Source organism: Parabacteroides goldsteinii (assembly GCF_020091425.1).
Taxonomy (GTDB): domain Bacteria; phylum Bacteroidota; class Bacteroidia; order Bacteroidales; family Tannerellaceae; genus Parabacteroides; species Parabacteroides goldsteinii.
The window spans coordinates 2825899-2941241 of record NZ_CP081906.1 but is presented as its reverse complement, the minus strand read 5'-3'; the positions used below and the strand labels follow the sequence as shown (position 1 = coordinate 2941241).

The 115343-nt window shown below is 44.0% G+C and carries 85 protein-coding genes and 1 pseudogene (2 of these 86 only partly in view); 49 read left to right on the top strand and 37 right to left on the bottom strand.

Annotated features, from left to right (window positions below):
* Together K6V26_RS13180 and K6V26_RS13175 are read right to left on the bottom strand one after the other, a co-directional pair.
* Positions 1–54, bottom strand: the 5' end (the start) of a protein-coding gene (locus K6V26_RS13180; RefSeq protein ID WP_046147454.1) for a winged helix-turn-helix domain-containing protein. 237 nt of this gene lie to the left of the window's left edge; 54 of the gene's 291 nt are visible here — the first part of the coding sequence; the start codon lies at positions 52–54; the stop codon falls past the left edge of the window.
* Complete coding sequence (locus K6V26_RS13175) at positions 51–674, bottom strand: hypothetical protein (protein ID WP_046147453.1); 624 nt, start codon at positions 672–674, stop codon at positions 51–53. Before K6V26_RS13175 ends, K6V26_RS13180 begins: the two co-directional genes overlap by 4 nt.
* Before the next feature lie 142 nt (positions 675–816).
* On the opposite strand from K6V26_RS13175, the gene K6V26_RS13170 reads away from it, so the two are divergent.
* Genes K6V26_RS13170 through K6V26_RS13155 form a run of 4 tightly spaced genes read left to right on the top strand, consistent with a single transcriptional unit; the run spans position 817 to position 4276 of the window.
* On the top strand, positions 817–1845 hold the full coding sequence (locus tag K6V26_RS13170; protein WP_224265556.1) for an agmatine deiminase family protein: 1029 nt from the start codon (positions 817–819) through the stop codon (positions 1843–1845).
* Positions 1842–2717, top strand: a complete 876-nt coding sequence (locus K6V26_RS13165) for a carbon-nitrogen hydrolase (RefSeq protein WP_224265555.1) — start codon at positions 1842–1844, stop codon at positions 2715–2717. Before K6V26_RS13170 ends, K6V26_RS13165 begins: the two co-directional genes overlap by 4 nt.
* Position 2718: 1 nt before the next feature.
* Entirely contained in the window at positions 2719–3705 is a 987-nt protein-coding gene (locus tag K6V26_RS13160; protein WP_224265554.1) for an aminodeoxychorismate synthase component I, read from the top strand.
* Positions 3689–4276, top strand: coding sequence for an aminotransferase class IV family protein (locus K6V26_RS13155; RefSeq protein WP_048317647.1), 588 nt, complete (start codon positions 3689–3691; stop codon positions 4274–4276). The genes K6V26_RS13160 and K6V26_RS13155 overlap by 17 nt, the downstream gene beginning before the upstream one ends.
* Here the strand turns inward: K6V26_RS13155 and K6V26_RS13150 are convergent.
* Both K6V26_RS13150 and recQ read right to left on the bottom strand, forming a co-directional pair.
* A complete protein-coding gene (locus tag K6V26_RS13150) occupies positions 4269–4475 on the bottom strand; it encodes a winged helix-turn-helix domain-containing protein (RefSeq protein ID WP_007658438.1) in 207 nt (68 codons plus the stop codon). The genes K6V26_RS13155 and K6V26_RS13150 overlap by 8 nt on opposite strands.
* Positions 4476–4652: 177 nt before the next feature.
* Positions 4653–6485 carry a DNA helicase RecQ gene (gene recQ / locus K6V26_RS13145; RefSeq protein WP_044246691.1) on the bottom strand — a complete coding sequence of 611 codons (1833 nt, stop codon included), beginning with the start codon at positions 6483–6485 and terminating at the stop codon, positions 4653–4655.
* Between the two features lie 304 nt (positions 6486–6789).
* Here recQ and K6V26_RS13140 point away from each other — a divergent pair, with 304 nt between their 5' ends.
* The 5 genes from K6V26_RS13140 (at position 6790) to K6V26_RS13120 (ending at position 12134) form a co-directional block, all read left to right on the top strand.
* Positions 6790–8076: a DEAD/DEAH box helicase gene (locus K6V26_RS13140; RefSeq protein WP_007658434.1), complete on the top strand. Its 1287-nt coding sequence runs from the start codon at positions 6790–6792 to the stop codon at positions 8074–8076.
* A gap of 112 nt (positions 8077–8188) precedes the next feature.
* Positions 8189–9724 (top strand): sulfatase-like hydrolase/transferase, encoded by a 1536-nt coding sequence (locus tag K6V26_RS13135; RefSeq protein ID WP_394373138.1) that lies wholly within the window; start codon positions 8189–8191, stop codon positions 9722–9724.
* Positions 9725–9822: 98 nt separating this feature from the next.
* A complete protein-coding gene (locus K6V26_RS13130) occupies positions 9823–11229 on the top strand; it encodes a Gfo/Idh/MocA family protein (protein WP_195586712.1) in 1407 nt (468 codons plus the stop codon).
* A gap of 150 nt (positions 11230–11379) precedes the next feature.
* Positions 11380–11670: a nucleotidyltransferase domain-containing protein gene (locus tag K6V26_RS13125; protein ID WP_224265552.1), complete on the top strand. Its 291-nt coding sequence runs from the start codon at positions 11380–11382 to the stop codon at positions 11668–11670.
* Entirely contained in the window at positions 11667–12134 is a 468-nt protein-coding gene (locus K6V26_RS13120) for a toxin-antitoxin system antitoxin subunit (RefSeq protein ID WP_224265551.1), read from the top strand. Before K6V26_RS13125 ends, K6V26_RS13120 begins: the two co-directional genes overlap by 4 nt.
* Before the next feature lie 115 nt (positions 12135–12249).
* Here the strand turns inward: K6V26_RS13120 and K6V26_RS13115 are convergent, their stop codons facing one another.
* From K6V26_RS13115 to K6V26_RS13045, 15 genes are all read right to left on the bottom strand, one after another.
* The gene (locus K6V26_RS13115; RefSeq protein ID WP_224265550.1) at positions 12250–14181 is read right to left on the bottom strand and encodes an NAD(+) synthase; all 1932 of its coding nucleotides are present in this window, start codon (positions 14179–14181) and stop codon (positions 12250–12252) included.
* A gap of 12 nt (positions 14182–14193) precedes the next feature.
* Entirely contained in the window at positions 14194–14517 is a 324-nt protein-coding gene (locus K6V26_RS13110) for a type II toxin-antitoxin system RelE/ParE family toxin (protein ID WP_224265549.1), read from the bottom strand.
* The gene (locus K6V26_RS13105; RefSeq protein WP_224265548.1) at positions 14508–14762 is read right to left on the bottom strand and encodes a hypothetical protein; all 255 of its coding nucleotides are present in this window, start codon (positions 14760–14762) and stop codon (positions 14508–14510) included. The genes K6V26_RS13110 and K6V26_RS13105 overlap by 10 nt, the downstream gene beginning before the upstream one ends.
* A 197-nt stretch (positions 14763–14959) precedes the next feature.
* Positions 14960–17146 carry a glutamine synthetase III family protein gene (locus K6V26_RS13100; RefSeq protein ID WP_007658422.1) on the bottom strand — a complete coding sequence of 729 codons (2187 nt, stop codon included), beginning with the start codon at positions 17144–17146 and terminating at the stop codon, positions 14960–14962.
* 282 nt (positions 17147–17428) lie between these two features.
* Positions 17429–18463 (bottom strand): aspartate--ammonia ligase, encoded by a 1035-nt coding sequence (gene asnA / locus K6V26_RS13095; RefSeq protein WP_224265547.1) that lies wholly within the window; start codon positions 18461–18463, stop codon positions 17429–17431.
* A 281-nt stretch (positions 18464–18744) separates the two neighbouring features.
* Entirely contained in the window at positions 18745–20013 is a 1269-nt protein-coding gene (locus K6V26_RS13090) for an ammonium transporter (RefSeq protein WP_309597202.1), read from the bottom strand.
* Between the two features lie 157 nt (positions 20014–20170).
* On the bottom strand, positions 20171–20527 hold the full coding sequence (locus tag K6V26_RS13085; protein WP_224265546.1) for a P-II family nitrogen regulator: 357 nt from the start codon (positions 20525–20527) through the stop codon (positions 20171–20173).
* A gap of 175 nt (positions 20528–20702) precedes the next feature.
* Positions 20703–21428, bottom strand: coding sequence for a TorF family putative porin (locus K6V26_RS13080; protein ID WP_224265545.1), 726 nt, complete (start codon positions 21426–21428; stop codon positions 20703–20705).
* Positions 21429–21582: 154 nt separating this feature from the next.
* A complete protein-coding gene (locus tag K6V26_RS13075; RefSeq protein ID WP_224265544.1) occupies positions 21583–22809 on the bottom strand; it encodes an LL-diaminopimelate aminotransferase in 1227 nt (408 codons plus the stop codon).
* Between the two features lie 61 nt (positions 22810–22870).
* Positions 22871–23683 carry a diaminopimelate epimerase gene (gene dapF / locus K6V26_RS13070; protein ID WP_224265543.1) on the bottom strand — a complete coding sequence of 271 codons (813 nt, stop codon included), beginning with the start codon at positions 23681–23683 and terminating at the stop codon, positions 22871–22873.
* 373 nt (positions 23684–24056) lie between these two features.
* On the bottom strand, positions 24057–25751 hold the full coding sequence (locus K6V26_RS13065) for a RagB/SusD family nutrient uptake outer membrane protein (RefSeq protein WP_224265542.1): 1695 nt from the start codon (positions 25749–25751) through the stop codon (positions 24057–24059).
* Positions 25752–25769: 18 nt separating this feature from the next.
* Entirely contained in the window at positions 25770–29144 is a 3375-nt protein-coding gene (locus tag K6V26_RS13060; protein WP_224265541.1) for a TonB-dependent receptor, read from the bottom strand.
* Between the two features lie 344 nt (positions 29145–29488).
* Positions 29489–30511 carry a FecR domain-containing protein gene (locus tag K6V26_RS13055; RefSeq protein ID WP_224265540.1) on the bottom strand — a complete coding sequence of 341 codons (1023 nt, stop codon included), beginning with the start codon at positions 30509–30511 and terminating at the stop codon, positions 29489–29491.
* A 65-nt stretch (positions 30512–30576) separates the two neighbouring features.
* Positions 30577–31161, bottom strand: coding sequence for an RNA polymerase sigma-70 factor (locus K6V26_RS13050; RefSeq protein ID WP_007658407.1), 585 nt, complete (start codon positions 31159–31161; stop codon positions 30577–30579).
* Positions 31162–31572: 411 nt separating this feature from the next.
* Positions 31573–33792: an alpha-N-acetylglucosaminidase gene (locus K6V26_RS13045; protein ID WP_224265539.1), complete on the bottom strand. Its 2220-nt coding sequence runs from the start codon at positions 33790–33792 to the stop codon at positions 31573–31575.
* 174 nt (positions 33793–33966) lie between these two features.
* Between K6V26_RS13045 and K6V26_RS13040 the strand changes: the two genes are divergently transcribed.
* Positions 33967–34305 carry a cupin domain-containing protein gene (locus K6V26_RS13040; protein WP_046147438.1) on the top strand — a complete coding sequence of 113 codons (339 nt, stop codon included), beginning with the start codon at positions 33967–33969 and terminating at the stop codon, positions 34303–34305.
* Between the two features lie 215 nt (positions 34306–34520).
* Here the strand turns inward: K6V26_RS13040 and asnB are convergent, their stop codons facing one another.
* From asnB to gltB, 3 genes are read right to left on the bottom strand one after another with little or no spacing between them, the layout of a single operon-like run.
* Positions 34521–36185: an asparagine synthase B gene (gene asnB / locus K6V26_RS13035; RefSeq protein ID WP_007658404.1), complete on the bottom strand. Its 1665-nt coding sequence runs from the start codon at positions 36183–36185 to the stop codon at positions 34521–34523.
* Between the two features lie 12 nt (positions 36186–36197).
* A complete protein-coding gene (locus K6V26_RS13030) occupies positions 36198–37619 on the bottom strand; it encodes a glutamate synthase subunit beta (RefSeq protein ID WP_224265538.1) in 1422 nt (473 codons plus the stop codon).
* 33 nt (positions 37620–37652) lie between these two features.
* Positions 37653–42239 (bottom strand): glutamate synthase large subunit, encoded by a 4587-nt coding sequence (gltB, locus tag K6V26_RS13025; protein WP_224265537.1) that lies wholly within the window; start codon positions 42237–42239, stop codon positions 37653–37655.
* A gap of 613 nt (positions 42240–42852) precedes the next feature.
* On the opposite strand from gltB, the gene K6V26_RS13020 reads away from it, so the two are divergent.
* The gene (locus tag K6V26_RS13020; RefSeq protein WP_224265536.1) at positions 42853–43371 is read left to right on the top strand and encodes a GNAT family N-acetyltransferase; all 519 of its coding nucleotides are present in this window, start codon (positions 42853–42855) and stop codon (positions 43369–43371) included.
* A 24-nt stretch (positions 43372–43395) separates the two neighbouring features.
* Here K6V26_RS13020 and K6V26_RS13015 read toward each other — a convergent pair whose 3' ends face one another.
* The 5 genes from K6V26_RS13015 to K6V26_RS12995 form a co-directional block, all read right to left on the bottom strand.
* Positions 43396–44922 carry a sensor histidine kinase gene (locus tag K6V26_RS13015; protein WP_224265535.1) on the bottom strand — a complete coding sequence of 509 codons (1527 nt, stop codon included), beginning with the start codon at positions 44920–44922 and terminating at the stop codon, positions 43396–43398.
* Between the two features lie 101 nt (positions 44923–45023).
* On the bottom strand, positions 45024–45479 hold the full coding sequence (locus tag K6V26_RS13010) for a GNAT family N-acetyltransferase (RefSeq protein WP_224265534.1): 456 nt from the start codon (positions 45477–45479) through the stop codon (positions 45024–45026).
* 287 nt (positions 45480–45766) lie between these two features.
* Positions 45767–46075: a hypothetical protein gene (locus K6V26_RS13005; protein ID WP_007657317.1), complete on the bottom strand. Its 309-nt coding sequence runs from the start codon at positions 46073–46075 to the stop codon at positions 45767–45769.
* The gene (locus tag K6V26_RS13000; protein WP_010800681.1) at positions 46072–47025 is read right to left on the bottom strand and encodes an IS110 family RNA-guided transposase; all 954 of its coding nucleotides are present in this window, start codon (positions 47023–47025) and stop codon (positions 46072–46074) included. The genes K6V26_RS13005 and K6V26_RS13000 overlap by 4 nt, the downstream gene beginning before the upstream one ends.
* 102 nt (positions 47026–47127) lie before the next feature.
* Positions 47128–48018: an MBL fold metallo-hydrolase gene (locus tag K6V26_RS12995; protein WP_224265533.1), complete on the bottom strand. Its 891-nt coding sequence runs from the start codon at positions 48016–48018 to the stop codon at positions 47128–47130.
* A gap of 233 nt (positions 48019–48251) precedes the next feature.
* Between K6V26_RS12995 and K6V26_RS12990 the strand changes: the two are divergent.
* Positions 48252–48961, top strand: a pseudogene (locus tag K6V26_RS12990) (DUF169 domain-containing protein).
* A 154-nt stretch (positions 48962–49115) separates the two neighbouring features.
* Positions 49116–49394 carry a hypothetical protein gene (locus K6V26_RS12985; protein WP_224265532.1) on the top strand — a complete coding sequence of 93 codons (279 nt, stop codon included), beginning with the start codon at positions 49116–49118 and terminating at the stop codon, positions 49392–49394.
* Between the two features lie 90 nt (positions 49395–49484).
* Here the strand turns inward: K6V26_RS12985 and K6V26_RS12980 are convergent, their stop codons facing one another.
* Positions 49485–50180 (bottom strand): hypothetical protein, encoded by a 696-nt coding sequence (locus tag K6V26_RS12980; RefSeq protein ID WP_007658387.1) that lies wholly within the window; start codon positions 50178–50180, stop codon positions 49485–49487.
* A gap of 146 nt (positions 50181–50326) precedes the next feature.
* A complete protein-coding gene (locus K6V26_RS12975) occupies positions 50327–50872 on the bottom strand; it encodes a DNA-3-methyladenine glycosylase I (RefSeq protein WP_224265531.1) in 546 nt (181 codons plus the stop codon).
* 120 nt (positions 50873–50992) lie between these two features.
* Here K6V26_RS12975 and K6V26_RS12970 point away from each other — a divergent pair, with 120 nt between their 5' ends.
* The 11 genes from K6V26_RS12970 (at position 50993) to K6V26_RS12920 (ending at position 66014) form a co-directional block, all read left to right on the top strand.
* Positions 50993–53929 carry a DEAD/DEAH box helicase gene (locus K6V26_RS12970; RefSeq protein WP_224265530.1) on the top strand — a complete coding sequence of 979 codons (2937 nt, stop codon included), beginning with the start codon at positions 50993–50995 and terminating at the stop codon, positions 53927–53929.
* A 44-nt stretch (positions 53930–53973) separates the two neighbouring features.
* Positions 53974–54282, top strand: a complete 309-nt coding sequence (locus tag K6V26_RS12965) for a nucleotidyltransferase domain-containing protein (RefSeq protein WP_007658378.1) — start codon at positions 53974–53976, stop codon at positions 54280–54282.
* The gene (locus K6V26_RS12960) at positions 54279–54677 is read left to right on the top strand and encodes a HEPN domain-containing protein (RefSeq protein ID WP_007658377.1); all 399 of its coding nucleotides are present in this window, start codon (positions 54279–54281) and stop codon (positions 54675–54677) included. The genes K6V26_RS12965 and K6V26_RS12960 overlap by 4 nt, the downstream gene beginning before the upstream one ends.
* A gap of 285 nt (positions 54678–54962) precedes the next feature.
* Entirely contained in the window at positions 54963–56849 is a 1887-nt protein-coding gene (locus K6V26_RS12955) for an amidophosphoribosyltransferase (RefSeq protein WP_128133044.1), read from the top strand.
* On the top strand, positions 56846–57952 hold the full coding sequence (gene carA / locus K6V26_RS12950; RefSeq protein WP_224265529.1) for a glutamine-hydrolyzing carbamoyl-phosphate synthase small subunit: 1107 nt from the start codon (positions 56846–56848) through the stop codon (positions 57950–57952). Before K6V26_RS12955 ends, carA begins: the two co-directional genes overlap by 4 nt.
* A gap of 159 nt (positions 57953–58111) precedes the next feature.
* Positions 58112–61336, top strand: a complete 3225-nt coding sequence (gene carB, locus K6V26_RS12945) for a carbamoyl-phosphate synthase (glutamine-hydrolyzing) large subunit (protein ID WP_048314732.1) — start codon at positions 58112–58114, stop codon at positions 61334–61336.
* Positions 61337–61556: 220 nt separating this feature from the next.
* Positions 61557–62510: an IS110 family RNA-guided transposase gene (locus K6V26_RS12940; RefSeq protein WP_010800681.1), complete on the top strand. Its 954-nt coding sequence runs from the start codon at positions 61557–61559 to the stop codon at positions 62508–62510.
* A complete protein-coding gene (locus tag K6V26_RS12935; RefSeq protein ID WP_007657317.1) occupies positions 62507–62815 on the top strand; it encodes a hypothetical protein in 309 nt (102 codons plus the stop codon). The genes K6V26_RS12940 and K6V26_RS12935 overlap by 4 nt, the downstream gene beginning before the upstream one ends.
* A gap of 508 nt (positions 62816–63323) precedes the next feature.
* Positions 63324–64064, top strand: coding sequence for a (Fe-S)-binding protein (locus K6V26_RS12930; protein ID WP_122329101.1), 741 nt, complete (start codon positions 63324–63326; stop codon positions 64062–64064).
* Positions 64061–65428, top strand: coding sequence for a lactate utilization protein B (locus K6V26_RS12925; RefSeq protein WP_224265528.1), 1368 nt, complete (start codon positions 64061–64063; stop codon positions 65426–65428). The genes K6V26_RS12930 and K6V26_RS12925 overlap by 4 nt, the downstream gene beginning before the upstream one ends.
* 1 nt (position 65429) lies before the next feature.
* Positions 65430–66014 (top strand): LutC/YkgG family protein, encoded by a 585-nt coding sequence (locus K6V26_RS12920; RefSeq protein ID WP_048314735.1) that lies wholly within the window; start codon positions 65430–65432, stop codon positions 66012–66014.
* Between the two features lie 75 nt (positions 66015–66089).
* Here the strand turns inward: K6V26_RS12920 and tpx are convergent, their stop codons facing one another.
* Entirely contained in the window at positions 66090–66668 is a 579-nt protein-coding gene (tpx, locus tag K6V26_RS12915; protein ID WP_224265527.1) for a thiol peroxidase, read from the bottom strand.
* A gap of 262 nt (positions 66669–66930) precedes the next feature.
* On the opposite strand from tpx, the gene K6V26_RS12910 reads away from it, so the two are divergent.
* Both K6V26_RS12910 and K6V26_RS12905 read left to right on the top strand, forming a co-directional pair.
* Positions 66931–67821 (top strand): aldo/keto reductase, encoded by an 891-nt coding sequence (locus tag K6V26_RS12910; protein ID WP_317197537.1) that lies wholly within the window; start codon positions 66931–66933, stop codon positions 67819–67821.
* Positions 67822–68133: 312 nt separating this feature from the next.
* Complete coding sequence (locus tag K6V26_RS12905; RefSeq protein WP_224265525.1) at positions 68134–69750, top strand: ABC-F family ATP-binding cassette domain-containing protein; 1617 nt, start codon at positions 68134–68136, stop codon at positions 69748–69750.
* 77 nt (positions 69751–69827) lie between these two features.
* On the opposite strand, the gene gldB is transcribed toward K6V26_RS12905, so the two are convergent.
* Entirely contained in the window at positions 69828–70823 is a 996-nt protein-coding gene (gldB, locus tag K6V26_RS12900; protein ID WP_224265524.1) for a gliding motility lipoprotein GldB, read from the bottom strand.
* A gap of 209 nt (positions 70824–71032) precedes the next feature.
* On the opposite strand from gldB, the gene K6V26_RS12895 reads away from it, so the two are divergent.
* From K6V26_RS12895 to K6V26_RS12875, 5 genes are all read left to right on the top strand, one after another.
* On the top strand, positions 71033–72355 hold the full coding sequence (locus K6V26_RS12895; protein WP_224265523.1) for an MATE family efflux transporter: 1323 nt from the start codon (positions 71033–71035) through the stop codon (positions 72353–72355).
* A gap of 657 nt (positions 72356–73012) precedes the next feature.
* Positions 73013–76213 carry a SusC/RagA family TonB-linked outer membrane protein gene (locus tag K6V26_RS12890; RefSeq protein ID WP_224265522.1) on the top strand — a complete coding sequence of 1067 codons (3201 nt, stop codon included), beginning with the start codon at positions 73013–73015 and terminating at the stop codon, positions 76211–76213.
* A gap of 57 nt (positions 76214–76270) precedes the next feature.
* The gene (locus K6V26_RS12885; RefSeq protein ID WP_046147423.1) at positions 76271–78208 is read left to right on the top strand and encodes a RagB/SusD family nutrient uptake outer membrane protein; all 1938 of its coding nucleotides are present in this window, start codon (positions 76271–76273) and stop codon (positions 78206–78208) included.
* A 28-nt stretch (positions 78209–78236) separates the two neighbouring features.
* Complete coding sequence (locus tag K6V26_RS12880) at positions 78237–79436, top strand: DUF5000 domain-containing lipoprotein (protein ID WP_224265521.1); 1200 nt, start codon at positions 78237–78239, stop codon at positions 79434–79436.
* Positions 79437–79454: 18 nt separating this feature from the next.
* The gene (locus K6V26_RS12875) at positions 79455–80612 is read left to right on the top strand and encodes a DUF4998 domain-containing protein (RefSeq protein ID WP_224265520.1); all 1158 of its coding nucleotides are present in this window, start codon (positions 79455–79457) and stop codon (positions 80610–80612) included.
* Positions 80613–80695: 83 nt separating this feature from the next.
* Here K6V26_RS12875 and K6V26_RS12870 read toward each other — a convergent pair whose 3' ends face one another.
* The 4 genes from K6V26_RS12870 to K6V26_RS12855 form a co-directional block, all read right to left on the bottom strand.
* Entirely contained in the window at positions 80696–81820 is a 1125-nt protein-coding gene (locus tag K6V26_RS12870) for a DNA polymerase III subunit (RefSeq protein ID WP_224265519.1), read from the bottom strand.
* An 89-nt stretch (positions 81821–81909) separates the two neighbouring features.
* The gene (locus K6V26_RS12865) at positions 81910–82950 is read right to left on the bottom strand and encodes a DUF4249 domain-containing protein (RefSeq protein ID WP_224265518.1); all 1041 of its coding nucleotides are present in this window, start codon (positions 82948–82950) and stop codon (positions 81910–81912) included.
* Positions 82951–82955: 5 nt separating this feature from the next.
* Entirely contained in the window at positions 82956–85634 is a 2679-nt protein-coding gene (locus K6V26_RS12860; protein WP_224265517.1) for a TonB-dependent receptor domain-containing protein, read from the bottom strand.
* Between the two features lie 58 nt (positions 85635–85692).
* On the bottom strand, positions 85693–86280 hold the full coding sequence (locus tag K6V26_RS12855) for an RNA polymerase sigma-70 factor (RefSeq protein WP_224265516.1): 588 nt from the start codon (positions 86278–86280) through the stop codon (positions 85693–85695).
* A gap of 108 nt (positions 86281–86388) precedes the next feature.
* Between K6V26_RS12855 and K6V26_RS12850 the strand changes: the two genes are divergently transcribed.
* The 10 genes from K6V26_RS12850 (at position 86389) to K6V26_RS12805 (ending at position 104053) form a co-directional block, all read left to right on the top strand.
* Positions 86389–87390: a FecR family protein gene (locus K6V26_RS12850; RefSeq protein WP_007658342.1), complete on the top strand. Its 1002-nt coding sequence runs from the start codon at positions 86389–86391 to the stop codon at positions 87388–87390.
* Between the two features lie 231 nt (positions 87391–87621).
* Positions 87622–90945: a TonB-dependent receptor gene (locus K6V26_RS12845; protein ID WP_224265515.1), complete on the top strand. Its 3324-nt coding sequence runs from the start codon at positions 87622–87624 to the stop codon at positions 90943–90945.
* Between the two features lie 16 nt (positions 90946–90961).
* Positions 90962–92773 carry a RagB/SusD family nutrient uptake outer membrane protein gene (locus K6V26_RS12840; RefSeq protein WP_224265514.1) on the top strand — a complete coding sequence of 604 codons (1812 nt, stop codon included), beginning with the start codon at positions 90962–90964 and terminating at the stop codon, positions 92771–92773.
* Between the two features lie 81 nt (positions 92774–92854).
* A complete protein-coding gene (locus tag K6V26_RS12835) occupies positions 92855–94033 on the top strand; it encodes a glycosyltransferase WbsX family protein (RefSeq protein ID WP_224265513.1) in 1179 nt (392 codons plus the stop codon).
* Positions 94034–94062: 29 nt separating this feature from the next.
* Positions 94063–95232 carry a glycosyltransferase WbsX family protein gene (locus K6V26_RS12830; protein ID WP_122329115.1) on the top strand — a complete coding sequence of 390 codons (1170 nt, stop codon included), beginning with the start codon at positions 94063–94065 and terminating at the stop codon, positions 95230–95232.
* A gap of 550 nt (positions 95233–95782) precedes the next feature.
* Positions 95783–96436: an RNA polymerase sigma factor gene (locus tag K6V26_RS12825; RefSeq protein ID WP_122329116.1), complete on the top strand. Its 654-nt coding sequence runs from the start codon at positions 95783–95785 to the stop codon at positions 96434–96436.
* 168 nt (positions 96437–96604) lie between these two features.
* Positions 96605–97627 (top strand): FecR family protein, encoded by a 1023-nt coding sequence (locus K6V26_RS12820; protein WP_128134545.1) that lies wholly within the window; start codon positions 96605–96607, stop codon positions 97625–97627.
* Between the two features lie 143 nt (positions 97628–97770).
* Positions 97771–101253, top strand: a complete 3483-nt coding sequence (locus tag K6V26_RS12815; RefSeq protein ID WP_224265512.1) for a TonB-dependent receptor — start codon at positions 97771–97773, stop codon at positions 101251–101253.
* Positions 101254–101277: 24 nt separating this feature from the next.
* The gene (locus K6V26_RS12810) at positions 101278–103044 is read left to right on the top strand and encodes a RagB/SusD family nutrient uptake outer membrane protein (protein ID WP_224265511.1); all 1767 of its coding nucleotides are present in this window, start codon (positions 101278–101280) and stop codon (positions 103042–103044) included.
* Positions 103045–103144: 100 nt separating this feature from the next.
* Complete coding sequence (locus K6V26_RS12805) at positions 103145–104053, top strand: metallophosphoesterase (RefSeq protein ID WP_224265510.1); 909 nt, start codon at positions 103145–103147, stop codon at positions 104051–104053.
* A gap of 222 nt (positions 104054–104275) precedes the next feature.
* Here the strand turns inward: K6V26_RS12805 and metF are convergent, their stop codons facing one another.
* Positions 104276–105226 (bottom strand): methylenetetrahydrofolate reductase [NAD(P)H], encoded by a 951-nt coding sequence (gene metF / locus K6V26_RS12800; protein ID WP_010802664.1) that lies wholly within the window; start codon positions 105224–105226, stop codon positions 104276–104278.
* An 83-nt stretch (positions 105227–105309) separates the two neighbouring features.
* On the opposite strand from metF, the gene K6V26_RS12795 reads away from it, so the two are divergent.
* From K6V26_RS12795 to K6V26_RS12780, 4 genes are all read left to right on the top strand, one after another.
* On the top strand, positions 105310–106329 hold the full coding sequence (locus tag K6V26_RS12795; RefSeq protein WP_224265509.1) for a branched-chain amino acid aminotransferase: 1020 nt from the start codon (positions 105310–105312) through the stop codon (positions 106327–106329).
* Between the two features lie 187 nt (positions 106330–106516).
* Complete coding sequence (locus K6V26_RS12790; protein ID WP_010802666.1) at positions 106517–107695, top strand: ATP-binding protein; 1179 nt, start codon at positions 106517–106519, stop codon at positions 107693–107695.
* Positions 107696–107727: 32 nt separating this feature from the next.
* A complete protein-coding gene (gene nifJ, locus K6V26_RS12785; RefSeq protein WP_224265508.1) occupies positions 107728–111282 on the top strand; it encodes a pyruvate:ferredoxin (flavodoxin) oxidoreductase in 3555 nt (1184 codons plus the stop codon).
* Between the two features lie 109 nt (positions 111283–111391).
* The gene (locus tag K6V26_RS12780) at positions 111392–112048 is read left to right on the top strand and encodes a hypothetical protein (RefSeq protein ID WP_224265507.1); all 657 of its coding nucleotides are present in this window, start codon (positions 111392–111394) and stop codon (positions 112046–112048) included.
* 179 nt (positions 112049–112227) lie between these two features.
* On the opposite strand, the gene K6V26_RS12775 is transcribed toward K6V26_RS12780, so the two are convergent.
* Positions 112228–113262, bottom strand: a complete 1035-nt coding sequence (locus K6V26_RS12775; protein ID WP_007658307.1) for an aldo/keto reductase — start codon at positions 113260–113262, stop codon at positions 112228–112230.
* A 109-nt stretch (positions 113263–113371) separates the two neighbouring features.
* Here K6V26_RS12775 and K6V26_RS12770 point away from each other — a divergent pair, with 109 nt between their 5' ends.
* The 4 genes from K6V26_RS12770 to K6V26_RS12755 form a co-directional block, all read left to right on the top strand.
* A complete protein-coding gene (locus tag K6V26_RS12770) occupies positions 113372–114148 on the top strand; it encodes a Cof-type HAD-IIB family hydrolase (RefSeq protein WP_224265506.1) in 777 nt (258 codons plus the stop codon).
* A gap of 53 nt (positions 114149–114201) precedes the next feature.
* On the top strand, positions 114202–114744 hold the full coding sequence (locus tag K6V26_RS12765) for a beta-class carbonic anhydrase (RefSeq protein WP_007658305.1): 543 nt from the start codon (positions 114202–114204) through the stop codon (positions 114742–114744).
* 189 nt (positions 114745–114933) lie between these two features.
* On the top strand, positions 114934–115092 hold the full coding sequence (locus K6V26_RS12760) for a hypothetical protein (protein ID WP_007658304.1): 159 nt from the start codon (positions 114934–114936) through the stop codon (positions 115090–115092).
* Between the two features lie 196 nt (positions 115093–115288).
* On the top strand, positions 115289–115343 hold the beginning of the coding sequence (locus tag K6V26_RS12755; protein ID WP_224265505.1) for a M28 family metallopeptidase. 944 nt of this gene lie beyond the right edge of the window; only the first 55 of its 999 coding nucleotides appear in the window; the start codon lies at positions 115289–115291; its stop codon lies beyond the right edge, outside the window.

Below are 115343 nucleotides of genomic sequence, written 5' to 3'. Positions count from 1 at the left end.
TAATCGTATCCGGTTTTCGAAGGCTTTATTTAATTTGGACAGTATGTTTTTCATTCTTTCTTCAAATCATATTTGATGTACATAGCTGTGCCGTAAATGATATGGCAAACTCCGAATCCGATAGTCCAAAGCAAGAGGCTCCAGTCGGGGAACAGGGCGGCAACAATACCTAACACGACTTCTGTCAAGCCTAAATAATGTACTTCGTCGAGGGTGTATTTGGATACATTAATTAATGCCAGACCATAGAAGGTCAGCGTCATGGTGATCGCCATAGCCAAATCGCCGCGTAGCAGGAAAATGAGGGCAAAGATACCTCCGGCAATCAATGGGATACCGAGGTTATAAAGTGTCCTTTTTATCAGGCTTTTGGAGGGCATCAGGTTCTTTTTCACCGATTTTCTCCAGGAAAAATAGATACCGAAACAAATAGAGAAGAGCAGCACGGCGGAAGCGTCGGTTATCAGCAAAGTGACTTCGCGGAACATGGCTTCGTGTGTCGTGTCGAAGTTGGTACTGGCCGGTTCCCGTAAAATATGGAAATAGGCAAGTGCTGCTCCGATAATGGCTATGACTCCGGCTGATATGCCTGACAAACCGCTTAACGAAAGGAATTTAGATGATTTCTCCATCATCTCGCGGATAGCTTTTATGTCTTCTATTTGTTTATTCATATACTTAAAATAAAAAGTACTTTGTGCCGCAAAGTTAATGAGGTTTCTGAATAATCCAAATAGGTAGAGGAGTTTTTTGCAGAATTTTGTCATTGCTCTTATTATCTTTTATCTTTGTATCCTGAAAATTAAATTAGCAGACATGGATAATAAAACGATATTACCGGCAGAATGGTATCCTCAGAGTGCTGTTCAACTGACTTGGCCGCATGAGGGGACCGATTGGGCTCCGATACTGGACGAGGTGGTTCCTTGTTTTGTGGAGATTGCCAAAGAGGTGATCAAACGGGAGAAGTTACTGATTGTTTGTCCGGATGAAACGGCGGTGCGCTCGCAGTTGGGAGAGGTGGATTATAGCCGTGTTATTTTCCGTGAGATGGAGACGAACGATACCTGGGCGCGTGACCATGGGGGCATTTCCGTGTTTGATGACGGGGTGCCGGTGGTGTACGATTTTGTGTTCAACGGTTGGGGGATGAAGTTTGCTGCCAACCATGATAATCTGATTACGCGGAAATTGTTTCATGGCAAGACTTTTGCCGATGAAGTGGTTCCTGTCAATATGCAGCCGTTTGTATTGGAAGGCGGCAGTATCGAGTCGGATGGAAAGGGAACTTTGCTGACTACGGTCGAATGTCTATCTTCCGTGAACAGAAACGAATATCTCCAGCAGGAAGAACTGGAAAATTATCTCCAGCAGGTGTTCGGACTGGACCGTATCCTGTGGTTGGAAAGCGGTTATCTGGCGGGAGACGATACCGACAGTCATGTCGATACGCTGGCGCGTTTTTGCAGTGAGGATACGATTGCCTATGTGCAGTGCACGGATGAGGAAGACGAGCATTTTGCCGAACTCCGGGAGATGGAAGAGGAATTGAAGGAGTTCACGCAGGCAAATGGCGAACCTTATCGGCTGGTCGCTTTGCCGATGGCGGATAAAGTGGAGTGGGAAGGCGAGCGTTTGCCGGCTACCTATGCCAATTTCCTGATTATAAACGGGGCTGTGCTTGTTCCGTTCTATAACTCATCGAAAGATGAAGTGGCGAAAGCGGCCTTGCAGACGGCGTTTCCGGACAGAGAGATTGTAGGTATTAATTGTTTACCGTTAATTAAACAACATGGCTCATTGCATTGTGTGACGATGCAGTACCCAAAAGAATTTATTGTATGAAAGTAGGATTGATTCAACAGGCAAATACCTGTGACCGGGCAGATAATATAAAGAAACTGAAAAATAGCATCCGGCTTTGTGCCGACGAAGGTGCGGAACTGGTTGTCTTGCAGGAGTTGCATAACGGCCTGTATTTTTGCCAGACGGAAGATACGCAGATGTTCGACCAGGCGGAAACGATTCCGGGACCGTCTACGGAAGAGTTCGGAGCTTTAGCAAAAGAGCTGGGCGTGGTTTTAGTACTTTCCCTGTTCGAGCGGCGTGCTCCGGGATTGTATCATAATACAGCCGTGGTGATTGAGAAAGACGGTTCGATTGCCGGAAAATATCGTAAGATGCATATACCGGACGACCCGGCTTACTACGAAAAGTTTTATTTCACTCCCGGCGATTTGGGATTCGAACCGATAGAGACGTCTGTCGGGAAGTTGGGCGTATTGGTTTGCTGGGACCAGTGGTATCCGGAAGCAGCCCGCCTGATGGCGATGAAAGGTGCTGAGATGCTGATTTATCCGACGGCTATCGGTTGGGAGAGTAGTGATACGGAAGAAGAGAAAAAACGTCAGCTGGGTGCCTGGGTAACTGTGCAGTGCGGACATGCCGTGGCTAACGGGCTTCCGGTGATTACGGTAAACCGTACTGGACATGAGACGGATCCTTCGGGACAGACAAACGGTATCCAGTTTTGGGGAAATAGCTTTGTGGCAGGTCCCCAGGGAGAGTTGCTGGCTGAGTTCCCGAACGACCATGAAGAGGTACGTGTGGTAGAGATTGATAAAGCACGGAGTGAGAATGTGCGTCGTTGGTGGCCGTTCTTCCGTGACCGTCGTATCGATGCTTTCGGCGGACTGACAGAGCGATTTTTGATATAATATGAAGTTTTGCAATAAAGAAGAAGCCGTCCGGTATATGAATCGATTGGGATTATCCGGGCGGCCTTTTATATTTGTCGTTGATTATAAGCAGGAGCAAGTTTGGGTGGCGGAGCCGGAGGAGGTAGAGCCGGGTGAGGTGTTGTATGATTTGAATGGCGTTACCAATGTGACGTCAAAAGCGGAAACCTTTCCGGAAAAATATGTTGAATGGGAGACTAATCCGGTTTCTTTTGAAACTTACTCCCGGTCTTTCCGGACAGTAATCGAGCATATTTATGCCGGTAATTCTTATCTGGTCAACCTGACTTGTGCGACTCCGGTACAGACGAACCTGACGTTGAAAGAGATTTTCTATCTTTCCCATGCTCCTTATAAATTATGGGTGAAGGAGCGTTTTGTTGTTTTCTCTCCTGAGATATTCGTGCGTATTGAGGACGGATTTATCTATTCTTATCCGATGAAAGGGACGATCGATGCCTCTTTGCCGAATGCGCGGGAACGGATTTTGGCAGATAAAAAAGAAGAGGCTGAACATGCCACGATTGTCGATTTGATCCGTAACGACCTGAGCCAGGTGGCATCGGAAGTGACGGTGTCGCGATACCGATATATAGATGAGTTGCAGACAAACAGGGGAAGACTGTTGCAAGTCAGTTCGGAAATTAGTGGTAAGCTACCGGAAGACAGGAAAGCCTCATTGGGAGACATACTGTTCCGGCTGTTGCCCGCAGGGTCTATCACCGGAGCTCCCAAGAAAAAGACGATGGAGATTATCGGGGAAGCTGAAACATACGAACGGGGATTTTATACCGGGGTTATGGGATATTTTGACGGCCATCGTTTGGACAGTGCCGTGATGATTCGTTTTATCGGGCAGGAGGGAGGAGATTTCCTGTTTAAGAGCGGCGGTGGGATTACTTCCCAAAGTAATTTAGAAAGTGAATATAATGAAATGAAACAAAAAGTATATGTGCCAATTTATTGAAACAATCCGTATCGAGGATGGAAAGGCGGTTAATCTGGCTTTTCATAATTACCGCTTCAACAAGACGCGGAGAGATGTGTTCGAATGTAACCTGCCTGTAAACCTGGCGGATTATATCCAGCCCGGAGATTATTCAGGACGTACCAAATGCCGGGTCGAATATCAGGAGGAAGTGGAGAAGGTGGAATATCTACCTTACACCGTTCGTCCGGTGAATCGTTTGAGACTGGTCACGTCGGACGGGTTGGATTATACATATAAAAGTGCTGACCGTCAGAAGTTGGATGAATTATTTCGTCAGAAGGGGGAAGCGGACGATATTTTAATCATACGTGATGGCGTCTTGACGGATACATCGATTGCCAATATTGCTTTATGGAATGGTAGCCAATGGGAGACACCCGAGGTCCCTTTGTTGGAAGGAACGATGCGGGCATCTCTATTAGGAAAGGGGAGGATTGTTCCGGCTGTTATTCGTCCGCAGGATTTGTCCCGTTACTCGTTGGTTCGCCTGTTTAATGCGATGATCGGGTTTGGTGAGATCGAATTTCCGGTGGAGAACATTATTTAATAATGTAATAAACGGTATTGCTGATACGTGCCTGATATACTTTGTTGTCGTGCATGAGCGAGCATAGAGCCAGACAGAGCTCCGTGTCTTTAAAATTTGTTGCTCGTTGTAATTCAGCAAATGTACTCTTTCCAACCTGACACAAAGTCTCATATAATTGAGAAATGCTATGAGACAGCTTTACATTTAGCGTATTCATAAGCTGTTATTTTATAAGTTAATACTATATAGGACCGGCGGTAGAGGGATACTGTCCGGTTCTTTTTTCGAAGACTAAAGTACCGGATATTTTTGTAAGAACCGTCTCTTTTTTTACTGTAACGGTAATTTTTGCTTCTTAAACGTATTATCGGGAAACTGAAATAAAAACGGGTGGTTATCTGTCTTTGGGCAACCGTAGTACGAACCGTATCAGTGCCACGAATACCTTTCCGTATTTTTCCAGTTTGATTTCTCCCACACCGCGTATTTCGCTGAACTCTTCCAGGGTAACAGGCCTTTTTTGTACCATATCTTCCAGTGAGTCATCAGAAAAGATGATGTAGGCTGGTGTCTGTTCGCGTTCGGCAATCTGCTTGCGGAGTTGCTGGAGCGAGTCGAGCAGCGTTTCTTCGACCGATGCCGATTGGATGGGTTTGATGGGGCGGTATTTGAATTTCGAGTCTTTTCTTCTGAAATAAGTTTTTTCTTCCGGCTCTTTATAGATAGCCATCATCGCTTTCTGTTCACCGAACAATACTTTTCTTCCCAGCGGAGTGACTTTCAGTATTCCGGCATTGACATAATCGATTTCGATATATCCCAATTGAAGCATCTGGTAAAGATATTCTTTCCATTCTTTATAGGAGAGGTCTTTTCCGGCACCGTATGTCTTTAATTTATCGTATCCTTTTTCCGTGATCTCTGTCTTCTCCGAGCCGCGGAGGATATTGATCAGCATATTCATGCCGACAAATTCACCGGTACGGAAGATGGCGCTTAACGCTTTTTGGACGAGTATGCTGCCGTCGAACCGTTGCGGAGGGTTTTTGCATACATCACAGTTGCCGCAATCTTGGTCGCTTTCTTCTCCGAAGTAGCTGAGGAGGATACGCCGGCGGCAGATGTCCGCTTCGCAATAACGGCGCATACGGTTCAGCTTCTGGAGGTTGGTGTCTCTTTGTCCGCTCTCTTCGGCAAAACGGCGGAGGACGAGCAGGTCGCCTACCGAATAGAACAGTAAAGTGTCGCTTTTCATTCCGTCGCGTCCGGCACGGCCTATTTCCTGGTAGTAGTTCTCGATACTTCCGGGCATATTATAATGTACGACCCAACGCACATTGCTTTTATCTATTCCCATCCCGAAGGCAACGGTTGCACAGACCACGTTTACCCGGTCGTTGATAAAATCATCCTGTGCCTTTTCGCGTTGAACGGGCGGGAGTCCGGCATGATAGGCAACGGCCTTGATCCCGTAAGAAGAGAGTTCTTCTGCCAGGTTCTCGGTACTGTTCCGGCTCATGCAGTAAACGATACCGCTCTGATGGCGGTGGGCATGGATGAAATGGACGATGGCGGAAGTTTTCTCCTTTTTGTTCAGTCCCCGGCGGATAGTCAGGGACAGGTTCGGACGGTCGAAGGACGAAACGAAAACTTCCGGATCACGCAGCTTCAATTGGGTGACAATGTCGGTACGTGTGACTTTGTCGGCTGTAGCTGTCAGGGCGACGATCGGAACTTTGGGGAACTGTTCTTTCAAAACGGACAGTTGGGTATATTCGGGACGGAAGTCGTGCCCCCAATGTGAGATACAATGGGCTTCGTCGATGGCGATCAGGGATATGTCCATACGGGGAAGCAGCCAATGCAGTTCGCCAACCAGGGCTTCGGGTGACAGGTAAAGCAGTTTTATTTTACCCTGGATGCAGAGTTGTTTTATTCTGTGTCGTTCTTCTTCCGGCATCATGCTGTTGAGTGCGGCTGCCGGGATACCGTTGGCAACCAATCCGCCTACCTGGTCTTTCATCAGGGCGATCAAGGGAGAGATCACGACAGCTGTTCCCGGCATATAAATGGCCGGTAACTGGAAACAAATTGATTTTCCTCCCCCGGTAGGCATCAGCACCAGTGAATCCTCTTTCCTCAAAATACGTTGTATGATCTCCGCCTGTAACGGACGGAAAGAAGTATATCCGAAAAACTTCTTTAGCAGCAACTGTAACTCTTTCATCATCCAAAAATCAATTTACAAAGATAATATATTATTTGATACAATATTCAAAGGTTATTTTTACTCTTATATTATCGTTTTAGAGAAAGAGGTACGTCTAATTTTATTTAGAGGTAGGTGTAAATTGATTTAGACGTACCTCTAAATTGATTTACACCTACCTCTTTTTATAAAGTATACAGAATGTCTTTCGGAAGTATTCTTATACATTTTAGTAGTTGATTAGGATGATTCCCGTTTTATTTATTACCTTTGCATTCAATTATTTATTTAACGAGCCGCGATGGCTCAACATTATTATTAGATGACATTTGAACAATTAGAACTGATAGAGCCGATACAAAAGGCTCTTACAAAAGAAGGTTATACAATTCCAACCCCTATACAAGCAGAAGCAATTCCCTACGTTTTAGACGGATATGACTTATTAGGTTGTGCACAGACCGGAACAGGTAAAACGGCTGCATTTTCCATTCCTATTATTCAGAATTTGTATAACGAACGCCAGCATGGTAAAGTGCGTGGTATCAAAGCATTGATACTGACACCAACCCGCGAACTGGCCATCCAGATCGGAGAAAGTTTTACGGCATACGGTAAATATACCGGTGTGAGGCATACCGTTATATTCGGTGGTGTAGGACAGAAGCCTCAGACCGATGCGCTCGAACGTGGCGTAGATGTATTGATCGCAACCCCCGGACGTCTGCTTGATTTGATCAACCAGGGATTTATCAGCCTGAAATATCTCGATTATTTTGTATTGGATGAGGCCGACCGTATGCTGGATATGGGATTTATTCATGATATCAAACGTATTTTGCCCTTGTTGCCCAAAAAGCGCCAGTCGCTATTTTTCTCGGCAACGATGCCGCCGGAGATAGAACGCCTGGCAGGAACGATCCTGCATGAACCGCAGAAGGTGGAGGTTACTCCGGCTTCATCGACGGTGGATAAGATCGACCAGTCCGTTTATTTCGTGGAAAAGGCGGAGAAGGTAAGCCTGCTGACGCATTTGCTAAAAGATTCTTCTTTGGAATCGGTACTGGTATTCACCCGTACGAAACATGGGGCGGACAAAGTGGCCCGTGTTCTGGCAAAAGCGAATATCGGAGCGGAAGCTATCCATGGGAACAAGAGCCAGACAGCCCGCCAGCGTGCACTGACTAATTTTAAGGACCATACCACCCGTGTACTGATCGCTACGGATATTGCCGCCCGCGGTATCGACGTGGACCATCTTTCGCATGTGATAAATTATGAACTGCCGAATGTGCCGGAAACATACGTACACCGTATCGGACGTACAGGTCGTGCCGGACGCAGCGGTGTCGCTTATTCATTCTGCGATGCAGAGGAAGTGCCGTACCTGAAAGATATCCAGAAGCTGATAGGCAAACAGATACCTGTTGCCGGCGGAAACGAATTTGAAACGGCAGATGTAAAAGCAGCCGTGGCAGAGAAGAAAGAAGCCATCAAGCAGGAATCGAAAAGACGTAATATGTTCGGCAGCAAGCGCGACGGTAGTTTCTGGCGGAATAAGAAGCGGGCTGAGGCGGGAAACCAGAAGACTGCCAAAAAGAAATCATAGATAGTAACTCGGAATACGAACGCAAAATCCGTAAGCAGCATGCTTTGAAATCCGAGCGATTGATTATATTTGCAGGCGTTGATTATTACAATCAATGCCTGTATTTTTATATATGAAAAACATGAATATGAAAAATCTACTATGCGTAGCAGCCGGGATAGGGGCTTTATCCGGAGTTAATGTCTACGCTCAGGACCAGCAACAGCCCAACGTCGTAATCATTGTAGCCGACGATTTGGGGTATGGCGATTTGAGTTGTTACGGAGCCACCCGTATCCAAACTCCGGGTATGGACCGGATTGCAAACGAAGGACTGCGTTTTACGCAGGGATATTGTACGGCAGCGACTTCCACGCCCAGTCGTTATTCACTTTTGACCGGATTATATCCCTGGACGAATAAAGATGCAAAAATCCTTCCCGGTAATGCCGCTCTCATTATCAATACGCAGCAAGTCACTTTGCCGAAGGTTATGAAACAGGCCGGCTATGTGACCGGCTCGGTCGGTAAATGGCATCTGGGACTGGGTGACGGAGCGGTAGATTGGAATGAGACGGTTTATCCCGGAGCCAAGGAAGTGGGATATGATTATTCGTTCATCCAGGCGGCAACCAACGACCGCGTGCCTTGCATCTTTATCGAAAACGGGAAAGGAGTCGGACTGGAGCCGAATGACCCGCTATATGTCAGTTATAAGCATAATTTCCCCGGCGAACCTACCGGAAAAGACAACCCTGAACTACTCCGGATGCATCCGAGTGTGGGACATGCCGGTTCGATTGTAAACGGTGTGCCGCGTATCGGTTTCCAGAAAGGCGGTAAGGCTGCCCAGTGGAAAGATGAAGATATGGCCGAGTTATTCCTGGAGAAAGCCAAAGGCTTTTTGAAAGACAATAAAGATAAACCTTTTTTCCTGTATTACGGATTGCACCAGCCGCATGTGCCCCGTGTGCCGAATCAGAAGTTTGTCGGTAAATCCGGTATGGGACCTCGCGGAGATGTCATCCTGGAAGCTGACTGGTGTGTGACTGAATTCCTGAAAGAACTGGATAAACTGGGATTGACGGAGAATACCCTGGTTATCCTGACCAGCGACAACGGTCCCGTATTGGATGACGGTTATCAGGACCAGGCTGTCGAAATGGTTGGCAATCATAAGATGGCTGGCCCTCACCGCGGTGGAAAGACCAGTTTGTATGACGGCGGTACCTGCATCCCGTTCCTGTTGCGTTGGCCGGCGGTTGTAAAACCGGGAGTATCCGATGCATTGGTTTGCCAGATGGATTTGTTGGCTTCTTTGGCTGCATTGACCGGACAGACATATTCGGATAAGACGGACAGCCAGAACACTTTGCCCGTCTTTCTAGGAAAAAGCGACCAGGGACGTAAGGAACTAGTGACGGAAGGTTATTTCAATTATGCTCTCCATCAGGGCGACTGGGTGATGATTCCACCGTATCCCAGCTATTATGACGACCCTGACGGTACCGGTTTTTCGGGACTGGGAAATTGTTACCAGTTATATAATGTAAAGGAAGATGTCGGACAGAATCATAACTTGGCGGATAAAGAACCTAAACGGTTGCGCCAAATGATGATGACCTTCGAGAAGCTGAAAAGGGAGACCGGAAAGATAACAAACTATTAATAGATTAAAATGATTGACTCTTTTTTTCTAAACATATTTGAGAAGTTGATTAAATATTATAAATTTGCCCACTTAACATAAAATACTAAATAAAGAACATGGAAAACACTCGTCGTTCCTTTCTTAAGAAAATGACTGCCGCCGGAGTTGGTGCAGCAGGTTTGGCTATGGCAGGTACTGCTTCGGCCACAACAGTAGCAGGTTCTCCAGAACCTCAGAAGAAAAAAACAGCCGGAAAAGATGACGGCAAACTGCGTTTCGGATTTATCGGAACAGGTTCACGCTGCCATGAGCACATCAATAATGTGCTGGCTATCCCGGGAAATAAGATTGTTGCTATTTGCGATATCCAGCAAGGCCCGATCGACCGTACATTGAAACACATCGCTAAATTCAACGTGGATGCCCCGAAAGTGTATAAAGGTGGCGAACGTGAATTTGAAAAGATGTTGAACAATGAAGAGTTCGACTGCGTGATTATTGCCAGCCCGTGGGAATGGCACGTACCGATGTCGGTGGCAGCCATGAAAGCCGGTGTTCCTTATGTTGGCGTGGAAGTTTCTGCTGCCAATACGCTGGAAGAATGCTGGGATCTGGTGAACGTATCGGAAGCAACTGGCAGCCATCTGAACATCATGGAGAATGTTTGTTATCGTCGTGACTGCATGGCTGCTTTGAACATGGTTCGTGAAGGTTTGTTCGGTGAGTTGCTGCACGGTGGTTGCGGTTACGAACATGACTTGCGTGAAGTAAAGTTCAATGACGGTAAAAACTATAACTATGTACCGGGTAGCGGTGACTTGCGTATGGGTCCGACAGCTTTTGCTGAAGCTCAGTGGCGTACACAGCATTCTGTAACACGTAATGGTGATATTTACCCGACTCACGGTATCGGACCGATTGCAAACTGTATGGACATCAACCGCGGTAACCGTTTCCTTTCTCTGTCTGCTATGGCAACTCAGTCTCGCGGATTGCATAAGTTTATCGTAGACAATGGCGGTGAAAACCATCCGTTGGCAAAAGTTCGTTTCAACCTGGGTGATATCGTAACTTCTATGATTAAATGTGCGAACGGCCAGACGATCATCGTTACACACGATACAAACTCTCCCCGTCCTTACTCTTTGGGATTCCGTGTACAGGGTACTGAAGGTTTGTGGATGAACGATGGCGACCATGTATATGTACAGGGTAAATCCAAACCTCACCGTTGGGATGACTCTGACGAATGGTTCAAGAAATATGACCATAAGCTGTGGGCTCAACTGGATGCCCAGGCAAAAGAAGCCGGTCACGGTGGTATGGACTTCATCATGATGTACGACCTGATCGATGCCATCAAGAATAAGAAACCGGCTCCTATGGACTGCTACGATGCAGCTGCATGGAGTGCTATCTCAGGTTTGTCTGAAATGTCTATCGCCCGTGGCGGTGCATTGGTTGACTTCCCTGACTTTACACGTGGACAGTGGATTCACCGTAAACCGGCATTCGGCATGTAATTGATAAGTAAGCGATAAAAAAACAAAAGGCTATCGGGATTCCGGTAGCCTTTTTTATATAATAGCACAGTAGTCCTACGAGTAAGAATTCGGAATGTAGAGTATTGAATACAAAATAAAAGTATCTATCTTTGTAAAAACAGAGATAAAATGCGTTTAAATAAGAAAGACATACAATCGATTGTCCGTGTAGCAAAAGAAATTTACGGGGAAGGTGTCGAAGTTTATCTGTTCGGTTCACGAACAGATAACGAGAAACGTGGTGGAGACATTGATCTGTTAGTACGTACTACATCCGAAAAGAAAGGTGTCTTGGCTCGTATACGCATGATTGCTCGGCTGAAACAACTTTTAGGCGAGCAAAAAATCGATGTGATAGGCGACCATGAAGAATCGTTGGTTGCAAAGGAAGCATTAATAACAGGTATACGATTAATATGACAAATCGAAAACAGGAATTGATGGAACGATTGAGTCGTGAATTTGATATTTGCGACCGGCACATTCAACGCATAGATGAGGCTTTAGAGGCTATGCATACAGATATCCCTATGTCTGTTGATAGCTATACGAATTTGAATGAGAACCAAATCCGTTGTATGGATCAGTTTATTTTTCGTTTCTCCAAACTACAGGATGCTATGGGGGCCAAGATTTTCCGGTATGTGTTGGAGTATTTGGATGAAGATGTTTCTGCTTTGCCAATGCGGGATATTCTGAATCTTTTGGAGCGTTATCATTTTATAGATAGTGCAGATGAGTGGGGATATATTCGAGAATTGCGTAATGAGATTGCCCATGATTATCCATTGATGGAAAATGATATTGTTTCTGTGTTGAATGAATTAATATCCAAGGTGTCGATATTAAAAAGTATTTATAAACGAATGAAAGCCACTGTCTGAAAGAAGATAGCTTGGATTCGCATCACTCTGTAGCGTATAGGAAGATAAATAAAATATCCTGCACTGGAAAATCACCATTTCCAATGCAGGATATTTTATTTTGTCTATTTGTCTTTTAGTCTAACCCTTCTATCTCCTTCAGCCAAAGTGTCGCCATGGCATCGCTCGGCATGCGCCAGTCGCCACGGGGGGAGAGGCTGACGGAACCTACTTTCGGACCGTCCGGCAGGCAACTACGTTTGAACTGCTGCTGGAAGAAACGGCGGAAGAAGGTGTGAAGCCATTTCCGGATGGTCTCTTTGTCGTAACTGCCATCGAAAGCCTGTTGTGCCAGGAAATAAATCTTGGCGGGGGAGGAACCGAAACGGAGGAAATGGTAGAGGAAGAAGTCGTGGAGTTCGTAAGGGCCTACGAGGTCTTCCGTTTTCTGTTTGATGTTCCCGTTTTCGTCGGCGGGTATCAGTTCGGGACTGATTGGAGTGTCAACGATATCCAGCAATGTAGCACGTGAGGCTTCGTCCACCCGGTTGTGGGCAACCCATTCTACCAGGTATCTGACAAGCGTCTTGGGGATACTGCCGTTTACGCCGTACATCGACATGTGGTCTCCGTTGTAGGTAGCCCAGCCAAGGGCCAGTTCGGAAAGGTCGCCGGTACCGATCACCAGACCGTTTTCCTGGTTGGCTACGTCCATCAGGATTTGGGTGCGTTCGCGGGCCTGGCTGTTTTCGTAGGTCACGTCATGAACCGATGGGTTGTGACTGATATCTTTGAAATGCTGGAGGCAGGCATCCTTGATGGAGATTTCCTTTAGTGTGACACCCAGTGAACGGATAAGGTCGCAGGCGTTGGTGTAGGTGCGGTCTGTCGTTCCGAAGCCGGGCATGGTGATGCCGAGTATCTGATTACGGGGGATGTTCAGGGCATCGAATGTCATGACGGTTACCAGCAATGCCAGTGTGGAATCGAGTCCGCCGGAGATACCGACTACCGCTGTCCGGGAGTGGGTATGGACGATGCGTTTAGCCAGTCCGGCTACCTGTATCTGGAAAATCTCTTCGCAACGTTCCTTCAGTGCGTCGCCGGAAGGAGTGAACGGATGCGGGTCGACAGAGCGGGTCAATACCGGCTGGCCGGAGTTTTCAGACAGGGCGAACGGGATTGTTATTGTTTCACCCCCCAGCAGGGTGGAGGCGCCGTGCATGAAGCTAGTATTTATCTGGCGGTCGTTTTGCAGGTTCTCGATATCGATTTCACTGATGACGAGTTGTTCCTGCATGGTGAAGCGAGGGGACTCTTCCAATAGGGTGCCGTTTTCAGCGATGATTCCGTTGCCGGCAAAGACAAGGTCGGTGCTGGATTCTCCGAAACCGGCGGAGGCATAGACATATCCTGCCATGCAGCGGGCGGACTGCTGGCATATCAGCGAACGGAGGTAATGATGTTTTCCGATCAGTTCGTTGCTGGCGGATATATTGACAAGGATATTGGCTCCTTCCATCGCCAGTAAGGAACTGGGGGGGACGGGAACCCACAGGTCTTCGCATATTTCGATGCCGACTTTTACCTGTCCGGCGGTGAAGAGCAAGTGGCTGCCCAGCGGATATGTTCTGTCTCCGATTGAGACGGTCTTGTCCCGTAATTCGGTGGCGGAAGTGAACCAGCGTTGTTCCTGGAACTCCTTGTAGTTCGGTATGTATGTTTTGGGGACTACGCCTAATATCTTTCCGCTTTGGAAAGCTACGGCTGCGTTTATCAGCCTGTTTTCCGTCACTAACGGGGCGCCTGCGATTGTGAGGATATTCAGGTCGGCGGTGTCGCTGACCAGTTTCAATAAGGCTTGTTCCGCATTTTTCAGCAAAGTCTGCTGGGCGAACAGGTCCAGGCAGGTATAAGCCGTTACCGACATTTCAGGGAAGGCAATGATTTGTACGCCTTTGTCAGAAGCCTGGCGCATCAGGCCTTCCATCTGTTGAATATTATAAAAACAGTCTGCCACTTGTACGTGTGGGACGGCTGCTGCTACTTTTACGAATCCGTAGTTCATATGAGTTTATTTTTATCGTATAGCGTGTTTGAGTTTATCGGGGTTTTGCCGGCAATCGAAGATTCTGGCAATATAAACAGAATCGTTTTCTACGTAGTAAACTATTTTGTAGTACTCATGGATAAGTGAACGGAATCCTTCCGGTTCACTTTCCAATAAAGGTTCCTTAAACCCCAACAAGGGATTTGCTCCTAAAAGATTTGCATAATATTTGATGTTTTTACTTTGTTTGGATGCAATATCTTTAGATGCTTCCTTTTTGAGGTACTTCGCAATTTCTTTCAAGTCATTTTTGGCTTTATTAGTCCAGTAAGGAGTGTGTTTTTTTAGAACCATGTCTCCATTTCTTTCTCCAGATCTTCACTGGATATGATACGTCCATGTTTAACATCGTCTACTGCTTCCCGAACAGCTGCAATCATCTCTTCCTGCGAATGAACCACGCAAGGGCGAGGATTCTCTTTCTTTATTAACCGTTTCAATGCTTTTTCCACTTTTTGGGAAAGTTCTATACTATCAATCTTATCGATATAATTTTCAATAAGGGATGATTTAATCTGCTGTAATTCCATTGCCGTCATAACGTAAACTCCTTTCTTATATAATGATGGTCCAAAGGTATATATTTCTCCGGGAATATAAAAGAAGGGGAGCCATACTTCACAGCATGCTCCCCTTGCAAACACAAAACAATCAACAAAAAACTACTGTCTGAGTGAGATGATAAGATAAGCCGGGATGCTTTGGAGGGACACCCCGGCTCAAGGAATGTGTGGTCTTATCGGATAAACAATAATTCGCGATACTTCGGCAACGTCCACATCTGGTCGTCTACTACCAGTTCCAGTTTGTCGATGTGGTAGCGGATTTCTTCCAGCATCGGGACAATGGTGTCGTGGTAGGCGATTGCCTTTTCGCGTTCGCTTTCGATTTTGTTGGCGACCTTGCGGGCTTCGACCATTTCGTCTACCTTTTCCTTGATGAAGTTGGTGCGGCAGGCGATGTCTTCGATAATCTCCAGGTTACGGGCGGAAAGGACGGAGGCTTTTTCTGCCGGGAAGAGGTCCTTCATCTTATATACGTTGTCAATCAGCGAAGACTGGTAGCGGGTGGCGATAGGGATGATATGGTTCATCGTCAGGTCGCCCAACACGCGGGCTTCGATTTGGATTTTCTTGGTGTACGTCTCCCATTTTACTTCGTTGCGGGCTTCGAGTTCCTTGTGAGTCATGACGCCGGTCGATTCGAACATCCGGATGCTGCTTTCCTTCAGGTAGTTGTCGAAGATGAGCGGTACGCTGGTTTCGCAATCCAGGCCGCGGCGACGAGCTTCTTCTTTCCATTCGTCGCTGTAACCGTTACCGTCGAAGTGGATGGCCTTGCAGGCTTTGATGTCTTTGCGGAGGACTTCTAGGATGGCGGCGAATTTCTCTTTGCCGGTGGCAATCTTTGCGTCTACTTCGGCTTTGAAGAGTTTCAACTGTTCGGCCACGGCGGCATTGAGGGCGAGCATGGCAGACGCGCAGTTGGCTTCGGAACCTACGGCACGGAACTCGAAACGGTTGCCGGTGAAGGCGAAAGGCGAAGTACGGTTGCGGTCGGTATTGTCAATCAGCAACTCGGGGATGCGGGCGATGTCGAGCTTCATGCCCTGTTTACCGGCCAGCATCAGGTCTTCGGGTTCGCTTTTTTCAAGGTGCTCCAATACCTGCGACAGCTGCGTGCCGAGGAAGCTGGAGATGATGGCGGGAGGTGCTTCGTTGGCTCCCAGGCGGTGGGCGTTGGTGGCACTCGAGATGCTGGCTTTCAGCAGTCCGTTATGACGGTAGACGGCCATGAGCACGTTTACTACGAAGGTGATGAAACGGAGGTTGTCTTCCGGTGTCTTGCCCGGGCCCATCAGGCCGATGCCGGTATCGGTGCCCAGCGACCAGTTGTTGTGCTTGCCCGAGCCGTTGACGCCTTTGAAGGGCTTTTCGTGCAACAGGACGCGGAAACCGTGCTTGCGGCTGATTTTACGCATCAGTGCCATGACCAGCAGGTTGTGGTCGTTGGCGAGGTTGCATTCCTCGAAGATAGGGGCCAGCTCGAACTGGTTCGGAGCCACTTCGTTATGACGGGTTTTCAATGGGATACCCAGTTTGAGGGCCTCCATTTCCAACTCTTTCATAAATTCCATGACGCGGGTGGGGATGGCGCCGAAGTAATGGTCTTCGAGCTGTTGGTTTTTGCTGCTCTCATGGCCCATCAGCGTACGTCCGCTGAGCAGCAGGTCGGGGCGGGCGGCGTAGAGTCCTTCGTCTACCAGGAAATATTCCTGTTCCCAACCGAGGTAGGAATATACTTTCTTTACCTCCGGGTTGAAGTAATGGCATACGTCGACGGCAGCCTTGTTTACGGCTTCGAGCGCTTTCAGCAACGGGGCTTTATAGTCGAGGGATTCGCCGGTGTAGGCGATGAAGATGGTCGGGATACACAGGGTGTCACCCACGATAAAAGCAGGAGAGGAAGGGTCCCAGGCGGAATAACCGCGGGCTTCGAAGGTATTACGGATACCGCCGTTCGGGAAGCTGGAGGCATCGGGTTCCTGTTGTATGAGCAGTTTGCCGGAGAACTCTTCGACCATGCCGCCTTTGCCGTCGTGTTCGACGAAAGCGTCATGTTTTTCGGCTGTCCCTTCGGTGAGGGGGTGGAACCAGTGGGTATAATGCGTTGCACCCATTTCGATGGCCCATTTCTTCATGCCGGCGGCTACGGCGTCGGCAGTCTCGCGGTCGAGGGGGGCACCGTTGTCGATGGAGTCGACCAGTCTGGCATAGGCTTTTTCCGGAAGATACTTGAACATCTTCTCGCGGTTGAATACGTTCTTTCCGAAATATTCCGACGGACGTTCTGCCGGGGCGGCTACTTCGGCGGCTCTTTTCTTGAAGGCCGATTCTACTACTCTGAATCTTAACTTTGACATAATATAGGATTTTTACTTTTGGCTTGATCCAAAAGTAAACAAAAGATCAAGGCTGCACCGGCTTCGCTGCTCCGGTGGAAGACTACGCTGTCGCATCTGAACTCGCTGCGCTCAAACAGCAGATGCTCGGGGCGCTCCGTCTTCCCCCTCCGCGGACGCTCACCCGCTGAGGCCTTGCTAAGAACGCTTTGCGTTCTCTTAGGATGGCCGATACTGATACCTATATAGCGGGAGGTATCGGCCTTGAACTTTTGCTTACTTTTCTTTCAAGAGAAAAGTGAGTTATAATAATATAATGTTATTCTGTTTACAGACCTCGAACTGTTCTTCCGGCCATATCGAAGCCTGTACCTCGCCGATATGTGCTTTGCGGAGGAAGAACATGCAGAGGCGGCTCTGGCCGATGCCGCCGCCGATGGATTGCGGGAGGCGGCCGTCGAGCAACATCTTGTGGAACTCCAGGGCGGCACGTTCGGGGCATCCGCGTTCTTGCAGCTGCCGGCGCAGGGCTTCCTTGTCGACACGGATACCCATGGATGACAGTTCGAAGGCACATTGCAAGACGTCGTTCCAAAGGATGATGTCACCGTTCAGGCCGTTGAAGCCATCGGAGTTGACCGTGCTCCAGTCGTCATAGTCGGGGGCACGTCCGTCGTGTTTCTCCCCGTTTGTCAGTTCGCCGCCGATGCCGATAACGAAGATGGCACCGAATTTGGCGGCTGCTTTGTTTTCGCGTTCACGGGGAGGAATGCCCGGATACATCTTTTGTAATTCTTCCGCATGGATGAAGGTGATGTTGTCCGGCAGGGAAGGAGTGATGTGAGGATACTGGTTGTAGACCATCTCCTCGATTTCTTTCAGTAGCGTGTAAATGCAGCGTACGGTACGTTTCAGGTAATCCAGGTTGCGGTCTTCCGGACGGATGGTTTTTTCCCAGTCCCACTGGTCGACATACAGCGAGTGAAGATTGTCGAGGTCTTCGTCGCCGCGGATGGCATTCATGTCGGTATAAAGTCCGTAGCCGGCAGGGATACGATAGGCCGCCAGTTTCATCCGTTTCCATTTGGCGAGCGAGTGGACGACTTCTGCCCGCCGTTCGCCCATGCAGTGGATGGGGAAGCTGACGGCGCGTTCTACCCCGTTCAGGTCGTCGTTGATGCCGGTTCCCGAGAGAACGAATAAAGGGGCGGTTACGCGGCGCAGGTTCAACGCTTTCGACAGTTTCTCCTGGAAGCTGGTTTTTAACATCTGAATCGCTTGCTCGGTCGTTTCCGGCGTAAGCGTCTGTTTGTAATCTTTTGGAATAATCAGTGACATGTGTATATAGTTTAAAATGTTGATTGTCTTTGTCGGTATGGGAGGAGAGGGGGTGCCTCCCTTCCCGTATCCTATGGTACCGCACCCGGATGCGGTAGTCTGCCTCATCCCGATGATGTGAACCGCCGCATCCTGGTGTGGTAGATAGCCGCATCCGGATGAGGTACTATCGTATCCGAGGTGTTACCCTATCAGGGTGGTGCGATTCACACTATCTCGATGGTGTCTATTGCCCTGTCCGGATGGTGTTGACTACCCTATCCCGATAGTGTTATGGCGTATCAACTGTTGTAGGCCGTTTCGCCATGTTCGTATATGTCGAGCCCCTCTTCTTCCACACGGGGTGTGACGCGCAAGCCATGTACGATGTCAAGTCCTTTGAAGACCACGAATCCCATCAAGGCGGCCCAGCATCCGACTATGGCGGCTCCGAAAAGCTGTGCCAGCAGGAAGTTTGCACTGCCCGAGTAGAAAAGTCCCTGTTCGGTGGCAAACAATCCGGTCAGTACGGTTCCGAGGAATCCGCAGACACCGTGTACGGAAGAGGCTCCGACAGGATCGTCGATTTTCAGAACATGGTCGATAAAGTCGACGGCATAGACCATAACCGTTCCGCAGATGGCTCCGATCAAGACGGCTCCGACAGGCGACACCAGGTCGCAACCGGCAGTGATACCTACCAGGCCTGCCAATACACCGTTGAGTGTCAGCGACAGCGACGGTTTTTTATATTTCATCCAGGCTACGATCAGCGAGAGGAATCCTCCGGCGCAGGCAGCCAGGTTGGTGGTCAGGAATACGTGGGAGATTGCCATGCGGTTGCCTTCGCCCGAAGCGGCCAGCTGTGAACCCGGATTGAATCCGAACCAGCCGAACCAGAGGATGAAGACACCCAAGCAGGCGATTGTCAGATTATGTCCCGGAATGGCACGCGATTTCCTGTCTTTGCCGTATTTGCCGATACGCGGGCCGATGATGGCGGCGCCGACCAAGGCTACCCATCCGCCGACGGAGTGCACGACGGTCGACCCGGCAAAGTCGTGGAATGTGGTCCCGAAGGTATTCATCATGAAGCTGCCTTCTTCGCCGTTCATCAGCCAGCCGCCTCCCCAGGTCCAGTGGCCGCTGACGGGATAAATCAGTACGCTGATCAGTACGGTGTAAGCCAGGTACATGGAGAATTTTGTCCGTTCGGCCATGGCTCCCGATACGATGGTGGCTGCCGTGGCGCAGAATACGGTCTGGAAAACCAGGAAGCCTTCGACGGGCAACTGTGTGTCGTAGAAACTGATGTTGAAGAAATGGGGCATGCCTGCAAAACTTCCGGCGCCGAACATGACTCCAAAGCCGATTGCCCAGAACAGGAGGGAACCCAGCATGAAGTCGAGCAGGTTCTTCATCAGTATGTTTGCTGTGTTTTTGGTGCGGGTGAAGCCGGCCTCCACCAGGGCGAATCCCGGCTGCATAAAGAATACCAGCATAGCTGCAAGTAGCATCCACACGGTGTCGAGCGATAAAGCTAAGTCTGTAATTGTGTATGTTGTGTCCATAATTGTAATAATTTGCCAATGTGCTAATATGTCAATATGCCAATGAAGCAATAGACGAATAGCTTATAGGCTGATTGAATAATTTGTTAATTTGCCAATGTAGGAACTTGAATTGGCCTATTTAGCGAAGCGCCACATTATCCTATTGGCACATTCTCTATTTTTCCTGTTCGGCATTGTAGAGGGCGATGTCGCCCCGTTCGCCGGTACGGATGCGGACGGAGTCTTCTACGGGGATGACGAAGATGCGTCCGTCGCCGATTTCACCCGTTTGTGCCGCCTTGATGACTGCCTGTATGGTCTTCTCCACATTCTTGTCGCGTACGACGATGGAGATGAGGATGCGCTCGATAGAGCTGGTGTCGTAGACAACGCCACGGTAAATACGTCCCTGGCGGGCCTTGCCGACGCCTCTCACGTCGTAGTAAGAGAACCATTCAATGTCTGCTTCGAGAAGTGCTTCTTTCACATCTTCGAATTTGGTCTTGCGAATAATAGCTTCAATCTTTTTCATAACCTTACTTTTTTAATAGTTGATAAAAAGGAGGTATAGAGCTGCCTGCCATAGTCAGGTGTGGTCAGCGGTATAACATTCTATAAAATCGAAAAGCAGCGGCCGGCTTCTCTATACAGTCCTTTTTATGAGATAACCTAAATTGATACGTTATTTGTTACTTCAATCTCTTGTTTCATTTTATACTTAGTCCGAAAACTAAAAACACATTGTCTTGATTCGGTGCTACAATGCATTGGGCGAAGACGGGGAGGGAGAACGAGTCTGTTATTTTTATCTCCTTGCTGGCTTTCAGGGCGATCGTAGAAAGGGCAAAACCATCGGAACCCTCTTTGTGATACATCCCTGTCCAGGGTGATACGCCGATACTGGGGGTGACGTCTACGCCCAATACACTAAAGGCATAGCTAGCTTCCACATAGGTGGAAAACTGCCGGTCGCCGTTGGCTTTCTTGTCTCCTCCGGCAAACATTGTGCTCCAGGTGATTTCCAGGGGGAACGATTCGCCGAAGTTGTATCCGACGGTCCCTTCGAAGAAGTGGCTGTTCGAATAGTTGCCATAGCGTTTGCCTTCGCCTGCCCACCAATAATCTGTAACTCCGATACTGAATCCTCCGATTCCGTAGCCTACTGTGAGGTCGAACTCCTTACCCTTGTTCGGGTCGCTCATGCTGGAGAAGTCCGTGGAACCCCACGCCGTGAGAGAGAGGCCGGCATACGATAGTGCGATGCTCGGCTGGACGGACGGTCCCGTCTGGTACACTCCGCGCCATACATAACTGCTGACCAGGTCGGCGGCAGGCGCGATTTCAAACTTGTTTTCCTCTTGCGCAAAGGTCGTAAAAGACATAAGTAGAGCCGTAGCAGCCAAAACTGGTTGCCTGAAAGTCATTGTTTTCATAATGTTTCTCTTTTTGTTTATAAAAGCCTTTGCCGGTAACAAAGCCGGATGCGCCTTTCCTGCTTCGTTCTTATTTGCCCGGAGAAACGTTCGCTCTTTAATTGTCAGTTGCTAATTGCAAATCCTTAATTTTCAATTATCAATTTTCAATTCTTCAGAGCCACTTCTTCAGCCTGGCCATAGCTTCTAAAGTGTCGTCCCTGTCGCCAAAGGCGGTGAGTCTTAGATAACCTTCGCCACTCGGGCCGAATCCTACGCCCGGTGTCCCAACGATGTTGACTTCGTACAATAGTTTATCAAAGAATTTCCAGGAGGTGAGACCTTTCGGGGCTTTCACCCAGAGGTAAGGGGCGTTCTCGCCGCCATACACCTTCAGGCCGCAACCCTGGAGGGCTTCTCTCATAATCCGTGCGTTGGTCATATAGTAATTAATCGTAGCCTTTACCTGTTCTTTGCCTTCCGGAGAGTAAACCGCTTCGGCACCCCGCTGGGTGATGTAGCTGGTTCCGTTGAATTTGGTCGTCTGCCGGCGGTTCCACAGTTTGTTCAACTGTACCCGTTCGCCTCCCAGCGTGAAGCCGTTCAGCTCCTTCGGGACAACCGTGTATCCGCAGCGTACTCCGGTGAAACCCGCTGTCTTCGAGAAACTGCGGAATTCGATGGCTACTTTCTTCGCCCCTTTGATTTCGTAGATCGAGTGGGGGATGTTCGGGTCCTGGATGTAGGCCTCGTAAGCCGAGTCGTACATAATCAGGACGTCGTTTGCCAATGCATAGTTTACCCATTTCTTCAACTCGTCTTTCGTCAGGGTTGTTCCCGTCGGGTTGTTCGGGTAACAGAGGTAGAGTATGTCCACCCTGCGGGCCGGCAGTTCGGGCGTGAAGTTGTTTGCTTCCGTGCAGGGGATGTAAACAACATCGCTCCATTTGCCGTCTTCCAATACTCCGGTGCGTCCGCTCATGACGTTGGAGTCTATGTAAACGGGGTAGACCGGGTCGAGTACCCCGATACTGTTGTCGTGGCGGAGAATATCGCCGATATTTCCGCAATCGCTTTTGGCACCGTCGCTGACGAAAACCTCTCCCGGCTCCAGGAATACGCCGCGGCTGGCATAATCATTCTTGATGATTGCGTCGATCAGGAAGCTGTATCCCTGTTCGGGGCCGTAACCGTGGAAATTCTCTGTAGAAGCCAAATCATCCACCGCCTTATGCATGGCTTCGATGACGGCAGGTGCCAGGGGCTGTGTTACATCACCGATTCCCATGCGAATTATTTTGTCTTTAGGGTGTGTCACTTTGAAACTGTTTACCTTTTTCGCGATGTCGGAAAACAGGTAACTGCTTTGTAGTTTCAGGAAATGTTCATTAATCAGTGCCATATTCGTTCAATTGTTTTATGTTGTTGTCTTGTCGAGGTTGTCGGCCCTTTGTTTTTTTGTGTTATTTCTCTATTATTCCTTCAAATACGGTGACTGCTCCTCCGGTCATGTAGACCTTTCCTGAGTTTTCATCCCAGTGGATGGTGAGCGGGCCGCCGTCCATGAATACTTTTGTTTTCCGCTTCGTCTTACCGCATACGACACCGGCTACAGCTGTAGCACAGGCTCCTGTTCCGCAGGCCTGGGTGATGCCCGAACCCCGTTCCCATACCCGCATCCGGACTTCATCGTCTTTTAAAACCTGTACAAACTCAACATTGGTCCGGTCGGGGAAGAAAGCGTGTGTTTCCAGCTTAGGTCCGATAGCCGGTAAGTCGATATCGTTTATATCATTAACAAAAATAACCAGGTGAGGGTTGCCCATCGACACGACGGTTCCGGTGTAGACCTGGCCACCGGCTTCCAGTTCGAGGGCCGATTCGCCGATTCCGGGTGTTCCCATATCGACTGTTACTTCACTGACGGTATCATCATCCGAAACGGTCAGCTGAAGTTCTTTAATGCCGGATAATGTTTCGAGGGTGACTGTCTTTTTATCGGTCAGTCCTGCATCATATACATATTTGCCGATGCAGCGGGAAGCATTTCCGCACATCATGGCTTCGGAACCGTCTGCATTGAATATCCGCATGCTGAAATCGGCTTTTTCAGATGAACCTATCAGGACTAATCCATCCGACCCGATGCCTGTATGGAGAGCGCTCCACCTGACAGCTTGCTTTTCCGGGTTTTCCAGGGGATAAGCCATCGTGTTTACGTATATATAGTCGTTACCGGCTCCGTGCATCTTTGTGAATCTAATTGGATTTGTCATTTTATTTGTTTTACTCCTATTCTTGTTTCCTTTTGTTTTATTACGATACAAATATACGACGTTTTGATATATTATAATCATTAAATGTATCCAAATGTCCTTTAATTCTCTATTGTGTGATAATTTGATTCAATAAAGCGGTTTTACGTAATAATTCGTAACTGTATAACAAATAATCCGTGGGTATTGTAAGTTGCTGTAAGTGAAAAGTTGTTGAAATATCGTTAAAGCAACTCTTGTTGGCGGGTTTGGTTGTGTCTTTATGTTCATAGAAGGGCATAAAAAGGACGGCATTCCGTACGAATTGTCAGTAATTCGAGGGGAATGCCGTCTTTTTGTAAAATGCCACGCAGATGTGGTCTATTATTTTCTATTACAGTCCTGCCTGCGGATCGAATGTACCATTTTCCCAACCTTTTGTTTGTTCCAGGTTAGGGTTGTTGCTTAATTCGCTGCGTTTTATTGGCAGGAAGTACATATTTTGTTTTGCGATCATTGGCGTATTGTCACGGTCGAACAAATAAGTAGTATATGTCCCGTCAGTTTGTTTATTCATCACCAGTGCGTGACGTTTTTCCTGACCGACCATAAGTTTGTCGTAGATCATCCAACGGCGTAAGTCCCACATACGTTTCTGTTCGAACAATAACTCGATGAAGCGTTCTTCGCGGACAGCTTCGCGCATTTCACTTTGGTTCATGTTCGGATTCAGTCCGTACACTTTGCCTTTTAGTTCAGGATCGGAACTTGTTTCGTTGATACCTGCACGTTCACGGATTTGTTTCAGTATTTCGAAAGCTTCGCCCTGTTTACCTACTTCAACAGCTGCTTCAGCATAATTCAGCATGACTTCTGCCAAACGGATGTCGATATAGTCTGTTCCGGATTTCTGGCAATCGGAAATAGAAATGCTTTCATCAATGCCTTTCTTTGAATAATATCCAGTTCTGGATCCCATGTTTTTACCATATGCATAATCGTTTTGTGCATTTTCATTCAGTTCCATAACTGTATTGAAATAGGTAATGCCTTGATATACGACTGTTGCATAGAAACGTTTGTCGCGATTCTGCCATAAGGTAAAGATGTCATTATTGCCATCTTTTTTCCAGTCGGTATAGGTATATGTTTTTCCGTCGACAGTAGGGAAACGGTCGATCACTTCCTGTGTCGGGTGATTTCCGCCTGTATTATTCATAGAAAATGTGATCGGACGACATTTTGCATCTCTGGTTTGAGTGCGTGTCGGGTTTTCGTAACGGATGGCGAAGATCACTTCCTGATTCATTTCTTCCAGGAACAGTTTGCCATAATCACTGTAAAGAGCGTGTCCCTGACCAATCAGATAGTCGAGTGTTTCTTTATTGTAATTATAAGCTGTCTGCCAATGTTCGGCATTGTTGCTTGGATTGAATTGAGGACTGGCACGGAATAACAAGACACGACCGAGGAATGCTTTGGCAGCACCTTTAGTCACACGTCCCAGATTGTCACCGGAGAAAGAGGCCGGCAGACCTTCTGCACATGCTTTTAATTCGTTGATAATAAAATCGAAACAATCTTTGGTAGATGTACGTTTTACAAACAGGTCGTCTGTCAGTTCCTGCGGAACAGTAATCAGTGGAACACCGCCGTAGCGTTTTACCATTTCAAAATACAGATAAGCACGGATGAAGCGGGCTTCGTAAGTTAAACGGTCAGCCAGATCGCGATCGATCGTACAAAGATCCGGATTCTGTGCATTTTGGATGAAAATGTTACAGTTACGAATGTTTTTGTAAGGCCAGTACCAGGTTGGAGCGGAATCTTGTGTGTCACTCATATTATCCGGAGTCGTGGTTCCATCTACCCAACCTCCACCACCTGTCGCTTCATCACTTGCATCTGCCACTGTTGTATCCCAGCTTGGGATGGAAACATACAGTGCGTTCAGGAAAGCGGTAGTCAGAGTTTCGTCAACCCAAACCTGTTCTTCTGAGATGGAACTCAGATCTTCCTTATCCAATATGCTGGAACAAGAAGAGAAAAATGCCAGAATAGCTGCGCATGTAATAAATATCTTTTTCATATCGAATTACTCAAATTGTTAGAAACTTACATTAATTCCAAAGTTGAAACTCTTAGTCAGCGGATATTGGTAAGCACCACGGTCACCACTGTTTTCCGGGTCGTAGATACCAATGTGGTCAAAGACGAACAGGTTAGTTCCTGAGACATAAACACGACAACGGTCTACACCGATTGTACCCAACCACTGTTTTGGCAGTGTATAGCCGATTTCAATATTCTTACAACGGAAATAATTACCGTTCATCAACCAGAAGGAAGATTCCTGGCCGTTGGCTCCTTTTGATCCTGTACCTCCGACACGCGGATATTTACCATCGATATTATCGGGAGAGTAAGCATCAGACCAGATATTTAAAACAGTCTGTTCAGTCCATGTATCACCCCGGTTCGGGAACATGATTGCACGGTGGCCTACCCCCTGGAAAAAGGCTGTGAAGTCAATACCTTTCCATTCACCCCCAAGGCTGATACCATAGATGATTTCAGGGTCTTTACTGTATAAGGAAAGGACAGCTTTATCATTTCCGTCAACAATACCGTCGGGACCGCCTACACCACCTGCTCCATTGATATCTTTCAGGATGATATCTCCTTTTGACCAGTCGAATCCACCGTTATATTGAGGTAAACCAACCAAGTCTGCATCCGTGCGGGCAATGCCGTCAGCCAGATAACCGGTGATGAATTTAATTGGGCGACCTGTTTTGATTTCCCATTCGTAAGCATTTGCAGATTCATCGATCTTTGTATAATGGTTACGTGCGAAAGAGAAGTTCCCCGATACATAGTATGTGAAATTGCCGATTTTATTATCGTGGCGTACTAAGAATTCACAACCCTGATTTACCATTTCTGCATAATTTTCTTTTGGAAGATCAGCCCCGAATGTTCCCGGAATTGTACGAACGCGGTCCATCAGGATATCTGAAGTTCTTTTATGGAAATAGTCAAATTCCAAACTAAACAGACCGTTCCACAAGCCTAAATCGAAACCGACATCGGCTGTTGTCGTTGTTTCCCATGTGATGCCTAAACTAGGGTAGACACCCGGAAGAATACCGGTGGCACCTGTACCGAACACGGCATTTGTCTTGATTTTATCTGTTTGTGTGATGAATTTATTCAGATACTGATAGTAAGCAACATCATCACCGCCGTCATTACCCAATGTACCGTATGATGCACGAAGTTTCAGGTTATTGATAAAGTTCAGCTTTTCATTCGATTTGAAGAAGTTTTCTTCTGTGACACGCCATCCGGCAGATACTGAAGGGAAGAATCCCCAACGTTTACCGGGAATCCATTTTACTGATGAATCATAACGGAAGTTTGCTTCCAGCAGGTAACGATTGTCGAAACCATAGTTTACACGACCTACATAACCGATACGTCCGATTTCGGATTCATTACCGTCGGCATCTTTCCACTGGCTGTCTGCACTGCCTGCAAACAATTGTTCCAGCGATGAAGAGAGCAGTTCTTTGCGTTGTGCCCAGAATTTATCTCCAAATTCTTCATATTGTTCATACAGGAACATGGCTCCGATATCATGTTTGCCGAATGTACGGTTATAATTCAATTGCAGGTTCAGTGTATAAGCACTGGTTTCATTGAAATCTTTTCTGACGAAATTACCGTTTTCGGTTCGGGTACGTGTTCCGACAACCGGAGCATCGTCGCGGATGATATGATTGTGTCCGCCTGAAGTCTCATGTATATATAATGTATATTTCTTTCCTGCCTGTTTTTCGTTTTCATAATACCGGCGGTAGTTGAACATGGCATTGGCTGTCAAACCTTCTACCCATGGAATATCCCATTTGGCACTCAGTTTCGTGTTCAATGTATTATGTTTCTTTGATACATGGCCGTTTTTGATTGCTTCCAGAATGTTCCAGTTATAGATAGTCGCATTCGGTTGCCCGTTTACATAAGCCGGTTCTGTCGACGGGAAATTCAATAAAGCACGATACATGTCATTCATTAGCTCTTTGTCCGAGTCGTGAGGCCAGTAAGGCGTGCGCTGGTCGCTCATATTACCGTCTACATCCAATCCGATTGTGAAGTTATCCGCCACTTTAGCGTCTACGTTTGAACGGAAACTATAGCGTTTGAAGTCCAGATTGTCGAAGGTACCGGTCTGGTTGTAGTAACCTACCGACATGTAGTAGTTGATACGTTCGCTACCACCGTTAACGCTCAGGTTATGTTGTGTTGTGAACGGATTTTTCCAGGCCAGGTCGAACCAATCGGTACTGTGTGTCTTAAAATATTCCTGTTCGTCGGCAGTATAATAACGTGAGTCTGTTTCCGGAACTCCGTTATACATAAACTGATTATTCAGATAAACAGTCCTGTCATAAGCGTTCATTACTTCAGGGGTACGGGTAGGACGATCAGTACCGAACAATCCGGAGTAGCTGAACTGTGGTTTCTGATTCTTACCGCGTCTTGTTGAAACAACAATCACGCCATTTGCTGCACGCGAACCATAAACGGCAGCCGAGGCAGCATCTTTCAGTACGGAGATGTTTTCGATTGTATTCGGATCCAGCGCATCGAAGTCGGCTTTTTCACGAACAACACCGTCGATTACGTAAGTTGGGTTTGTATTGTTGGGGGTATTGGTTCCACGGATGGTGATCGGGGAAGATACACCGGGCATACCGGATTTATTGTAAGAGAAGATACCCGGCATACGTCCGGCCATCGCATTGGAGATATTGGAAACCGGAATAGTTGCAATGTTCTCCGCAGAGATTGTAGCTACAGATCCTGTCAGGTTCATTTTCTTTTGTGTACCGTAACCGATAACAACCACTTCATCCAATTTTTGTGTGTCCTCTTTCATGGAGATTGTAAAATCGGTTTGTCCCTCCACTTTTACATTTTGAGTCAGGTAACCGATAAAAGATACTTGTAATGTCGCATTTTCCGGAACCTCCAAAGTGAAACGACCATCCATGTCGGTGATTGTACCGATAGTAGTACCGTTTACAGAAACGTTTGCTCCGGTAATAGGACCTAACTGGTCATTGACAATACCTTTGATAGTTTTTGTTTTTTGCTGAGTAGCATTTGCTTCCATGCTTTTCGGGCGCAGGATGATTTGCTTGTCATTTACGCTATACTCAATGTTTGCAGCCTTGCAAATTTCATTTAAGATAGTTTCAATTGACTTGTCTTTGACTTTGATGTTTACTTTGCGGTCAACATTAACGAGCTTACTGTTGTACATAAAGTAAAATTCGGAACTTTCTTCAATTTCCTGTAAAACTTGTTCAACAGAAGCATTCCTCATGTCCAAAGAAATTCGGGCAGATTGTGAGTACAAGGTGCCTGCACTTGCCGTACTTAAAAAGCAGGTTAAACAGAATGCAGCGAGTTTCATACGCATTGGAATTTTTGGTAATAAGTCAAAATTAGACTTAAAACCTTCTAGGTTTGATAAATTCTTCATAATTTCACATTATCAAATTTAATTAGGTTTGAAAATAACTTAATTGGGGATTACCATTCGTCAGGTGAGATTTTCGGATTGGTAATTTGTTTGATTGAAGCAGGAAAATGTAACCAGCGTTTTCCTGCTTTTTCTTTAAGTGTCTGTTCTCATATAATACTTCTTTTAAGTTAACATTTATAACATTTGTTTTTATTTTTATATTAGACGTGACGTGCGGGCAAACACCCTATGTTAAAATCCACTTTTTTTCTTTTTTCTTTGATGGTGTGGTTCTACTTTATCGTTTTTATGATAACAGTGCGTCGTGAATAAGTGAAATCATCTGTTTGTTTAGGTTCTATCACTGTACATTTTATAGGCGCTGTTTTTTCCAGTAGGAGTAAAACTTCACTTAGTGTCTCTGTGGTAAAAGTAGCAGAATAGTTATAGTCATACAATTCTTCACCTTCCAGTTTGATGTCGACATTGAAATGACGAGCGAGTCGTTGTACGATTTCATTCATGTTAGCTCGTCTGAATATCATTTTTCCGTCTTTCCATGAAGTTTCGACAGCCAGATTAACTTTGTCAACTTCCATTCTACTGGTATTTTTATAATATACGACCTGTTCTCCCGGACGTAAGGTCCTGGAAACCGGCTGGCCTATTTCTGTGACCTCAATATGCCCTTTTGCTAAAGTTGCCTCTATTTTATCTTCATCTTCATATGCCTTAACATTGAATTCCGTGCCGTATGCACTGACTTTCAATCCATTGGGCGTTAATACATCGAAGCGGTTCGATTTATCAGAAGTTACTTTAAAATATGCTTCCCCCGTCAGTTGTATATTTCTTTTGTTGTCAGTAAAACGTTTGGGGTAGGAGATGGAGGAACCGGAGTTTAGCCATACCTCGGATCCGTCGGGAAGGGTGATTTTGGAAATCAAACCATAGGCCGTTGTCAATTCCACTTGTTCTACCGGCAGGTTGTTCCAATCCTTCAGCGTATTGAACAGGGAATAGGTCGCGATCAGAACAGGGATCAGCAGTACTGCTGCTGAAGTCCGGATAAAACTCAGGATTTTCTTTTTGTACTTATCAATAGCGATTTGTCTTGAGACTTTTTCCCAGTTCTGCCGGGTGTTTATTTGCTTATGCAGTTTAAGTTCTGCCGTAGTTTCCCAGATAAAACGAATATCATCTACTTCCTTTTTGAAGTCGGGGGAGGATTGTAGCTGTTGCTCGAAAGCGTTCTTTTCTTCTTTAGATAAACGTCCTTCAAGATATGCTATAATATGTTCTGTATGAATATCCACTTTCGTTCTTTTATAAATTAGACGTATGGCATAAAAGATACCCTATGTTAAAGAATGTTTTTATATTACCAGAGTAACAGGATTATAAGTGGGAGGTAATCTTTCAATTCAACACGCAGATGTTTTAACGCTTTTGTCATATAGGCCTCTACTGTCTTGACTGAAATATTATGTTCGGCTGCGATCTCAGTGTATGTCATACCTTCGAATCTGTTTTTTTCAAAAACAATCCGTATGTTGTCAGGAAGTTTGGCAAGTGCTGCCGAAAGCATCTGTTCCAGTTCAATCGTTGAGTAGATATCTCCGGAGGTATACCATGAAGTATTGTTCTCGATTTCTTTTTGCTGCCAGTTTTGTTCTGTTTCCTGTTTACGTAGGAAATCTATGCAGGTGTTTTTTACACTTGTGATAAGAAAGTTACGGCTAGATGTATTGATTTCTATATTCTTTCTGTTTTTCCATATTTTGAAAAAAGTTTCCTGTACAATGTCTTCACAAGTCTCCCATCTGTCAATATATCTATGGGCAAAAACACATAAAGGAGAGAAAAATTGGAAAAAAAGAGTACGAAATGCTATCTCGTCATCTTTTATAGCAATTCTCCAAAACAAACTATCAATGGAACTTATCTCCTTCTCCTTTTCCTTCATTTTATCTATCGCAATGGGGGAATATGATTTTTAGCTAGTGCGTAGTTCTTGAAGAACTATTGCATCCACATGATGCAAATATAAGGTATTTTTATTACAAGTAGTTAAAAACCTGACATTAATCAAAAGGATTCTTATATTATAAAAGTTATACATATAGTAATATCCAGGATAAACTTATTGAGTAGTTTTTGTTTTATGGTTTGAAAAACAAAATGTTATGTGATGTGGTTTTAACCCGAGTTCTTCAAGAACTCAAATAAAACGACCGCTTTTAATTCTTCTATTAAAATGGTTTTTAACGATTATAAGTAATGTAAAGATGCAATTCTGTTATCGTCATTATCTGAATAACGGAATTGCATCTCTGTAAACCTGTCAGTTTCGGTGAGATTCGAAAAGTTCTCAGATTTATTTATTAGCCTGTTTCATCACAGGAAGCCATTTGGCATATAATTCTTCTACGATTTCAATCTCGTCTCCCTGCGGAGTATCCGGATAAACGTCTTTGTTAAACGCCCAATCATATTCCCAATTGGTTAAGCGGGTATAGAAATCGCTGGCATCCAGTGCGGGGCGGCCCGCCAGCGATTTGCGGATGTATTGTTCGTCGTAGCGCCATTCTCCTTTGGGCTGGGCTTTCAGGTAGCTGATGAATTTCTCCCAACGTGGCTTATAATACCCTTTCATTAAGCTGGCCCATTGACGGTTGGAATATTCAAACAGGTGGGCGGAAGAATGATTTGGGCCCCATACTGTAACTAATGTACGGGCATTCCATTCATATAAATCTTTTTCTTCCTCAGTCGTTCCCCATTGGCGTGCTTCTTTAATCCATTTGCCAAGCAGGAAAGTAGAGCGGGTACCCAACAGGCGGTCGAAGTCATCGATCAATGCCAGGAACTGTTCTCCGGCTTGTTGTAACTTTTCGTTATCTTCGGCCAAATAGGCTTCTGTTATCTGTTTTTGTAGAGGCAAAGACAGGTCGGAAAGACACTGGCGCATCACATCCACCAGGTCATAACGGTAGGTGTCACTTTTTTTCAGATCGTTGGAAGCCTGAAGAAAATGATCGACCGCATCCCATAAACGAACGGTAGAATAAGGGCGACTCAAATCTCCATTAGCGGCGACTTTCTGGATGGTTAAAGCCGGACGGGCACACATGACACTTTCTGTGCTGGGTAATCTACCGGCTTTACTTCCATAGACTGTTTCCAGTAAGACTTTCCAACCTTGTTCTGCACCGGCCGGTAGTTTTCCGTAGCGGGCACGTGCATAATCGGTAATCCATTTTTGCAGGTCGGGTGCATCCTGCATCCAGGTTATTTCTGTAGACAGTTCGTAAACGACCGGATTATGTTCGATTGCTTCCGGGAAGAGGCCGATGCCTTGTATATTGCCTCCTTTGGGACTTTGCTTCAGTTCGTGTGCATTTTTGGCGTATAAGGCCAGATTGCCACCCATGTAAACACGTCCGCCATAGTTATGCAGTACGCCGGCCACATACGGATAGTTCCAGAAGCTATTGAATTTTTCTACATTCCAGCCTCCTAAATCCAGTAATAACAAACGGTCCTGAGGGAATGTGCGTGCAATAGCTTCACGTAACGACCAGGTTTGCATGGCAATAATTGCTTCAGGATCGAAACCGGATGCGACTTCCCATATCACTTTCCCAACAGCTTCGAGATATGACTTTTCGTTGCTGGGAGCTGCTCCTTCATGGAAGGGATCGGCTGCATATATATGATTGGTTCCGTATAATTTCTGTTGTTCTTCCAGAAAGGCTTGTCCCATTTCTTTGAATAAAGGGTCGAGGGGATCTAACTGAACGGTTGCTGTGAATGCGTTGCACCAACGGTTTTTGTCTTTGATGCGGGCGTCCGGATATTTTTCTTTCAATTTGATGGGGACAAAACCTGTAAAACTTTGCAGGATCGGTGTCATTCCCAGTTCACGCTGACGTTCCAATATCTGTTGTCCGAGTGCCTGATGAGAATCGATCCATGATTGAGGCAACGGGCCTCCGTATGTTTCGATGTTTGTCATCCATTGCCATGCCTGAAAAGCCGGACCGACTAAGAAGGTACGGATTTCATCGTCATTCATTTTAAAACGGCGTAAGGTGTTTTGCCAAACTGCTTCCTGTCCGATCACTGCCAAAGGCATATTGATACCGTGCATGGCCATCCAGTCTATTTCACGTTGCCAACGTTCCCAGTTCCACCAGGCCATTGTGTAACTGATTGTACAGTAATTCAGATAAACGCGGTGGTCGAAAGCTGTGGGGCGGGTTATTTTTTTCGGCACTTCAGGTAAGCGCGACGGAAGATTCAGGTTATCTCCGTTCCAGGATATATGCGCGTTACAGTAGTATTTCAGATAATGGTATAAAGCAGAGGCCACAGAAACTCCATTGTTACCGCGTAATATGATCTTATTGCCTTTCGATTCAATTTCAAAACAATCTTTTCCATCCTTCGGCTGAAACATTTCCACTTTGAACGAGGATGCTTTTTCAAGAATAACTCTTTTGATAAGTGCTTCTGAAGCCTTACGTGCATCGTCTTTGGCCCATATACTACCTATGGATAGTAACAGACAACATACAATCAATCTTAATTTCATTTGGTAAAAATCTTAATTTAGTATTTATAATGTTTTTCATGTGTAATTACTAAGCAAAGTATCTGAATGTCGAATAATTGACGTATAAAAGCACCGGATACCCTATGAAAATTTGAAAAAACTACATTATCATTTATCTTTACAGCCTGAACAGGAATTAATAAATAAGAATTTATGAATCACGAAAGTGCTAATTTTCAGTTTGAAAAAGAAATAGGATGGCAGGATCTCGGTGGAGGTGTGCAGCGTCAGATCATGGGATATAATGGTGATCTGATGATGGTGAAAGTGAAATTTGAAGCGGGAGCGGTCGGTGCGCCTCATACGCATCCCCATACGCAGGTTACCTATGTGGCAAGTGGCGTTTTTAAGTTTACGACGGATGGGGAAACCAAGGTTATCCGGACTGGGGATGGCGTTTATATGAAACCGGGAGTTTTGCATGGTTGCGAGTGTGTGGAAGCCGGTGTTCTGATTGACACGTTCAATCCGGTTCGAGAAGATTTTTTGTAACTGTCAGAAGGAATTTTTTGATGGCAAACTATCTGTTTATAATTTCCTAAGCAGGAAACTCTAGTTTCTTGCTTAGGAAACGCGAGTTCCCTGCCTAGGAAATTGTAGTTTCCTGCGGAGGGAACTGGAGTTTTCTGAATACGAAACTACGAGGAGACTGTAATCGATTGAGAAATAATACCGTATCTATTTTTTGCCCAATACGGTTTTCTCCATTAATAAGCAGCTTCGTGTACCCCTTTGATGGAACGTCCGCTCGGTTCGTTCATATTTCTGAAGGCAGCATCCCAGGCCAGTGCTTCGGCTGTCGAGCAGGCAACGCTCGGGACGGATGGTACGCTGCGTGCGGCACTCTCACTCGGGAAGTGCTCTTCAAAGATCGTACGGTAATAATATTCTTCCTTGTTTTGCGGCGTATTGATCGGAAAACGGTCGGCGGCTTGTTTCATCTCTTCGTCGGTGATCAGTTCGGAAGTGATCTTTTTCAATGTATCGATCCAGCTGTAGCCAACGCCGTCGGAGAACTGTTCTTTCTGACGCCAGGCGATCTCTTCGGGCAGCATATCGGCAAAGGCTTCGCGGAGGATCTTCTTCTCGACAGTCTTGCCCGGACACATTTTGGCAGCCGGGTTCAGGCGCATGGCAACGTCGAGAAATTCTTTGTCGAGGAAGGGAACACGGCCTTCCACACCCCAGGCACAGAGGCTTTTGTTGGCACGCAAACAATCATATAGATAGAGTTTGCTTATCTTACGCAATGTCTCTTCGTGGAATGCCTTGGCATCCGGTGCTTTGTGGAAATACAGATAGCCACCGAACACTTCGTCGGCTCCTTCGCCACTCAAAACCATTTTGATACCCATGCTTTTGATGACGCGGGAAAGGAGATACATCGGGGTAGAAGCACGTACGGTCGTTACATCGTAGGTCTCGATATAATAGATAACGTCGCGGAGGGCGTCCAGACCTTCCTGGATCGTGTAGTTGATCTCGTGATGGACGGTTCCGATCGCATCGGCTACCTTGCGGGCAGCGATCAGGTCGGGGGCACCTTTCAAGCCGATGGCGAAAGAGTGAAGTTGCGGCCACCAGGCATCGGCTTTACCTCCGGTCTCGATACGCTTGGCAGCATATTTCTTGGCGATGGCGGAAGTAATGGACGAATCCAGGCCGCCGGAAAGGAGCACGCCATAAGGTACGTCGCTCATCAACTGGCGTTGCACGGCAGCTTCGAGAGCGTCATGGAGTTCTTCTATGCTGGCGGGGTTGTCTTTCACGTTTTCGTAATCCATCCAGTCGCGGATGTACCATTTCGTAAGGTCCGTATCTTTGCTGTAAAAGTAGTGGCCGGGCTTGAACTGGTCGTAGATGGTGGCGAAGCCTTCCAGACCTTTCAGTTCGGAGGAGACGAGAAGATGTCCGTGGTCGTCGTAACCCATATATAAAGGTATGACGCCGATCGGGTCGCGGGCAATGAGATAGGTGTCGTTTTCTTCGTCGTAGAGGGCGAAGGCAAAGATTCCGCTTAACCTTTCCACGCAACCGGTACCGTATTTGCGGTAGAGGGCGAGGATGACTTCGCAGTCAGAGCCGGTCATGAATTCATATTCTCCTTTCAATTCTTCACGAATCTTACGGTGGTTGTAGATTTCACCGTTGACGGTAAGGATCAGTTTACCGTCTCTGCTTTTCAGCGGTTGGCCACCGGAAGCCGGGTCGACGATGGAAAGACGTTCGTGGGCGAGGATGGCGGTTTTACCCTGATAAATCCCGCTCCAGTCCGGGCCGCGGTGACGGATACGTTTACTCATTTCAAGCGCCTGTTGTCGGAGGGCGGAGGCTCCTTCACGAATGTTGAAGATTGCTGTAATGCCACACATAATCCTGTTGTTTTATTTTGTTAGATATTTGTCAATTGCTTTTGCTGCCTTGCGTCCCGAGGCCATTGCCCGTACGACCAGGCTGGCTCCGCTGACGGCATCGCCACAGGCGAAGAGGTTACTGCCGGCGATTTGATTTTGACTGTCGACGGCGATATTCTTACGTCCGTCCACAGCTAGGGAGAGTTCTTTTACAAGACCTTCCTGTTCGGGATGGACGAAACCCATGGCAAGGAAAACCAGGTCGGCTTCGATGATCTCTTTCTTTCCGGTCATTTTCATTTCGGGACGGCCTCCGTTATCCGACGGTATCCATTCCACTTCTTCCACTTCCACACCTTTCAGTATGTTTTTATCGCCGATAAAGCGGCAGGAGGCCAGGTTCCAACGACGGATGCAGCCTTCTTCGTGACTGCTGCTGGTTTTCAGTACCTGCGGATACATGGGCCAGGGAGTTGCGGGATTGTGTCTGACAGGCGGCTGGGGCATGATCTCGATCTGGGTGACGCTGGCGGCACCATGACGGTTGGCTGTTCCGACGCAGTCGCTGCCCGTATCACCGCCACCGATTATCAGGACTTTCTTGCCTTTGCAATTGATGATGTTTTTAGGGGGGATGGCGATGCCTTCGAGGAGGCGGTTCTGTTGACCCAGCAGTTCAAGGGCGAAATGAACGCCTTTCAGGTTACGGCCTTCGATCGGAAGGTCGCGCGGTATTTCCGAACCGATGGCGATGCAGACGGCATCGAAGTCTTTGACAATATCCCGGGCCGTCACTTCTTTGCCGACCATCGTGTTTACGCGGAATTTGATTCCTTCTTTCTCCATCAGGCGGATACGGCGGTCGATGATGTTTTTCCCCAGTTTGAAATTGGGAATGCCGAAACGGAGCAGACCACCCGGTAATTCATCTTTTTCAAAGACTGTCACTTCATAACCTTTACGGTTCAGTTGGTTGGCAGCGGTAAGTCCGGCGGGGCCGCTTCCAACTACGGCAACGCGTTTGCCATTGCGCCGGGGTTGCTGTGGCTGGATATAACCTTCGCGGAAGGCGGCTTCGACGATGGCGGCTTCGTTTTCGCGGATGGTGACAGGTTCGTCGCAGCTTAGTTTCAGTACACAGCTTTTTTCGCAAAGGGCGGGACAGACGCGGCCGGTGAATTCCGGAAAATCGCAGGTCTGTTCCAGTACCTGGTAAGCCTCTTTCCATTGCCCTTTATAGAGGAAGTCCTGCCATTCGGGTTGTTTGTTGCCGATGGGGCACGCCCAGTGGCAGAAAGGTACGCCGCAATCCATGCAACGGGATGCCTGTCGGCGGCGGTCGTTGCTGTTGAGTGTTTGTTCTACTTCGCTGAAATCGTCGATACGATCTTCGACAGGCCGGTAACCTGCCTCTTGTCTATGTATGGTGAGGAATGCTCTTGGATTTGCCATTGTTGTTTCGATTTTAAGAGTGAAAAGTGATATTTAATAATCCCGCTGCATCTCTGCGATCTTCTGTTGTAACTTCTTCATCTGTTCTTCCTGCAATACTTTCTTGTATTCGATCGGAACGATCTGGATGAATTCGTCTACCTGTTTGTCCCAGTTATCCAGCATCTTGCCGGCCAGGTGGCTGCCTGTATAATGATAATGCTTGCGGATCAGTTCATGCAGCTCCTTGCGGGTGGCACTGTCTTCGATCAGGGAAAGTTCGACCATTTCCATATTGCAATAGTAATCGAAATCGCCAGCCTTGTTCCATACATAAGCCACACCGCCGCTCATGCCGGCGGCAAAGTTCCGTCCCGTCCTGCCGAGCACGACGACGCGGCCTCCGGTCATATATTCGCAACAGTGGTCTCCGACACCTTCCACAACGGCGATAGCTCCGCTGTTCCGTACACAGAAGCGTTCGCCGACACGGCCATTGATATAGACTTCCCCGCTGGTTGCCCCATATAATAATGTATTACCGGCGATGGTATTATCTTCGGCAACGAAGGTGGAACGTACCGGAGGCATCAGGCTGATGCGGCCACCGCTAAGGCCTTTTCCCAGATAGTCGTTCGCTTCTCCTTCCAGGCGGAAATGAACGCCGTGGGCGAGGAAGGCGCCGAAACTCTGTCCGGCCGAGCCTTTGAACTTGATGTTCAGGGTGTGATCCGGCAGGCCGGCATTCCCGTAACGTTTGGCAATCTCGCCGGAAAGCATGGCACCGACGCTCCGGTCGGTATTGGCGATGGCATAATCCAGCGATACTTCCTGCTGGAACTCGATGGCTCCTTTAGCATGAAGAATGATATCCGTATCCTTTACATTCTCTATATGATGCACCTGGTTTGTCGTATGATGGATAGGTGTATGAGCCGCCTGCTCCGGGAGGTGCAACAGATGGGAGAAGTCCAGTAAATCATATTTGGAATTAGGGGACGCAGAGAACGCAGACTTACGCAGATTATTTATTTTCTGGTCCGCGTCCGTCTGCGTTCTCTGCGTGGTCTGCGTCCCTTTTCTAATTACCAAATCTGTCCGTCCGATAATATCATCCAGCTTGCTATAACCCATCTCTGCCAAGTATTCGCGAACTTCTTCAGCCAGGAAGGTGAAGAAATTCACTAGATATTCATGGTGCCCGTGGAAACGTTTGCGCAACTCTTCATCCTGTGTCGCTACGCCGACCGGGCAGGTATTCATATGGCATTTACGCATCATCACACACCCCAGTACGATCAGTGCGGAGGTGGCAAAGCCAAACTCTTCGGCTCCCAACAGGGCCATCAGTACGATGTCGTGTCCGGTTTTCAATTGTCCGTCTGTTTGCAGGCGGACCTGTCCGCGCAGGCTGTTCATGACCAGTGTTTGTTGTGTTTCCGACAATCCCAGTTCGGGCGGCAGTCCGGCATAACGGATCGAGCTGACCGGCGAAGCACCTGTTCCGCCTTCGGCTCCGGAGATGACGATGCGGTCTGCTTTCGCTTTGGCTACACCTGCCGCGATGGTTCCGACGCCGCTTTCCGAAACCAGCTTGACGCTGATCTCCGCTTTCGGATTGACATTCTTGAGGTCGAAGATCAGTTGTGCCAGATCCTCGATTGAATAGATATCATGGTGGGGAGGAGGAGAGATCAGCGAGATGCCCGGAATGGAATGACGCGTCTTTGCAATGATGTCGTTCACCTTGTACCCCGGCAACTGTCCGCCTTCTCCCGGCTTGGCTCCCTGGGCCACCTTGATTTGTATTTCATCTGCATTTACCAGGTATTCCGTTGTTACGCCGAAACGTCCCGATGCCACCTGTTTGATGGAAGAACGGAGAGATAAACCATCTTCGCGCGGAGTGAACCGGGCAGGATCTTCGCCACCTTCTCCGGTATTGCTCCGGCCGTGTATCTTGTTCATGGCCATCGCCATCGTTTCATGTGCTTCCTTGCTGATCGAACCGAAGCTCATGGCACCGGTAACGAACCGTTTCATGATTTCTTCCGCCGGTTCCACCTGTCCGATCGGGATGGATTTTTGTTTCCTGAAAGTCAGGAAGTCACGGAGGAAGATGGGAGATTCCTTCTCGTCCACCATCTGCGAATATTCCTTGAATTTCTTGTAACTTCCCAGGCGGGTTGCCAGTTGCAGGGTAGAGATGGTTTCCGGGTTCCAGGCATGTTTCTCACCGTCTTTCCGGAAACTGTAAATACCTTTGTGTTCCAACATGCTGTCTACCGGTTGGTCGAATGCCTGGTGGTGCATAGCGATCGAATCGCGTGCAATCTCGTCCAGGCGGATGCCACCGACGTTGCTGGTCGTACCGCCGAAATAAGTGCGTGCCAGTTCCGCATCCAGGCCGACTGCTTCGAACAATTTGGCTCCCCGGTAACTGCGGATAGTACTGATCCCCATCTTGCTCATGACTTTAAACAGTCCTTTACAGATGGATTTTATATAATTCTTACGGGCCGTTTCATAGTTTAATTGTATCTCGTGTTTGTCTTCCAGTTCTTTCAGGATGGCAAAGACCATATAAGGATTGATGGCGCTTGCCCCGTATCCCAGCAACAATGCGGCATGCATAACCTCACGCATCTCACCTGTTTCAACAACCAGGGCTGTTTGTACCCGTTTCTGTACGGAGATCAGATGGTGATGAACTGCGCTGACGGCGAGGAGGGAAGGGATCGGTGCCAGCTTTTCATCGACATTTTTATCACTCAGGATGATGTAATTCACTCCGTCGGTAACGGATTGTTCCGCTTTTTTGCATAGTTCGTCGAGGGCCGACTTCAGATCTTCACGTCCTTTGGCTGCTTCAAACAGCATCGGGAGTTTGACGGCGTTGAAACCTTTGTACCGGATATTGCATAGCAAGTCCAGTTGTGTATTGGTCAGGATCGGATGATTCAACCGTACCATCTTGCAATGACTTTCGCTAGGCACCAGAATATTGTTACCTACCGCGCCGATATATTCTTCCAGGCTCATCACCAGTTCTTCGCGGATCGGATCGATCGGCGGATTAGTCACTTGTGCGAACTGCTGGCGGAAATAGTTGTATAATAACTGCGGACGGTCGGAGAGGACAGCCAACGGTGTGTCGTTACCCATGGAACCGACTGGTTCGGCGCCTCCGGTGCACATCGGGACAATGATCTTTTCTATGTCTTCACGGCTGTAACCGAAAGTACGCAGTAATTTGTCGTAGTTATCTACCGTATGCGGTACTTTGCGGCCAGATTTCAGTTCGTCCAGTTCCACGCGGTTATTTGCCAGCCATGTCTTATACGGTTTGGCTTCAGCAAGTTGTTTTTTTAGTTCGCCGTCATAATAGATCTCCCCTTTTTCGGTGTCGACCATTAATATTTTTCCCGGTTGCAGGCGTCCCTTTTCCTTGATCTCATTAGCTTCAAAATCCATAACGCCGACTTCGGATGCTACCAGCATCATATCGTTTTTAGTGATCAGATAACGAGCCGGACGCAGACCGTTGCGGTCGAGCATTCCGCCGGCAAACCGTCCGTCGCTGAAGAGCAGGGCTGCCGGACCGTCCCAGGGTTCCATCAATATGGAATGATATTCATAGAACGCTTTCAGGTCTTCCGATATCGGATTCTTTTCATTCGAACTTTCGGGCACGAGCATCGCCATGGCATGCGGCAGGCTCAACCCTGATGCCACCAGAAACTCCAGCACATTATCCAGCGAAGCGCTATCGCTCATCCCCGGCTGAATGATCGGACGGATACTCTCAATGTTGCCGATGGTAGGAGAGGTGAGTACACTTTCACGCGCTTCCATCCATCCCCGGTTTCCGCGGATCGTATTGATCTCTCCGTTATGAGCCAGCAGGCGGAAAGGTTGTGCCAGGCTCCAGGTCGGAAATGTGTTCGTACTGAAACGGGAGTGAACCAATGCCAGCCCGCTTGTAAAGTAGTTATTTGTCAGGTCCGGGAAGTAATGACGGAGCTGCATGGATTCCAGCATTCCCTTATATACAATATTCCTGGTAGATAAAGACGCTACATAGAAGTCATTCTTTGCCGCCAGGTCAGAAGCTGCTACCTTGTTTTCTATGCGTTTACGTATCATGTACAACTTTAATTCCAGCTCCTGCTGATTATCGCAACCGGTGACGAAAATTTGTTTGATATCCGGCTCCGTTGCCAGTGCGTCTTTTCCCAGAATGTCACTGTTCACAGGAACTTTCCGCAGATGCATCAGGGTAAGACCTTCCTTTTCAATCTCCTCGATCATAATACTGAGGATGGCAGAGCGTTGTGCTTCGTCTTTGGGAAGAAAGACCAGACCTGTCCCGTATTTTCCCTTTTCAGGAACGGGAATCCCTTGCAACAAAATAAATTCGTGAGGGATCTGAAGTAAGATACCAGCACCGTCACCAGTCTTGTTGTCGGCACCTTCTGCACCCCGGTGACGCATATTTTCCAATACTTTAAGGGCTGACTCTACAATGTCGTGCGACTTTCCTCCGTGAATGTTAACCAACATTCCGACTCCACACGCGTCATGTTCATTCGCAGGATCATATAATCCCTGCTTTCTGTTCAAATAGATCTGTTCTTTCATTGTTTGTTGACCTTATGTTTGCTTAATACCTATTTTGTTGTCAAATTGTTCGACAAATATAGTTTGTTTCTTGCATAATGATATGTATGCCTGTGTTAAATACTGACGTTTTTTTTGTTTATTAGAGCGGTTGGTTTCTATTTGACATGATAGTGGCTGTTTTAATGTTAATATGAAATCAATGAACGGTTGTTTGGTTGTAAAATGAAAGATGCTATTTCTTTTAATAGTTTGAAATAACTATCATTTTGATAATGTAAACCCTGTATTTTGTTTATCTTTGTTAGAAATAAAATGAAATCTTTGTATGATTGATATTATTTACAATGGGAGAGTTCCGGCTTGCGGTGTCTTTTGTGGAGGCTGCCCAAACTATACGCGGATAAAGAAACCTTGCAAGGGTGCCGAATATTCAGATAAATGTGAACGGTGCAAAACATTTCATTTGTGTTGTAAGGAAAAAGGTATTACCCATTGTTTCCAATGCCGGATTTTTCCATGTAGTAAATTTAAGTCATTTACCAAACGATGGCTCAAATATGGACAGAATTTTATTGAAAACCAACGTCTTCTCGCATTAGGTACTGATGTTTTTCTTGATAACTATAATCGTATGGTTCATTTTGAAACGGAAAGACTGGTAATAAAGGAAATTACCATAGTAGAGGAACTGAAGGCTCTTTTAGCTATCTATACTCAGGAAGAAAATATGAAATACATCCAGTCCGGCAGGTATGACTGGACTTTGCAGGAATTAAAAGCTCGCTATAAGGCAACGAATGAAACCGGATACCCGAAAGGATATGGTGTGTTTGCTGTTAAGTTGAGGGGAGAAAACAAGATTATAGGTGAAGCCGGACTGTTCAACTCATTTTCGGATCCTGGGAAAATGGAGGTTGGTTACATTATCGATCAAGCGTATTGGAATAAAGGATATGGAACGGAAGTATGTCAGGGTTTGATCGATTATGCTTTCAGCCGATTAGGTTGTACGGAACTTATTGCCCGTATGTACGATCAGAATATGGCATCCGTCAGGGTTTGTGAGAAGTTGGGTTTTGAATATCTTCTTACGGGGGAGGCGGCAAATAAAAAAGTCTTCCGATATTCCCGGAAGACTTTTATTAAATGAACTTTTCGTAAATAGCAGTTTCCTTTATATCTGTAATACCAGAATAAACCGGCATCCCTTTTTATAATCCATATCAATTGAAAGGCTGCCGTTCAGTTTGTTGGCAATCAGGGCACAGATAGGCAAACCTAGTCCGTCACCTTCTGCCAAGTCTTTGACTTCGCTGAATGGTTTGAAGAGGTTTTCTTTTAATTCGTCGGGAATGCCTGTTCCGTTATCTGTAACGATGATGTGGCAGAGGTGCGCTCCCTTTCTCTTGAATTCCAACCATATTTTACCGGTAGTTGTATATAAAGCAGCATTATTTAGCAGGTGTAATAAAATACGTTCTAGTTGCTCTGCGTTTGTTTTTACTTCCAACTGGGGAGCATCGACAATAACTTCTACATCCGGATGGATTTTATCTTTTACCTTATCCATCGTTTTTTTGCAGAAACTGCCCATATTGAACGATTGTACTTCGTAGGGTTCCATTAAAGAACTTTCAAGAGAAGATAATTCCTGGATGTTTACACTGAATTGCTTCAAGGCATTTACACGTGTCAGGATTGCTTCGGCCCGCAATTCTTCTGCCGATACATTGAGCTTATCGAGAGTCGGCTTCATTTGCTCCGATATGCTTTGGATAAATTTGGTCTGCTGTTCGCTGTGCTCGTTGGTTGTTTGGATGATGTTTTTCAGCTTTTTGTTGAGCACAATGAAACGTAATAACAGGAATGCTACGAAAAGCAATCCGGCGATAAGAATGACAACCAGTGTGCAAAGACCTACTATCATGTATTGTTTGCCTGATAGTTTGTCGTCTTTTTCCTGTATGGTTTTCAGGCTGTCGTCATACTTTAACTGCAATGCTCCCAGTTCATCCTGTGCATTTAGCGCTTTAACGGAATCGGTCCAGATGATATATTTTTCGTAAGTACGTTCCATTAACGGGGCGTTATTGGCTGATCGGGCTATTGTGATCAGATGCTTGTAACATTCGCTTACCTTGTCGTACTCTTTTTTATCCTTATATTGGTTGATGAGTTTGCTGAAGCTGGCATCTCCCTGTTCGTTTTGTCCGAATGTATAATAATAACTTGCCTGGGTATATAAAAAGTCTTCGGCGAGTTTTTCGCTGCCTGCCTGGCTTACCAGATTATCCAACGTGTTGAGTTGGAGCTGTGCCTGTGCCGCGTTTTTGAGTTTTATGTACATCTGCAACCGTTCTTTTGTCAATTGGAAACGTTGGTCGTAGAAGGTCTTTTGCGCTTTCTGTTCTTCGGTTAAAAGAAACTGCGTCATTTGCCGGCAAAGCTCGAATGCTTCCTGATAATAGTTTTCGCGATAGTAAAGATACGTCGCTTTTGTTCCGCAATCAATGGCTTGTGTATAGTCTCCTTCGTTCGAGAAGGCTTTGTAAGCTTGCAGATAAAGATAACGGGCTTTGGTAAAGTCCTTTTGTTCCAGGCTGTTTTGGGCCTGTTTCATGTAATCATTTGCTTTGTTTTCCGCATGGAGAGACATGCAGAAGCAAATCGCGAGGGTGATGATAAAATACGTGATTCTCATAAACATAATTTTTTATTAGAAGCAAATATATGTATTTATTCAAAATCAAAGCATGACTTATGCTGAAAAAGTTTCAGTATAATCATTGTTATTCGGTAGAATTATGTTTTTACCTCTATTTCATAGATGCGTGATTCGTCTTCCCAAGGATGGTAACCTTGACCTATATATCTGAATCCCAGCTTCTCATAGAATCCGATATGTTCCGTACTGAGGTATAATCTGCTAAAACCGGCTTTAATCGTATCTTCTTTGGCTTTCTCCAATAAAAGTGTACTGTAAAAATGTCCCCGGTGGTTTTCATCTATATATACGGCACAAACCCACGGGTACAAATCCATCCGGCTGATAAAATCATTGGTGATCAGTCCCGCACAACCGATTATTTCATTATCCTTTTCCAATAGATACCATTGAGGGAGTGGATTCGGAGAATCTATACTGTGATTAATAGAATCTTCATAGAGCACAGGGTATACGGAAGGCCATTTGCTTTGAAAATAGTTGATAGCGATATCCTTATAGGCTGGATTTTCTCGTATTGATATAATTTTCATATGTAAATAAATTGCGCTCCCTATCTCAAGAGAGCCGTTTAAACCATTAATAAATTGATTTTTTTAGAGTTCAGACAAAACAAAAGAGAGCACTTGTATAGATACAAATGCGGTTGGCTATTATCTTTGGGCATTTTATAATTTTACAACAGCTAAGAAAAAAAATTTCATACACGCGTTAAAGGACTCGCAGTCTTGACCGCTTAGCAGTTGAGATCAGTTTCATGAGCGACCTCTTGCTGTTTCTTACGACAACAAGCCAGTAAAAATCGACCTTCTCTATGTTTTTAACCTACTTCTGGGATTGGACCATCATCACGGCTGATTTTAACTTTATAGCCAAGTGCTTCCAGCTCTTTCTTCAAGTAATTTTTCCGTTTCTGCTCCATCCTTTGGTTGAGATATTCCGCACCGAGTTCCTTATACTCACAAGCCTCTTTCAGTACATGCCATACCGATTTCAGGATCGAGTGTCCTACTGCTACTAAAGCCCTCTTTTTCCCTCGACGGGCGGCTAAACGGTGATAACGTGCACTGTAAAAGGTGTTCTTGGTACGGGTGGCTGCCCACGCAGCCTCCGTGATTACGGCTTTCAACTGTTTGTTGCCATGGGTGGTTCTACCACTTTTTTTTTACCTGCGCTCTCGTTATTGCCAGGACAGACACCGGCCCACGAAGCCAGGTGCTTTTCGGTTGGAAAGGCTTCCATATCCACACCTATCTCTGCTATCAGGTCTTCAACCGTTTTCCGGCTAAGTCCGGGGATCTTCTGCAAGAGTTCCATCACATTCTCATAAGGAGATAAAACCTCTTTTATACGGCAGGTAAGGTCAGCTATGATGGCTTTCGTCTGTTCCATATCTTTACGGATGGTCTGCAACATATAGATGTGATGCGGTTCTATAAAGCCTTCACAAGCCTGATAAAGAAGTTCCGGACTGGCTTCAAGTTTTTTATGATAGATGCAAGTTATGTCATCCATTGTTACATGACCCTTATCGATCAACATATCTATCAGCTTGTTCGCCACGACTCCGTCCAGGCTGCACACCACGCTGGAAAGTTTGATGTTACAATCTTCCAGGATACGAACAATACGGTTTTTCTCAGAAGATACATGCTGGATCAACTTGTTACGGTAACGGGTTAAATCACGAAGCTCACGTTGTTCACGCTCCGGGATATAACTCGGTTTCAACAAACCTGCTAAAAGCAGTTTGCAAATCCAGGCACTATCCTTTTTATCCGTTTTGTGCCCGGGAACATACTTGATGTGCCGTGCGTTCACGATCCAGACTTTCATATCAGGACATTCAAGAATCTTATAGACCGGCTTCCAGTAAACACCGGTACTTTCCATGGCTACATGCGTAATGCCACTGGATAATAACCATTCTTTTAATTCTGTCAAAGAACTACTGAAGGTCTTGTAACTGCGGGTTTCAGTTTTGAGACCTTCGCCACTTATCGTAGCAACTACCATGTCCTTGTGGACATCTATTCCACAACCCCGGAGGATGACTTGTTCAAAAGGTACTGTTTTCATTGCATTCGTTTTTTCGAGTGAATGACACTAAAGTAAACAATACCCCCCTATTTACATGCTCTTGGACGAAATTTATTTCATGGATGTTTCATGATGTTGAATTTAATTTGATGATTGAATACTTTTCCATTGGAGCATGTTATTCTCAAAACTGACGGATAATTTACCGAGATCTTTGAGCCAGGAAAGATAGGAACGGATAGTACTGCCTACCAGTACGTATTGTTCAAAGTTCATAGATAATTCGTATTTGTTGAAAAGCATCTGAAGGATGTTTTCGCTGTTTTGAGGGGTGGAGCAGATTTCGAGTAGGGTATCGGTAATCTCGTAGATCTTGTTTCGGTTGATGGCAACCAGCCCTTTGATGTCTGCCGTCATTTCCGCATGTGAAGGAACAAAGCGAGTCGCCTCAATTTTTTCAACGAAATCAAGTGTTTCCAGATATTGGGCTACATTATAAATGAAAGAAACCTGATATTTGTTGAGGGTATTTTCACTACTGATACAGTCTGCCAGAAAAACAGTATCATCCGGAGTACGGAATCCCGCCATATCAAAAAAATGACCGGGTAGGGGTATGACTTCCAGCTCTTGGGGAAAATCCTTGTCCGAAAAAGGTAATGTCAGACTTTCTTTAGCCATCAGAAACTTGTTACGTAAGTCCTTACAAGGGTATCCTCCATATAAAAACGATGGCTCCAATATCGGATACTGTGTAAAAGCAGCCTCTATTCCGTTTGCAAAGACAGGGCAGCCGACTTGCTGTTGCAAGTAAGCATTCCCTCCGATATGGTCAGCATTGGAATGGGTATTGACAATTCCTTTTATCGTCCAGTTTTGTTGTGCGGCAATTTTAATGATTTTCTTGGCGGCTTCTTTGTCGTTGCCACTGTCGATCAGATAAATATCTGTCTCATTTTGCCGATAGATGCCGATTTTCGCCGGAGAATTTATGTAGTAGCTTTTTTCGCCAACTTGCTGAAGTTCGTACATGGCTGTAGTCTTTAGATTGATATTGAAAATAACAGTTCAAATATACTATTATTCTAATGAAAAATTGAACTCTTCTGTTTAATTCCTGCTTTTTCATCCGGATGATAAGAACTGTCTCTTTAATGGATGCCAGTAATGTGAATATAGCTATCGACCAGATTGTTTTGATATTTGCAGTCATAACATATAGAATCTTTTCGTATATTTGACAAAACCAATAAATCATCTGTATCATGGACATACAAGTATTTCTCAATAACTATCGCGAAGCCTTCGGAGATAAAGTCGATCTTCCTATTGTCTTTTGGTATTCGGAACAACCGGTAAACCCGGTCGATAAAATCGGAGGATGTTTATTCAAATGCATGAAAGAGGTCAGAGCCGGACAAACAGTTAGTTTGAGTGTGGAAACTATCGGTTGTGGTGGCGGAAAATTCTATACGGGTTTTACGGAGATGCCTGAACGGATTCCCGGATTTGTGTCTTTAAAAGAAAAATATAAACAAACACCCGAAGGTGTTTCTGAGTTTTTGGAAGAGTTGCAGGTTCCGAGAGCAAAGATGGATTATCTGAATTTTGCCCGAATGGATAAAGTCGAGAACTTTGACAATCTGGAAGGTATCCTGTTTTTGGCGACACCCGATATGCTTTCCGGTTTGGCAACCTGGGCCTTTTTCGATAATAATTCAGAGGATGCCGTTACCTCTCTATTCGGTTCCGGTTGTTGCTCTGTAGTCCACAAGCCGTTATTGAGAATGCGAGAGGAGGAAAACGTACCTTCATCGGGTTTTTCGATCCTTCTGTACGCCCTTATTTTGAACCGGATATTTTAAGTTTTATGATACCGATGTCCCGATTTAAAGAAATGTATGATACGATGCGGAGTAGCTGTCTGTTCGACACACATGCCTGGGGAAAAATCAAGGAGAGAATGAAGTCATAAATGATTTGATTATTACTGTCCACCTGTTGCTTTCCGACAAATAAGGGATAATTGATAATCTTAAAGGCAATATTGCCAATAATATTGAAGTCTGATATATAGATCTTTGCAAAAAGGAATAAATCCAATAAGTAAGAATAAAAAAAGACTCTGTATGAAAAAGATTATTGTATGCGTAATGATGCTGGTAGCAACCGGAGCAATAACATCTGTTAATGCACAAAGTGACAAGAAAGACCGGAAATGTACAAAGATTGAACAGTGTGGAAAGAAGTGTGATAAGAAATGTAAGGAAAAATGTGACAAAAAGTGCGATAAGTCCATGATGTCAGCTTGTAAAGATGAATGTGGCAAGGCTGACAGTAAAGGGTGCAAAGCAGAAAAATGCAATTGTAAGAAAGATCAGAAAGAAACAACACCAAAGAAAATGTAAAAAGTCAAGTTTTGACTTTAAAAAGAGATCGCTTCAAAAGAAGAATGAGGCGATCTTTTTTATTTCATCCCTTTTTCTATTTGGGGAATATTAAAACTCCCTGTGCAAACTCTGCTTGCCATAGCGTTCAGCTCCCCAGAATTGGTTTCTGTCACGAAGGTAATCGGGTGAGTTGGCAACTTCTTGTCTTATGAATGAGATCTCATCGTCTGTGCTTGCTTGATCGTTATACAACATTGTTCGTGATACAAAAGTCTTAGCTTTTAAAGCGGTTCTGTCATCTGTATGTTCTCCGAAAATGATGCCTTGATTATAATATCCGATGAAATTGTTTTTGGCAGGTGAGAAATCGTAGGAAGGTATCGAATTATTTACAAAGAAATGTTCAATTCTTTTTCCGGTATCTGTAATATTATAATTTTGTGGAATAATGTATCTCTCATGATATCGCCTGAAAAAATGGGGAGTATAATTTATGACGAAGAATGACTTGTCTGTAATAGGTCGCATATAAACAACTCCCATACCATATGACTGATATTTAGCGAAAGGGACAACTGCTGGTTCATTGACATATTTCTTTTCCCTGACAAGTAAAATAACCGTCCATTCGTTATTAGTTACATAAGATTTCCAGTTAATTACTTTATAGACAGGAAAAGTTTTAGATTTCAAAAAGAAACGACGTGTTTCATCTTGAAAATGATATATACGGCGAAAAAGAGGATCGTAATCTTTTCCAACCTCTTTTTGCATTTCAGTCAAAGTCATTGTATCGGTAAACATAAAGCTATGATTTAGGTTCAACATTATATGCAAATGTAATAATAAACATTGCTTGAAAATCAAAAGAAGATTAGTATTTTGTTATTTGAATTGTATCTTCTTGATTTTCAGACAAGAAGTAAATAAAGAACGATAATCACTGTGTCTTATCTATTCCATGCCGGTCTCTCCTTCAATATTTTCTGATATATGGGACAATCAGGCGTATGCGCCCCTTCGAGATAGCCTGTGCTTAGCAGAAATTCATTGACGATCTCCCCACCAGTAAATTTGAATGTTTTCTTGAATAGTTTAGTCCATTCATCCTTGGTTTTAGGGTGATGGTGATCCAGCCAGTTTTTAAATGAACCGTATTCATTTTTCAGTTCCATAATGGCCTGTGCATTGTGGATGGCGGCTTTTACTTTTAGTCTGTTCCGAATGATACCGGGATCGGCTAAAAGCCTGACTTCGTCTGTTTCCGTATAGTTTGCGATGGTTTCGATATTGAAATTATCATAGGCTGTACGAAAAGCGGTTTCTTTTTTGAGTATGGTCGACCAGCTTAAACCTGCCTGATTGATTTCCAGAAGGAGCCTGCCGAATAATTCATTATCATCTTCGATAGGGAAACCATATTTTTCATCGTGATATGTCTTGTTAAGATCAATAGCCCAACCAGTAGTGGTCTTTATGTATTCGCAGTATGGCATAATAATTTTGTTTGTATTGATTATGGCTGATAAAGATAATCAAATATCTTTGGTTCGAACTATAGGTATGATTATTTGTTTTTCTTGTAACTTTGTAGTTTTAATAAAAAAGAACCGTTGATGTCCACGAACCATATATTAATCATTGCATTAAGTAACCATCCTGTTTTGGGACCTTTACTTATTCCTTATTTTGCCAAAGCTGTGTCTCAGGATGTGATCAGTGTGGAGGAACAGGCTACCCATGCGGGAAACGATACGGAGTTGTCTGAGATGGAGAAGCGGGTAATTGCTATTGCGCAAAGTTATTCCGAAAAGAACCTGATGCAGGTATATTCCAGGCAACAGACGGTGGCCGGCTTTTTGAGTTCGGTGACGGCGGAGATGTTGAAGAAGCAACTCCGTCCTTTCATTGATAAGAAAATAAGGGAGATGGTCCGGTTGATGCAGGCGAATCATTTGCCGGTATATATGAAAGAACCCGGTGTGAAACTGCTTTATGAACATGACCGGATGCGTTTTTCTGGGAATATTGCGGAGATCTCTTTCCGCTTTGAGATAACAGATCATTTTTTCCGTTATTCAGCAGTCTGTCGTATGGATGGAGAAGAGATCCCTTTACAGAAAAAGAGAAAGTTTATGGTTTTGTCTTCAAAACCGGCTATCCTTTTGTTGGATGATCGGCTCTTAGTTTTCAAGCGGATTGAGGCTTCGAAAGTTACACCGTTTCTGACCCGGAAATATGTGGAAGTGCCGCTGGCAGATGCTGAAAAGTATCTGGAGATGGTTGCGCTTCCCCTGATTTGCGATTATCCTGCCACCTCTTCCGGCTTCGATCTTATTCACGAAAGGAGAACTTGTATCCCTGAATTGTCTGTGGAGCGGTCTATTAATGACGAGCCGGCACTTCAGTTGCGTTTCCGGTATGGAGACCGTTATTTCTCGCCGGGAAAGAAAAGCCAGCTGACTTATCCCTGGTTGGAAAAGGTCGACGGAAAACCTGTCATCTATTATTATACACGTGATTTGGAGTTGGAACAAATCTATATCAACTTACTGGAGAAATGGGGCTTCAAACAGATAACGGATGTTCAGTTTGTCAGGGTTGTCGAAACAGGCGGTTATACGTTTATCGACTGGCTGCAACAACATAAGGCAGAGTTGGAGTCTTGCTTTTCTTTTGTGAAGACGGACACGTCTCTCCGGTATTATCTGGGAGAGATTTCGCTGACACAGGAGATTTCTCCTTCTCCCGACTGGTTCGATATCCGCATTACGGTGCGTATGGGGGATTTTCTGTTCCCTTTTATTCGTTTCAGGAAGCATATTCTGGAAGGAAAAAGGGAGTTTGTGCTGCCGGACGGACAGGTCGCCTTACTTCCTGAAGACTGGTTCGAGAAATATAGCGATCTGTTTACTTTCGGTGATGACAGACCGGAAGAGATCAGGGTTCGTAAAATGCATCTGGGAGTTGTTTCCGCGTTGGAACAGGAGGATACTGTTTCGAAGGAGTATGTACAGAAAGAATCGGTTGTTATTCCTCCGAAGATAAAGACTGTTTTGCGTCCGTATCAGCAGGACGGTTTTTCCTGGCTGGTCCATCTGGCAGCCAACGGCTTTGGCGGCTGCCTGGCGGATGATATGGGGTTGGGAAAAACGTTGCAGACGATTACGCTGTTGCAACATATCTATGATCCGGAAGAACCGAAAGCAGTTGTGTTATCTTCTCCTGCTCCGCAAAATATAACAGTTGATAGCAGCGGACAGTTTTCCTTTTTCGGAATGGATATGCCCGGTGAGATACCGTATGAAGAGGTGAAAAAGGAGAAGGAGGAAACGACGGTTCCCGCTTCGTTAGTCGTTGTGCCGACCTCTTTGTTGCCGAACTGGAAACGGGAGATCCGGAAGTTCAGCACATTGAGCGTTTATACTTATATGGGAGATCAAAAGAGGAAAGAACCGTGGAAGAGTTTCGACCGGTATAATATTGTATTGGTTACTTACGGGCTTCTCCGGAGGGATATCGAACTGTTGGAGAAATATCGCTTTACGTATGTGATACTGGATGAAAGCCAGAATATAAAGAACCCGGCTTCCATGACATACCATTCGGTTGTCCGCCTGCAATGTGAGCATCGCCTGGTGCTGACCGGGACGCCGATTGAAAACTCGCTGAAAGATCTGTGGGCGCAATTCAACTTCATTAATCCCGGTCTGCTGGGTTCTGCGGACGGATTCCGGAAACATTTTATCCATCCGATAACAAAGGAAGGAAACGATAATGCCCGCAAACGCTTGCAACAGATTATCCGTCCGTTCTTTCTGAGGCGCACCAAGCAACAGGTGGCTCCCGAACTTCCCCCGTTGACGGAAGAGGTGGTTTATTGTGAAATGACACCGGAACAACGGGAGGTTTACCAGAAAGAGAAGAATGCGCTGCGGAATACGATTTTGCAGGAGCGCCATAAGAACTCATTTGTCGCATTGAACGGTATAACCCGTTTACGCCAGTTGGCGAATCATCCGCACATGGTTTTAGCGGACTATGAAGGCGGTTCGGGGAAGATGGAGCAGGTGCTGGATGCTTTTGAAACACTGGTTAGTGAAGGGCATAAGGTGCTGATATTCTCGTCTTTCGTTACACATCTGAAACTGTTGGCGGATGCCTTCACCGAGCGTGAATGGCTATATGCGATGTTAACGGGAAGTACCCTCGACCGTGAGAGCGAAATTACCCGTTTCTCTACCCGCAATGATGTTTCCGCCTTTTTCATTTCCCTGAAAGCCGGTGGGGTAGGACTAAACCTGACGGATGCCGATTATGTTTTCATCCTCGATCCCTGGTGGAATCCGGCAGCCGAGTTGCAGGCGGAAAGCCGTGCTCATCGTATCGGACAGGAAAAGCAAGTCTTTGTCTACCGCTTTATTACTGCCGACACGATCGAGGAGAAGATACGCAACCTCCAGGAATCCAAGAGCGAACTGGCTGAAACATTCATCTCGGAAAACGATCCGCTGAAGTCACTGACGGATAAAGAGTGGGAAGATTTGTTGTAAAACAATAATTCCGTATATTTGCCATCAACAACATATATAAGCTTATGAAACGTCCTGAAATAGTCAACCGCATCCGCGAAGTTCTTCGACATTCGGCCCCAGGTGTCAAAGCCATACTTTATGGTAGCGAAGCGCGTGGAGATGCACGGCCCGACAGTGATATCGACCTGCTGATATTAGTGGATAAAGACAAGATAAAGCTGGAAGATGAGGAGAGAATAACTTATCCTCTTTACGATATTGAGATTGAAACAGGAGTGATTATTAACCCAATAGTATACTCTCAAAAGCTGTGGGGAAGGCTTGTCACTCCATTTTATGAGAATGTTATGAAGGAGGGAATATTACTATGACTGATGAAGAAAGACGAGCACTCGTTTCTTTACGTTTACAAAACGCGAAAGACACTTTAATTGAATTGCCGGTTCTTATAGAGCATGGCTTTTGGAATACAACTGTAAGCCGTATGTATTATGCCTGCTATTATGCCGTAGCCGCTTTGTTACTGAAACATGGTATTTGTGTTAAAACCCATTCCGGCATACGACAAGCCTTCAGTAAGGAATTTGTCTTGACTGGACAGATAGATAAAGAACAGTCGAAATTTTATTCCAATCTGTATGCAAACCGGCAGTCCGGCGATTACGATGATTTCATTATGATGAATGAAGATAAAGTGAGAGAGCTCTATCCGAAAGCCGTTGTCTTTATCGATATCATAGAACGATTAATTAATGAAGATTTATAAGTTGTTGAAGGTGTAACAAAACAACAAACGATTCTGGCTTGTTCTTTCTTAGCATAGTAAATATATCACTATAATTTACTTTTTTCTTATAAATTATAGTTCTATCTCTTTATATGGCTTTGTATTTGTAACTTTATCGAAACAATGCGGAAATATATAATAATTTAACCAAATGCCGGATAAAATGATTATTTCTATTAATATGTCAATTATTTTGCATTAATATGAACAATGTGTTTAATAAAGTGCGTATCTTTGCAGTTGAAATAAACAAGATATAACCAGATGGAACAACTTAAACATGAGTGTGGAGTCGCCATGGTCCGGTTACTAAAGCCTTTAGAGTATTATCATCAAAAGTATGGTACCTGGATGTACGGCCTGAATAAACTCTACTTACTGATGGAAAAGCAGCATAACCGCGGACAGGAAGGAGCCGGTTTAGCCTGCGTGAAGTTAGAAGCAAGCCCCGGTGAAGAATATATGTTTCGGGAAAGAGCGTTGGGAACAGGAGCTATAACCGAGATATTCGCCGCCGTTCACGATCATTACAAAGATTTACCACCCGGTAAATTAAACGATCCGCTTTTCGCTAAAGCAAACCTTCCTTTCGCCGGAGAACTTTATATGGGGCACCTCCGTTACAGCACGACCGGTAAGTCCGGTATTTCCTACGTCCATCCTTTTTTACGCCGCAACAACTGGAGAGCCAAGAACCTCGCTCTTTGCGGAAATTTCAACCTCACAAACGTAAACGACATTTTCAAAGAAATTACAGCTATCGGACAGCATCCGCGCAAATATGCCGATACCTATATCATGCTCGAACAGATGGGACACCGTCTGGACAGGGAAGTGGAGCGTTTGTACCGGAAATATGAAGAAGAAGGATTGCAGGGTATGGATATTACACATGCGATCGAGGGACATATGGACCTGTCGAATGTGCTGAAACGTTGCGTGCCGACCTGGGACGGCGGATTTGTGATCTGTGGCCTGACCGGTAGCGGCGAGTCGTTCAGCGTGCGCGATCCCTGGGGCATCCGTCCGGCTTTTTATTATGCCGACGACGAGATCGTGGTGCTGGCCTCCGAACGTCCGGTGATCCAGACGGCAATGAACGTGCAAGCCGGGGATATAAAGGAGTTGCAGCGCGGCGAAGCGATGTTTATCAGCAAAGACGGCCGTTTCCGTACTTCGCAGATCGTGGAGCCGGAAGAGAATAAAGCCTGTTCGTTCGAACGTATTTACTTCTCCCGGGGCAGCGATGTGGATATTTACCGCGAACGGAAGAAGCTGGGGGAGAATCTGGTGCACCCGATATTGAAAGCTGTCGATTACGACATCAAACATACAGTCTTCTCCTTCATCCCCAATACGGCGGAGGTCGCTTATTTTGGAATGCAGGAGGGGTTGAACAACTACCTGAACAAGCTGAAGAAAGAGTGGATTGCCGACCGCAGCCACCTACTTCAGGAAGAAGAACTCGACCAGATACTTTCCATGCGTGTCCGTGCCGAAAAAGTAGCGATTAAAGACATAAAGTTGCGTACCTTTATCGCCGAAGGCAACAGCCGTAACGACCTGGCCGCCCATGTGTACGATATAACTTACGGAAGTATCGAACCATTCGTTGATAATCTGGTTGTAATAGATGATAGCATTGTTCGCGGAACAACCCTGAAACAAAGTATTATCGGTATCCTGGACCGCCTGCATCCGCGGAAGATCGTGATCGTGTCTTCCTCTCCGCAGGTACGTTATCCGGATTATTACGGTATCGACATGTCGCGGATGAACGAGTTTATCGCTTTCAAGGCCGCAGTCGCTTTGCTGAAGGAACGGGGCATGGAATCCGTTATCACCGAGGCATACTGGAAAGCCAAGAAGCAGCAAGCGAAGGAGGAAGGTCCGATCGTCAACTATGTGAAGGAGATTTATGCGCCGTTCACCGACGAGGAAATATCCGCCAAGATGGTCGACCTGCTTACACCGGCCGGTACACGCGCCAAAGTGGAGATCGTTTATCAGACGTTGGAAGGTCTGCACGCTTCTTGTCCGAACCATCCGGGAGACTGGTACTTCTCCGGCGATTATCCGACTCAGGGCGGTGCACGCATGGTGAATAATGCCTTCATACATTATATGGAAGAAGAATATTTAGTCAAATGACACAAGATACAGATTATATGCAAACAGAGAAAACAGCAACTTTGATCTTAGACGACGGGACTGTTTTTCGCGGCTTTTCTTTTGGCTGTGAAAAAGAGGTAACCGGCGAAGTAGTGTTCAACACTGCCATGACAGGTTATCCTGAAAGTTTGACCGACCCTTCCTATGCCGGTCAGCTGATGGTGTTAACTTATCCGCTGGTAGGAAATTACGGTGTACCTGCCCGTACATTCGGGGCGGATGGGATTGCCACTTTCATGGAGAGTGAAAAGATACATGCCGATGCCATAATCGTAAGCGATTACAGTCATGAGTATAGTCATTGGAATGCTGTCGGGAGTTTGGGTAGCTGGTTGAAAGAAGAAGGTATTCCCGGAATTTATGGGATCGATACACGTGCCCTGACCAAGAAATTGCGCGAACATGGCGTGATGATGGGAAAGATCGTGATTGGCGGGGAAAAAGTCGAAGCAACCGATTTCGGAGAATACGCGAATGTGAATTATGTAGATAAAGTGTCCTGTAAGAAAGTGATTACTTACGGCGAAGGCGAAGGTAAGAAACGCGTTGTCCTGGTAGATTGCGGCGTGAAACATAACATCATCCGCTGCCTGCTGAAACGTAATGTAACGGTTATCCGCGTGCCCTGGGATTACGATTTCAATACGCTGGAATACGACGGTCTGTTCATCAGTAACGGCCCCGGCGACCCGAATACCTGCGATGCGGCCGTTCAGAATATCCGCAAAGCACTTTCCGGCGATAAACCGATCTGCGGTATCTGCATGGGTAACCAATTGCTGGCAAAAGCCGGAGGCGCCTCCATCTACAAACTGAAATACGGACACCGTAGCCATAACCAGCCGGTCCGTATGGTAGGGACGGAGAAATGCTTCATCACCTCGCAGAATCATGGATACGCGGTGGATAACACGACGCTGGGTGCCGACTGGGAACCGCTCTTCATCAATATGAACGACGGCACGAACGAAGGTATCAAACATAAAACGAAACCTTTCTTCTCCTCGCAGTTCCATCCCGAGGCATGTAGTGGGCCGACGGATACGGAGTTTATGTTCGATAAATTTGTAGACCTGTTGTGAGTTTTTCCGGAGGCTTTTTTCAAGGCATGCTTGAACGAGGTTTCAACGGTCGCTTGAACGAGGCTTCAAGGCATGCTTGAACGGGGCTTCAAGGGGGCCTTGAATGAGGCTTCAAGCATCCCATGAAAAATGTTGTTACAATAAAACGAAAATTGAAAGATGAAAGAAGATATAAAGAAAGTCCTGATATTAGGTTCGGGCGCCCTCAAGATCGGTGAGGCGGGCGAGTTCGACTATTCAGGCAGCCAGGCATTGAAAGCCATCAAGGAAGAGGGTATCCAGACGGTGCTTATCAACCCGAACATTGCAACGGTACAGACTTCGGAAGGGGTTGCGGACACGGTTTATTTCCTGCCCGTCACTCCTTTCTTTGTGGAAAAGGTGATCGAAAAGGAACGCCCCGAAGGTATTCTGCTGGCATTCGGCGGACAGACGGCGCTCAACTGCGGTGTGGCGCTTTACCAGAGCGGCGTACTGGAAAAATATAATGTCCGTGTATTGGGGACTCCGGTACAGGCCATCATGGATACGGAAGACCGCGAACTGTTTGTCCGCAAACTGGACGAGATCGATGTAAAGACAATCAAGAGTGAGGCGGTGGAGAACGCTGCCGATGCCCGTCGTGCCGCTGCCGAGCTGGGTTATCCGGTGATCGTGCGTGCCGCTTATGCGTTGGGAGGCCTGGGTTCAGGCTTCTGCGACAATGAAGAAGAACTGGACGTGCTGGTCGAAAAAGCCTTCTCTTTCTCTCCCCAGGTATTGGTGGAGAAGAGCCTGAAAGGGTGGAAGGAAGTGGAATACGAGGTGGTCCGCGACCGCTTCGACAACTGTATCACGGTATGTAACATGGAAAACTTCGACCCGCTGGGCATCCATACCGGCGAGTCTATCGTGATCGCCCCGTCACAGACATTGAGCAACACGGACTATCATAAACTGCGCGAACTGGCGATCCGCATCATTCGCCATATCGGAATCGTGGGCGAATGTAACGTGCAGTACGCCTACGACCCCGAATCGGAAGACTACCGGGTGATCGAAGTCAATGCCCGCCTGAGCCGTTCTTCCGCTCTGGCGTCGAAAGCAACCGGTTATCCGTTGGCTTTCGTGGCAGCCAAATTAGGTCTGGGTTACGGCCTGTTCGACCTGAAGAACTCGGTAACGAAAACGACCAGCGCTTTTTTTGAACCGGCACTCGACTATGTGGTCTGTAAGATACCGCGCTGGGACTTGGGTAAGTTCCACGGTGTAGCTCGCGAACTGGGTTCAAGCATGAAGTCGGTAGGAGAGGTGATGGCGATCGGACGTACTTTCGAAGAGGCGATCCAGAAAGGTCTCCGCATGATCGGCCAGGGTATGCACGGCTTCGTGGAAAACAAAGAACTGGTCATTCCCGATATCGACAAGGCGTTGAACGAGCCGACCGACCGCCGTATCTTCGTCATCAGCAAGGCTTTCCGCGCCGGTTACACGATCGACCAGATCCACGACCTGACAAAGATCGACAAATGGTTCCTTCAGAAACTATATAATATCATCCAGACTGCCGGAGCCCTGGAAAGCTTCAGCAAGATAACCGATATACCCGACGACCTGTTCCGTCTGGCCAAAGTGCAGGGTTTCTCTGACTTCCAGATTGCCCGCGCCATCTTCAAAGATAAAATGGAAGACGGCGAAAGAGCCATCCTGCAGGTGCGTCAGGATCGTAAATATCGTGGCATCCTTCCGGTAGTGAAACAGATCGATACTCTCGCCGCCGAATATCCGGCACAGACCAACTACCTGTATCTGACCTACAGCGGAACGGAAAACGATGTGCAATATCTGGGCGACAAACGTTCGATTGTGGTGCTCGGTTCGGGTGCTTACCGTATCGGTAGCTCGGTAGAGTTCGACTGGTGCGGCGTGCAGGCGCTGAACACGATTCGCAAGGAGGGTTGGCGCTCGGTGATGATCAACTATAACCCTGAAACGGTTTCGACCGATTACGATATGTGCGACCGTCTCTACTTCGACGAACTGACCTTCGAACGCGTGATGGACATCCTCGAACTGGAAAATCCGCACGGCGTGATCGTCTCTACCGGAGGGCAGATACCGAACAACCTGGCGATGCGCCTGGACGAACAGCATGTAAATATCCTCGGAACATCCGCGAAGAGTATCGACAATGCCGAAGACCGCGAGAAGTTCTCCGCCATGCTCGACCGCATCGGAGTAGACCAGCCGCGTTGGAAAGAGCTTTCTTCTATGGATGATATCAATACATTCGTAGAGGAGGTAGGTTTCCCGGTATTGGTTCGCCCGAGTTACGTGCTGAGTGGTGCGGCGATGAATGTTTGCTCCAACCAGGAAGAGCTGGAACGCTTCCTTCAACTGGCGGCCAACGTCAGCAAGAAGCATCCGGTCGTAGTGAGCCAGTTCATCGAACATGCGAAAGAAGTAGAGATGGATGCGGTGGCCGATCATGGCGAGATCGTGATGTATGCCATCAGCGAGCATATCGAGTTTGCCGGTGTGCATTCCGGTGATGCGACAATCCAGTTCCCGGCACAGAAACTGTATGTGGAAACGGTGCGCCGCATCAAACGCATCAGCAAGCAGATCGCGAAGGAGCTGAATATCTCCGGCCCGTTCAATATCCAGTATCTGGCGAAGGGTAACGAGATCAAGGTAATCGAATGTAACCTCCGTGCTTCTCGTAGTTTCCCCTTCGTGAGCAAGGTGTTAAAGATAAACTTTATCGAACTGGCTACCCGTATCATGCTGGGCTTGCCTGTCGAAAAGCCGCATAAGAATGCGTTCGACCTCGATTATGTAGGTATCAAAGCTTCGCAGTTCTCCTTCAACCGCTTGCAGAAAGCCGACCCGGTGCTGGGCGTGGATATGGCATCGACCGGTGAAGTAGGTTGCCTTGGCGATGATCTTTCAGAAGCAGTGCTGACCAGTATGTTGTCGGTCGGACAGCGTATCCCGGCAAAGAATATCCTGCTCTCGACCGGAACACCGAAACAGAAAGTGGCCATGCTGGATGCAGCGAAGATGCTTGCCCGCAAAGGTTACAGCCTGTTCGCTACCGGAGGAACACACCGTTTCCTGGAAGAGAACAATATCCCGAGCACGCTGGTCTACTGGCCGAGTGAAGAAGGCAAACAGCCGCAGGCACTCACCATGCTGCATGAAAAGAAGATCGACATGGTGGTCAATATCCCGCGCGACCTTTCCGCCGGAGAGCTGGACAACGGTTATAAGATCCGCCGTGCCGCAACCGACCTGAATGTCCCTCTGATCACGAATGCCCGCTTGGCAAGTGCCTTTATCGAAGCATTCTGTACCTTGTCTATAGACGATATAGAGATCAAGAGCTGGCAGGAATATAAGTAAAGAACATAGATTTTACCGATGTAAAGTGTGTCCGGCTCATTTAGTCCGGGCACACTTTTTTGTTTAGTGGAATAGGGGTTTTTATTAGATGTGTTGTCTTATCAGTAAAAACTAAAAATGAATAGATCATGAAACATCCATGAAATAAATTTCGTCCAAGAGCATGTAAATAGGGGGGTATTGTTTACTTTAGTGTCATTCACTCGAAAAAACGAATGCAATGAAAACAGTACCTTTTGAACAAGTCATCCTCCGGGGTTGTGGAATAGATGTCCACAAGGACATGGTAGTTGCTACGATAAGTGGCGAAGGTCTCAAAACTGAAACCCGCAGTTACAAGACCTTCAGTAGTTCTTTGACAGAATTAAAAGAATGGTTATTATCCAGTGGCATTACGCATGTAGCCATGGAAAGTACCGGTGTTTACTGGAAGCCGGTTTATAAGATTCTTGAATGTCCTGATATGAAAGTCTGGATCGTGAACGCACGGCACATCAAGTATGTTCCCGGGCACAAAACGGATAAAAAGGATAGTGCCTGGATTTGCAAACTGCTTTTAGCAGGTTTGTTGAAACCGAGTTATATCCCGGAGCGTGAACAACGTGAGCTTCGTGATTTAACCCGTTACCGTAACAAGTTGATCCAGCATGTATCTTCTGAGAAAAACCGTATTGTTCGTATCCTGGAAGATTGTAACATCAAACTTTCCAGCGTGGTGTGCAGCCTGGACGGAGTCGTGGCGAACAAGCTGATAGATATGTTGATCGATAAGGGTCATGTAACAATGGATGACATAACTTGCATCTATCATAAAAAACTTGAAGCCAGTCCGGAACTTCTTTATCAGGCTTGTGAAGGCTTTATAGAACCGCATCACATCTATATGTTGCAGACCATCCGTAAAGATATGGAACAGACGAAAGCCATCATAGCTGACCTTACCTGCCGTATAAAAGAGGTTTTATCTCCTTATGAGAATGTGATGGAACTCTTGCAGAAGATCCCCGGACTTAGCCGGAAAACGGTTGAAGACCTGATAGCAGAGATAGGTGTGGATATGGAAGCCTTTCCAACCGAAAAGCACCTGGCTTCGTGGGCCGGTGTCTGTCCTGGCAATAACGAGAGCGCAGGTAAAAAAAAAGTGGTAGAACCACCCATGGCAACAAACAGTTGAAAGCCGTAATCACGGAGGCTGCGTGGGCAGCCACCCGTACCAAGAACACCTTTTACAGTGCACGTTATCACCGTTTAGCCGCCCGTCGAGGGAAAAAGAGGGCTTTAGTAGCAGTAGGACACTCGATCCTGAAATCGGTATGGCATGTACTGAAAGAGGCTTGTGAGTATAAGGAACTCGGTGCGGAATATCTCAACCAAAGGATGGAGCAGAAACGGAAAAATTACTTGAAGAAAGAGCTGGAAGCACTTGGCTATAAAGTTAAAATCAGCCGTGATGATGGTCCAATCCCAGAAGTAGGTTAAAAACATAGAGAAGGTCGATTTTTACTGGCTTGTTGTCGTAAGAAACAGCAAGAGGTCGCTCATGAAACTGATCTCAACTGCTAAGCGGTCAAGACTGCGAGTCCTTTAACGCGTGTATGAAATTTTTTTTCTTAGCTGTTGTAAAATTATAAAATGCCCAAAGATAATAGCCAACCGCATTTGTATCTATACAAGTGCTCTCTTTTGTTTTGTCTGAACTCTAAAAAAATCAATTTATTAATGGTTTAAACGGCTCTCTTGAGATAGGGAGCGCAATTTATTTACATATGAAAGAAATGTGTGTTTACTATATTTCTGGAAGTAGATTCGGTTGTTGTCTAAAACCTAAATACCCCTTAGTTGTAATGGCTGAGGGGTATTTTTGTTTTCATTAAATAAAGTTACACAATCAGAGCGGAGAAGTTAAAAAGTAAATTTTACTTTTGTACACAGTTGTGAAACATATTCTAAATTGGAATAGTTATACTCATGTAATAATTCAACCAATATGAAGATAGGACTATTTATCCCGTGTTATATCAACGCGGTGTATCCCGAGGTTGGCGTAGCCTCTTACAAACTCTTAAAGCATTTGGGACTGGATGTCGACTATCCTTTAGACCAGACCTGCTGCGGCCAGCCGATGGCGAATGCGGGTTTCGAAAACGAATCGTTGAAACTGGCCCTGCGTATGGAAGAACTGTTCCTGCAATACGATTATGTGGTCGGTCCCTCGGCCAGTTGCGTAGCTTTCGTGAAAGAAAACCATCCGGGCATACTGAAGTCCGGAGGGCATGCTTGCCTGAACAGCGGCAAGATATACGATATCTGTGAGTTCCTTCACGATATCGTGAAACCGGAAAAGCTGCCGGCCGTTTTCCCCCATAAGGTGAGTATACATAACAGTTGCCACGGCGTGCGCGAACTGCATTTGTCTTCTCCGAGCGAAATGAATATCCCTTATTTCTCCAAGCTGCGCGACTTGTTGAAGCTGGTGGAGGGCATTGAGGTGCTGGAACCGAAGCGTATCGACGAATGCTGTGGTTTCGGTGGCATGTTCGCTGTCGAAGAACCGGAAGTCTCGGTTTGCATGGGACACGATAAAGTAAAGGATCATATGAGCACCGGAGCCGAGTTTATCACCGGAGCCGACAGTTCCTGCCTGATGCACATGCAAGGTGTGATCGAACGGGAACATCTGCCGATCCAAACGATTCATATCACTCAAATATTAGCCGCTGGATTATGAGCACGAAACATTCTATAGCTGCTGCCCGTTTCATTGCTAACAGGAAACAGGAAGCCTGGCACGACGAAACCCTTTGGATGGTCCGTGCCAAAAGAGACAAAATGAGTCATTCGCTGCCCGAATGGGAACGTTTACGCGAATTGGCCTGCGATATAAAACTCTACTCCAACAGCCATTTGGATACACTGCTGGAAGAGTTTGAGAAGAATGCCATAGCCAATGGGGCAATTGTCCATTGGGCGAAAGATGCGGCGGAGCATAATGAGATCGTCGAAAAGATTCTTCAGCAGCATAATGCCCATACATTGATCAAGAGTAAATCCATGTTGACGGAAGAGTGCGGTATGAATGAGTATCTGTTCGGGAAGGGGTATGATATCATCGAGAGTGATCTCGGCGAACGTATCCTTCAGTGGATGCACCTTCATCCGAGCCATATCGTGATGCCAGCCATCCATATCAAACGTCAGGAAGTGGGTGAGATGATGGAGCGTGTGCTGGGGACGGAAAAGGGTAATTCTGATCCTACCTATCTGACGCATGCAGTCCGTAAAAATATGCGCGAAAAGTTCCTGACGGCTGATGTAGCCATGACGGGAGCTAATTTTGCTGTCGCTTCGACCGGTGAGATTGTGGTTTGTACCAATGAAGGAAATGCGGATATGGGGACTTCGTTCCCTAAAGTCCATATTGCTACGTTCGGAATGGAGAAGATCGTTCCCGACCAGGAGGCGCTGGGCGTCTTTACCCGTCTGCTGGCCCGTTCCGGTACAGGGCAACCGATTACCTCTTATACTTCCCATTACCGTAAACCGCAGGATGGCGGTGAGTTCCATCTTATAATTGTAGATAATGGACGCAGCGATATCCTGGCAAAGCCCGACCATATCCGTACATTAAATTGTATCCGTTGCGGGGAATGTATGAATACCTGTCCGGTATATCGCCGGAGTGGCGGGTATTCCTATACCTATTTTATACCCGGCCCGATCGGTATCAACCTGGGCATGCTGAAGAATCCGGAAGAGTACTCCGATAATGTGTCTGCCTGTTCTTTATGCCTGTCCTGTTCGAATGTCTGTCCGGTGAAGATCGACCTGGGCGAACAGATTTATCGCTGGCGTCAGGATCTGGATAAAATCGGTAAGGCCAGTTCGGAAAAGAAAATAATGTCGGGTGGCATGAAGTTCCTGATGGAACGGCCGGGTTTATTTAATACGGCGCTGAAATTTGCTCCGCTGGTAAATAAAATGCCTCGTTTTATGATATACAATGGTTTGAATGCCTGGGGAAAAGGACGTGAGATGCCGGCATTTGCCAAAGAGTCGTTCAATGATATGTGGAAGAAAAATAAAGTAAAATAAGATGAGTACAAAAGATGATATATTATCCCGTATCCGCAGCCATACCGGGACGCGTTACGAAAAACCGGAAATCACGTTGGATGCAATCACTTATGCAGACAAACTCAAACAATTCTCCGACTCGCTGGAAGCAGCCGGCGGTCAGGCTGTCGTTTGGCAGCCGGGCGGCGACATCAATGAATTGATCCGCCGGCATTTCCCGGAGGCAAAACGTATCGGTTCGAATCTGCCCGGAATAACCGTTGCCACCTTCAATCCGGATTCTCTTTCCGATCCCAGGGAATTGAACGATACCGATCTGGCCATTGTGGAAGGCTGTTTCGGGGTGGCGGAGAACGGAGCTGTCTGGATTACACAGCAGGTGAAGTTCAAAGCACTCTACTTTATTCCGACAGCCCTGGTAATCATTATCAATAAAGATGCTTTAGTCAATAACATGCATGAAGCTTACCGGCAGCTGGAAGGTACCGATTATAAATACGGCTTCTTTGTCTCCGGCCCGTCCAAAACAGCCGACATCGAACAGGCCCTGGTGCTGGGAGCCCATGGACCGATGAAGGTACTGGTGGTTTTGAAAGAGGGGTAAGTTCGGAATTTATCAAATGTGAACTATCTTGTCCCTGTGTCAAACACGGGTACGAGATAGTCCTTCTTACATTCTTTACTTCGCTTGCTTTACAGCTGCAATTGCAGCTTTGTAATCCGGTTCCTGGCTGATATCTTTCACATACTGTACATACGTTATTTTGCCATCTTTGTCAATTACTACTACGCCGCGGGCAAGCAACTTATTCTCTTTTATCAGGAAGCCATAATTCATTCCAAACTCGCTTTCCCTGTAATCCGACAAGGTATAAATCCGGTCGATCCCTTCTGCCGCACAAAAACGTTCCAATGCAAAAGGGAGGTCTTTGGATAGCGTCAGGACAACCACATCTTTCCCTAAACCGGAGGCCTCTTCATTAAATCTTCTTGTCTGGGCGGCACAGACTTTGGTGTCGACGGAAGGAAAAACGGATAGAACAACGACTTTCCCTTTGAAATCGGACAACTTCACTTCTTTCATATTACTGTCTATCCCAGTGAAATCAGGAGCCATCTCTCCGATATAGGCTTTTGTACCCAGCAAGGTGACTGGCTTTCCCTTCATTGTAATTCCTTGATTATCGCCGGATGATTGACCGACTGCCATGCCGGTGGAAATCAATATATACAATATCATGTAAAATAATCTGTTCATAATCTTCTTTTTGTTATGTTTTTATAGAGAATCTATCTAAGCAAATATAAAGAAATCAGAGGGGATGGGATGATATTTTCCTATTCATTTTATCTATCGGTTGATAGGTATAGATGATCGGATATATATTTAACGGATACCTCCGGATAAAAGGATAGAAAATATTGGCTTTTAAGTGAATAGTATTATTTTTGTGGAAGACTTAATCCGTATTCACGAACATAATACTCAATATTCTTTTACCATGAGCAACGTAGAAATGATGAACAGAAGAAAATTTATCCGGACAGGTGTTGCCGGAGTAGCCGGATTATCTCTGGCGCAGGTGGGATGGGCTGATATACAGCGGGTGCTTCCTTCGGATGTGTCGGTCGATAAAGTAAAGCTGGGAAATACCGGACTGGAAGTCTCACGGATCGCTTTGGGGACCGGGACGAAAGGCTGGAACTATGAATCCAACCAAACCCGTATCGGGTTGGATAATTTTGTGAAACTGGCTCATCATGGCTATGAACGTGGACTCCGCTTTTTCGATATGGCCGATATGTACGGTTCACAACCTTTTGTCGGTAAAGCCTTGAAGGAGTTACCCCGTGAAAAGGTCACCCTGATGACAAAGATGTGGACGTATGATGAGGGTTCGGAGAAAAGGGAACCGGTCCGGAAAACGCTCGACCGCTTCCGGCAGGAAGCCGGTACCGAGTATTTCGATATCCTGCTGATGCATTGTATGACTGACGGCAATTGGCCGGAAACGCGTAAATTTTATATGGAAGGGCTTGCCAAAGCAAAGGAGGAAGGCATCGTAAAAACCGTCGGTATTTCTTGTCATAACTGGAATGCAATGGCTGAAGCCGCTCAAAATCCGTGGTGCGACATTATCCTGGCCCGCCTGAACCCATTCCAAAGCCATATGGACGGTACTCCGGAAGATGTAAACGCCCTCCTGGGCAAAGCCCGGGAAAACGGGAAAGGTATTATGGGTATGAAGATTTTCGGTGAAGGAAAACATGTTACTGATGAAGAACGCGAACATTCGATACATTTTGCCGTCACAGAAAGCAATCTGCATTGCATGACACTCGGCCTGGAATCGATCGCCCAAATGGACGATGCAATCGAAAGGGTGATGAGAAATGTAAAAAACAGCTGATAATTATTCTTTCTAGACGGATAACTACCCGTGACCGGATGGGTAGTCATCCGTTGCTTAGCCGATGCCTGTTCATTTTTTAGTCAAATATTTGTGTGTTTATTCCGGGAAATACCTATCTTTGCCCCATCACATTATAAATACCTCCGATGAAAATATCTAAGTAAGCCGGTTTCAGAACATATAATTTAAAAGGTTCAATCTCTGTTGAACCGATTTCTGTATAACCATCCCGGCTATTTCATGCGCTTATTCCTGGCGCTTTTTTTATTTCCAAATTTTAGTTTCTAACATTTTTAAAGCAGATAGACTATGTGCATATCAGTACAACAGCTTTGCTATATCCATGCGGATAAAGAACCACTATTCAGAGATATCAGTTTGACGGTAAATAAAGGAGAACAAGTTTCATTGGTCGGAAATAACGGGTCCGGCAAATCTACCTTATTGCGGATTATGGAAGGTAGCCTGAAGCCCTCTTCGGGTGAAGTCGTTTGTTCCTCCAAACCCTATTATGTGCCCCAGCATTTCGGGCAATACGATGAATTGACCGTAGTGCAGGCCTTGCAGGTTGAGGCTAAAATCAAGGCATTGCATGCTATCATTTCCGGAGATGCCTCGGTAGAGAACTTTACGATTCTGGATGATGACTGGAATATCGAAGAACGAAGCGTGGCCGCTCTTTCTTTTTGGGGATTGGAGCATATTCGACTGGAACAGACGATGAATACGCTGAGTGGTGGCGAAAAGACAAAAGTGTATTTGTCGGGCATACAGATACATTCCCCTGAAATTATCCTGATGGACGAACCGACCAATCATCTGGATACCGGAAGCAGGGACAAACTCTATGACTTTATCAGGTCGAGCCGTGCCACTATCCTTATTGTGAGCCATGACAGAACATTGCTTAATTTGTTGCCTTACACTTGTGAACTCGACAGAAGTAAGATCACATTGTACGGTGGCAATTACGATTTTTATAAGGAGCAGAAAGAGATCGCACTGGCAGCCTTGCAGAATCAGTTGAGTGAAAAAGAAAAAGAGTTGCGCCAGGCAAAGAAAATAGCCAGGGAGGCGCTTGAAAGAAAAAATAAATCGAGTGTAAGAGGAGAGAAAGCAGCCATAAAGAAAGGTATTCCCCGTATAATGATGGGGGCTATGAAACAGCACGCAGAACAGAGTGCGGTTAAGTTGAAGGATGTGCATGATGAGAAAATGAGTTCGCTCAGTTCCTCCATTACGGATATCCAGACCGCTTTGCCGGATATGCGGCAGATGAAAACGGATTTTAATTCACCGAATCTTCATACCGGTAAAATACTGGTGACTGTTAAGGATATGAACTTTGGCTATGGCGTGAACCGTTTATGGTCCGAACCACTAAACTTGCAGATCAGAAGTGGCGACCGTATCCGGTTCGGCGGTAACAATGGTTCAGGAAAGACAACCTTGCTGAAGCTGATCCTGGGAGAACTGCAACCTGTAGAAGGCTCTGTTGATCGTGCCGATTTCAAGTATGTTTATATCGATCAGGAATATTCGATTGTGTTGCCTAACCTGACTGTGTTTGAGCAATTAGAGAAGTATAATCTGTTTGCCAAACCTGAACATGAGTTAAAAATGATTTTGAGCCGTTTCCTTTTTCCGGTCGGGACCTGGGATAAAAGTTGTTCAAAATTAAGCGGTGGAGAGAAAATGCGGTTGGCTATCTGCTGTCTGATGGTCAGTAATAGTACGCCGGATATCTTTGTTTTGGATGAACCGACGAACAATTTGGATATTCAGAGTGTTAATATAATAACAACAGCAATCAAGGACTATAAAGGTACTGTGTTGTTGGTCTCACACGATCTTTATTTTGTGAAAGAAATTAAAATAAACAGGTCAGTTGAACTTTTTTCATCAACTCCTGTTATTAAGATATAGTGTTTTTCATGGTATTAGAATTAAGTTAGATTAGGTTATCCGTCTTGTCCGCGAGGATAGGGCGGTTTTTTTATGCCCTATGGTTTGTATTTCGATGCAGCCAGTATTTCCTGTGCATTATCGTTTTTCATCAATGCTTCGGGAGTTGTATTTGTTTCTTTTATGTACTGTTCGATGATTTGCAGTCCGACCCAGCTGCCGATATTTCCGGGAGCATCGCTTGCCAGGAATTGGGCAGGCATGTCTTCGAAATATTTCATGGTGTTCATCTGGTCCGGTGTATATAAATGTTTCCGTTCGACAATGGCTTTCCATATATTGGCTTCGTTATTTTTGCACCATTCCCAGGCCTCGTCTGTATAACCGAACAAAGCGGCCGGAGTCATCTCCGGTAATGCTGATAAAACCAGGTATTTTATTTTGCCTTCATAGATCATCCGGTCGAGCAATACATTTTCATTGCCGTTAAATGGGTATTCGGACATCAGCCAGCCGGCGATGTAATCGGGAACCACATGTGAGGGTTGCATCTTACGGCGTTGATAGTCATAGAAAAAGTCCTGATACAACGGATAATCTTCTCCCATATATTTGTCGATGGAGAGTGATAACAGACTGTCGCCGACCAATACGTTCTGGTTGAATCCGGAAACGTGCATGTACAAAGCCGGAATTTGCATAGTCGGGAATTTATCCTGTATCCAGGCGAATGCGTTGCCGAGCGATTGCTCTGTCTCTGTGACCGAATCATATTTTTTGATTGCATCCGCATAAAGATTTTTCAGGGTTGGTTCGGAATAAAAGTTTTCCAGTTTATTGAAAAAGCCGGGCATTTCCGGCGATTGCATATTCAGGATACCTTTACCCAGAATCTCTGTCATCAGCGGATATTGATTCAATAGCTGTTGGTTGAGCGTCGTATCGTCGGAGTTTATTAGCTGGAACAATGCTTTGTCGAACCGGTTGATCGGCATCGGAGTGGCTGTCGTGATATTGTTTGCATTTGTATTTTGTCCGTTACAGCTGCAAAAGCCGATGGTCATAAGGAATGTCAGAAGTATTTTGAAGTTCATCGTTTTTGTCTTTATGTTATGTATTGACTGATTTCTCTGTCTTTTTAATATGTTAAAAAATATTACCCGGTATACTATTTTCAAATATCCGGTATAGTAATCCGAATTAGATGGTATAGTAGTGACAAAATGATAAACGGATAATTAACGGTTATATTGTATGGAAAACTTCTTATTACTACCTTTGCATCCCTTTTTGAATATCCATTATGCAATTTACGAATAAACAAATTTGGCAGATTACCTATCCTGTACTCATCAGTTTGCTGATGGAGCATATGATCGGGTTGACCGATACGGCTTATCTGGGCCGGGTAGGAGAGGTTGAGCTGGGAGCTTCGGCACTGGCGGGAGTTTATTATCTGGTTATTTATATGCTGGGATTCGGTTTTAGTGTCGGAGCACAGGTCCTGATTGCCCGGCGCAACGGAGCACAGGATTATACCCGGATCGGACCGGTTTTCATGCAGGGAGCACTTTTCCTGTTATTACTTGCTGCCACCTTATTTACGGTTTCCCATTTCTATTCACCGGTGATTCTCCGGAAGCTGATCGGCTCGGATGAGGTTTACCAGGCGACCATGAGTTATATCGATTGGCGTGTCTATGGGTTCTTCTTCTCGTTCATAGCGGTGATGTTCAGGGCGTTTTATGTCGGTATCACCAAGACTAAGATATTGACGGCCAACTCTGTCGTGATGGTGCTGACGAATGTGGTGCTGAATTATATCCTGATATTCGGTAAGTTCGGTTTCCCGGCTTTAGGGATTGCCGGAGCGGCGATCGCTTCTTCTATTTCTGAGGCGGTGTCGGTGTTGTTCTTTATCATTTATACCTGGAAGAAGATCGATTATAAGAAGTATGGAATGTTCAGCTTTACCGGAATTGATTTCCGGATGTTGAAACAAATATTGAATGTATCGATCTGGATAATGGTGCAACATGGTATCGCGTTTATCGGTTGGTTTATCTTTTTTGTAGTGATGGAGCATCAGGGGGAACGTCCGCTGGCTATCACGAATGTAGTACGGAGTATTTCGTCTTTCCTGTTTATGTTTGTCAATGCGTTTGCTTCCACGTCGAGTTCACTGGTGAGTAACCAGATCGGTTCCGGCAAGTCGGACCAGGTGATGGGATTGTGTGGGCGGATGATAAGGCTTTGTTACTTTTTTGTGTTGCCGTTAGGGATATTGATCGCTTTATTTCCGGATTTGGTACTGCGTATTTATACGGATAATCCGGACTTGATACAAAGTTCTGTTCCGTCCCTTTGGGTCATGCTTTCTTCCTATATATGGGCGGTTCCTGCTTTTATTTATTTCTTCAGCGTTTCGGGAACTGGGAATACACAGGTTGCATTATGGATCGATATGGCAAGTATTTTAGTCTATGTATCCTATACGTTCCTGGTCGGTGTCTGGTTACATGCCGATGTTGCGGTTTGCTGGACAACGGAACATGTTTATAATGGGATGCTGTTTATTGCATTCTTCTATTTGTGGAAAGGTAATTGGAGGAGTAAGAAGCTATAGTTCATCCTCTGTAAAAACATATATGTTTTGAGATCAAAAGTCCCTAGTTTTGTAATCAAAAGTAGGGACTTTACATTTTAAAAGATAGGTACTTTTTGGGGAAGTTTGCCGATAGTTTGTAACTTGCTTTAACACACCCCCTTCCCCCTCTCGAGAGGGGAAAAGTTACTCTCCCGTTATAAAAGAAAGGTTCATCTCTTTACAATGCAATCTCTTTACAGATATGGCAGGTTTCTCTTTTGCCATATTTTTTCACAATTTCATATTTGTTGTTTAAAGGTATCCTCAGTCCTTGTGGAACTATGTTAATTTAATCCGGATTGTTAATTGTTACAAATATCCGTATTAAATAAAAATCACAAGTTACAAAAATGATATTTAATATAATAAAACTGGCACTATCCCTAAATAAGTTTCGAAAGTCATCTTGAAAACAGATATGTAATCCACGGAATCTTTTTGTGTTAACTATGTGTTAAATTGTTAATGTATTGATATACAATGTATGTCTTCTTTTTTGTATTTCTGATATTAACATAGTTCCACAAGAACTAATAGTCAGTAACATAAATGAAATAGCTTATGAAGACATAAAATGAACCTATTCAATAGTATCAGTAATTAACATATTTAATTGTTAAACTTAATATCAATATAATGAATAAATCTATATGCAGTAATATAAAAGGAAAAGCTGTATCCCTAACTATTCTATGTGTTTTTAGTTATACAATATCTTTTGCGTCGGTTAATGTAGGAGTAGATAGGGGTAAATCAGCTTCAAGTAGGATTATTCCGAATCAGAGTCAGGCAACCTTCAATTTAAAAGGAAAAGTAATTGATGATATGGGAGAGCCTCTTCCCGGTGCAAATATAGTTCTCGTTGGTGGCACAAGAGGTGTTGCCACAGATATCGACGGATCATTTGTGATCAGTGTTTCGGTTGGTGAGAAACTGACTGTTTCTTATCTGGGTATGGAAGATCAGATTGTAACGGTCAAGGATAAGAAGGATCTTGTAATTACGATGAAACCCAAAACGGATGAACTGGAGGAAGTGACTGTCGTTGCTTTTGCCAAACAAAAGAAGGAAAGTGTTATCGGATCTATTACAACCTTGAATCCATCGGAATTAAAAGTTCCTTCCAGCAACCTGACTACGGCAATGGCCGGACGTCTGTCCGGAGTGATTGCCTATCAACGAAGTGGCGAACCGGGAAAAGACAATGCTGAATTTTTTATTCGTGGTGTGACTACTTTCGGTTATAAAAAAGATCCTCTTATTCTTATTGATAACAATGAGGTTACTACCACGGAATTATCCCGCATTCAGCCGGATGATATCGCTTCTTTTTCTATTATGAAGGATGCTACAGCAACAGCCCTTTATGGGTCTCGTGGTGCTAACGGTGTTATTTTGGTAACGACGAAAGAAGGAGCGGAAGGGGCCGCCCAGGTAAGTATCCGGTTGGAAGGTTCTATGTCGCAACCGACAAAAATGGTGGAACTGGCCGATCCGATAACCTATATGCGTCTCCATAATGAAGCCGTTTTGACACGTAACCCGATGGGAGCACTACCTTATTCGCAACAGAAGATAGATAATACGATTGCCGGTGTGAATCCGTACGCTTATCCGGCTACGGACTGGTATAACGAACTATTCAAGAATAATACATTCAACTACCGTGCCAACTTTAATGTAAGTGGTGGTGGTAAAGTCGCTCGTTATTACATTGCCGGCAGTTATATTTCGGATAAGGGCGTATTGAATGTCGATAAAAAGAGCAGTTTCAATAATAATATCAACTTGAAACGATATATGCTTCGTGCCAATGTAAATATCAATGTTACCAAAACGACAGAAGCTGTCGTTCGTTTGAGCGGTGCATTTGATGACTATACCGGACCGATAGATGGTGGCGATCAGCTGTTCGCAAAAGTAATGCGGACTAACCCTGTTTTGTTCGCCCCTTCTTATCCGGCTGATGAAGCAAATCAGTATACCAAACATATATTATTCGGTAATGCAGACAAGGGACAGTATAATAACCCGTATGCAGATATGTTGAAAGGATATAAAGATACGCAAACATCTCAGATGGCAGCTCAGTTCGAATTGAAGCAGAATTTGGATTTTATCACAGAAGGATTGTCTCTTCGTGCTATGTTCAATACAAATCGATATGGTTATTTTGATGTATCTCGTCAATATGTACCATTCTTCTATAGAATAGGTTCCTATAATAAGTTGGAGGATACCTATATTTTGGCCCCCCTTAACGAACAGGATGGACGTGAAACATTAGACTTTGTTCCCGGTAATAAAGTAGTTAGTTCTACAACTTATTTTGAAACGGCTGCTAACTGGAATCAAACTTATAATGAAAAGCATGCTGTCGGTGCTATGTTGGTTTTCACACTTCGTCAATCCCTGACTTCCGACGCCAATACATTACAACTTTCATTACCTTCACGCAATGTGAACTTTGCCGGTCGTGCTACTTATGCTTATGATTCGCGTTACTTCCTTGAAGCAAACTTCGGTTATAACGGTTCCGAACGTTTTGCCAGAAAGGAACGTTTTGGTTTCTTCCCTTCAATGGGACTTGGTTGGCTTGTTTCTAGTGAAGCGTTCTGGAATGACGATTTGAAGAAAACGATTAATAAATTGAAACTGAAAGTTACTCACGGGTTATCCGGTAACGATGCGATTGGCAGACCTGAAGATCGTTTTTTCTATATTTCGGAAGTTAATATGAATAGCGATGGTAAGCAATCGTCGTTCGGTACTTATGGAAATTTTGGAGGACGTACGTTGAATGGTGTTTCGATCTCTCGTTACCCGAACGAGGATATAACCTGGGAGACTGCCCGGAAAACCAACCTGGGTGTAGAGTTAGGACTATTTGATAAATTGGAATTGCAGGCGGATTATTTTATGGAATCCCGTTGGAATATTTTAATGTCACGTGCTTCTATTCCTACAACTATGGGGCTTCAGGCTGATGTAATGGCTAATGTGGGAAAAGCTAAAAGTAGTGGTATCGACCTGTCGTTGAACTATAACCATATGATTAATAATGATGCCTGGTTGACGGGGATGGCTAATTTCACTTATGCTACCAGTGAGTTTACTGCTTATGAAGAGCCGGATTACAGTGCAACGCCTTGGAAGTCGAAACTGGGGACTTCCCTGAATCAGAATTTCGGTTATGTGGCTGAACGTTTGTTTGCAGATGAAGAAGATATCCGTAATTCGCCGACTCAATTTGGTAATTATATGGCCGGTGATATCAAATATAAAGATATCAATAACGATGGTAAGATTACCGAATTGGATATGGTACCGATGGGTTATCCGACCAGTCCGGAAATTGTTTATGGTTTCGGTCTGTCCGGAGGATACAAACAATGGGATTTGTCTTTCTTCTTCCAGGGATTGGCTCGTGAATCATTCTGGATCGACACATCAACGGATAACGGAACTCTACCTTTCCTCAACGGACAGAATGCTTTGTTAAAAGCATATGCAGATGATCACTGGTCTGAAGATAATCGTAACTTGTATGCTTTGTGGCCACGTTTATCTTATGAAGCTGTAGAGAATAATCAGAAGCCGTCTACCTGGTTTATGCGTAATGGTTCATTCTTGCGTTTGAAATCATTGGAGTTCGGATATACAGTTCCGGCCAATGTACTTAAAAAAGTCTTTGTAAAGAACTTTCGTATCTATTTCAGCGGCACGAACCTGCTAACATTTAGTCCTTTCAAATTGTGGGATCCTGAAATGGGTGGAAATGGTTTAGGATATCCGGTTCAGCGTGTATTCAATTTGGGAGCTCAGATTTCCTTCTAACGAGAGTTGTAACGAGTTTTGTCTTATTTGATTCTATTAATCAATAAATTAGTTTACATGAAAGCATTCTATAAAATATTAATGTTTACAGCATTAATACAGGTATTTACCTCGTGTGACGGTTATCTGGATTTAGTACCGGATAACGTAGCAACGGTTGAGTCAGCTTTTACGAATCGAGCTGCAGCCGAAAAGTTTTTATATACTTGTTATAGTTATCGTCCGCAGTGGGGGGATTTATTTAATGACCCGGCGATTAACGGTGGTGACGAGACATGGCAGTTCTATCCGATAGCATCACATGTATTTCCAACGTTTACATCTTCTTATCTACAACGTGGTTTTCAAAAACTAGATGATCCTTATCTGAATTTTTGGGATGGTCTACAAGGTGGTAAAGGCTTATTCATTGGTATCCGTGATTGTAATATCTTCTTGGAGAACATAGCTAGTACGGTTGATTTGGAAGAATCTGAACGTATTCGTTGGGTTGCTGAAGTGAAATTCTTAAAGGCATATTATCATTATTATCTGTTGAAATGCTATGGTCCTATACCTATTATAGATGAAAACCTACCAGTTTCTGCTTCACCTGAACAGGTTGCGGTTTATCGTGATAAAGTGGATGATGTGGTGACTTATGTAAATGATCTGATTTTGGAAGCTTTGCCTGATCTGCCGGATTATAAAGACATGGTTATGAGTATTGAAGGCGGTCGTGTTGATAAACAGATAGCTTTGGCTGTTCGTGCAGAGATGTTGGTAATGGCTGCCAGCCCTTTGTTCAATGGTAATACAGAAATGGCAGGACTGATAGATAATCGCGGGACAGTCTTGTTTAATCAAACGTATGATCCTGAAAAATGGAAAATTGCTGCAGATGCTTGTAAAGAAGCGATAGAAGCTTGTCATGGCGCCGGAAAGAAACTGTATACGGAAATTGAACCGATCACAGTGACTCAACATCCTGTGTTCCAATTGCAGACCATGTTGCGTCAGGTTGTTTGCGAACGTTGGAACTGTGAGTTGATATGGGGAGGTACGAATAGTCAATGCAGGGATCGTTCCTATCATTCGACCCCTCGTGTTGTACGTATCGATGCAGGAATAATCAATACAATCAGTGCTCAATGGGCTCCGACAATTAAAACAGTGGAACGTTTTTATACATCCAATGGTGTCCCTATGAATGAAGATAAACAGTGGAGCAGAGAGGGATGGTATGATAAACGCTATGAATTACGTTCGGAACCTTCCTCCGGAGATGAGAAATATTTTGTAAAGGAAGGACAACGTACTTGTTATATGCACTATAACCGTGAACCTCGTTTTTATGCCAGCATAGGTTTCGACCAGGGAATCTACTACGGAAACGGGAAAAACGACTTCGAGTCATGTAACTATACCAACTTTTTAAATTTGGGGTGGTCCGGTTACCAAGGGGGTAGTTCCTATTCTATAACCGGTTACGCTCCGAAGAAAATGGCCAGTTATAAAAACGGTGTTACTAACAGTACTATTGCAGAACCGGAATATTACCCTTTTCCTGTTATCCGTTTGGCTGATCTTTATTTGCTTTATGCGGAAGCATTGAATGAATATTCCGGTCCTTCGGCAGAAGTGTATGAATATATAGACCGGATTCGTGAACGTGCCGGATTGGAGGGGGTAATAGATTCATGGAGTAAATATTCTACCGATCCGTCTAAACCGACGACAAAAGAAGGTTTGCGTAATATTATCCATGATGAAAGAACGGTTGAGTTTGCTTTTGAATCCAAACGTTATTGGGATATTCGTCGTTGGAAGCAGATCGATACTTATAATATACAGCCTCAGGGGTGGAATATCATGGGTGAGACACCTGAAGACTTTTATAAGTTGCAGAATGTGGCTGAAGTTCCTGTAAAAGTTACGGTGAAAGATTATTTTATGCCTATCCGGGAGACGAATATTATTACTAATAAAAATCTTGTACAAAATTACGGTTGGTAATAAATTCAATATCTAATACATTATAATAATGATGAATATGAAAAATAAGATTATACTGTCTGTCATGACGCTAGGTTTGATCACTTGGTCATGCAGCGAATCTCCAATAGGACAGCAACCTATAGATTCCATTGCTCCGGGGGCTGTCTCGAATGTGAATGTAAAAAATATTCCCGGAGGGGCTATTCTTAGTTATACTTTACCGGATGATGAAGATTTGCTTTATGTTAAAGCCGTTTATAACTTAAAGGAAGGGTTGGCTGAAACTAAAAGTTCTCTTTATACGGATACGATCAAGGTGGTGGGTTTTGGCGATATGGAACCGCGTGAGGTTTCGCTTATAGCAGTGGATCGGAGTCGTAATGAATCTGCTCCAGTGAAAGTAACGGTGAATCCTGAAGAACCTCCCGTGTTGACGATCGGTAAGACACTTGATTTGGTACAAGATTTTGGGGGGGTACAAGGACTGTGGACAAATAACAACCGGGATGAGGTGACAGTTCATATTGTACGTAAAGATGAATATGGAGATTATCAACCCTTGGAAACATTTTATACGACTGTTATAGAGGGGAGTGGAGCTGCCCGTGGTTTGGATACTATTCCAATGGATTTCGGAATCTACGTGAAGGATCGTTGGGGAAATATCAGTCCGACTCTTTATAAAGAGTTGACACCTATGTTTGAAACCTCATTCGATAAGACTAAATGGTCCGATGCTAAATTACCGAACGATATTGGTGAAGGAGCTGGTTGGGGGATGTCTCGTATATGGGATGGCATTTATGGTCCAGGTGATAATGGGTTTAGTTCGCCGGGTGGAACCGGGGTTTGGCCTCAATCGATTACTATTGATTTAGGAGCGGTAGGTAAGATCAGTCGTTTATTACTCTATCAACGTGGAGATGCTTATATTTTTTCTGAAGGAAACCTGAAACAGTTTGAAGTTTATGGTGCTACAGATCTGGATCCTACAGGTAATTGGGATAGTTGGACATTGTTGGGTACTTTCGAATCTGTAAAACCTTCAGGGCTTCCTTTAGGTCAGCATTCTTCGGAAGATGATGACGTTGCTCTTGTGTCCGGCGAGAATTTTATTATGCCGTTGGATGTTCCACCTGTTCGATGGATTCGTATAAAAGTGCTTAGAACTTGGGCAGGCGGTGATAATTTCCAGATAGGAGAACTGTTTGTGTTTGGAGACAACAGATCTGAATTATATCAATAATTATAAAAAGAACAGTTTATGAAATTCAATAAAGTATATTTTGCATTACTGATGCTATTGGCAATCGCCAGCCAGTCATGTACGGATATGAATGATCTTACTGACAAGTATCTTGACGAAGGAGAGATCGTTTATGCTGCAAAAGTGGATAGTGTAGGTGTTCGGGCAGGCGAGAACCGGATTCAATTAGACATTTATGTAAAAGCTCAACGTGTAGAGAATTTACGCGTTTATTGGAATAATTATGAAGACTCTGTCGATGTCGAGATCGGTGGAAAGACTGGTGTTTTTCCTGTTATACTCGATGATATGCCGGAAAGCGGATATCTGTTCCAGTTGGTCAGCTTCGATAAGTTCGGTAACCGTTCGTTGGAATATGAAGCTACCGGATCTTCTTATGGAGAGAACTATAAGAACGGACTTTCTAACAGAAGTTATACTACCGAATTTACCCGTTATGATATGGAAGGTGATTCGATGGTGATCTATTGGGGAGGAACAGTCAGAGGGGCTATCGGTATGGAGTTGCAATATACCGATATTTCTGATAAAACGGTCCGTATGGAAGTTCCGGCTGATGCTTCTACTACTACCTTATATAAATTAAAAGGAAATGTGAGTTATAATTTACGTTTCCTGCCGGAAGAGAATGCCATAGATACTTTCACGACTGTTTCTAAAAGTATACCGATTTATTATGAAAGCCCGATAGACAAATCCAGCTGGAAGATTGTCGCTTTTAGTTCGGCTTCGGCTTCTCCTGAATGGCCGGCAACGAATGCTATCGATGGAGATATTAATACTCCGTGGCATACGGAGCATAATCCAACGGCTCCTTTCCCTCATTATTTTATAGTGGATATGGGAGAAGTGATTGATATATCGAGTTTTGAAGTATATCGTCGTATGGACGACTCCGGTGGTGCCCAACCGACGCATCAGATATTCTATGCCGAATCGTTGGCTGATCCGACAGACAGTAATGATATGGGATGGAAGGACTATGGCGTTTACTCTTTAGATAATGTAGTCGATATCCCTCAGTTTTCAAGGGCGGCTAATGTTGTTAAAGCACGCTATTTCATGTATTATGTAGGATCAAACTCCCGTTCATCATATGCTTATATCGGTGAGATCGGTGCTTATTCTCCGGCTGGTGATGGCTTGATTCATTAGGCTTTATTTATTATTCGGCAGTCAACAGTAACTGATTCACGGTTAGTTACTGTTGACGCTGGATTTTTTAGAATAATTTTTGCTTACCGTTTTATCAGAACCGTCAGGCGTAACGAAAGATCGAAAAAGACCATTTTGGCATTTACATTCTGGGTAATATGCCGTTCTGCTTTTGCCAGCTCTTCCATGATATCGAATACATTCCGTTCGTTAACAAAAGGGGCGAATTTTACGGCAAAACCGGATTCGTCCATATTCATATAATTCAGGTCCGGTGACTGGAAACGGTACATAAAGTTTTCACGTATCAAATGCTGGCAGTATTGCAGGAAGTTCTTTTGCCGTTCGCGTCCGATGCCGGCAAGAATATCGGCCATCGCCTTCATCCCTTTGACGTTACGTGCCCACGAGTTACGCATCATCGCCTTGAACTGCTCCAGATAGAAACTGTTTTCTTCACTCAGGCTGATCGCTTCTATGGCTTTCAGATAACTCCCGTTTGCCAGGTGAGCCACATGTTTTGCATCGTCCGGCGCCAGTCCGAATCGTGTTATCATAGCAGCTGTTATAGCCTCCGGGTGGATGGAACGGACATTGATTCGCTGTGCACGTGACAGGATCGTTCCTAAGATCTGGTCCGGTATTTCCGATACCATCAGGATGACGGTATTCAAAGGAGGTTCTTCTATCACTTTCAGAAGTTTATTCGCACAGGTCGGATGGAGCTTTTCGGGCAGCCAGACCAACAGGATACGATAAGACGCCTCGTATATTTTCAAATTCAGTTTACGGATGATTTCGTCACTTTCCTTCGAATAGATGATGGCCTGCGAATTGCCGGCATCGATGTAATCCAGCCATCCGTCGATATTGAAATAAGGACGTTCTTTCAGGAAACCGCGCCATTCGGTCAAATAATCGTCGCATACTTCTTTTTTCTTTTCCTTTTTGGCAACGATAGGGAATACAAAATGCAGGTCTGGGTGCGCCAGTTCGTTAAATTTCAGGCAGGACGGACATCTCCCGCAGGCATCAGTCTCGGTCCGGTGCGTACAGTTCAGATAACGGCCATAAGCCAGTGCCAGAGGAAATGCTCCCGCACCTCCCTGTTCCGTGAATAGCTGGGCATGAGGCACAACACCTGTTTGTGCTGAATGGATAAGTTGTTTTTTTATTTCTTCCTGACCGATTATATCTTTGAAGTACATGAATGTTCCTTTTGTATTATCAGAACAAAGGTACAAATAATCGGAAGAAATAAGAAATACTGGCTTCCGTATATATCCGGAGATGGCTTTTATTTGTCTTCTTTCTTTGGAATATAATCTCCCAGATTGATCTTTATGTTAGTACGCTGGCAGGCTCCTAAGATACCGGTGCCGTTATTTACATTGGTATAAACACGAAGCGGTTCGGCCAATCCTATGTTAGACAGGCTACCGGATAAAGTGCTGGCACTGATTTTTTCCAATGATAACAAATATTGATAATAAGATTCGGAGAGAGCATACAAGTTAATGCTTCTTTCTTTCAAATCCTGAACACTATAATGTGCCTGTATCAGCTCTTTTACCTGGATGGTATATTCTTTTCCATCAATAAGTTCGTCGGTAAATACACGACCGCCCCGTCCGTCTACGCCGTCATAGCCTAACGTCCCGTCGATAGTGGAATTTACACTGTTGAATATGGGGTCGATATATTGAATGTCTCCTTCCACCCATAACTGGTAGTAATTCGCTTTACCCGGTGTGTCCCTGAAGGTTATGTAATACTGAAAGGCATAATATTCATTATTATAAGTTATATTGCCAGGGGTATTATTTTGTATGCTGTAAGGATCTCCGGTTTCTTTCCGGCAACTGACCTCTATCTTTTCGATCGGAACCCGTTGAGGAACGACGTCTTCTGCCCATGCAGATCCGTACTCGGGTGTGGTAGCCACTAGTTTGACTTTATCACCGGCCTGCGGAATGACCGTCGATATGAAAAAGGTATCCGGTGCTTGATGCTCTTCGACACTATCCAAAGCCTGCCATTTCATATCTTCTTTGTAAGTTCCGTTTATGTAAAGTTCAACCTTTGCATTTCTTAATTTTATACTTGAAATTTCTGTTTGCCCGTTCCAGCCATTGTATTCAGGTTCGAGATTGTCCAGATCTGAGAAAAAATAGGTGCGGGTAATGCTCGCCCGGATAACGGTATCGGGGGATATAGGGCAGTTAATGACGATTTTAGGGGTAGTACGATATTTCTCCACGTCAATTTCGCGGTAACAGAAAGTCAGGATAGATATGAAGCCTGACAGGACAGATAACAGAAGTATTTTTGTTTTCATCTTGTTCAGAATTTATAGGTGTATGAAACTGATGGTATGATAGGCAGAATACTCATCGTTTCGAAATAACAATAATAATTATACCAGAAACGCTTTTTTAAGGTAATCGCATTCATATGGCAATATACATTATATATACTGATATTCCAGATACCCATGCATCCGTTCTTTTTAGGACGATAAATATTGATACCCAGATCAAGCCGGTGATAAGTCGGCAGGCGGAAATTATTGCGTTCGGTGAAATATTCAAGTCCTCCCGGTGTATTCATAAACGGAGGAATAGGAGCTACGTCGGATGGAAAATGTGCCTGTCCGAGGTCTTCGTAATTTTCGAAAGAAGCGGTAAGGCGGTTTCCCGTCATAAATGTCCAGCTGCCGGTTAATTCTACTTTGTCGCTTAGTTTCCAGTTGGCCACAACATTCAGTTTGTGACGGTTGTCAAATTTGGCAGGGTAACGTTTACCGTCATTTATTTCAGCAAACTGGCGGTCTGCCCACATCAGTCCGTATCCTAACCATCCTGTGACACGTCCGGTTTCTTTCCGGGCAATCAGCTCTACCCCGTACGACCATCCTTTGCCCTGGGCCAGTTTATCTTCCCAACCGATGAATGACGGGAGGAAATTATATCCGTCTTTATAGTCGAGAATATGATTCATCCATTTATAATAACCTTCTACTGAGAAAGAATAGTCGTTGTGCAGATTGTAATAGGCGCCGGCCGATACTTGGTCGCTGACCAACGGGCGGAGTTTCTTACTAACCGGCATCCAGGTATCTGTCGGCAGACTCATATAACTTTCGTTTATCTGGTGAATGTACTGGCTCATCCGGGCATAGGATGCTTTCAGGCTTAGATGGGGATTGATCAGGAAGCGGGAAGATATGCGGGGTTCCAGCGAAGTATACGTTTTTTGACGGACATTGTAAAGACTGAAACGTATCCCGGCATTCAGGCGGATAAAATGATTGACTGTCCAGTCATCTTCTGCATAAACAGCCAGTTCATTTGCTGATAAAGTCTCTTTCACATCTTTGACTTCCAGTTTCTCATAATCGCCGGTCACTTCATTTTGGGTATATTCCGGGCGGAAATGATGATAGATGTAATTGCTACCGAAACGGACATGATGGGCAGGAGCGGGCAAATAGTCGAAATTCATTCGGAAACCCAGGTCGTTGATACCATTTTCAGTCGATGTATTTCTTTTACTTTTCTTATACTCTTCATCGTCTTTTTTACCTGTCTGGTTTTCCTCTATTCTTCTTATGGAGGAATTATAACGTGTGTAATAAGCCGAAATATTACTGAACATTTTATGATTCATCACATAAGACCATCCGGCGGAGGCAACGGTATTTCCCCAGCGTAATTTCCCGATATCTTTCGATTCGTAGTAGAGATTATCATCACTCGTTTTATAATCGGTACTTCCTCCTTTTAGAAAATCTTGTCCGAAATAAAGGTTGACATATCCTTGGCTGCGGTCATTGAAGTGATGGTTTACCTTCATGTTGATGTCGGTGAACGCATATCTTCCCGTTCGTTTTTTTCCATCCTTTTTCTCTATTCTGTTCCAGATGGCAAGTGCCGGAGCTGTCAGCACATCGAACCAGGAGCGGCGCAGGGATGCATTGAATGATGTTTTATCTTTGACGAGCGGACCTTCAAAATTAATGTTTCCGGAAGTGAGGCCCAGCATGGCGCTGCCATGATATTCTTTCATATTTCCATCTTTGGTATGTACGTCGACTACGCTTGAAAGTCTTCCTCCGTAACGGGCGGGAAAAGCCGATTTGTAAAAATCGACATCTTTCAGAGCCTCGGCATTAAAAGCGGAAAAGAGTCCTCCCAGGTGGTTTACCTGGTAAAGGGGAATGCCGTCTATCATATAGAGGTTCTCATCGCCATTGCCACCCCGGACGTACATACCAGCCAAACCTTCCGTTCCTGCCGAAACACCCGGCTGTGTCTGCAAAGTCTTGATCACGTCCGATTCTCCGAGAAGGGTTGGGATTGATTTTACTGTTTTCTGTGAAATCTTCAATGTCCCCATCTGGGGAGTGTATACCGGATTTTGTGAAGCATTTGTTCCGGTAACGACTATTTCCTGAAGTTCTTTACCGCTTTTGAGCAGTATTTCCATGACCGTATCTTTTTTCAGATCATTCAAATGATATGCGAAGCGCTGGTAACCAATATAAGATGTTTCCAGCTGGATATCACCTTGTTGTACGGTCAGACTGAAAAAACCATGGTTATTGGTTGCTGTCCCTTCCTGGGTTTTGGGATTGTAGACGGAAGCACCGATAAGGTATTCGGTTGTATATTGATCGCGGATAAAGCCGCTGATCGTAACGAGATTGCTTTTTCTTCGTAAGATAATAAATTTTCCTTTTATAGTATAGGTGACGGAGAGATCCCTGAAAAGCATATCAAGACAGGTACGCAACGGAACCTGATTTACCTGCAATGTTACTTTCGGAATATCTTTGATAACCGAAGATTCGTAAGAAAAGGACAACTCCGATTGCTTTTCGATTATCACAAGAACTTCAGGTAGAGGAAGATTGCTGATATTCAATGTGATAGTAGGTGCTTTGTCGGCTTCGACAGCATTTGCCGGATACAGTATACCGAGTGACAACAGCAAGATAAACAATTGGATAAATAATTTCATTCTATTTCATCATAAATGATTAATGTGTCAAGATAAAGAATAATATATATTTTTTCTGTTAAACCAGATGAATAAAATACAGGAGGGGCAGATAATCTTTTAATTCTTTGCGTAAAATCTTTAAAGCCTGCTGTATCCGATAATCTATGGTTTTGCTAGAGACTCCTGCCTGTTCAGCTATATCCTTGTAACTCATGTGCTGGAACCTGTGCATGACAAATGCCTGGCGGTAGCTGTCCGGCAATTTATTTATAGCTTTTTTGAGCAATTCCCTTAGTTCTGTAATCTGGTAATAATCGGTCTCCTGTAACATTTCCTGCATCTGCTCGAAGAAGACGGTGTCGGCTTTACTTTTTGCTTGTAGACTGGCTATTTTGTTAATTGCTCTATTATATATTATTTTAAACAGATATTGGCTGAGTGATTTTTCGATAACCAGCTCTTTGCGGGATTCCCATAACCAGAACAGAACATCCTGGACAATCTCCTCAGAATCTTCTAATGAAATAAACTTGTGGCAATATGCGCACAACATCGGGTAATATTTCCGAAACAAGAAGGTATATGCTTCTCTGTCTGACTGACGTAATGCTGACAAAAGAAAATTCTCATTCTGGTATTGTTTGTTATGTATACTCCCTTTCATATGTTTTTCTTATCTAAGAGCAAATATCATAATTTTTTTTGAAAAAAGTCGATTTCTGTTTAGGAACTCATCCGATCCCACCTGTCATAATAATAAAAGGTGATTTTAATGAGCGAAAAGAATATAGATATTGTAGAGGAACTTCTTCCCCGTTATTGTGAAGGCAATGTGTCTGCGGAGGAAAGGGAGAAAGTTGAAAAATGGATCCGTCAATCTGAAGAGCATTATAAAATAGCCCGGCAGATACAACTGATCTATTTGGCATCGGATACTATCTCTGTCATGGATCGGGTAAATACGGACAATGCTTTATCCAAAGTAGACAACCGTATTTTCAGAAGCCAACTAAAGGCGTTGTTTATATGGGGGCAGCGGGTGGCTGCCATATTATTCATCCCGTTGCTGGTTGCTTATCTGTTGCAAGTACTTATTCCTGAAAAACAGGATATCCGTATGTTGGAAGTCCGGACAAATCCGGGTATGACGACCAGCCTGACATTACCGGATGGTACAAAGGTTAATTTGAATTCCGAGTCTTCACTGGTATATCCGGAGAGTTTCGAAGGGGAATTCCGTTCGGTCCGCTTGGAAGGTGAGGCTTTCTTTGAGGTCGTAAAGAATCCGGAAAAGCGGTTTGTTGTAACCACTCCTTACAATGCCAGCGTGGAAGTGTTGGGTACTTCTTTTAATATGGAAGCATTTAAATGGGATTCTATTGTCTCGACTACATTGATAAGCGGGAAAGTCGCATTCATTTCCAAGTCCGGACAGGTGGATATAAAGCCGGGTGAAAAATTGGTTTATAATATCCAGACGAATCGGTCGGATATATATCAGACAAGCGGGGAAGCTGAGATATCCTGGAAGGATGGAATGATTATTTTCAAGAAGACTCCTTTTGAAGAAGCATTGCGTATGTTGACAAAGAGGTTTAATGTGGATTTTGTAGTGTCAAATAATAAATATGTAAAAGATTTTTTTACCGGATCATTTACCAATCATCGATTGGAACAGATATTAGACATATTCAATGCTTCTTCCGGAATTAAGTGGCGTTATATTCCGTCGGAAAACAAATTGGATAGAAAAAGTAAAGTAGAAATCTATTAAAAATGAAAGCGTATGGCAAACGGACCTCCTGAAACAAAAACATTCGGATAAATATTGGCGTATTTATCCGAATGAAATGAGTTAACTGAAAGAAACCTGTTTGGCGACAGGTTCGTATCAAATCATTTTTTCCTTAAAAAAGTACACAAAGTTATGCAAAAATTATCTATTACCCAATTTCGGTGGGTGACAATGTCACTTGGGTTAACCTTAAAAAAGATTCCATTGGTTATGAAACTGTTTTTTGTCTTTATGCTAAGTTCAATTAGCTTATTACATGCCTCTGGTAGCTATGCACAAACTGCCCGGATAAGTTTGGAAACGAAAAATCAAACAGTGCAGGAAGTGTTGGAACAGATAGAAGCGAAAAGTAATTTTTCTTTTTTTTATAACAATCGTCATGTCGATTTGAATCGTAAAGTATCGGTATCTGTCGACGATGCTGATATATTTAAAATACTGGATGCCGTTTTTTCCGGGACCAATGTCGGTTATTCAGTAGTAGAGAACCGTATTGTATTATCTGTAAAATCATCAAATCCTGTTATTTTCCAAAAAGGGAATAAAATTACAGGGACAGTTGTCGATGCAGCCGGTATACCTATTATTGGAGCCAATGTAATGGTAAAAGGAACGACAAATGGAGCTGTTACAGATATAAACGGAAAATTTTCATTGAATGTAGAAAAAGGCGATCTGTTGGAAGTGTCTTATATCGGTTATCTTTCTTATGAACAGAAAATCGGTAATGAACAGGCATTGGCTATCACATTAAGGGAAGATACCAAAACATTGGATGAAGTAGTCGTTGTCGGATATGGTATCCAGAAAAGAGGGAACCTGACAGGTTCTATTGCTACGGTTAAAAGTGAAGAAATGACAGTAGCTCCGGTTTCCAGTACTATAAATAGTTTAGGTGGTAGATTGCCAGGGTTGGTGTCTCAGCAGACAAGCGGACAACCAGGGGCGGACCAGGCCACTATAAAGGTGCGTGGATTTGCGGATAATGCTATTTGGATTGTAGATGGAATAGAAACTGATTTTAACCGGGTTGACCCGAACCAGATTGAGTCTATCAGTATACTGAAAGATGGTTCCGCCTCAATTTATGGAGCTCGTGCCGGTAATGGCGTTGTTTTGGTAACAACAAAGAGAGGAGTTGTCCAAAAACCGACTATTGCTATTAATTCATCCATTACTTTTCAAGGTATTACTACTATGCCTAAACCTGTTTCTTCGGGAGATTATGCGACTTTGAAACGGGAAGAATGGCTTCAGTCCGGTAAACCGGAGTCGACCGCTCCCTATACGGAAGAACAAATACAGAAGTTTTATGACGGAACAGATCCGCAGTATGTAAATACCGATTGGTATAGCGAATTGATCAGAAACTGGTCTCCATTGAACCAGCATAATATATCGGTACGCGGAGGTAGTGAGAAGATTAAGTATTACGGCTTTTTGGGGTATTTAGATCAGGAATCTATCTGGAAAAATAATGGAGGGGATTATAAGCGTTATAATTTACAATCGAATATCGATGCCAATATCACGGATCAGTTATCATTGCAGTTGGACTTGTCTTTCATAAAGTCTGATAATATGACAACAGTCCGTGGACAGTCTGCAGGGGAAAATACAGTTTGGCAGGACTTTTGGAATACGTTGCCTATTTATCCGGCTCATTTGCCTGATCCGACGAGAATCTCTTATGCCGATGGAAAGGGAACAGGGGGGGCACATGTTACGTCTAATACCGATTTATCCGGATATACAAAAGATGAAAAGCTAACTTTAACCGGTACAATCGCTTTAAAATATAGTATAAAATGGGTAAAAGGACTTTCTGCTAAATTTTTTGTTAATTATTATGATGATATTAAATTCCAAAAGAGATTTAACAGACCATCTTCCTTTTATAGATATGATGTGGCGAGTGACACATATATCAGTGCAGGTGGATTGGGAAATTCGGCTCAATTATCGCAACGGGATGATCGAAGTAAAATGCTGACCAGACAATTTTCTGTTAATTATGATAATACGTTGGCAGAAGATCATACCCTGTCTGTTTTGGCTCTGTATGAGGCGATTGATTACTCCGGCAACTGGATGTCTGCCAGCAGGGAAGATTTGCTGACTCCTTCTATAGAGGAATTATTTGTCGGTAATACAGAAACAATGAAAAATGACGGAGCTTCATCGGAGATGGGACGTAAGAGTTTTGTCGGAAGATTCAATTATTCCTATAAGAATAAATATTTGTTGGAAACAACATTAAGAGCGGATGCCTCGGCTAAATTTGCTCCCGGACACAGATGGGGCTTTTTTCCGAGTGCTTCATTAGGATGGAGAATCACAGAGGAATCTTTTATGGAAAATACCAAATCTGTATTGGATGATTTGAAGGTTAGAGCAAGTTACGGACGTTCAGGTAATGATGCTGTGGGTAACTTCCAATATTTATCCGGTTATAAATTAAATGGGTATTATCTGTTGGGAGATAAAAGTATGTCCGGTATTGTGACGACAGGATTAGCTAATCCTATTTTGTCCTGGGAGAAATTTGAAATATGGAATGTCGGTTTGAATTATTCATTCCTGAATCAATTAATTTATGGGGAAGGTGATGTCTTCTACCGGAAGAGATCGGGTATCCCGGCTAAACGTTCTATGAGTTTATCTCCTACATTTGGTGCAAGTTTTCCGGATGAGAATATTAATAGTATGACAGACAGAGGGTTTGAACTTATTGTCGGTAGTTCAAAAAACTTTAAAAATTTCAGTTATAATATTAGTGGTAATATTTCGTGGTCCAGAGCAAAATGGGATCATTATGAAGAACAGATGTATACAGATCCTGACCAGAAAAGGATAAATCAGAAGTCCGGACAATGGATAGATAGACAATTCGGATATGTATCAGACGGATTGTTCACTTCTCAGGAAGAAATTGATAATTTGGGTTTTGATCAGGATAATAAGCAAAATACATCTTTGCGACCAGGCGATATTCGGTATGTGGATGTAAATGGAGATAAAGTGTTGGATTGGAAAGACCAGGTTGAGATAGGTAAAGGAACTATGCCTCACTGGATGTACGGACTGAATGTCGATCTGAAATATAAAGATTTTGATTTTGCTGCTCTTTTCCAGGGGGCTTTCGGATATAACAGCAATATTACATTGTGGCATAATACATTGACCTTCCCACAGGAGCTGTATGATCTTCGTTGGTGTGAGCAAAATAATGTATCGGATGCTCTTTATCCCCGTTTGGGAGGTGCTGCTACCAATGGGTATACGTCTGATTATTTTTATAAAAAAGCGGGTTATTTGCGTCTGAAATCGTTGGCTATCGGATATAATTTGCCAAAAGAGCTTTGTACAAAATTATTTATTAAGCAATGCAGAGTGTATTTCGCAGGTACCAATTTGCTGACATTCGATAAGTTAGGAAAATATCATATTGACCCGGAGGCTCCTTCCGGACAAGGCGGATACTACTATCCTCAACAAAAAACTCTTTCTGTAGGTCTTAATTTGTCATTCTAATAAAAAGTCTAATCGTATGAAAAAAATATTTTTGTCATTAATGATAATTGCTTCATCTCTTGTTTCCTGTTCAGACGTTCTGGACAAAACCCCGTTAGATATCATCTCTGATGAAGCTGTATGGAATGATGAAGCTTTGATTGAAGCTTATTTGGTTCAATGTTATTTTCATATGTCTTATTTTGGCAATGAAAGTGGCGGTAATGGTTGGCAAGGTGATGGTTATTTTCCTGCATTTGTTGTGAATCATGTGTCTGATGAATGCTTGTCTCAATGGAGAGATTGGGGAGAAGCTATGACCGGATATAATTATAAGTTTGGCGGACTAAAAATAGATGGTGGTTTGTTGGACTGGTGGGGATATGATCCTATCCGTAAGATCAATGAATTTATAGAAAAAGTCCCTGAATCTCCGTTAAATCAGGAACTTAAAGGTACTCGAGTGGCAGAGGCTCGTTTTTTGAGAGCTTTTTCTTATTTTGCCATGGTAAAGCGTTATGGCGGTATTCCTTTGATCCTGAAAGCACAACAGTTGACTGATCCTGAGGAAGAATTATATCCTAAACGGGATACGGAAGAAGCTGTCTATAATTTTATTATATCTGAAACAAGTGAAATCGCTAATGAGTTGCCGGAAGAAGCCGGAAGCGGAAACCTGGGACGTGCAACGAAATATGCTGCTTTGGCTTTGAAGTCGCGGGCTGCTTTATACGCTGCAAGTATTGCACAGTTCGGTAAGGTGCAATTGGATGGAGTTGTGGGAATCCCAGCAGAAAAAGCTAAGGATTTTTATCAGATATCTTATGAGGCTTCCAAGGAGATCATAAATAGCGGGAAGTTTGCTTTATATAATCAGGATGCGGATAAAGTAACAAATTTTAAAAATATATTTTTAGTTAAAAATAATAGTGAGGTTATCTTTGCTAAAAGACATGATAGTTCCAATGGCTTGATCACCGGAGGAAATGGATGGGCAGTCGATTTCTTTCAGTGCCCTCGCCCCCAGGGTTGGAACAGGGGTAACTTGGACGGCCCTTATCTGGAGTTGGTAGAAGAGTTTGAACATATAGATGGAACTTCCGGAAAACTGAACCGTTCAGAAGTAGAGAATGGCCTGTGGACTATGGATAAGTTGTGGGGGAAAAAGGATCCTCGTTTCTTCGCAACGATATATACACAGGAAACTCCATGGAAAGGTAGCTATGTGGATTATCACAATGGATTACTTTTACCTGATGGAACAATTATGACGAAAGATTCTTACGATGGAGTGTTATGTACTGGTGATCAGGATCTGGAAGGAACTTGTTTCGGGGTAATGAAATATTTGGATGAATCTCATGATAATATGGCAGGAACTGAGTCTGCATGGGCTACTTCTTCTCAGGATTTCTTATTGTTCCGGTATGCGGAAACCTTACTGAATTTAGCAGAGGCCGCTTATGAATTAGGTAAGAAAGGCGAAGCATTGGATGCAATCAATCAAATACGGGAACGCGCCGGTATTGCCCCGCTAAAAGAAATCAGCCAGGATAAGATACGTCATGAAAGAAAAGTGGAACTGGCATTTGAAGGACATCGGTATTGGGATGTCAGACGTTGGAGAACAGCAACAACAGAATTATCAAGAAGTTTTTCAGGTCTTCGATATATTTTGGACTATTCCAGCTACACGGATGATGAGAAAAAATATAAGTTGGAAATTCTGGACAATATTGACGGAAGTGTTTCTGCGCCATTGTTTAAAGAGGAAAATTATTATTTGCCTATAACTTTGAGCAGGACATCCAGTAATCCTAATATGGTAGAAAATCCGGGATATAAATAGAGTAAGAGAAGAGAATAGCCGATTTTCTTTAAATTTGGCTATTCTCATGAAAAATATGTGTTTTTATAAAATGTAGAAAATATGAAAAATCGATTGTGTTTATTATTTGTGTTTTTATGTTGCTCGATCCTTTTGTTTGGACAAGGAAAGAAGCAGAAGTATGATATAGCTGCATTCCTTTATCCGGCGTATGCTTCTGACGATCCGCGTTTACGTCCGTTTTGGCCGATAGGGATAGGTGAGTGGGAAACTGTTATGACGATGCAAAAGAGAAATCCCGGACATTATTGGGACCGCAAACCTCTGTGGGGGTATATTAATGAAGCAGATCCTTCGGTTATGTCGATGGAAATAGAACAGGCAACAAAGCATGGTGTAAATGTTTTTATTTTTGACTGGTATTGGTTTGATGGCCGTCCGTTTATGGAGACAACGTTGGATAATGGTTTCCTGAAAGCTGATAATGTGGATAAAATGCAGTTCTATCTGATGTGGGCAAACCATGATGTGGTGAATGTCTGGGATACCCGTTTGGCTAGAGTCAAAGAAGATAATGTGATCTGGACCGGCAAGGTGGATCGCCAGGAGTTTGAAAAGATTTGCAAACGTAATATCGAGAAATATTTCAAACATCCTCAATATTATAAGATAGATGGAAAACCTGTTTTTATGATTTACGATATACCACAGTTGATAGCGGGTCTGGGAGGAATCGAAGAAACAGCAGATGCTTTGGAATGGTTTAAGAAAGAAACGAAGAAGGCAGGGTTTCCAGGGCTTGAGTTGCAGATAACGATGTGGTCCATAAATATGAATTATAGTGGGTTCGATGCCGGGAAAACAACGAATCCGGAAAATTCATTTGTAAAGAAATTAGGATTCACCAGCGGAACTCATTATCAGTTTGCTCATTTTACAAATGTAAATGAAGATTATAATGTCATTATGGATGCTGTTGAAAAAGAATGGGAACGCATTGATTCTTCATATGATTTCACTTACTATCCTCATATAAGTGTGGGATGGGATAATAGTCCCCGTACAGGTGTTAGTGCAGTAGTGAAGAATAATACACCTGAGAACTTTGAAAAAGCGCTTCGCAAAGCAAAATCTTTTGTTGATCGGCATCCGAAGCAGAAACCGCTGATAACAATAAATAGTTGGAATGAATGGACGGAGACCAGTTATCTGATGCCTTGTAATGTATTTGGGTATGGTTACTTGGAGGCTGTTAAACATATATTTGTGGATGAAAAATAGAATGATCATTTTTAATTAAGATAAAATATATGAGATATTATTATATACTGAGTGTGTTGCTTTTGTTGAGTTCTTATGTGTTTTCCCAGCAGAATGAGTCAAAGTATGATGTCGCAGCTTATATTTGGCCGGCTTATCAGGACGATCCACGTTTTAAGGAGATGAATGTTTTTCCGGATGGAAAGGGAGAGTGGGAAGCGATCTATAAAGCTAAACCGAAATTTGAGGGACATCGACAACCCAGGGTTCCTTTGTGGGGATATTTGGATGAGGCTGATCCGAAGGTTCAGGAGAAAGTAATCGATACGGCTCTGGAATATGGTGTTAATACATTTATCTTTGATTGGTATTGGTATGATGATAAACCTTTTTTGGAGAGAACGTTGAACGATGGTTTTCTGAAAGCCCGGAATAATGAAAAAATGAATTTTTATTTAATGTGGGCTAATCATACGCATACCACTTATTTAGATCCCAAAGAACCGGATAAAAGTAAGGTGTTCTGGAAAGGAGAGGTGGATTTTGATATTTTTGATCGTTTTACCGATCATGTTATCAAAGACTATTTCATGAAGCCTAATTATTACAGAATAGATGGAAAACCTGTTTTTGCTATTTATGAACTAGGAACATTCATCAATGGTTTGGGAGGAATGGAAGAGGCTAAAAAGGCATTGGACCATTTTAGGGTAAAATGTGTAAAGGCGGGTTTAAAAGGAGTACATCTGCAAGCCATTTTGTGGGGGGCTCTTCCTTCAACGCTGTCTGCAGTTCCGGGTGATAAATCGGAAACACAGGATAATACAGTCAAATATTTAGGATTTAATAGTTTGACTAATTATCAATGGTGTCATTTTGTTCCGGCTAATCAGGATTATGCTTCGTGGGGAGAAAAAGCTGTTTCCAAATATAAAGAATTCAGTGAAAGTTTCTCTATCCCTTATTTTCCGCATGTTTCTATCGATTGGGACAATAATCCTCGTTTTCCGGGTGATCCTCAGCCTGCTGTATCAAATGTTACACCTCAAAAATTTGAGAAATTCCTGTATAAAGCAAAAGAGTTTATAGATAAACATCCGGATCAGACTCCTTTAGTAACGATTAATGCCTGGAACGAATGGGGAGAAGGTAGTTATCTGGAACCGGATACAGAATTTAAATATGGATTTCTGGAAGCAGTTAAAAAGGTTTTTAAATAAGACTTCCCGATCCTAATCATATAATTCAGCTCAAAAGGATATTGAAATGTCCCTTTGGGCTGATTTTTGTTTGTATTGAAAATCAGTGAACTGGTTGTATCTTATCAAAGATGCATTTTACTATATAAATTAGTAGCAGAAAAGGATATACTGCCAGATCCATAGTAATGAATAGTATGTATTTCATTTCTTTTTTCTTTTAAATTCCACCTGTAAGACTGAAATATTTCAAAAACCCCTATCAGCCTGACAGATTTTTTGTATTTGTATGAAAAGAAGATGAGCAAAGGCATTAAAAAGATGCATCTGGGTTTGAAATTGGTGTAATTTAACAAATAAGCTTTTGAGTGAACTAGAATTTTGTCTGGAAACTTGATGTGATTTATGTTTAATATGATAATTATAAGAAGGAGGAGAAGCATCAGTCTGACAATTTGATAAAAGATTTGTCATGTTATATGTGTAGAAATAATTAATTTTGTAATTATTTTGAAATATTGGTTCGGAAATAAATACCTACATTTGTTTCTTATAATAATCTAATTTAATTATGACTCAGCTATCAGATATAAAAATATGGGATTCCTGTCTGAATGGAGACCGGAAGGCTTTTGCTGAGTTGTACAGGCGATACTATCCTCTATTATATAACTATGGATGTAAATTTTGTGCAAATAAAGAACTTGTAAAAGACTGTATCCAGAACTTTTTTGCCAAGTTAATACAGAATTATCATAAATTATCTGCCACCCAATCTGTTAAAGGCTACCTGCTTCTGGCTTTTCGCAACAGACTTTATGATGACCTGAAATATGAAAATTCCCGTTCAGATATGTTTCTTCCTTGCATAGATGATCTTTTATCTTTCGATAAGAGCCTGATTCCTTATCCTCCGGAAGATGAGTCGTCTGATGACTTTATAATTATGCGGTTAGCTTTTCTTGAACTTTCACCACGGCAGCAGGAAATTCTTTACCTTTATTATATGTTAGGTGCCAGTCATTCGGACATTGCTGATATTCTGAATATAAACTACCAGTCGAGTAAGAATTTGCTTTGCCGCTCTTTGTTAAAACTGAAAGAGTTGTTTTTCATTAAACTGAAAGATTATAAGGGTCAGGCAGACTGTAAAGAAGAGGAACTGGATGTTTTTTCTCATCTGGCTGAAAATTTCAAATGGTTTCATGTCGAACTAGCCAAGTAAACTTCCCTGAAAAACTTTTTTTCGCAAAAGTGATAATTTCTTATTTTCGTTGAGTACGATCTCTCTATCCTATCGTTTTAATAGTGTAAATACAATAGAAACGTGTATAGGAAAGATAACATATCAAATAATTATTTTTTCAGAAAGGCCAGACGGTCGGTCGGCTTGATGAAGAAAATAGAGCAGGTCAGCCGGAAAGAAATAGATGACTCGTGGAATGCTGTAGAACAAATACTACAGGCGTCAGAACAGGAGAAAATAAAGAAAACGAGATACCGTCTTGTGTGGACTTCTGTGGCCGCTATGCTGGTTTTAGGAGCTGCCGTTTTCTCTACATTATATCTTATACCTTCCGAATCTTCTCTGGTTGCTGCATTACATGAAAGTAGCATGCTGGCAGACAGTACGACGGAAATATCTTTGATTACTTCCAGTAATCATTTGAAGTTGGAGGATGAGTCTGTTCTTAACTATGATTCGAATGGGAAAGTTTCTATTAATAAACAACAAGTTCAGTCTGTGAGGAATGTCGATGCCGCTAAAAATGAAAAAGAACTGAACCATATCATTGTTCCCAAAGGAAGACGTATGAACATTACTTTTGAAGACGGAACCAAGATATATGTGAATGCAGGCAGCCATGTCATATACCCCGCCGTATTCGATAAGAAAAAGAGGGAGATAGCAGTGGAAGGTGAGGTTTATCTTGATGTGGCACGCGACCCAAAACGTCCTTTTATTGTGAAAACAGGAAAATTCGATGTTAAAGTATTGGGAACCGTATTCAATGTTACGGCATACAAAGAAGATAAATCGGCATCGGTGGTATTGGTGAAGGGATGTGTTGAAGTGGAGACAAACACTAAAGAAAAGGTTATGATGTCACCAGATCAGCGGGTCAGTATTACAGATGGAAAAACATCGACAGAAAAAGTTAATGTTTTTAAATATATATGTTGGAAAGATAACTTGATGTACTTGAAGAATGACCGTACGGGAGATGTTTTAAATCGTGTCGCACGATATTATGGAGTAAATATCAGATATGACGAACAGGTTGCGGATATTCCTATTTCCGGTAAGCTTGATTTGCGGGGGGATATAAATTCTGTACTTGATGTTATTGAAGAATCGGTTTCTGTGAAATTTGTTTGTGACAGTTCGGGTGGTTTCCATTTATCATTGAAATGACAAATAAAATTATTAATTAAATAAGACAGCCTATGGGTATATCGAATTGAAAAACAAAAAAGATCGGATAATATTAGCCGTATTACCCGATCTGGAAAATTCTCTAAAATTAAAACTCACTTAAAGAATTAATAAACAAAGGTATGAAAAAAATGAAGACGATTGGTCTGAAAATGACTAATTATTTTAAATGTTTTTGTTTATCAGCATGTTTTATTTCTATTTCTGTTAACCATTTATCAGCTTTACCTATCTCTGCCCAGCATGAGAAGTTGAGCATCAACATGCAGGATAAAACGTTGGAAGATGTATTTACATTTATTGAAAATCACAGTGATTATGTATTTATCTATCATGCTTCCAAAATCGATTTAAGTCATAAAGTGAATGTGAATATCAAAGATCAGCCGATTAAAGATATTCTGAAAGACGTATTTAGAGGTACGGGACTCACTTATGTTGTAAAAGGGCGGCAGATAGTTGTCAAGAAGGAGGATGCACCGCAAACTCCAGGTGTTAAAAGTGTCGCAGTCCTCCAGCAGCAAAAAGGAATTACTGTTTCCGGGAATATAAAGGACGATACCGGTTTCCCTCTGATTGGAGTAAATGTAGTAATTAAAGGATCTAATCAGGGAGTCATTACGGATGTCGACGGAAACTTTTCCATGGAAGATGTTCCTTCTTCTGCCATATTGAGATTTTCATATATAGGCTACCAGCCGATAGAGATGAAAGCGCAGGAATCGATCATGCTGGTGATGCATGAAGACAACGAAAAACTGGAGGAGGTGGTTGTAGTAGGTTATGGTACACAGAAAAAAGTGAATCTGACCGGCGCTATTGAAGTGGTGGATGGAGATCGATTGAAAAACCGTCCGTCAACGAATGTGTCACAAGTGATGCAGGGTACGGTTTCCGGTGTGAATTTCTCTTATGGGAATTCGGGTTCAGAACCGGGGGCAAAATTGAATTTGCAGATTCGTGGTCAGGGAGAACCTTATGTGCTTATCGACGGGACGGTGGGGGATCTGAATATGATCGATCCCAATGATATCGAAAATATATCTGTATTGAAAGATGCTGCGGCTTCTGCCATCTATGGGGCCCGGGCTCCTTATGGTGTAGTTATTATAACGACGAAATCAGGAAAGCGTGAAGAGAAAATACAGGTTGATTTCTCAGCGAATGTTGCCTTTACAAAGCCGATCCGTAAACCGCGGATGGTCGATTCCTATACTTTCGTACGGGCAATGAATGAGTTTCATGATAATCAGGGAGAATCCCGGTTGTTTGCCGAAGAAACGATAGACCGTATTATAGCTTACATTAATAATCCGTCACTACCGGAAACTGTTCCTGACGCAACAAACTCTAATCAATGGGCTACTTATTTGTTGGCAAATGGCAATAATGACTGGATTGATGTGCATTTCGGTTCCGGTGTCCGTAATCAGGAGAATGTGTCGATTAAAGGAGGTGGTAAAGATCTGGCTTTCTACCTTTCTGCCGGGCATGCTTATGAAAAAGGTATTCTTAATTTCGGAAAAGATACATATCGGCGGATTAACTTCAATGCGAAACTGGATTTGAGTTTAACCAAATGGTGGAAATTATCATCCAATACACGCGTGGTCCAGTCTACACGGGAGAATCCGAACTATGATGACGAAGGCGATTATGACATGATGATCCACCAGATATTCCGTACGCAGCCTAACCAGTTCTTGAAATCACCGAACGGTTATTATTCCCGTTTGTCAAGAATACCGATGATCGAAGCCGGATCGGATAAGACAATAACAAGAGGTATACTGCAACGTTTTGCTACGGATATTACCCCTTTGAAGAATTGGACGATCAGCGCGGACTATTCAATAGATTTTCCTTATACCAGCTTCACTTCCAATAATCTTACCGCTTATGAAGATCTGGTGGATGGTTCTTTGTCGGCTATTCCGACAACAGTTCCTTCGTATGTGAATAAGTATAAGTCCCATACGATGTATAATTCATTGAATGTCTATACTTCTTATAAATTTGACTTGAAGGATAAACATCACTTCACGGCAATGTTGGGATTTCAGCAAGAGTCGAACTCTTATGATTATCTGAGCGGATTGAAAAAAGAACTTATAACGCCGGAGGTTCCGTCTATTTCTACCGCTACGGGTGAAATGCAGACAACTGATGATCTGACGCACTGGTCTACTCAGGGTTATTTTGCCCGTCTGAATTATGATTATATGGGGAAATATCTGTTGGAAGTGAATGCCCGTTATGATGGAACTTCCAAATTCACGAAAGACCATCGGTGGGGGTTATTCCCTTCTTTTTCTTTGGGATGGAATATTTCCCATGAAAAGTTCTGGGAACCAGTTTCTCCTTATGTAAATACACTAAAGTTAAGAACTTCATGGGGCAGTTTGGGTAATCAGAATGTAGATGCTTACCAGGATCTGCCTTTGCTGGGTACGGAGATGAATCTGGAATGGATTTTAAACGGCAAACGTCCTGCTTATACGACTGCTCCGAATCTGATTAATCCTGTGCTGACCTGGGAGTCATCAAAGACGGTGGATGTAGGTGCTGATCTGGGATTCTTTAATAACAGGTTGCAGATAACTGCCGATTATTATCAACGTCTGACCTTTAACCGGCTTGGACCGGCTCAAGCTCTGCCTGCCGTGTTAGGTGCTGATATACCTAAAGAGAATAACTCTGAACTGAGAACGAGGGGCTGGGATTTGTCTTTTACCTGGAGGGATAAGGTAAGTAATGACTTTTCTTACTCGGTCACTGCCATGTTGTTTGATTATAAGAGTGTTGTTACCAAGTATAATAATCCGACCGGAATACTGACGACTGATTATGAAGGAAAAACAATTGGAGAAATATGGGGATATGAAACTGTTGGTTTAATCCGGACGCAGGAAGATGCGGATCGGATTAATCAAAGTAAATCGCAGAATTTCATTAATGCCCAGGTATGGCGTACCGGAGATGTTATGTATCGGGATCTGAATAATGACGGTTTGATAAATAACGGTAAGAATACGGTTTCCGATCATGGTGATTTACGGATAATAGGTAATAATACTCCCCGGTACCAGTTTGGAATAACATTATCTGCTGATTATAAAGGATTTGATTTTATGGCATTTTTCCAGGGTACGGCGAAAAGAGATTTGTGGTTGACCGGTAATATGTTCTGGGGATTTAATAACTGGAATCAAACGACCCTGTTCCCGCATCATCTGGATTATTACCGGGATGCGGAAGAAAGTACTTATTCAGGATTAGGAGTAAATACGGATGCGTATTATCCCCGGCCATACAGCCAGTCCAGTCTTTATAAAAAGAACCAGCAAATACAGACCAAATATCTGCAAAATGGTGCTTATCTGAGACTTAAAAATTTGCAGTTGGGGTATTCGATACCTCAGACGGTTCTAAAGAAAGTGGGGTTACAAAAGTCCAGGATTTATTGTTCGGCAGAGAATGTACTGACATTAACCAAGCTTCCTGTCGGTTTTGATCCGGAGACTGCTAATCTGGGTAAATATGGAAATGGTAAATCGATGTTTTCGTTGGCCGTTCTGTCTTTTGGCTTAAATGTTTCATTTTGATGAATCCTTTTAAAATTAGATATAATGAAAAGAAATATAATATTATTGCCTCTCTGTTTATTGTGTGCAATACTGATAAGTTCCTGTGACGATTATCTGGAAAAGAAGCCGTTAACTCAGATTGGAAATGACGATTATTGGAAAGCAACCAGCGATCTGGCTAATTATACGTTACAGTTTTATCCATCGCTTCCGGCATTCGAAGTTGTTGGAAGTTATACCGGACTGATTGGATGGGATGGGACGAGAGGTTCTGATACACAGATAACAGGTGTTCCCAGTACGGTGTGGAATGGTTCGCGTTCTCCGGTCACTTCAACGTCTGATAAAGAGTGGAACTGGACGAAGATACGAAGTGTGAATGTGTTTTTTGATAACTATTGGAAATGTAAAGATCCTTTCGATAGTTATAAACATTATGTCGGGGAAGCCCATTTCTTTAAAGCCTGGTTTTATTTTGAAAAGGTACGTACCTATGGGGATGTCCCTTGGTTTTCCAAGGCGCTGGATACAAGCTCTGAAGAGTTGTATAAGGCCAGGGATTCCCGTGTGCTTGTTGTAGATTCGATCCTGTGGAACCTGGATAAGGCAATAGAGTACCTGAATCCTTTGAAATCTGTGGATGGTGGCTCGAACCGGTTGAGTAAGGAAGTCGCATTGCTCTTTAAATCGAGAGTCGCTTTGTATGAAGGTAGTTGGCAGAAATATCATAAAGGAACTGCGTTTGGTACTTCCGGAGCCGATCCGGATAAATATTTCCGCTTGGCGGTTGAGGCTGCGGAAGAATTGATGGATCCCCAATATTCGACAGGATTATATTCAACAAATTCTCCGTCGGAAGATTATTGCAAGATGTTTTCCTTGACGGATCAAACATCTAATAAGGAGGCTCTTCTCTGGAAACGTTATGATAAAGGACTGGGGATGGGACATTCTTTTCAGATATATGTTTCTGACCGAACGGCCGGAAATTCTCTGACAATGGAGCAAATCCACCATTATCTGAAAAAGAACGGCGAACCGTATGATTATATATCTGTTGGGAAAACGGTGAAAGGCGGTGATTTTCTGACAAAGATTGCCGAAGATTGTGATCCGCGTTTATCCCAGACTATTTGGATTCCTGATATGGTGATGTGGGATAACGGTTATGGCAAAGGTATATTTACCAAGCCTTTCCTGAATCAGTCCGGGGAGTATTTGAATAATACGGGTTTTCAGATAAAGAAAGGGAATGACCCGAAAGATCCTCAGGCGGGGAGCGGTGTATCATGGAATACCAATTGTGTGACGGGAGCCATTGTTTTCCGTTATGCCGAGGCTTTGTTGAACTATGCGGAAGCTAAATGTGAACTGGGGGAAGTTGTTGATTATGATAAGTCTGTTAATTTGTTGAGGAGAAGGGTAGGGATGCCGGACTTTAAAGTACAGTCTGATATAAACCGTTCTTTATATGCCGATTACGGTTATGCTATTTCAGATGAATTGTATGAAATAAGAAGGGAGCGTACGGTGGAATTAGGTTGTGAAGGTTTTCGGTATGACGACATCATGAGGTGGGCGGCACATAGTCTGCTCAAAGGAAAACGTCCTAAAGGGTATCCTTTGGATCTGTCGGAGTGGGAAGGTGTGAAGATTAATTATAAGGTAGATGAAAATGGATTATTAGATCCTTATATCGGCCAGATTCCCAATGGATATGGTTTTGATCCGGAAAGAGATTATCTGGAATGTATTCCTATTAATGAAATAACCTTGAACCCGCAATTAATCCAAAATCCGGGATGGTAGGTATATTGACTTTTTATTATTAATATTGTAAGCCAATGCTGATAACCTGCTACATCCGGCAGGTTACCGGCATGACTCTATAACCTATGAAATTTTTAATATGATGAACAGACGCTTATTTTTAAAAAAGGCATGCGGAGGGGTGTTGGTCCTGGCAGCTTCTCCTTCATTTGTATCCTGTGGTGGACAACGGCCTGTCCGGTTTGGGGTTGTTACCGATCTGCATTATTCGCGGCGGGAACCTTATGGGACCCGTTATTTCCCTCAGACAATGGATAAGTTGAAAGAGGCCATGGAGGTCTTCAACTCTTCCAATCTGGATTTTGTGATCGAAATGGGCGATCTGAAGGATCAGGATAATGTCCCCCTGCGGGAACAGACAATTACTTATCTGGATGAAATAGAAAACGTCTTTCAATCGTTCCGGGGACCGGTTTACCATGTCCTGGGAAATCATGATATGGATAGCATCTCCAAAGACGATTTCCTGCAACATACCTCCAATCAGGGGGATGCCGACAAGAAGGCTTATTATTCATTTGCCTTTGATAATATAAAATTCATAGTCCTGGATGCGAACTACAATCTGGACGGAACACCGTATGATAAAGGTAATTTTGACTGGACAAAGGCATATATTCCTAAAGACCAGATAGACTGGTTGAAAAAAGAATTGAAAGGAAATAACAAACCGGTCATCATTTTTATCCATCAGTTGTTAGACCGCTTCTCCGATATCAGTAAATCGCTTTGTGTAAGTAATGCGGACGAAATAGTTCCCCTGTTGGAAGAAAACGGGAATGTGCTAGCTGTATTCCAGGGACATCATCATGCGGGACATTACAGTTTCCGTAATAATATCCACTACTGGACAATGAAAGGGATGATAGAAGGAAACCTTCCCGATAACAACAGTTTTGCTGTTGTGGAGATCGATACGCAGAATAATATTCATATCGATGGTTTCTATAATTGTGAAGATAAGGATTTGAATCGCTTCACGGTGTAAAGTTATTCAGTTGATCTGCGTAAAGCAATCTAATGTTTTTTCAGACAGAGGTAGGTCTAAATAAATTTAGAGGTAGGTGTAAATCGAATTAGAGGTACGTCTAAATTTATTTACACCTACCTCTAATTAATAAGACATAGTAATGTTCTCCGGATTTCGTTAGTATTACGCTTTTTATCTAACCCGTTGTCTCCTGGCAATCGATTAGTTCCACCAACGGTTTTAATATACTTCTTTTGCCACTTTATAAACACTATCCGTAGCCATCATCGTATAAAAATGTAGGCTGGGGACACCGTGGGCGATCAGGTCTTTGCATTGCTGGATGCACCATTCGACACCTACGGCTTTTACTTCATCATCATTTTTGCATTTGCGCAATTCGGCTGCAAACGGTTCGGGAATGTCTGAGCGGAATATTTTAGGTAATACGGTCAGCTGGTTTTTAAAGACAACTGGCTTGATGCCTGGGATGATCGGGACATCGATACCTTCGGCACGGCAGCGTTCCACAAATGAATAATATTTTTCATTATCGAAAAACATCTGGGTAACCAGATAGTCGGCACCGTTTTTTACTTTCTCTTTCAGATAAAAAATATCCGATTCCATATTCGGTGCTTCCTCATGTTTTTCCGGATAGCAAGCCATACCGTATGAGAACGGTGTTTCGTTTGCTTCGAATGTGGAACCGTCTACGGCAATACCTTTATTGAAATTGTTTACCTGTTCCTGAAGGTCAGTCGCATGTTCGTGATATAAATCCGTATTTTGTCCGGCTTCCAGTGTTTTTACATCACCACGCAACAGCAGCAGGTCGTAAACTCCCAGAAAATTAAGATCGATCAACGCATATTCCGTTTCATCTTTTGTAAATCCCTTACATATAATATGTGGAACTGCCGGAATACCATATTTGTTCTGGATGGCAGAAGCAATGGCAACCGAACCCGGACGCTTGCGGATGTTCACTTTCTGGAAGCTGCCGTCGGGCAAGGTCTTATAGATATATTCGCTATGGTGAGAAGTTATATTAATGTATTTAGGGTCGAATTCTTTCAGTTTATCAATCACATTATATACCTTCTGTATGCTGTTCCCTTTCAGAGGAGGTAGAATTTCAAATGAAAAAGCAGTCGTTTTACTGCCGTTGATCAGATCAATAACTTTCATATTTTAATTATTTTTGCTGCAAAAGTAACAATTATCATCCGAAATAGCTTACTTTTGCGCTCATAATCTAATTACGACAAGATATGGAAAATATGAATTGGTCTGATCTGGCATTCGGTTATATGAAGACAGACTACAATGTACGGTGTTACTATCGTGATGGTAAGTGGGGTGAATTGGAAGTTAGCTCTTCTGAAATTATTAATATTCACATGGCAGCTACTTGCCTCCATTACGGACAGGAGTCGTTTGAAGGTTTGAAAGCATTCAAGGGAAAAGACGGTAAAATCCGTGTGTTCCGTATGGATGAAAACGGCAAACGTATGCAAGCTTCCAGCCGTGGTATCAAGATGGCTGAACTTCCTGTGGAAATGTTTGAAGAAGCAGTCCGTAAAGTTGTGAAATTGAATGAACGCTTTGTTCCGCCTTATGAGAGCGGGGCTGCATTATATATTCGCCCGCTGATGATCGGCCTGGGTGCACAGGTTGGTGTGAAGCCGGCTCCCGAATATATGTTTATGGTGTTTGTAACTCCGGTAGGACCTTACTTCAAAGGTGGATTCCAACCGTCAAAGGTTTGTATCATGCGTGAGTTCGACCGTGCAGCACCTTATGGAACAGGTACGATCAAAGTTGGTGGTAACTATGCAGCCAGTTTGGTTGCCGGTGAGATCGCTCATTCAAAAGGGTATGCAGCCGTGTTGTATCTGGACCCGAAAGAAAAGAAATACCTGGACGAATGTGGTCCGGCTAACTTCTTCGGTATCCGTGGAAACAGCTATATCACTCCGCAATCTCATTCCATCCTGCCTTCTATTACAAACAAGAGTTTGCAGCAATTGGCGGAAGATATGGGACTGACGGTTGAACGTCGTCCTGTTCCTTTTGAAGAAATAGCTACATTCGATGAAGCAGCAGAATGCGGAACAGCTGCCGTTATCGCCCCGATTTCACAGATTGATGATTTGGATGAAAATAAATCATACGTGATAGCCAAGGACGGTAAACCCGGACCTGTTTGCGAAAAACTATATAACAAACTGCGTGGCATCCAATACGGTGACGAACCTGATACATACGGTTGGGTTACGGTAATTGAATAATCAGATAAAAGATGTTGACAGTTAATGTTTTTAGATAAACCGGAAGCATTAACTGCCAACTCTAAATTCTCAAACGTCAATACGCTTTGCCAACTTTGGATTGCCAACTGAAAATAAAATTGCTATCTCGGTATTGCAAAGTTGAGGATATTTTCTATCTTTGCGGTCTATATAGTAAGACAGTCAGGTGGAAGCATTCTTTAAAACACATAAATACCTTGTAGAACATTTGCATGCACCGGTACGCCGGGGGCTGATGGATGAGATTGATTGGAATGACCGGTTGATCGGGATCAAAGGCTCTCGTGGAGTAGGGAAAACTACTTTTTTGCTGGATTATGCCCGCGAACATTTTGGTGCTGATAATAAAGAGTGCCTGTATATAAATCTGAATCACTTTTATTTTACGGAACGTACGCTGGTCGACTTTGCTTCTGAGTTCAGGGCAAAAGGAGGGAAGGTGTTGTTGATTGACCAGGTTTTCAAATATTCCGGATGGTCGAAAGAGTTACGTTATTGTTATGATAATTTTGAAGATCTGAAGATTATCTTTTCCGGTTCGTCAGTGATGAGGTTGAAAGAGGAAAATCCGGATCTCTCAGGTAAAGTTGTTTCATATAATTTGCGTGGTTTTTCTTTCCGAGAGTTTTTGAATCTGATGTCGGGAAACAGTTTTCCGGCTTATACGTTTGAAGAAATAATCGGGAACCATCAGGAGATTGCGAAGAATATTTGTTCGGTAGCCAAACCGATGGCTTATTTTCAGGATTATTTGCATCATGGTTTTTATCCGTTCTTCCTGGAGAAACGCAATTTCTCAGAGAACCTGTTGAAGACAATGAATATGATGCTGGAGGTAGATGTCTTGTACATCAAGCAAATCGAGCAAAGTTATCTGCCCAAACTCCGCAAACTGTTGTATCTGCTGGCTATCAGCGCACCGTGTACGCCGAATGTCAGTCAGTTGAGCAAAGAAATAGAAACGTCACGGGCTACAGTGATGAATTATATAAAATATCTGACCGATGCCCGTTTAATGAATATGTTATATCCGGTAGGCGAATCGTTTCCGAAAAAACCATCTACCGTGTATATGTACAATTCGAATCTGATGTACCCCATCCGTCCGATGGAGGTAAATGTGCAGGCTGTGCGCGAATCTTTTTTCTATAACCAGCTTTTGAAAGACAATACGCTAAATGAGGGAATGAAGAACGCACACTTTTTGGTAAACGGAAAGTATAATTTCAGGATAGAGGAAAGTATGAAAGTAAAAAACAATCCCGATTTATACTATGCTGTAGACAAGGTCGAAGTAGGAGAAGAGAATATGATCCCGCTTTGGCTGTTTGGCTTTTTATACTAAGAAATTCTTTTAAATACTAATAGTAAAAGTCTATGACAAAACAGAAGAAATTTTTGACCTGTGATGGTAACCAGGCTGCTGCTCATATTTCATATATGTTCAGCGAAGTAGCCGCTATCTACCCCATCACTCCGTCGTCTACAATGGCAGAATATGTAGACGAATGGGCTGCCGCCGGACGTAAGAATATTTTCGGCGAAACTGTTATGGTACAGGAAATGCAATCAGAAGGTGGTGCTGCGGGTGCAGTTCACGGTTCTTTGCAGGCTGGTGCCCTGACTTCAACTTACACGGCTTCTCAGGGATTGTTGCTGATGATCCCTAACATGTACAAGATTGCCGGTGAGTTGCTTCCTTGCGTATTCCATGTATCTGCCCGTACACTGGCATCTCATGCCTTGTGTATCTTCGGCGATCATCAGGATGTTATGTCTGCTCGTCAGACTGGTTTCGCAATGTTGGCAGAAGGTTCTGTTCAGGAAGTTATGGACTTGGCGGGTGTAGCTCACCTGGCAACTATCAAGTCTCGCGTTCCTTTCGTGAACTTCTTCGACGGTTTCCGTACATCTCACGAAATCCAGAAGATCGAAGCTCTGGAAAATGATGACCTGGCTCCGCTGATCGACCAGAAGGCGTTGGCTGAATTCCGTGCACGTGCTTTGAATCCGGAAAAACCGGAAGCTCGCGGTATGGCTGAAAACCCGGATCACTTCTTCCAGCACAGAGAATCTTCAAACAAATACTATGAAGCAGTTCCTGCTATCGTAGAAGAATATATGAACGAAATCTCCAAACTCACAGGCCGTAAATATGGTTTGTTCGATTACTACGGAGCAGAAGATGCAGAACGCGTGATTATCGCAATGGGTTCTGTAACCGAAGCTGCCCGCGAAGCTATCGACCACCTGACTGCTCAGGGTGAAAAAGTAGGTTTGGTTTCTGTTCATTTGTATCGTCCGTTCTCTGCTAAGCACTTCCTGGCAGCTGTTCCTAAGACTGCAAAACGTATCGCAGTTCTTGACAGAACAAAAGAACCGGGTGCAACTGGCGAACCTTTGTATCTGGATGTAAAAGACTGTTTCTACGGACAGGCTGACGCTCCGGTTATCGTGGGTGGCCGTTATGGTTTGGGTTCTAAAGATACTACTCCGGCACAGATTCTTGCAGTTTACGAAAATCTGGCATTGCCGATGCCGAAGAATCAGTTCACACTGGGTATCGTAGACGATGTTACATTCACTTCTCTTCCTCAGAAAGAAGAAATCGCTTTGGGCGGCGAAGGTATGTTCGAAGCTAAGTTCTACGGATTAGGTGCTGACGGTACGGTGGGTGCTAACAAGAACTCTGTAAAGATTATTGGTGACAATACAGACAAATATTGCCAGGCATACTTCTCTTACGACTCTAAGAAGTCCGGTGGTTTCACTTGTTCTCACCTGCGTTTCGGTGATCATCCGATTCGTTCTACTTATTTGGTAAATACTCCGAACTTCGTTGCTTGTCACGTTCAGGCTTATCTGCGTATGTACGATGTTACTCGCGGTTTGCGTGAAAACGGTACATTCCTGTTGAACACTGTATGGAATGGCGAAGAGTTGGCTAACCACCTGCCGAACAAGGTAAAACGTTATTTCGCTCAGAAAAATATTACTGTTTACTATATCAATGCGACTCAGATTGCTTTGGAAATTGGTTTGGGTAACCGTACTAACACAATTCTTCAGTCCGCATTCTTCCGCATCACAGGTGTAATTCCTGTTGATCTGGCTATCGAACAGATGAAGAAATTCATCGTGAAGTCTTATGGTAAGAAAGGTGAAGATGTAGTTAACAAGAACTATGCTGCTGTTGATCGTGGTGGCGAATATACTCAGCTTGCTGTCGATCCGTCATGGGCAAACCTGCCGGACGATGAAGTTGTAGCAAACAACGATCCTGCTTTCATCAACGAAGTGGTTCGTCCTATCAATGCTCAGGATGGTGACTTGCTGAAGGTTTCTGCATTCAAGGGTATCGAAGATGGTACTTGGCGTCAGGGAACAGCTAAATACGAAAAACGTGGTGTGGCTGCTTTCGTTCCTGTATGGGATGGTGAAAACTGTATCCAATGTAATAAGTGTGCATATGTTTGTCCTCACGCTTCTATCCGTCCGTTCGTGTTGGATGCTGCTGAACAGGCTGCTGCTCCGTTCTCTAACTCTTTGAAGGCTACTGGTAAACAGTTTGAAGGTATGCAGTTCCGTATTCAGGTAGACGTTCTTGACTGTCTGGGTTGTGGTAACTGTGCCGACGTTTGTCCGGGTAATCCGAAGAAGGGTGGCAAAGCGCTTAAGATGGTTGCTTTGGAAGGTCAGTTGGCTGAAGCTCCTAACTGGGAATATTGCACTGAAAAGGTTTCAAGCAAACAACACTTGGTTGACATCAAGGCTAACGTGAAGAACTCTCAGTTCGCAACTCCGTTGTTTGAGTTCTCCGGTGCTTGCTCCGGTTGTGGTGAAACTCCGTATGTGAAGCTGATCACTCAGTTGTTCGGTGACCGTGAAATGGTAGCTAACGCAACAGGTTGTTCGTCTATCTATTCAGGTTCTGTTCCTTCTACTCCGTATACAACAAATGCAAAAGGACAGGGTCCGGCTTGGGCTAACTCATTGTTCGAAGACTTCTGTGAATTCGGTTTGGGTATGGAATTGGCTAACGAAAAGATGCGTGCCCGTTTGCAGGCAGCAATGGAAGCTTCTATCGCAAACGAAGCATGTCCGGCTGCAAATAAAGAGTTGTACACAGAATGGATTGCTAATCAGAATGATGCTGATAAGACGAAAGAGTTGGCAGAAAAGATCATTCCGATGGTAGAAGCAAACAAGGATAAATGTCCGAACTGTGCAACAATCGCTGAACTGAGCCACTTCTTGGTAAAACGTTCACAATGGATCATCGGTGGTGACGGTGCTTCTTACGATATCGGTTACGGTGGTCTTGACCATGTAATTGCTTCAGGTAAGAATGTTAACATTCTGGTATTGGATACTGAAGTTTATTCAAATACAGGAGGTCAATCTTCTAAGGCTACTCCGGTGGGTGCAATCGCTAAGTTCGCTGCTGCCGGTAAGAGAGTTCGTAAGAAAGACCTGGGTCTGATGGCTACAACTTACGGTTACGTTTATGTTGCTCAGATCGCAATGGGTGCCGACCAGGCTCAGACGTTGAAAGCAATTCGCGAAGCTGAAGCTTATGATGGTCCTTCATTGATCATTGCTTATGCTCCTTGTATCAACCACGGTTTGAAGAAGGGGATGGGTAAGAGCCAGCAGGAAGAAGCTGATGCAGTAGCATGTGGTTACTGGCATTTGTGGCGTTACAACCCGGCTTTGGAAGAAGAAGGCAAGAATCCGTTCACTTTGGATAGCAAAGAACCGGATTGGAGCAAATTCCAGGACTTCCTGAAGGGTGAAGTACGTTTCGCATCTCTGACAAAACAATTCCCGGCAGAAGCCGCTCAATTGTTCCAGGCTGCCGAAGACAACGCTAAGTGGAGACTTAACAACTACAAGCGTTTGGCTAAACAGCAGTGGGGTGTTGAAGAATAATTGATTATTTGATCATCTAAATAGTAAAACGGAATCTTCGAAAGAGGGTTCCGTTTTTTTGTATAAGCCAAATAAATCGTACCTTTAGCGAAACTAAACAAACAAGCAAATGGCGAAAAATAAAAGCAAGCAGAATCAGTTTCAGTTACTCTCTCCTGAAAAGTATATTCGTTTGAAAGCTAGAAATTTACCGATAGAGGTGTGTTATGTTTCCGATGACTGGAAAGATGAAAGAGGGGCTGTAGCGGAAGTGATCGTAGTCCGTCGTCATGCCGGTGGAAATTATACATTCGGAGTTTACGTCGTAGATACGTTGTGTTTGGGAGTGAAACATTCTGTATATAGGTTTAATGTGCCACCGGATGAGTATGACGATTTTGTTGAAAGAACGGCAACTGATTGCGGTATTAAAATCAGTTATAATGAAGCTCATAATTTTATTTATGGGGCTATAGCGTTTGCCGAAGAGTTCGGGATCAAACCGGATAAGAGTTTTGCCCTGACGCAATATATACTGGAAGAGGATACGGAAGAGATTCCTTTGATTGAATATAAATATGGGAGAGGTGGCCGCCCTCACCTGGTTGCCGAAACTTCTCTTGAGGCAAGTAAATATATCCCTATACTGGAAGAATCCACAGGCGGCGATTTCGGTCTTGAGATATTGGAAGATCGTGATGTGTTTGATGATGATGAATTCGACGACGAATTCGATGATGACGAATTTGATGATGAATATGGCGAGGAGGATAATAAGACAATGTAAGAATATTACAATAATAATATAGAGGGAATTGGTTCAGTTTTTGTCAAAAGTGAACTATCCTGTCCCCGTGCTTGACACGGGGCCGCAAGAGAACTGGCGGTATCAAAAGATATTATAGGAAACGGTCTGTGCCTTTGTGATCCCGTGTCAAGCACGGGAACGGGATAGCTCAATTCTTTCTAAAATTGAATCTGTGCATTCAAAAACGGGAATTGTGCCTGGTGCCAATATGGATAAATAGGGGTGACCTGGCTGGCATTATCCAGTCTTTTTACCTGTTCCGGTGTCAGGTTCCAGCCGACAGCCTCCAGATTCTGTTTTAATTGTTCTTCTGTGCTGGTCCCGATTATCAGGCTGGAAACAGTAGGGCGTTGCAGTAACCAGTTCAGCGCACATTGTGCTACCGAATGTCCTGTCTCTTCTGCTATCTCATCCAATACATCCATTATATTATATAAACGTTCGTAGGAAGTAGCTTCATCGGGGATAGGACTTCCGCCGCGAGCCACACGTCCGTCGGCCGGTATCGGATTGTTGCGCCGGTATCTTCCGCCCAGACGTCCTGCTGAAAGAGGACTCCAGATGATGGAACCTACCTTCTGATCGATTCCGAGCGGCATTAATTCCCATTCAAACTCCCTGTTGAGCAAAGAATAATGAACCTGCTGTGCCACATAACGACTCCAGCCATAGCGTTCGGAGACAGACAAAGCCTTCATCAGATGCCATCCGGAGAAATTAGAACAAGCGATATACCGTATTTTTCCGGCAGTGATCAGATCATCCAGAGCGCGAAGCGTTTCTTCTACCGGTGTATTGGCGTCAAATCCATGCATATGATAAATATCAATATGATCGGTATTCAGCCGTTTCAGGCTGGCTTCGCAGGCCTCGATGAGGTGGAAGCGGGAAGAACCCATAGCGTTGCGTCCTTCCGGATTCAGGTTGAATGTGGCTTTGGTCGATATCAACAGTTTATTTCTCAGTCCTTCAACAGCTTTCCCCAATATCGTTTCAGAAAGTCCGTCTGAATATGCGTCAGCGGTGTCGAACAGGTTTACACCCGCATCGAGACAAAGGTTTATCATGCGTCTGGCTTCGTCCACTTGGGTATGTCCCCATCCTTCGAAACCGTTTGTACCTCCAAAAGTAGCAGTCCCTAAACAAAGCACGGGTACATAAAGTCCCGATCCTCCTAATTGTCTGTATTCCATAACTTACCTATTAAATTGTTATTAAGATCTTACTTACAAAGGTATATAAAAATCTGCATGTGTTTATTTATTCTTATCTTTGTATCAAATTTAGGTTATTAGAAAAAGTATGGTTAAGGCAATTTTCTTCGATATAGACGGGACGTTGGTCAGTTTTAAGACACATGAAGTACCCCGCTCTACCATTGACGCATTGGATATTTTACGGAAGAAAGGTATTAAAGTTTTTATAGCAACAGGTCGTCATTACAGTTCCATCAACAATCTGGGAAATTTAAAATTTGACGGATATGTTACACTGAACGGTGGATATTGTTTTGCCGGAGAAGACAAAGTGATCTATAAACACAGCATTCCCGACAGGGATATCGATGCATTGATCCGCTATTTGGAAACTGAAGAGTCTTTCCCCTGTGCTTTTGTCCAGGAAAAAGAAATCTTTATGAATTATAAGGATGAAACAGTGGAAGAAATTTTTAATATGCTGAATTTTCCGGAGCCGCCTATCCGTCCTCTGAGTGAAATGAAGGGAAAGACGGTCTACCAGTTAGTCTCATTTTTTACTGCCGAACAGGAGAAAAAGATCATGTCTATCTTATCCCATTGCGAATCCACTCGCTGGAATCCGTTGTTTACCGATGTGGTACCTGCCGGGAGCAGCAAGCGGATCGGTATTGATAAAATGCTGGAATACTTTAAGATACCATTAAAAGAATGTATGGCTTTCGGTGATGGCGGTAATGATATAGCCATGCTTCAGCATGCCGGGATCGGGGTTGCTATGGGGAATGCTGACGACGACGTAAAACAATATGCGGATTATGTAACCGATTCTGTCGATGAGGACGGGATATTCAAAGCCTTGAAATTCCACAACATTATTTAAACCAGTGTTGTTATTTATATAGCTAGTATTATTATTAAAAGAAAGACAGACTCATGATAGACGAATTACTTGAATACAACCGGGGATTTGTAGATAAGAAAGGATATGAAAAGTTTATAACGAATAAGTATCCCGATAAAAAGATTGCCATCGTATCCTGTATGGATACTCGTCTGATAGAATTGCTTCCTGCCGCATTGGGCATAAAGAATGGCGACGTGAAAATCATAAAGAATGCCGGTGCAATCATTTCACATCCGTTCGGCAGTGTGATACGCAGTCTGATGGTCGCTATTTATGAACTGGGAGTGGTCGAGATCATGATCATTGGTCATTCTGATTGCGGTGCCCAGCATATGGACAGCGACGAGATGATCGAAGCAATGAAGAAACGGGGTATTCCCGCTGAGCGAATCGATATGATCCGTTACTGCGGAATCGATTTTAAATACTGGCTTCGTGGGTTTGACTCGACAGAATGCTCAGTAAAAGATACAGTCGAACAAGTTCGCAACCACCCGTTGATTCCTACCGATATTACGGTTAGAGGCTTTGTAATTAATTCAGTTACAGGTGAATTGACCGAAGTGGAGTAGGGAGGTTATCTTCTGAAAATCTATTTCTATAGATTAAATAAATGTAAAGATAGAAATAATTTATATGTTTTATAGCATAGTTTTGGAAAAAGTGCTTATCTTTGCACTGTAAACAAAAAGAAAAGATTAAGGTTTAGGTTAATTATTAACGAGTCTTCCAAGCGTGGAAGACATAAAAAAGTAAAGATTATGATGACAAGTAGAAATGAAGAAAATCTTCGTACTTTAGCGATGTTGCGTTATCAGGCTGATCGTTATCAGTCAATGAGAAATGGTACAATGAGTCAGCGAGTAAATGCTGAAATCCGTCGCCTGTTGGAAGAAATGGGCGCTAACGCAAAAAATTAAACAAAAAGAAAGTATATTATTTTGATGTATTCTCTTCACCAGGGTCTTTTATAAGACTGGTGAGAGATCGAGAGATGGGCATTCGACGCTGACAGAACAGCGAAGATTAGCCTTTTTTTATTTTCTATCCCTTACAATTCTTCAATTTATCTTCTATCTTTGTGCGCGGAACAAATCTATAAAACACAATCATACAATGAAAAGAACAGGTTTATTTGTAGCATCCGTCATGCTATCTACCACCCTTTGGG

Excerpts from the sequence above, each read along its gene's own strand:
- dapF (WP_224265543.1), bottom strand. The coding sequence starts at position 23,683 with ATGACAAATCCAATTAGATTCACAAAGATGCACGGAGCCGGTAACGAC.
- K6V26_RS13105 (WP_224265548.1), bottom strand. The coding sequence starts at position 14,762 with ATGACGGCAATGGAATTACAGCAGATTAAATCATCCCTTATTGAAAAT.
- K6V26_RS13100 (WP_007658422.1), bottom strand. The coding sequence starts at position 17,146 with ATGTCAAAGTTAAGATTCAGAGTAGTAGAATCGGCCTTCAAGAAAAGA.
- K6V26_RS12855 (WP_224265516.1), bottom strand. The coding sequence starts at position 86,280 with ATGAAAGGGAGTATACATAACAAACAATACCAGAATGAGAATTTTCTT.
- K6V26_RS12805 (WP_224265510.1), top strand. The coding sequence starts at position 103,145 with ATGATGAACAGACGCTTATTTTTAAAAAAGGCATGCGGAGGGGTGTTG.
- carB (WP_048314732.1), top strand. The coding sequence starts at position 58,112 with ATGAAAGAAGATATAAAGAAAGTCCTGATATTAGGTTCGGGCGCCCTC.
- K6V26_RS12815 (WP_224265512.1), top strand. The coding sequence starts at position 97,771 with ATGAAAAAAATGAAGACGATTGGTCTGAAAATGACTAATTATTTTAAA.
- gldB (WP_224265524.1), bottom strand. The coding sequence starts at position 70,823 with ATGAACTTCAAAATACTTCTGACATTCCTTATGACCATCGGCTTTTGC.
- K6V26_RS12820 (WP_128134545.1), top strand. The coding sequence starts at position 96,605 with ATGAAGAAAATAGAGCAGGTCAGCCGGAAAGAAATAGATGACTCGTGG.
- nifJ (WP_224265508.1), top strand. The coding sequence starts at position 107,728 with ATGACAAAACAGAAGAAATTTTTGACCTGTGATGGTAACCAGGCTGCT.
- K6V26_RS13050 (WP_007658407.1), bottom strand. The coding sequence starts at position 31,161 with ATGAAGGAAAAGGAGAAGGAGATAAGTTCCATTGATAGTTTGTTTTGG.
- K6V26_RS12850 (WP_007658342.1), top strand. The coding sequence starts at position 86,389 with ATGAGCGAAAAGAATATAGATATTGTAGAGGAACTTCTTCCCCGTTAT.
- K6V26_RS12885 (WP_046147423.1), top strand. The coding sequence starts at position 76,271 with ATGAAAGCATTCTATAAAATATTAATGTTTACAGCATTAATACAGGTA.
- K6V26_RS13140 (WP_007658434.1), top strand. The coding sequence starts at position 6,790 with ATGACATTTGAACAATTAGAACTGATAGAGCCGATACAAAAGGCTCTT.
- asnA (WP_224265547.1), bottom strand. The coding sequence starts at position 18,463 with ATGTCACTGATTATTCCAAAAGATTACAAACAGACGCTTACGCCGGAA.
- asnB (WP_007658404.1), bottom strand. The coding sequence starts at position 36,185 with ATGTGTGGCATTACAGCAATCTTCAACATTCGTGAAGGAGCCTCCGCC.
- K6V26_RS12960 (WP_007658377.1), top strand. The coding sequence starts at position 54,279 with ATGACTGATGAAGAAAGACGAGCACTCGTTTCTTTACGTTTACAAAAC.
- K6V26_RS12760 (WP_007658304.1), top strand. The coding sequence starts at position 114,934 with ATGATGACAAGTAGAAATGAAGAAAATCTTCGTACTTTAGCGATGTTG.
- K6V26_RS12985 (WP_224265532.1), top strand. The coding sequence starts at position 49,116 with ATGAAAAAGATTATTGTATGCGTAATGATGCTGGTAGCAACCGGAGCA.
- K6V26_RS12775 (WP_007658307.1), bottom strand. The coding sequence starts at position 113,262 with ATGGAATACAGACAATTAGGAGGATCGGGACTTTATGTACCCGTGCTT.
- carA (WP_224265529.1), top strand. The coding sequence starts at position 56,846 with ATGACACAAGATACAGATTATATGCAAACAGAGAAAACAGCAACTTTG.
- K6V26_RS12995 (WP_224265533.1), bottom strand. The coding sequence starts at position 48,018 with ATGTACGAACTTCAGCAAGTTGGCGAAAAAAGCTACTACATAAATTCT.
- K6V26_RS13010 (WP_224265534.1), bottom strand. The coding sequence starts at position 45,479 with ATGAAAATTATATCAATACGAGAAAATCCAGCCTATAAGGATATCGCT.
- K6V26_RS13075 (WP_224265544.1), bottom strand. The coding sequence starts at position 22,809 with ATGGCACTGATTAATGAACATTTCCTGAAACTACAAAGCAGTTACCTG.
- K6V26_RS12865 (WP_224265518.1), bottom strand. The coding sequence starts at position 82,950 with ATGAAAACAAAAATACTTCTGTTATCTGTCCTGTCAGGCTTCATATCT.
- K6V26_RS12765 (WP_007658305.1), top strand. The coding sequence starts at position 114,202 with ATGATAGACGAATTACTTGAATACAACCGGGGATTTGTAGATAAGAAA.
- K6V26_RS12810 (WP_224265511.1), top strand. The coding sequence starts at position 101,278 with ATGAAAAGAAATATAATATTATTGCCTCTCTGTTTATTGTGTGCAATA.
- K6V26_RS13000 (WP_010800681.1), bottom strand. The coding sequence starts at position 47,025 with ATGAAAACAGTACCTTTTGAACAAGTCATCCTCCGGGGTTGTGGAATA.
- K6V26_RS12910 (WP_317197537.1), top strand. The coding sequence starts at position 66,931 with ATGAACAGAAGAAAATTTATCCGGACAGGTGTTGCCGGAGTAGCCGGA.
- K6V26_RS13090 (WP_309597202.1), bottom strand. The coding sequence starts at position 20,013 with ATGGACACAACATACACAATTACAGACTTAGCTTTATCGCTCGACACC.
- K6V26_RS12835 (WP_224265513.1), top strand. The coding sequence starts at position 92,855 with ATGAAAAATCGATTGTGTTTATTATTTGTGTTTTTATGTTGCTCGATC.
- K6V26_RS13135 (WP_394373138.1), top strand. The coding sequence starts at position 8,189 with ATGAAAAACATGAATATGAAAAATCTACTATGCGTAGCAGCCGGGATA.
- metF (WP_010802664.1), bottom strand. The coding sequence starts at position 105,226 with ATGAAAGTTATTGATCTGATCAACGGCAGTAAAACGACTGCTTTTTCA.
- K6V26_RS12840 (WP_224265514.1), top strand. The coding sequence starts at position 90,962 with ATGAAAAAAATATTTTTGTCATTAATGATAATTGCTTCATCTCTTGTT.
- K6V26_RS12825 (WP_122329116.1), top strand. The coding sequence starts at position 95,783 with ATGACTCAGCTATCAGATATAAAAATATGGGATTCCTGTCTGAATGGA.
- K6V26_RS13175 (WP_046147453.1), bottom strand. The coding sequence starts at position 674 with ATGAATAAACAAATAGAAGACATAAAAGCTATCCGCGAGATGATGGAG.
- K6V26_RS13045 (WP_224265539.1), bottom strand. The coding sequence starts at position 33,792 with ATGAAATTAAGATTGATTGTATGTTGTCTGTTACTATCCATAGGTAGT.
- K6V26_RS13125 (WP_224265552.1), top strand. The coding sequence starts at position 11,380 with ATGCGTTTAAATAAGAAAGACATACAATCGATTGTCCGTGTAGCAAAA.
- recQ (WP_044246691.1), bottom strand. The coding sequence starts at position 6,485 with ATGAAAGAGTTACAGTTGCTGCTAAAGAAGTTTTTCGGATATACTTCT.
- K6V26_RS12975 (WP_224265531.1), bottom strand. The coding sequence starts at position 50,872 with ATGCCATACTGCGAATACATAAAGACCACTACTGGTTGGGCTATTGAT.
- K6V26_RS12920 (WP_048314735.1), top strand. The coding sequence starts at position 65,430 with ATGAGTACAAAAGATGATATATTATCCCGTATCCGCAGCCATACCGGG.
- K6V26_RS12870 (WP_224265519.1), bottom strand. The coding sequence starts at position 81,820 with ATGTACTTCAAAGATATAATCGGTCAGGAAGAAATAAAAAAACAACTT.
- K6V26_RS13170 (WP_224265556.1), top strand. The coding sequence starts at position 817 with ATGGATAATAAAACGATATTACCGGCAGAATGGTATCCTCAGAGTGCT.
- K6V26_RS12940 (WP_010800681.1), top strand. The coding sequence starts at position 61,557 with ATGAAAACAGTACCTTTTGAACAAGTCATCCTCCGGGGTTGTGGAATA.
- K6V26_RS13030 (WP_224265538.1), bottom strand. The coding sequence starts at position 37,619 with ATGGCAAATCCAAGAGCATTCCTCACCATACATAGACAAGAGGCAGGT.
- K6V26_RS12980 (WP_007658387.1), bottom strand. The coding sequence starts at position 50,180 with ATGTTTACCGATACAATGACTTTGACTGAAATGCAAAAAGAGGTTGGA.
- K6V26_RS13015 (WP_224265535.1), bottom strand. The coding sequence starts at position 44,922 with ATGAGAATCACGTATTTTATCATCACCCTCGCGATTTGCTTCTGCATG.
- K6V26_RS12770 (WP_224265506.1), top strand. The coding sequence starts at position 113,372 with ATGGTTAAGGCAATTTTCTTCGATATAGACGGGACGTTGGTCAGTTTT.
- gltB (WP_224265537.1), bottom strand. The coding sequence starts at position 42,239 with ATGAAAGAACAGATCTATTTGAACAGAAAGCAGGGATTATATGATCCT.
- K6V26_RS13060 (WP_224265541.1), bottom strand. The coding sequence starts at position 29,144 with ATGAAACTCGCTGCATTCTGTTTAACCTGCTTTTTAAGTACGGCAAGT.
- K6V26_RS12880 (WP_224265521.1), top strand. The coding sequence starts at position 78,237 with ATGATGAATATGAAAAATAAGATTATACTGTCTGTCATGACGCTAGGT.
- K6V26_RS12905 (WP_224265525.1), top strand. The coding sequence starts at position 68,134 with ATGTGCATATCAGTACAACAGCTTTGCTATATCCATGCGGATAAAGAA.
- K6V26_RS12830 (WP_122329115.1), top strand. The coding sequence starts at position 94,063 with ATGAGATATTATTATATACTGAGTGTGTTGCTTTTGTTGAGTTCTTAT.
- K6V26_RS13160 (WP_224265554.1), top strand. The coding sequence starts at position 2,719 with ATGAAGTTTTGCAATAAAGAAGAAGCCGTCCGGTATATGAATCGATTG.
- K6V26_RS12955 (WP_128133044.1), top strand. The coding sequence starts at position 54,963 with ATGGAACAACTTAAACATGAGTGTGGAGTCGCCATGGTCCGGTTACTA.
- K6V26_RS13065 (WP_224265542.1), bottom strand. The coding sequence starts at position 25,751 with ATGAAAAAGATATTTATTACATGCGCAGCTATTCTGGCATTTTTCTCT.
- K6V26_RS12895 (WP_224265523.1), top strand. The coding sequence starts at position 71,033 with ATGCAATTTACGAATAAACAAATTTGGCAGATTACCTATCCTGTACTC.
- K6V26_RS12930 (WP_122329101.1), top strand. The coding sequence starts at position 63,324 with ATGAAGATAGGACTATTTATCCCGTGTTATATCAACGCGGTGTATCCC.
- K6V26_RS13155 (WP_048317647.1), top strand. The coding sequence starts at position 3,689 with ATGTGCCAATTTATTGAAACAATCCGTATCGAGGATGGAAAGGCGGTT.
- K6V26_RS12890 (WP_224265522.1), top strand. The coding sequence starts at position 73,013 with ATGAATAAATCTATATGCAGTAATATAAAAGGAAAAGCTGTATCCCTA.
- K6V26_RS13080 (WP_224265545.1), bottom strand. The coding sequence starts at position 21,428 with ATGAAAACAATGACTTTCAGGCAACCAGTTTTGGCTGCTACGGCTCTA.
- K6V26_RS13110 (WP_224265549.1), bottom strand. The coding sequence starts at position 14,517 with ATGGTTCTAAAAAAACACACTCCTTACTGGACTAATAAAGCCAAAAAT.
- K6V26_RS13165 (WP_224265555.1), top strand. The coding sequence starts at position 1,842 with ATGAAAGTAGGATTGATTCAACAGGCAAATACCTGTGACCGGGCAGAT.
- K6V26_RS13085 (WP_224265546.1), bottom strand. The coding sequence starts at position 20,527 with ATGAAAAAGATTGAAGCTATTATTCGCAAGACCAAATTCGAAGATGTG.
- K6V26_RS12845 (WP_224265515.1), top strand. The coding sequence starts at position 87,622 with ATGAAACTGTTTTTTGTCTTTATGCTAAGTTCAATTAGCTTATTACAT.
- K6V26_RS12875 (WP_224265520.1), top strand. The coding sequence starts at position 79,455 with ATGAAATTCAATAAAGTATATTTTGCATTACTGATGCTATTGGCAATC.
- K6V26_RS13115 (WP_224265550.1), bottom strand. The coding sequence starts at position 14,181 with ATGAACTACGGATTCGTAAAAGTAGCAGCAGCCGTCCCACACGTACAA.
- K6V26_RS12965 (WP_007658378.1), top strand. The coding sequence starts at position 53,974 with ATGAAACGTCCTGAAATAGTCAACCGCATCCGCGAAGTTCTTCGACAT.
- K6V26_RS13150 (WP_007658438.1), bottom strand. The coding sequence starts at position 4,475 with ATGAATACGCTAAATGTAAAGCTGTCTCATAGCATTTCTCAATTATAT.
- K6V26_RS12925 (WP_224265528.1), top strand. The coding sequence starts at position 64,061 with ATGAGCACGAAACATTCTATAGCTGCTGCCCGTTTCATTGCTAACAGG.
- K6V26_RS12970 (WP_224265530.1), top strand. The coding sequence starts at position 50,993 with ATGTCCACGAACCATATATTAATCATTGCATTAAGTAACCATCCTGTT.
- K6V26_RS12795 (WP_224265509.1), top strand. The coding sequence starts at position 105,310 with ATGGAAAATATGAATTGGTCTGATCTGGCATTCGGTTATATGAAGACA.
- K6V26_RS13120 (WP_224265551.1), top strand. The coding sequence starts at position 11,667 with ATGACAAATCGAAAACAGGAATTGATGGAACGATTGAGTCGTGAATTT.
- K6V26_RS13040 (WP_046147438.1), top strand. The coding sequence starts at position 33,967 with ATGAATCACGAAAGTGCTAATTTTCAGTTTGAAAAAGAAATAGGATGG.
- K6V26_RS13020 (WP_224265536.1), top strand. The coding sequence starts at position 42,853 with ATGGTTCATTTTGAAACGGAAAGACTGGTAATAAAGGAAATTACCATA.
- tpx (WP_224265527.1), bottom strand. The coding sequence starts at position 66,668 with ATGAACAGATTATTTTACATGATATTGTATATATTGATTTCCACCGGC.
- K6V26_RS13130 (WP_195586712.1), top strand. The coding sequence starts at position 9,823 with ATGGAAAACACTCGTCGTTCCTTTCTTAAGAAAATGACTGCCGCCGGA.
- K6V26_RS12860 (WP_224265517.1), bottom strand. The coding sequence starts at position 85,634 with ATGAAATTATTTATCCAATTGTTTATCTTGCTGTTGTCACTCGGTATA.
- K6V26_RS12780 (WP_224265507.1), top strand. The coding sequence starts at position 111,392 with ATGGCGAAAAATAAAAGCAAGCAGAATCAGTTTCAGTTACTCTCTCCT.